At 67.6% G+C, this 111,250-nt stretch carries 115 protein-coding genes and 1 pseudogene (2 of these 116 running past the window's edge); 49 read left to right on the forward strand and 67 right to left on the reverse strand.

What is annotated here, in order from left to right; genetic code table 11:
- Positions 1-327: the final stretch of a hypothetical protein gene (locus tag BR47_RS0100595; protein ID WP_020101819.1), read on the forward strand. It extends 525 nt beyond the left edge of the window; only the last 327 of its 852 coding nucleotides appear in the window; its start codon lies beyond the left edge, outside the window; the stop codon is at positions 325-327.
- Entirely contained in the window at positions 324-707 is a 384-nt protein-coding gene (locus tag BR47_RS0100600; protein WP_020101820.1) for a hypothetical protein, read from the forward strand. Before BR47_RS0100595 ends, BR47_RS0100600 begins: the two co-directional genes overlap by 4 nt.
- Positions 708-1,902: 1,195 nt before the next feature.
- On the opposite strand, the gene BR47_RS29375 is transcribed toward BR47_RS0100600, so the two are convergent.
- From BR47_RS29375 to BR47_RS0100625, 6 genes are all read right to left on the reverse strand, one after another.
- Entirely contained in the window at positions 1,903-3,543 is a 1,641-nt protein-coding gene (locus BR47_RS29375; RefSeq protein WP_051634539.1) for a DUF4185 domain-containing protein, read from the reverse strand.
- Between the two features lie 9 nt (positions 3,544-3,552).
- Positions 3,553-3,861 carry a type VII secretion target gene (locus BR47_RS32365; RefSeq protein ID WP_081633430.1) on the reverse strand — a complete coding sequence of 103 codons (309 nt, stop codon included), beginning with the start codon at positions 3,859-3,861 and terminating at the stop codon, positions 3,553-3,555.
- Between the two features lie 322 nt (positions 3,862-4,183).
- Complete coding sequence (gene dxs, locus BR47_RS0100610; protein WP_029118272.1) at positions 4,184-6,082, reverse strand: 1-deoxy-D-xylulose-5-phosphate synthase; 1,899 nt, start codon at positions 6,080-6,082, stop codon at positions 4,184-4,186.
- Between the two features lie 36 nt (positions 6,083-6,118).
- Positions 6,119-7,396 (reverse strand): Na+/H+ antiporter NhaA, encoded by a 1,278-nt coding sequence (nhaA, locus tag BR47_RS0100615; RefSeq protein WP_029118273.1) that lies wholly within the window; start codon positions 7,394-7,396, stop codon positions 6,119-6,121.
- Positions 7,397-7,460: 64 nt separating this feature from the next.
- Positions 7,461-8,648: a class I SAM-dependent RNA methyltransferase gene (locus BR47_RS0100620; protein ID WP_029118274.1), complete on the reverse strand. Its 1,188-nt coding sequence runs from the start codon at positions 8,646-8,648 to the stop codon at positions 7,461-7,463.
- Between the two features lie 13 nt (positions 8,649-8,661).
- Positions 8,662-10,656: an APC family permease gene (locus tag BR47_RS0100625; RefSeq protein WP_029105315.1), complete on the reverse strand. Its 1,995-nt coding sequence runs from the start codon at positions 10,654-10,656 to the stop codon at positions 8,662-8,664.
- Between the two features lie 104 nt (positions 10,657-10,760).
- Between BR47_RS0100625 and BR47_RS0100630 the strand changes: the two genes are divergently transcribed.
- The gene (locus tag BR47_RS0100630) at positions 10,761-11,435 is read left to right on the forward strand and encodes a potassium channel family protein (protein WP_081633431.1); all 675 of its coding nucleotides are present in this window, start codon (positions 10,761-10,763) and stop codon (positions 11,433-11,435) included.
- An 8-nt stretch (positions 11,436-11,443) separates the two neighbouring features.
- Entirely contained in the window at positions 11,444-12,103 is a 660-nt protein-coding gene (locus tag BR47_RS0100635) for a potassium channel family protein (protein ID WP_020101827.1), read from the forward strand.
- Here BR47_RS0100635 and BR47_RS0100640 read toward each other — a convergent pair.
- Both BR47_RS0100640 and BR47_RS0100645 read right to left on the reverse strand, forming a co-directional pair.
- Complete coding sequence (locus BR47_RS0100640) at positions 12,100-12,693, reverse strand: DUF3159 domain-containing protein (RefSeq protein ID WP_502685811.1); 594 nt, start codon at positions 12,691-12,693, stop codon at positions 12,100-12,102. The two genes, BR47_RS0100635 and BR47_RS0100640, sit on opposite strands and share 4 nt — an antisense overlap.
- A 107-nt stretch (positions 12,694-12,800) precedes the next feature.
- On the reverse strand, positions 12,801-13,172 hold the full coding sequence (locus BR47_RS0100645; RefSeq protein WP_020101829.1) for an OB-fold nucleic acid binding domain-containing protein: 372 nt from the start codon (positions 13,170-13,172) through the stop codon (positions 12,801-12,803).
- A 185-nt stretch (positions 13,173-13,357) separates the two neighbouring features.
- Between BR47_RS0100645 and BR47_RS0100650 the strand changes: the two genes are divergently transcribed.
- Complete coding sequence (locus tag BR47_RS0100650) at positions 13,358-14,068, forward strand: alpha/beta fold hydrolase (RefSeq protein ID WP_020101830.1); 711 nt, start codon at positions 13,358-13,360, stop codon at positions 14,066-14,068.
- Here the strand turns inward: BR47_RS0100650 and BR47_RS0100655 are convergent.
- Positions 14,055-14,798 (reverse strand): DUF3710 domain-containing protein, encoded by a 744-nt coding sequence (locus BR47_RS0100655; protein WP_020101831.1) that lies wholly within the window; start codon positions 14,796-14,798, stop codon positions 14,055-14,057. The genes BR47_RS0100650 and BR47_RS0100655 overlap by 14 nt on opposite strands.
- Entirely contained in the window at positions 14,798-15,262 is a 465-nt protein-coding gene (gene dut / locus BR47_RS0100660; protein ID WP_029105316.1) for a dUTP diphosphatase, read from the reverse strand. Before dut ends, BR47_RS0100655 begins: the two co-directional genes overlap by 1 nt.
- A 25-nt stretch (positions 15,263-15,287) precedes the next feature.
- Between dut and BR47_RS0100665 the strand changes: the two genes are divergently transcribed.
- Positions 15,288-15,779 carry a DUF3093 domain-containing protein gene (locus BR47_RS0100665; RefSeq protein ID WP_029105317.1) on the forward strand — a complete coding sequence of 164 codons (492 nt, stop codon included), beginning with the start codon at positions 15,288-15,290 and terminating at the stop codon, positions 15,777-15,779.
- Positions 15,780-15,854: 75 nt separating this feature from the next.
- Here BR47_RS0100665 and BR47_RS0100670 read toward each other — a convergent pair whose 3' ends face one another.
- Entirely contained in the window at positions 15,855-16,157 is a 303-nt protein-coding gene (locus tag BR47_RS0100670) for a DUF4193 domain-containing protein (RefSeq protein WP_029105318.1), read from the reverse strand.
- 162 nt (positions 16,158-16,319) lie between these two features.
- Here BR47_RS0100670 and cei point away from each other — a divergent pair, with 162 nt between their 5' ends.
- Positions 16,320-16,970: an envelope integrity protein Cei gene (cei, locus tag BR47_RS0100675; RefSeq protein WP_020101835.1), complete on the forward strand. Its 651-nt coding sequence runs from the start codon at positions 16,320-16,322 to the stop codon at positions 16,968-16,970.
- Here the strand turns inward: cei and BR47_RS0100680 are convergent.
- Positions 16,967-17,818, reverse strand: a complete 852-nt coding sequence (locus tag BR47_RS0100680; protein WP_020101836.1) for an inositol monophosphatase family protein — start codon at positions 17,816-17,818, stop codon at positions 16,967-16,969. The two genes, cei and BR47_RS0100680, sit on opposite strands and share 4 nt — an antisense overlap.
- A gap of 71 nt (positions 17,819-17,889) precedes the next feature.
- Between BR47_RS0100680 and ppgK the strand changes: the two genes are divergently transcribed.
- Together ppgK and BR47_RS0100690 are read left to right on the forward strand one after the other, a co-directional pair.
- Positions 17,890-18,678, forward strand: a complete 789-nt coding sequence (ppgK, locus tag BR47_RS0100685; RefSeq protein WP_020101837.1) for a polyphosphate--glucose phosphotransferase — start codon at positions 17,890-17,892, stop codon at positions 18,676-18,678.
- 191 nt (positions 18,679-18,869) lie between these two features.
- The gene (locus BR47_RS0100690) at positions 18,870-20,297 is read left to right on the forward strand and encodes an RNA polymerase sigma factor (RefSeq protein WP_029105319.1); all 1,428 of its coding nucleotides are present in this window, start codon (positions 18,870-18,872) and stop codon (positions 20,295-20,297) included.
- A gap of 66 nt (positions 20,298-20,363) precedes the next feature.
- On the opposite strand, the gene BR47_RS0100695 is transcribed toward BR47_RS0100690, so the two are convergent.
- Positions 20,364-20,585: a hypothetical protein gene (locus BR47_RS0100695; protein WP_029118276.1), complete on the reverse strand. Its 222-nt coding sequence runs from the start codon at positions 20,583-20,585 to the stop codon at positions 20,364-20,366.
- Positions 20,586-20,726: 141 nt separating this feature from the next.
- Between BR47_RS0100695 and BR47_RS0100700 the strand changes: the two genes are divergently transcribed.
- Positions 20,727-21,230, forward strand: coding sequence for a mycothiol transferase (locus BR47_RS0100700; RefSeq protein WP_029118277.1), 504 nt, complete (start codon positions 20,727-20,729; stop codon positions 21,228-21,230).
- 55 nt (positions 21,231-21,285) lie between these two features.
- On the opposite strand, the gene BR47_RS32370 is transcribed toward BR47_RS0100700, so the two are convergent.
- The 3 genes from BR47_RS32370 to BR47_RS0100715 all read right to left on the reverse strand — a co-directional run bounded on the left by BR47_RS32370 (position 21,286) and on the right by BR47_RS0100715 (position 25,058).
- The gene (locus BR47_RS32370; RefSeq protein ID WP_081831157.1) at positions 21,286-22,725 is read right to left on the reverse strand and encodes a histidine phosphatase family protein; all 1,440 of its coding nucleotides are present in this window, start codon (positions 22,723-22,725) and stop codon (positions 21,286-21,288) included.
- A gap of 276 nt (positions 22,726-23,001) precedes the next feature.
- Positions 23,002-24,561, reverse strand: coding sequence for a histidine phosphatase family protein (locus tag BR47_RS32375; protein ID WP_081831158.1), 1,560 nt, complete (start codon positions 24,559-24,561; stop codon positions 23,002-23,004).
- Between the two features lie 113 nt (positions 24,562-24,674).
- On the reverse strand, positions 24,675-25,058 hold the full coding sequence (locus BR47_RS0100715; RefSeq protein WP_029118278.1) for a DUF952 domain-containing protein: 384 nt from the start codon (positions 25,056-25,058) through the stop codon (positions 24,675-24,677).
- 154 nt (positions 25,059-25,212) lie between these two features.
- Between BR47_RS0100715 and BR47_RS0100720 the strand changes: the two genes are divergently transcribed.
- Together BR47_RS0100720 and BR47_RS0100725 are read left to right on the forward strand one after the other, a co-directional pair.
- Positions 25,213-25,401, forward strand: a complete 189-nt coding sequence (locus BR47_RS0100720) for a DUF7455 domain-containing protein (RefSeq protein ID WP_029118279.1) — start codon at positions 25,213-25,215, stop codon at positions 25,399-25,401.
- Between the two features lie 63 nt (positions 25,402-25,464).
- Positions 25,465-26,427, forward strand: coding sequence for a YihY/virulence factor BrkB family protein (locus tag BR47_RS0100725; protein ID WP_029118280.1), 963 nt, complete (start codon positions 25,465-25,467; stop codon positions 26,425-26,427).
- A gap of 9 nt (positions 26,428-26,436) precedes the next feature.
- Here BR47_RS0100725 and BR47_RS0100730 read toward each other — a convergent pair whose 3' ends face one another.
- Positions 26,437-26,673: a DUF3039 domain-containing protein gene (locus BR47_RS0100730; RefSeq protein ID WP_029105322.1), complete on the reverse strand. Its 237-nt coding sequence runs from the start codon at positions 26,671-26,673 to the stop codon at positions 26,437-26,439.
- Between the two features lie 49 nt (positions 26,674-26,722).
- Here BR47_RS0100730 and BR47_RS29395 point away from each other — a divergent pair, with 49 nt between their 5' ends.
- The 3 genes from BR47_RS29395 to BR47_RS0100745 all read left to right on the forward strand — a co-directional run bounded on the left by BR47_RS29395 (position 26,723) and on the right by BR47_RS0100745 (position 29,119).
- Positions 26,723-27,118, forward strand: coding sequence for a DUF3099 domain-containing protein (locus BR47_RS29395; protein ID WP_051128515.1), 396 nt, complete (start codon positions 26,723-26,725; stop codon positions 27,116-27,118).
- A 166-nt stretch (positions 27,119-27,284) separates the two neighbouring features.
- Positions 27,285-28,244, forward strand: coding sequence for a sigma-70 family RNA polymerase sigma factor (locus BR47_RS0100740; RefSeq protein WP_020101848.1), 960 nt, complete (start codon positions 27,285-27,287; stop codon positions 28,242-28,244).
- Between the two features lie 185 nt (positions 28,245-28,429).
- Positions 28,430-29,119 (forward strand): iron-dependent transcriptional repressor DtxR, encoded by a 690-nt coding sequence (locus tag BR47_RS0100745; protein ID WP_020101849.1) that lies wholly within the window; start codon positions 28,430-28,432, stop codon positions 29,117-29,119.
- Between the two features lie 18 nt (positions 29,120-29,137).
- Here BR47_RS0100745 and BR47_RS0100750 read toward each other — a convergent pair whose 3' ends face one another.
- Complete coding sequence (locus tag BR47_RS0100750; RefSeq protein ID WP_029118281.1) at positions 29,138-30,202, reverse strand: DUF4192 domain-containing protein; 1,065 nt, start codon at positions 30,200-30,202, stop codon at positions 29,138-29,140.
- Positions 30,203-30,372: 170 nt separating this feature from the next.
- Here BR47_RS0100750 and sthA point away from each other — a divergent pair, with 170 nt between their 5' ends.
- Entirely contained in the window at positions 30,373-31,788 is a 1,416-nt protein-coding gene (sthA, locus tag BR47_RS0100755; RefSeq protein WP_029118282.1) for a Si-specific NAD(P)(+) transhydrogenase, read from the forward strand.
- On the opposite strand, the gene BR47_RS0100760 is transcribed toward sthA, so the two are convergent.
- On the reverse strand, positions 31,785-32,636 hold the full coding sequence (locus BR47_RS0100760) for a trypsin-like serine peptidase (RefSeq protein ID WP_029118283.1): 852 nt from the start codon (positions 32,634-32,636) through the stop codon (positions 31,785-31,787). The genes sthA and BR47_RS0100760 overlap by 4 nt on opposite strands.
- A 191-nt stretch (positions 32,637-32,827) precedes the next feature.
- Here BR47_RS0100760 and BR47_RS0100765 point away from each other — a divergent pair, with 191 nt between their 5' ends.
- Together BR47_RS0100765 and BR47_RS0100770 are read left to right on the forward strand one after the other, a co-directional pair.
- Entirely contained in the window at positions 32,828-33,769 is a 942-nt protein-coding gene (locus BR47_RS0100765; protein ID WP_051128516.1) for a proteasome assembly chaperone family protein, read from the forward strand.
- Between the two features lie 44 nt (positions 33,770-33,813).
- The gene (locus BR47_RS0100770; RefSeq protein WP_029118284.1) at positions 33,814-34,836 is read left to right on the forward strand and encodes an alpha/beta fold hydrolase; all 1,023 of its coding nucleotides are present in this window, start codon (positions 33,814-33,816) and stop codon (positions 34,834-34,836) included.
- On the opposite strand, the gene nrdR is transcribed toward BR47_RS0100770, so the two are convergent.
- Positions 34,833-35,306, reverse strand: coding sequence for a transcriptional regulator NrdR (nrdR, locus tag BR47_RS0100775; protein ID WP_029105324.1), 474 nt, complete (start codon positions 35,304-35,306; stop codon positions 34,833-34,835). The genes BR47_RS0100770 and nrdR overlap by 4 nt on opposite strands.
- A 111-nt stretch (positions 35,307-35,417) precedes the next feature.
- Positions 35,418-35,891, reverse strand: coding sequence for a LysM peptidoglycan-binding domain-containing protein (locus tag BR47_RS0100780; RefSeq protein ID WP_029118285.1), 474 nt, complete (start codon positions 35,889-35,891; stop codon positions 35,418-35,420).
- Positions 35,892-36,141: 250 nt separating this feature from the next.
- On the opposite strand from BR47_RS0100780, the gene lexA reads away from it, so the two are divergent.
- On the forward strand, positions 36,142-36,831 hold the full coding sequence (lexA, locus tag BR47_RS0100790; protein ID WP_029118287.1) for a transcriptional repressor LexA: 690 nt from the start codon (positions 36,142-36,144) through the stop codon (positions 36,829-36,831).
- Between the two features lie 66 nt (positions 36,832-36,897).
- Here lexA and BR47_RS0100795 read toward each other — a convergent pair whose 3' ends face one another.
- The 3 genes from BR47_RS0100795 to BR47_RS0100805 all read right to left on the reverse strand — a co-directional run bounded on the left by BR47_RS0100795 (position 36,898) and on the right by BR47_RS0100805 (position 41,942).
- Positions 36,898-39,132: a sunset domain-containing protein gene (locus BR47_RS0100795; RefSeq protein ID WP_029118288.1), complete on the reverse strand. Its 2,235-nt coding sequence runs from the start codon at positions 39,130-39,132 to the stop codon at positions 36,898-36,900.
- A gap of 173 nt (positions 39,133-39,305) precedes the next feature.
- The gene (locus tag BR47_RS0100800; protein ID WP_029118289.1) at positions 39,306-40,463 is read right to left on the reverse strand and encodes an acyl-CoA dehydrogenase family protein; all 1,158 of its coding nucleotides are present in this window, start codon (positions 40,461-40,463) and stop codon (positions 39,306-39,308) included.
- Positions 40,464-40,559: 96 nt separating this feature from the next.
- Positions 40,560-41,942 carry a DEAD/DEAH box helicase gene (locus BR47_RS0100805; RefSeq protein WP_020101860.1) on the reverse strand — a complete coding sequence of 461 codons (1,383 nt, stop codon included), beginning with the start codon at positions 41,940-41,942 and terminating at the stop codon, positions 40,560-40,562.
- 411 nt (positions 41,943-42,353) lie between these two features.
- Here BR47_RS0100805 and BR47_RS29400 point away from each other — a divergent pair, with 411 nt between their 5' ends.
- Positions 42,354-43,979 carry a PE-PPE domain-containing protein gene (locus tag BR47_RS29400; protein WP_051634541.1) on the forward strand — a complete coding sequence of 542 codons (1,626 nt, stop codon included), beginning with the start codon at positions 42,354-42,356 and terminating at the stop codon, positions 43,977-43,979.
- A gap of 1 nt (position 43,980) precedes the next feature.
- Here the strand turns inward: BR47_RS29400 and hflX are convergent, their stop codons facing one another.
- The 4 genes from hflX to BR47_RS0100830 are packed head-to-tail and all read right to left on the reverse strand — an operon-like array spanning position 43,981 to position 47,919.
- Positions 43,981-45,381, reverse strand: a complete 1,401-nt coding sequence (gene hflX / locus BR47_RS0100815; RefSeq protein WP_020101862.1) for a GTPase HflX — start codon at positions 45,379-45,381, stop codon at positions 43,981-43,983.
- A 27-nt stretch (positions 45,382-45,408) separates the two neighbouring features.
- Positions 45,409-46,299: a diaminopimelate epimerase gene (dapF, locus tag BR47_RS0100820; protein ID WP_029118290.1), complete on the reverse strand. Its 891-nt coding sequence runs from the start codon at positions 46,297-46,299 to the stop codon at positions 45,409-45,411.
- Between the two features lie 4 nt (positions 46,300-46,303).
- Positions 46,304-47,227 (reverse strand): tRNA (adenosine(37)-N6)-dimethylallyltransferase MiaA, encoded by a 924-nt coding sequence (gene miaA, locus BR47_RS0100825; RefSeq protein WP_029118291.1) that lies wholly within the window; start codon positions 47,225-47,227, stop codon positions 46,304-46,306.
- Positions 47,224-47,919, reverse strand: coding sequence for a class III extradiol ring-cleavage dioxygenase family protein (locus tag BR47_RS0100830; RefSeq protein WP_029118292.1), 696 nt, complete (start codon positions 47,917-47,919; stop codon positions 47,224-47,226). The genes miaA and BR47_RS0100830 overlap by 4 nt, the downstream gene beginning before the upstream one ends.
- 140 nt (positions 47,920-48,059) lie before the next feature.
- On the opposite strand from BR47_RS0100830, the gene BR47_RS0100835 reads away from it, so the two are divergent.
- Positions 48,060-49,388 (forward strand): DUF349 domain-containing protein, encoded by a 1,329-nt coding sequence (locus BR47_RS0100835; RefSeq protein ID WP_029118293.1) that lies wholly within the window; start codon positions 48,060-48,062, stop codon positions 49,386-49,388.
- On the opposite strand, the gene BR47_RS0100840 is transcribed toward BR47_RS0100835, so the two are convergent.
- Together BR47_RS0100840 and miaB are read right to left on the reverse strand one after the other, a co-directional pair.
- Entirely contained in the window at positions 49,378-49,986 is a 609-nt protein-coding gene (locus BR47_RS0100840) for an Rv2732c family membrane protein (protein WP_029118294.1), read from the reverse strand. The two genes, BR47_RS0100835 and BR47_RS0100840, sit on opposite strands and share 11 nt — an antisense overlap.
- A complete protein-coding gene (gene miaB / locus BR47_RS0100845) occupies positions 49,974-51,539 on the reverse strand; it encodes a tRNA (N6-isopentenyl adenosine(37)-C2)-methylthiotransferase MiaB (RefSeq protein WP_029118295.1) in 1,566 nt (521 codons plus the stop codon). The genes BR47_RS0100840 and miaB overlap by 13 nt, the downstream gene beginning before the upstream one ends.
- Before the next feature lie 163 nt (positions 51,540-51,702).
- On the opposite strand from miaB, the gene BR47_RS0100850 reads away from it, so the two are divergent.
- The 4 genes and pseudogenes from BR47_RS0100850 (at position 51,703) to BR47_RS0100860 (ending at position 54,847) form a co-directional block, all read left to right on the forward strand.
- Positions 51,703-52,431, forward strand: coding sequence for an amino acid ABC transporter ATP-binding protein (locus BR47_RS0100850; protein WP_165605466.1), 729 nt, complete (start codon positions 51,703-51,705; stop codon positions 52,429-52,431).
- A 29-nt stretch (positions 52,432-52,460) separates the two neighbouring features.
- Positions 52,461-53,255, forward strand: a pseudogene (locus tag BR47_RS33630) (glutamate ABC transporter substrate-binding protein); the annotation flags it as partial.
- Positions 53,256-53,294: 39 nt separating this feature from the next.
- A complete protein-coding gene (locus tag BR47_RS33635) occupies positions 53,295-53,969 on the forward strand; it encodes an amino acid ABC transporter permease (RefSeq protein ID WP_231506637.1) in 675 nt (224 codons plus the stop codon).
- Positions 53,969-54,847, forward strand: coding sequence for an amino acid ABC transporter permease (locus tag BR47_RS0100860; RefSeq protein ID WP_029118297.1), 879 nt, complete (start codon positions 53,969-53,971; stop codon positions 54,845-54,847). Before BR47_RS33635 ends, BR47_RS0100860 begins: the two co-directional genes overlap by 1 nt.
- On the opposite strand, the gene BR47_RS0100865 is transcribed toward BR47_RS0100860, so the two are convergent.
- The gene (locus BR47_RS0100865; RefSeq protein ID WP_036426511.1) at positions 54,817-55,434 is read right to left on the reverse strand and encodes a TetR/AcrR family transcriptional regulator; all 618 of its coding nucleotides are present in this window, start codon (positions 55,432-55,434) and stop codon (positions 54,817-54,819) included. The two genes, BR47_RS0100860 and BR47_RS0100865, sit on opposite strands and share 31 nt — an antisense overlap.
- Positions 55,435-55,554: 120 nt before the next feature.
- Here BR47_RS0100865 and BR47_RS0100870 point away from each other — a divergent pair, with 120 nt between their 5' ends.
- Both BR47_RS0100870 and BR47_RS0100875 read left to right on the forward strand, forming a co-directional pair.
- Complete coding sequence (locus tag BR47_RS0100870) at positions 55,555-56,310, forward strand: SDR family oxidoreductase (RefSeq protein WP_029118299.1); 756 nt, start codon at positions 55,555-55,557, stop codon at positions 56,308-56,310.
- Positions 56,311-56,412: 102 nt separating this feature from the next.
- Positions 56,413-57,348 (forward strand): hypothetical protein, encoded by a 936-nt coding sequence (locus BR47_RS0100875; RefSeq protein ID WP_141772139.1) that lies wholly within the window; start codon positions 56,413-56,415, stop codon positions 57,346-57,348.
- On the opposite strand, the gene recX is transcribed toward BR47_RS0100875, so the two are convergent.
- From recX to BR47_RS0100900, 5 genes are all read right to left on the reverse strand, one after another.
- Entirely contained in the window at positions 57,345-57,878 is a 534-nt protein-coding gene (gene recX / locus BR47_RS0100880; protein WP_029105327.1) for a recombination regulator RecX, read from the reverse strand. The genes BR47_RS0100875 and recX overlap by 4 nt on opposite strands.
- Positions 57,847-58,899: a recombinase RecA gene (recA, locus tag BR47_RS0100885; protein ID WP_020101876.1), complete on the reverse strand. Its 1,053-nt coding sequence runs from the start codon at positions 58,897-58,899 to the stop codon at positions 57,847-57,849. Before recA ends, recX begins: the two co-directional genes overlap by 32 nt.
- Positions 58,900-59,096: 197 nt before the next feature.
- A complete protein-coding gene (locus BR47_RS0100890) occupies positions 59,097-59,891 on the reverse strand; it encodes an SDR family NAD(P)-dependent oxidoreductase (RefSeq protein WP_029118301.1) in 795 nt (264 codons plus the stop codon).
- 231 nt (positions 59,892-60,122) lie between these two features.
- On the reverse strand, positions 60,123-60,317 hold the full coding sequence (locus tag BR47_RS0100895) for a DUF3046 domain-containing protein (RefSeq protein ID WP_020101878.1): 195 nt from the start codon (positions 60,315-60,317) through the stop codon (positions 60,123-60,125).
- 12 nt (positions 60,318-60,329) lie between these two features.
- Positions 60,330-61,502, reverse strand: coding sequence for a glycosyltransferase (locus BR47_RS0100900; protein ID WP_029118302.1), 1,173 nt, complete (start codon positions 61,500-61,502; stop codon positions 60,330-60,332).
- A gap of 61 nt (positions 61,503-61,563) precedes the next feature.
- Here BR47_RS0100900 and BR47_RS0100905 point away from each other — a divergent pair, with 61 nt between their 5' ends.
- Both BR47_RS0100905 and BR47_RS0100910 read left to right on the forward strand, forming a co-directional pair.
- Positions 61,564-62,001: a limonene-1,2-epoxide hydrolase family protein gene (locus BR47_RS0100905; protein WP_020101880.1), complete on the forward strand. Its 438-nt coding sequence runs from the start codon at positions 61,564-61,566 to the stop codon at positions 61,999-62,001.
- Positions 62,002-62,022: 21 nt separating this feature from the next.
- Positions 62,023-62,463, forward strand: coding sequence for a DUF5313 domain-containing protein (locus tag BR47_RS0100910; RefSeq protein WP_020101881.1), 441 nt, complete (start codon positions 62,023-62,025; stop codon positions 62,461-62,463).
- Positions 62,464-62,470: 7 nt separating this feature from the next.
- Here BR47_RS0100910 and pspM read toward each other — a convergent pair whose 3' ends face one another.
- The 4 genes from pspM to pgsA all read right to left on the reverse strand — a co-directional run bounded on the left by pspM (position 62,471) and on the right by pgsA (position 65,337).
- A complete protein-coding gene (gene pspM / locus BR47_RS0100915) occupies positions 62,471-63,295 on the reverse strand; it encodes a phage shock envelope stress response protein PspM (RefSeq protein WP_020101882.1) in 825 nt (274 codons plus the stop codon).
- 24 nt (positions 63,296-63,319) lie between these two features.
- Complete coding sequence (pspA, locus tag BR47_RS0100920) at positions 63,320-64,129, reverse strand: phage shock protein PspA (protein ID WP_020101883.1); 810 nt, start codon at positions 64,127-64,129, stop codon at positions 63,320-63,322.
- A gap of 181 nt (positions 64,130-64,310) precedes the next feature.
- Positions 64,311-64,634, reverse strand: a complete 324-nt coding sequence (gene clgR / locus BR47_RS0100925) for a transcriptional regulator ClgR (RefSeq protein ID WP_020101884.1) — start codon at positions 64,632-64,634, stop codon at positions 64,311-64,313.
- 118 nt (positions 64,635-64,752) lie between these two features.
- Positions 64,753-65,337, reverse strand: coding sequence for a CDP-diacylglycerol--glycerol-3-phosphate 3-phosphatidyltransferase (pgsA, locus tag BR47_RS0100930; protein WP_029105328.1), 585 nt, complete (start codon positions 65,335-65,337; stop codon positions 64,753-64,755).
- A gap of 55 nt (positions 65,338-65,392) precedes the next feature.
- On the opposite strand from pgsA, the gene BR47_RS0100935 reads away from it, so the two are divergent.
- On the forward strand, positions 65,393-65,914 hold the full coding sequence (locus BR47_RS0100935; RefSeq protein ID WP_020101886.1) for an amino-acid N-acetyltransferase: 522 nt from the start codon (positions 65,393-65,395) through the stop codon (positions 65,912-65,914).
- On the opposite strand, the gene BR47_RS0100940 is transcribed toward BR47_RS0100935, so the two are convergent.
- Together BR47_RS0100940 and BR47_RS0100945 are read right to left on the reverse strand one after the other, a co-directional pair.
- Positions 65,915-66,433 (reverse strand): DUF4282 domain-containing protein, encoded by a 519-nt coding sequence (locus BR47_RS0100940; protein WP_029118303.1) that lies wholly within the window; start codon positions 66,431-66,433, stop codon positions 65,915-65,917.
- 109 nt (positions 66,434-66,542) lie between these two features.
- Positions 66,543-69,176 carry a DNA translocase FtsK gene (locus BR47_RS0100945; RefSeq protein ID WP_090562285.1) on the reverse strand — a complete coding sequence of 878 codons (2,634 nt, stop codon included), beginning with the start codon at positions 69,174-69,176 and terminating at the stop codon, positions 66,543-66,545.
- 180 nt (positions 69,177-69,356) lie between these two features.
- On the opposite strand from BR47_RS0100945, the gene BR47_RS0100950 reads away from it, so the two are divergent.
- Positions 69,357-69,677 carry a putative quinol monooxygenase gene (locus BR47_RS0100950; protein WP_029118305.1) on the forward strand — a complete coding sequence of 107 codons (321 nt, stop codon included), beginning with the start codon at positions 69,357-69,359 and terminating at the stop codon, positions 69,675-69,677.
- 2 nt (positions 69,678-69,679) lie between these two features.
- Positions 69,680-70,498 (forward strand): mycofactocin-coupled SDR family oxidoreductase, encoded by an 819-nt coding sequence (locus tag BR47_RS0100955; RefSeq protein WP_029118306.1) that lies wholly within the window; start codon positions 69,680-69,682, stop codon positions 70,496-70,498.
- Between the two features lie 27 nt (positions 70,499-70,525).
- On the opposite strand, the gene BR47_RS0100960 is transcribed toward BR47_RS0100955, so the two are convergent.
- On the reverse strand, positions 70,526-71,158 hold the full coding sequence (locus BR47_RS0100960) for a hypothetical protein (protein WP_029118307.1): 633 nt from the start codon (positions 71,156-71,158) through the stop codon (positions 70,526-70,528).
- A 520-nt stretch (positions 71,159-71,678) separates the two neighbouring features.
- On the opposite strand from BR47_RS0100960, the gene BR47_RS31835 reads away from it, so the two are divergent.
- Positions 71,679-72,233, forward strand: coding sequence for an XRE family transcriptional regulator (locus tag BR47_RS31835; RefSeq protein ID WP_231506627.1), 555 nt, complete (start codon positions 71,679-71,681; stop codon positions 72,231-72,233).
- Positions 72,220-73,596, forward strand: coding sequence for an ABC1 kinase family protein (locus BR47_RS0100970; RefSeq protein ID WP_029118308.1), 1,377 nt, complete (start codon positions 72,220-72,222; stop codon positions 73,594-73,596). Before BR47_RS31835 ends, BR47_RS0100970 begins: the two co-directional genes overlap by 14 nt.
- Here BR47_RS0100970 and BR47_RS31840 read toward each other — a convergent pair.
- From BR47_RS31840 to BR47_RS0100995, 5 genes are all read right to left on the reverse strand, one after another.
- Positions 73,582-74,187, reverse strand: coding sequence for a TetR/AcrR family transcriptional regulator (locus BR47_RS31840; protein ID WP_167542133.1), 606 nt, complete (start codon positions 74,185-74,187; stop codon positions 73,582-73,584). The two genes, BR47_RS0100970 and BR47_RS31840, sit on opposite strands and share 15 nt — an antisense overlap.
- Complete coding sequence (locus BR47_RS0100980) at positions 74,180-74,785, reverse strand: TetR/AcrR family transcriptional regulator (protein WP_029118310.1); 606 nt, start codon at positions 74,783-74,785, stop codon at positions 74,180-74,182. The genes BR47_RS31840 and BR47_RS0100980 overlap by 8 nt, the downstream gene beginning before the upstream one ends.
- 175 nt (positions 74,786-74,960) lie before the next feature.
- A complete protein-coding gene (locus BR47_RS0100985) occupies positions 74,961-76,640 on the reverse strand; it encodes a ribonuclease J (protein ID WP_020101896.1) in 1,680 nt (559 codons plus the stop codon).
- Complete coding sequence (gene dapA, locus BR47_RS0100990) at positions 76,637-77,539, reverse strand: 4-hydroxy-tetrahydrodipicolinate synthase (RefSeq protein ID WP_029118311.1); 903 nt, start codon at positions 77,537-77,539, stop codon at positions 76,637-76,639. The genes BR47_RS0100985 and dapA overlap by 4 nt, the downstream gene beginning before the upstream one ends.
- A gap of 80 nt (positions 77,540-77,619) precedes the next feature.
- Positions 77,620-78,387 carry a FadR/GntR family transcriptional regulator gene (locus BR47_RS0100995; protein ID WP_029118312.1) on the reverse strand — a complete coding sequence of 256 codons (768 nt, stop codon included), beginning with the start codon at positions 78,385-78,387 and terminating at the stop codon, positions 77,620-77,622.
- A gap of 101 nt (positions 78,388-78,488) precedes the next feature.
- On the opposite strand from BR47_RS0100995, the gene BR47_RS0101000 reads away from it, so the two are divergent.
- From BR47_RS0101000 to BR47_RS0101015, 4 genes are all read left to right on the forward strand, one after another.
- The gene (locus BR47_RS0101000; protein WP_231506628.1) at positions 78,489-79,418 is read left to right on the forward strand and encodes a proline iminopeptidase-family hydrolase; all 930 of its coding nucleotides are present in this window, start codon (positions 78,489-78,491) and stop codon (positions 79,416-79,418) included.
- Positions 79,419-79,447: 29 nt separating this feature from the next.
- Positions 79,448-80,857 carry an APC family permease gene (locus BR47_RS0101005; protein WP_029118314.1) on the forward strand — a complete coding sequence of 470 codons (1,410 nt, stop codon included), beginning with the start codon at positions 79,448-79,450 and terminating at the stop codon, positions 80,855-80,857.
- A 22-nt stretch (positions 80,858-80,879) separates the two neighbouring features.
- Positions 80,880-81,278 (forward strand): VOC family protein, encoded by a 399-nt coding sequence (locus BR47_RS0101010; RefSeq protein WP_029118315.1) that lies wholly within the window; start codon positions 80,880-80,882, stop codon positions 81,276-81,278.
- Positions 81,279-81,480: 202 nt separating this feature from the next.
- A complete protein-coding gene (locus BR47_RS0101015; RefSeq protein WP_020101902.1) occupies positions 81,481-81,873 on the forward strand; it encodes a histone-like nucleoid-structuring protein Lsr2 in 393 nt (130 codons plus the stop codon).
- A 6-nt stretch (positions 81,874-81,879) separates the two neighbouring features.
- Here the strand turns inward: BR47_RS0101015 and BR47_RS0101020 are convergent, their stop codons facing one another.
- Complete coding sequence (locus BR47_RS0101020) at positions 81,880-83,076, reverse strand: winged helix-turn-helix domain-containing protein (RefSeq protein ID WP_029118316.1); 1,197 nt, start codon at positions 83,074-83,076, stop codon at positions 81,880-81,882.
- A 140-nt stretch (positions 83,077-83,216) separates the two neighbouring features.
- On the opposite strand from BR47_RS0101020, the gene BR47_RS0101025 reads away from it, so the two are divergent.
- Both BR47_RS0101025 and BR47_RS0101030 read left to right on the forward strand, forming a co-directional pair.
- On the forward strand, positions 83,217-85,250 hold the full coding sequence (locus BR47_RS0101025; protein WP_029118317.1) for a toprim domain-containing protein: 2,034 nt from the start codon (positions 83,217-83,219) through the stop codon (positions 85,248-85,250).
- A 12-nt stretch (positions 85,251-85,262) separates the two neighbouring features.
- Positions 85,263-87,404 (forward strand): DNA gyrase subunit A, encoded by a 2,142-nt coding sequence (locus BR47_RS0101030; RefSeq protein ID WP_029118318.1) that lies wholly within the window; start codon positions 85,263-85,265, stop codon positions 87,402-87,404.
- Positions 87,405-87,427: 23 nt separating this feature from the next.
- On the opposite strand, the gene BR47_RS0101035 is transcribed toward BR47_RS0101030, so the two are convergent.
- The 3 genes from BR47_RS0101035 to BR47_RS0101045 form a co-directional block, all read right to left on the reverse strand.
- Positions 87,428-88,231 carry a transglutaminase-like domain-containing protein gene (locus BR47_RS0101035; protein ID WP_020101906.1) on the reverse strand — a complete coding sequence of 268 codons (804 nt, stop codon included), beginning with the start codon at positions 88,229-88,231 and terminating at the stop codon, positions 87,428-87,430.
- A gap of 37 nt (positions 88,232-88,268) precedes the next feature.
- Entirely contained in the window at positions 88,269-88,733 is a 465-nt protein-coding gene (locus BR47_RS0101040; protein ID WP_029118319.1) for a dihydrofolate reductase, read from the reverse strand.
- A gap of 144 nt (positions 88,734-88,877) precedes the next feature.
- Entirely contained in the window at positions 88,878-89,678 is an 801-nt protein-coding gene (locus BR47_RS0101045) for a thymidylate synthase (protein ID WP_020101908.1), read from the reverse strand.
- 73 nt (positions 89,679-89,751) lie between these two features.
- Here BR47_RS0101045 and BR47_RS0101050 point away from each other — a divergent pair, with 73 nt between their 5' ends.
- Together BR47_RS0101050 and BR47_RS0101055 are read left to right on the forward strand one after the other, a co-directional pair.
- Positions 89,752-90,492, forward strand: coding sequence for a dienelactone hydrolase family protein (locus BR47_RS0101050; protein ID WP_029118320.1), 741 nt, complete (start codon positions 89,752-89,754; stop codon positions 90,490-90,492).
- A gap of 44 nt (positions 90,493-90,536) precedes the next feature.
- On the forward strand, positions 90,537-91,454 hold the full coding sequence (locus BR47_RS0101055) for an HpcH/HpaI aldolase/citrate lyase family protein (protein ID WP_020101910.1): 918 nt from the start codon (positions 90,537-90,539) through the stop codon (positions 91,452-91,454).
- Here the strand turns inward: BR47_RS0101055 and BR47_RS0101060 are convergent.
- Entirely contained in the window at positions 91,448-91,927 is a 480-nt protein-coding gene (locus BR47_RS0101060; RefSeq protein ID WP_029118321.1) for a hypothetical protein, read from the reverse strand. The two genes, BR47_RS0101055 and BR47_RS0101060, sit on opposite strands and share 7 nt — an antisense overlap.
- A gap of 202 nt (positions 91,928-92,129) precedes the next feature.
- On the opposite strand from BR47_RS0101060, the gene BR47_RS0101065 reads away from it, so the two are divergent.
- Positions 92,130-92,321: a DNA-directed RNA polymerase subunit alpha C-terminal domain-containing protein gene (locus BR47_RS0101065; RefSeq protein ID WP_020101912.1), complete on the forward strand. Its 192-nt coding sequence runs from the start codon at positions 92,130-92,132 to the stop codon at positions 92,319-92,321.
- 18 nt (positions 92,322-92,339) lie between these two features.
- Here BR47_RS0101065 and BR47_RS0101070 read toward each other — a convergent pair whose 3' ends face one another.
- The 3 genes from BR47_RS0101070 to dapB are packed head-to-tail and all read right to left on the reverse strand — an operon-like array spanning position 92,340 to position 94,001.
- Positions 92,340-92,789 (reverse strand): flavodoxin family protein, encoded by a 450-nt coding sequence (locus BR47_RS0101070; RefSeq protein WP_036426518.1) that lies wholly within the window; start codon positions 92,787-92,789, stop codon positions 92,340-92,342.
- Entirely contained in the window at positions 92,786-93,256 is a 471-nt protein-coding gene (locus BR47_RS0101075) for a tetratricopeptide repeat protein (protein ID WP_020101914.1), read from the reverse strand. The genes BR47_RS0101070 and BR47_RS0101075 overlap by 4 nt, the downstream gene beginning before the upstream one ends.
- A 10-nt stretch (positions 93,257-93,266) precedes the next feature.
- Positions 93,267-94,001 carry a 4-hydroxy-tetrahydrodipicolinate reductase gene (dapB, locus tag BR47_RS0101080; RefSeq protein ID WP_020101915.1) on the reverse strand — a complete coding sequence of 245 codons (735 nt, stop codon included), beginning with the start codon at positions 93,999-94,001 and terminating at the stop codon, positions 93,267-93,269.
- A 35-nt stretch (positions 94,002-94,036) separates the two neighbouring features.
- Between dapB and BR47_RS0101085 the strand changes: the two genes are divergently transcribed.
- The gene (locus tag BR47_RS0101085; RefSeq protein ID WP_029118323.1) at positions 94,037-94,939 is read left to right on the forward strand and encodes an NAD-dependent epimerase/dehydratase family protein; all 903 of its coding nucleotides are present in this window, start codon (positions 94,037-94,039) and stop codon (positions 94,937-94,939) included.
- On the opposite strand, the gene BR47_RS0101090 is transcribed toward BR47_RS0101085, so the two are convergent.
- Positions 94,936-95,844: an SDR family oxidoreductase gene (locus BR47_RS0101090; protein WP_029118324.1), complete on the reverse strand. Its 909-nt coding sequence runs from the start codon at positions 95,842-95,844 to the stop codon at positions 94,936-94,938. The genes BR47_RS0101085 and BR47_RS0101090 overlap by 4 nt on opposite strands.
- 111 nt (positions 95,845-95,955) lie before the next feature.
- Here BR47_RS0101090 and BR47_RS0101095 point away from each other — a divergent pair, with 111 nt between their 5' ends.
- On the forward strand, positions 95,956-96,516 hold the full coding sequence (locus BR47_RS0101095; RefSeq protein ID WP_029118325.1) for a TetR family transcriptional regulator: 561 nt from the start codon (positions 95,956-95,958) through the stop codon (positions 96,514-96,516).
- A 14-nt stretch (positions 96,517-96,530) separates the two neighbouring features.
- Here BR47_RS0101095 and aldR read toward each other — a convergent pair whose 3' ends face one another.
- Positions 96,531-97,055 (reverse strand): HTH-type transcriptional regulator AldR, encoded by a 525-nt coding sequence (gene aldR, locus BR47_RS0101100; protein WP_036426522.1) that lies wholly within the window; start codon positions 97,053-97,055, stop codon positions 96,531-96,533.
- A gap of 89 nt (positions 97,056-97,144) precedes the next feature.
- Here aldR and ald point away from each other — a divergent pair, with 89 nt between their 5' ends.
- Together ald and BR47_RS0101110 are read left to right on the forward strand one after the other, a co-directional pair.
- A complete protein-coding gene (gene ald / locus BR47_RS0101105; RefSeq protein ID WP_029118327.1) occupies positions 97,145-98,251 on the forward strand; it encodes an alanine dehydrogenase in 1,107 nt (368 codons plus the stop codon).
- A 112-nt stretch (positions 98,252-98,363) separates the two neighbouring features.
- Positions 98,364-98,900 carry a DUF4334 domain-containing protein gene (locus BR47_RS0101110; RefSeq protein ID WP_029118328.1) on the forward strand — a complete coding sequence of 179 codons (537 nt, stop codon included), beginning with the start codon at positions 98,364-98,366 and terminating at the stop codon, positions 98,898-98,900.
- 48 nt (positions 98,901-98,948) lie between these two features.
- On the opposite strand, the gene BR47_RS0101115 is transcribed toward BR47_RS0101110, so the two are convergent.
- The 4 genes from BR47_RS0101115 to BR47_RS0101130 all read right to left on the reverse strand — a co-directional run bounded on the left by BR47_RS0101115 (position 98,949) and on the right by BR47_RS0101130 (position 104,230).
- Positions 98,949-100,301, reverse strand: a complete 1,353-nt coding sequence (locus BR47_RS0101115; RefSeq protein ID WP_081831161.1) for a M16 family metallopeptidase — start codon at positions 100,299-100,301, stop codon at positions 98,949-98,951.
- Positions 100,279-102,564 (reverse strand): polyribonucleotide nucleotidyltransferase, encoded by a 2,286-nt coding sequence (locus BR47_RS0101120; RefSeq protein ID WP_020101923.1) that lies wholly within the window; start codon positions 102,562-102,564, stop codon positions 100,279-100,281. Before BR47_RS0101120 ends, BR47_RS0101115 begins: the two co-directional genes overlap by 23 nt.
- 331 nt (positions 102,565-102,895) lie before the next feature.
- Positions 102,896-103,165: a 30S ribosomal protein S15 gene (gene rpsO / locus BR47_RS0101125; protein WP_020101924.1), complete on the reverse strand. Its 270-nt coding sequence runs from the start codon at positions 103,163-103,165 to the stop codon at positions 102,896-102,898.
- Positions 103,166-103,255: 90 nt separating this feature from the next.
- Entirely contained in the window at positions 103,256-104,230 is a 975-nt protein-coding gene (locus BR47_RS0101130; protein ID WP_036420683.1) for a bifunctional riboflavin kinase/FAD synthetase, read from the reverse strand.
- Positions 104,231-104,310: 80 nt separating this feature from the next.
- On the opposite strand from BR47_RS0101130, the gene mntR reads away from it, so the two are divergent.
- Complete coding sequence (mntR, locus tag BR47_RS0101135) at positions 104,311-105,027, forward strand: manganese-binding transcriptional regulator MntR (protein WP_029105337.1); 717 nt, start codon at positions 104,311-104,313, stop codon at positions 105,025-105,027.
- A gap of 4 nt (positions 105,028-105,031) precedes the next feature.
- On the opposite strand, the gene BR47_RS0101140 is transcribed toward mntR, so the two are convergent.
- Positions 105,032-105,583, reverse strand: coding sequence for a TetR/AcrR family transcriptional regulator (locus tag BR47_RS0101140; protein WP_029118330.1), 552 nt, complete (start codon positions 105,581-105,583; stop codon positions 105,032-105,034).
- A gap of 92 nt (positions 105,584-105,675) precedes the next feature.
- Between BR47_RS0101140 and BR47_RS0101145 the strand changes: the two genes are divergently transcribed.
- A complete protein-coding gene (locus tag BR47_RS0101145) occupies positions 105,676-106,620 on the forward strand; it encodes an aldo/keto reductase (protein WP_029118331.1) in 945 nt (314 codons plus the stop codon).
- A gap of 6 nt (positions 106,621-106,626) precedes the next feature.
- Here BR47_RS0101145 and BR47_RS0101150 read toward each other — a convergent pair whose 3' ends face one another.
- The 4 genes in view from BR47_RS0101150 to BR47_RS0101165 are tightly spaced (at most 8 nt apart) and all read right to left on the reverse strand, a layout consistent with a single transcriptional unit that may run on beyond the window.
- Complete coding sequence (locus BR47_RS0101150; RefSeq protein ID WP_020101929.1) at positions 106,627-107,475, reverse strand: SDR family oxidoreductase; 849 nt, start codon at positions 107,473-107,475, stop codon at positions 106,627-106,629.
- A complete protein-coding gene (locus BR47_RS0101155) occupies positions 107,472-109,076 on the reverse strand; it encodes an acyl-CoA synthetase (RefSeq protein WP_029118332.1) in 1,605 nt (534 codons plus the stop codon). The genes BR47_RS0101150 and BR47_RS0101155 overlap by 4 nt, the downstream gene beginning before the upstream one ends.
- 8 nt (positions 109,077-109,084) lie before the next feature.
- Complete coding sequence (locus BR47_RS0101160; protein ID WP_029118333.1) at positions 109,085-110,050, reverse strand: alpha/beta hydrolase fold domain-containing protein; 966 nt, start codon at positions 110,048-110,050, stop codon at positions 109,085-109,087.
- On the reverse strand, positions 110,047-111,250 hold the 3' portion of the coding sequence (locus tag BR47_RS0101165) for an acyl-CoA dehydrogenase family protein (protein WP_020101932.1). It continues 65 nt past the right edge of the window; the window shows 1,204 of its 1,269 coding nt (coding positions 66-1,269); its start codon lies off the right edge, out of view; it ends in the stop codon at positions 110,047-110,049. The genes BR47_RS0101160 and BR47_RS0101165 overlap by 4 nt, the downstream gene beginning before the upstream one ends.

Below are 111,250 nucleotides of genomic sequence, written 5' to 3' on the forward strand. Positions count from 1 at the left end.
GATTCAGACGATCTGGCGATGCTGGAGGACGCTCGGGCGAAAGTTCGGGAGCTGGGGTCACGGTCGTGGGCGCGGGTGTATGCCTTGCAGGGATGCGCTGAGAAGGCCGAGGAGATCGACCAGTCGCTGCGCGACGACCGCGCCCGGGCACAGCTCGCGGAAAAGCGCGACGACATCCGCAGCCGCATGGCCGCGAGGTTGTACGGCGTCGAGGCGGCACCGGCTCAGACCCCGTCGTCGTCGGTGGACAAGATCACCGCGCTCGCGGAGGCGTATCAGGAGATCCGGGGCAAGATCGACCGCGACGGCCGGGACCGTTTCGCATGACCCACGACCCCGAACCGTCGGATGGCGAAACGCCGACTCGCCCATGGCTTCCGACACATTGGGCCTGGTTCGCGGGAATCGTGGGAGGACTCGGAGTCATTGGGTGCGGCTTCGCATTCCTGCTGATGCTCCCGCTGGCGATGGCCACCGACGGCTGCCACGACGGCAGCACCGACTGGGTGTGCACGCTGTCAGCGCGCGGTCAGAATTTCCTCATCGCCATTCCATGGCTGTGTCTGATGGCGGGCATCGTCGCCGCCGTGGTGACCGCTGCCTTGGCGGCACGTCGACGCTGGAGTCCATTGATCGGCATACCCATTGGCCTCGTTGTCGCCTGGGCAATGATCCCGGTAGGGAAAGCGATCGCGCTGCACGTGTGAGTCGTCCGCAAGTCCGGTCGCGACAACTGGGGCTTTTCGTTGCATTCGTCGTTGTACGTCAGAGCTTTGGTATCCAGCCAGACCACGACGGCGACAAGACAAACCCTCGACCCCGAGGGTCTTTGCAGGCGGTCATTTTCTTGTCATCCACACCGCAAGTGTCCCCAAATACCGTCAGTGTGTGGAATGGCGGAAGTACCTTGGCCGACGCCTTAGTGACACATCCTGTGTCAGTGACTTTTCGTGGCTCTGAATTCGTACCGATTGCGTTTTCCTCATAGATACCTTCTTGAGGATCGCAACGCGCTGACTCGATGCCAGGCAAGTTATTGCCGACGCAACTCGCGGAAGGAGATTCTCCGTAGGTACATCGGATACCGTCAGGAGTACTGAAACCGTATGTGGTTATTTTGTTGGGACGGCCGGGATTATCGGACTCCCATTTGTATTCGTCTGGCCCAACCGGGACGTAGCCGCTCAAATCGGGGAACTTCCCCGGTTCCACCGAACGGGATAGCTCGCTGTGAATTGACGGACGCGCAGCAGCGTCACAAGCTGACGGCAGCACCATCAAGGTGGAAAACAGCGATACGACAATCAGGCGAGTGATCATTCACACCTTTGGTATCCAGCCCGACCAGGACGGAGACAATACGAAACCTTGACCTTGTGGGTCCTTGCACGCCGTCATGCCTTTGTCATCCACACCGCAAACCACACCGTTGACCGTCAGTGTGTGGAATGGAGGAAGAACTTTGTGCGGCGGCGAATCCTCCGAGCAATTCGAGCTACCCCTAGGCCATTGCTGCAGACCTCGACTCGTACTCATTACGTTGTAGCGGTAGATACCTTGCACGGAATCGCATGTTGCGGGAGAAACTGCGGGAAGGTTGTTACCTCCGCAGGACGCTGAGGCAGGTTTGCCAAAACTGCATCGAACCCCATCAGGAGTATCGAACGCGTATTTGATGAGTTTTTCGGGGCGGCCCGGGTTGTCGAGCGCTTGCGCATAGTCATCAGGGTTTGCGGGTGTGTAGCCGCTCATATCGGGGAATGCCACTGGTCCACCAGATTCATGCGGTTCCGCAGAAGCGGTGCAAGCGGAAGTCAAGACGATCGACGCAAGAAGCACCAGAGTAAGTGCGAACCGAATCATCTTGATCGTTCCTCTCGATGGTGGTAGCTGCGGTTGTCCCTAGCGGGGCTTGACATTGACATGAATATCCTGCACGTCGTAATGCACCGGACCGATGGGATGCTTGTCCGCATCTACCGGCTGAAACCACTGGCTGCCAAACAAACCGAGATTATCCAGTGTCGAGCCGGGCAGAATGTAGCCGCCGTACGGCGCTGGCACGTGGTTCGGTGCTCCCGAGGCATTGTCCATCACCACAATCGGGGCTCCACCCGGCCTAACGACGTTAGTTTGGCTGTCGCCAACGTGTACCTCGACTGTAGGCATGTTCGTATCACCGTCGCCACTATGGAGGTTCGTGCCTGCGAGAACCGGTTTACCTTCAACCTCCCGGAAGCTCAGTTCTCCCCAGTTCTGACCGTCAGGTGTGATTGTCGAGGTCGCTGGCTGTCCCGCCGCGCCCCAGGTGTTGTTGCCCGGGTTGTACGGTTCCCACGCCCCGCGGTCGCTGATGTGCGCGGGATCAACCCGATACATGGAGACGCCTTGGCTGCGGTCGAACGCATCCGCGGCGATGTACACCTTGCCGTCACTGCCTTGGTAGCCGCTGAATTGAGTTGGCAACGTGGGGTTGTCGGCGACAGACCTATAACTCCCCTCGATCGGCTTCCAGCCGGCAGCCGGATCGTTCGTGACCTTTACCAGCCACGAGCCCTTCGGGCTCAGGCCCTCGCTCGTGTTGGTGCCCACAACCATCATGTAGGTGTCGTTGCCGATCTTGACGCTGCCCGCCGGCAGCGCGTTGTTGGCCCCCGCCGCGCGAGCCGCATCAGGTATCGGGAAGAGGGTATGCGGTCCCGGTGATTCATTTGGCAACCCGCTGTTGAGGTTGGTCCCGGTCAGCGGCGCACCGAAATGAGGCTTGCCGTTTCTGTCGAATGTCACAGGCACCGCAACTGAGGGATAGTGCTCATTCCCAGGTCCGCCGACCTGGGGGTTGGCATAGGAGTCCCCGAAAATTGCCACCTTTGTGCCGTCCGGCAGTGTGATGACCTCGCCGAGATCCGCTGCGCGAATCCCGGGGATAGCGTCGGGGCTGTCGGTCCCGGCGATCGGCCCCTTGTTTCGGACCTCACCGGGTGCGAGCGGCCCCTCACCGGTCAGTCCCAGCAGCTCTGCCAGTGTCGTCGGCGTTTTCGTCGGTTCCGGCAACCCTGTCGCCTTCGCGATCGCTTTGGCCAGATCAGCGTCGATTCGGTCGCCTTCGGCCTGCGCATCGGCGATCCGTGCCTCCAGATCGGCGATCTTCTTCGATACTTTCAGTTTGGTCTCATCATCGAGATAGTCGTAGTTCGCTGGAACGCTCACCTTGTTGGTTGTTTGATCAACTTCCACCGCCGGTGCTGCGGCCGCATCGTCGAGAATCGCTTTCACAGTGGTAGCGAGGGCGGTGGCGTCTTGTTCTGCGTGGTCCATCGCGGCCGCCGCCGATGACAAGTCCTCTGACCTGACGTTGTGAGCCGCGGCGCTCATCAACATCGACAGCATCGCCTCCTGCGCAGCCTGACCTTGCCACGTGGAGGTTTTCACCAACTGTTGGTAGAGCTCCGCAGAGTTCGCGTGGTTGACCGACGCGTCACGCGTAGCTTTGGCCAGCCCTGCGATCTCAGAAACCCACTCCCGCAGCACCTGCAGCAACACGAGTTCAGATCACAACCCTGTGTCGGTGATTCGCGCCGCGCCACTGCTATCAGTGCGTTCATATGCACCCGCAGCCCCGCGGTGTCCCTCGGCGTGTGACGTGAAGCGTTTACCAAAATGTGCGCCGTCCGCTTCCCACGCAGCCAGCATTTCCGGTAGTGCAGCGGCCGACAGTCCCGAGCCCAGCGCCGCTTGGCTTGCCGCAGCATGCGCCTTGAGATGTTCGGTGGAGAAATCACTGCTGTGACCATCCAAGCGGTCAGCAGTCATTCGCAGCTCGATTGGATCGACCTTCAACGGATCGCTCGGCACGGCCACTTAACCCCCCTCAAACTAGCCCCCACAGAAAATGATAGGGCCGCCCGGCAACGGTCGCCGACGGCAATTTCACCGCCCCAGTCGTAGCCAAACGACGACGGCACCGGTCAATCTGCGCGCACACGGCGGGGAGCTGGGCTCGCGGCAGTGCACTCGATCCTTGGCGAAATTCGTTTCGGTTCACCCGAACTCGAGTGTGCGCCTGCCGAACTTGTACAGCACGAAGGGCGCGGGCAGAAATGTCCCGCCGCTCGAGCGAGCGGCCCCAAAATGCACGCGACACACCGGGATTGGGCGTACAAACACGGCCGCTCGCGGGAGATTACTGGGAGGCGATGTCGACCGAGCTGCCGAGGGCGGCGACCCAGCCGGTGACCTGGCGGGCGATGTCCTGGTCGGTCAGACCGAGCGACACCAGGACCTCACTGCGGGTGGCATGGTCCTGGAACTCCTGGGGCACGCCGACGTCGCGGCACGGCACGTCGATCTCGGCACGCCGCAGCGATGCCGACACTGCGGAGCCGATGCCGCCGGCGACCCCGTTGTCCTCAAGTGTCACAACGAGTTTGTGGGCGCGGGCCAGGTCGGCGATGGCCGCCGGGACCGGGAGCACCCAGCGGGGGTCGACGACCGTCACACCGATGCCCTGCTTGCGCAACCGGTCGGCGACCAACAGCGCCATCCGGGCGAACGCGCCCACCGCGACCAGCAGCACGTCGTCGGGCAGACCGTCGGCAGGCTCGGTCAGGATGTCGACGCCGTGCTGGCGGCGGACGGCCGGAATGTCGTCGCCGACCGCACCCTTCGGGAAGCGGACGGCGGTCGGCCCGTCATCGACGGCCAGTGCCTCACCGAGTTCCTCACGCAGCCGGGCGGCATCGCGCGGCGCGGCGACCTGCATGCCGGGCACGATGCCGAGCATCGACATGTCCCACACGCCGTTGTGGCTGGCGCCGTCGTTGCCGGTGACGCCGGCGCGGTCGAGAACCATCGTGACGGGCAGCTTGTGCAGCGCCACGTCCATCATGATCTGGTCGAACGCCCGGTTCAGGAACGTCGAGTAGATGGCGACGACGGGGTGCATACCGCCCATCGCCAGACCCGCGGCCGACGTCATCGCGTGCTGCTCGGCGATACCGACGTCGAAGAACCGGTCCGGGAAACGCTGCCGGAACGCCGACAGACCCGTCGGCCCCGGCATGGCCGCGGTGATCGCGACGATGTCGCGCCGCTTCGTGGCCTGCTTGATCAGCTCCTCGGAGAACACCGACGTCCAGCCCAGTACCGACTCGGCCGTGGACCGCCCGGTGTGCGGGTCGATGATGCCGGTCGAGTGCATCTGCTCGGCTTCGTCATTCTCCGCGTGCGAGTAGCCCATGCCCTTGCGGGTGACGACGTGCACGATCACCGGCGCGTTGAACCCGCGGGCGTGCCGCAGCGCCGCCTCGACGGCGTGCTCGTCGTGCCCGTCGATGGGCCCGACGTACTTGAGACCCAGATCGGTGAACAGCGCCTGCGGTGCCAGCGCGTCCTTGATGCCGGCCTTGATGCTGTGCACGCACTGGTAACAGAACTCGCCGACGACGGGCACGCCACGCAGCGCATGCTTGCCGCGTTCCAGCGCCTTCTCGTAGCCGGGCTGCAGACGCAGGGCCGCGAAGTGGTCGGCCAGGCCACCGATGGTCGGTGCGTAGCTGCGACCGTTGTCATTCACGACGATGACGATGGGCCGGTTGGCGGCCGCGATGTTGTTCAGTGCCTCCCAGCACATGCCGCCGGTGAGTGCGCCGTCACCGACGACGGCGACGACGTGGCGGTTGCGGTAACCGGAGAGTTCGAAGGCCTTGGCCAGGCCGTCGGCGTAGGACAGCGCGGTGCTGGCGTGGCTCGACTCGACCCAGTCGTGTTCACTCTCGGCGCGCGACGGGTAGCCGGACAGGCCGCCCTTCATGCGCAGGGTGTCGAAATCGGGGCACCGGCCGGTCAGCATCTTGTGGACGTAGGCCTGGTGACCGGTGTCGAAGATGATCGGATCGTGCGGCGAATCGAAGACCCGGTGCAGGGCCAGGGTCAGCTCGACGACACCCAGGTTGGGGCCGAGATGCCCGCCGGTGGCGGCCACCTTGTGCACCAGGAATTCCCTGATCTCGGCGGCAAGTTCCGTCAGCTGAGGCTGCGACAGGTGCGCCAGATCAGCTGGGCCGCGGACCTGTTCAAGCATTCCGACAGTCTACGCACGCACCCCGGGTACAGCCGGTCAAGGCTGATAGATGTCCGGCACGCCGTCGCCGTCGTCGTCGGCGATTTCCCGTTCGTGGATGCGGCGGTATGCCGCGTTGCGAGACAGCAGCAGCACCGCGGCCAGCATCCCGGCGATCACCGAACCGGTGAGCACGCCGATCTTGGCATCGGCGCCGGTGGCCGTGCCGGTACCGAACGCCAGCTCACCGATCAGCAGCGAGACCGTGAAGCCGATTCCGGCCAGCATCGCCACCCCGGCGACGTCGAGCCAGCCCAGGCCCTCGTCGAGCTCGGCGCCGGTGAATCGCGCCAGCAGGAATGTGGTGCTGAACACACCGATGGCTTTGCCGAACACCAGCCCGAGAAGGACGCCGCCGGTCACCGGATGGGTGATGGCGTCCACCAGACCGGGCCAGCCGCCGACGCTGACACCCGCGGCGAAGAACGCGAACACCGGCACCGCTACGCCGGCGGACAGCGGTCGCAGCGCATGCTCGAACGCCTCGGCCGAGGCGTGCTTGCCCAGGACCGGCACGCCGAATCCGAGCAGGACCCCGGCCACGGTGGCGTGGATACCGCTCGCATGCACCAGGGCCCAGGTCGCCACCGCCAACGGCAGCAGCAGCCACCAGTGCCGGATGCCGCGCTGCACGGCCGCCACGAACAACCCACCGGGGATGACGGCGAGCGCCAGCGCAGTCGGATTGAGGTGATCGGTGTAGAAGCACGCGATGACGATGATGGCCAGCAGGTCGTCGACCACCGCGAGCGTCAGCAGGAACGTGCGCAGCGCGGTGGGCAGATGCGTGGAGATGACGGCCAGAACGGCGAGCGCGAAGGCGATGTCCGTCGCGATCGGCACCGCCCAGCCGTCGAGATTCTCGGGATGCCCGAGCGCGAGATTCATGCCCACGAAGATGGCGGCGGGCGCCAGCATGCCGCCGACGGCGGCGGCGATGGGCAGCGCGGCGCGCGCCGGATCGCGCAGGTCGCCGGCGACGAACTCGCGTTTGAGCTCGACGCCGACGACGAAGAAGAAGATCGCCAGGAGCCCGTCGGCCGCCCAGGCCGACAGGCTCAGGTGCAGATGCCACGACTGCGGCCCGATCGCGAACTCAGACAGCGCGTGATAACTGTGCGCGGCAGGCGAATTCGCCCACACGAGGGCGGCGCCGGCCGCCAGCAACAGCAGGATGCCGCCGACGGTCTCCTTGCGGAGAATCTCGGTGAACCTCTGGGCTTCGGGCCAACTGCCGCGGGTCAGCAGCCGCCGGCGCGTGTTGCGGTTGGTCATCGGAACTCTCCTGGGCAGCGTTGAACGGCGCCGACCAGGCTTCCCGGCACACCTGTCCGCAAACTTACCGGGTCAGCAGCGCCACGCACTCGACATGGTGCGTCAGCGGGAACGAATCGAAGACGCGCAGGTTCGCCACCTCATATCCATGCCCGCGGTACAGGCCGATATCGCGGGCGAAAGAGGCTGCCTCACAACCGATGTGGATCACCCGCGGCACCCCGGCCGCGGCCATCTGGTCGATGACCTCGTGCCCCGCACCGGTGCGGGGCGGGTCCAGTACCGCGACATCGGCCGCGACCCGCTGGGTACCCAGCGCCCGGCGCACCGAATCGGTCACCACCTCGACGCACCCCAGGTCGCCCAGCGCGGACCGGGCCGCACGCGCCGATCCGCGCGACGTGTCCACCGTCAGCACCCGGCCCGACTCCCCCACCGAACCGGCCAGCGCCGCGGCGAAAACGCCTGCGCCGCCGTACAAGTCCCACGCCGTCTGGCCTTCGGACAGCTCCGCCCACTCGGCGACCAGCGCGCTGTAGGTGGTGGCGGCGTCGCGGTGGGACTGCCAGAACGCCGTCACCGGAACGAGCCATTCCCGATCGCCGACGCGCTGCACTGCCTCGTACTGGCCCGAGATCACCTCGGTCATGCCGGCCTTGCTCTTCTTGCCGGCACGCGGACCGGACCGCACGACGTGCCGGTGCCCGGCGTCGTCGAGCACGACGTGCAGGTGCGCGCCGGGCGGTTGCAGCGGCAGATCGTCCAACAACCCGGCCGGCACCTGGGCGCACGACAGGTCGGTCACCAACTCGTCGCTGTGATACCGGTGCAACCCGGCCCGGCCGTCGGCCCCGACCTCGAGCCGCACCCGGGTACGCCACCCGGTAGCGCCGACGGTGCCGACCTCCGCGGCCTCGAGGTCACCGGACTCGTAACCGCCGAGGCGGGCCAGCTGGTTGGCCACCACCTCACCCTTGAGCCGCCGCGCCGCCGCCGGATCGACGAAAGCCAGGTCGCAGCAACCGGATCCCTGCGCCCCGGCGATCGCGCACAGCGAATCCACGCGGTCGGGCGACGGCTCGAGCACCTCGACAGCGTCGGCGTGCCAGTACGACCCGCGCTCGGATGTCACCTCGGCGCGCACCACCTCACCCGGCAGGGCGTGGCGGACGAAGATCACGCGCCCGTCGTGGCGCGCGACGCAGCTGCCGCCGTTGGCCGGCGGGCCAACGGTCACTGTTACCTCAGTCATTCAATGATGCCGGTCATTCGATGATGCCCCGTCTCGTGTCGCCCGGCGCCGAACCCGGAGTCATGGTCACCTTCACGCGCTCCGACGAATTCAGCTGCCACGGAACGGAAGTCACCATCACGTTCGGGATGAACAGCAGCCGGCCCTTGAGGCGCAGCGCGCTCTGGTTGTGCAGGATGTGCTCCCACCAGTGGCCCACCACGTACTCCGGGATGAACACCGTCACGACGGTGCGCTTCGACTCGGCGGTGATGCGCTTGACGTAATCGAGGATGGGCCTGGTGATCTCGCGGTACGGCGAGGCGATGACCTTCAGCGGCACCGACACGTCGCTGTCTTCCCACTTGTGCACCAGCTCGCGTGTCTCGGCGTCGTCGACGCTGACGGTGATGGCCTCCAGGACATCCGGGCGGGTCGCCCGCGCGTAGGCCAGGGCCCGCAGCGTCGGCAGGTGCAGATTGGACACCAGCACGACGGCGTGGTTGCGGCTGGGCAGCACGACGTCCTCGTCGGGGCCGGACTGCGCGCGCAGCTCCTGGGCGACGGTGTCGTAGTGCTTGTGGATCGCCTTCATCAGGACGAACAGCAGGCTCATCGCCAGGATCGCGATCCAGGCGCCGGCCAGGAACTTCGTCACGATGACCACCAGCAGCACGGCGCCCGTGCAGATGAAACCGATGGTGTTGACGATCCGCGCGCGCTGCATACGGCGTCGCTCGGCCGCTTCGGTCTCGGTGCGCAGCAAGCGGTTCCAGTGCCGCACCATGCCGATCTGGCTCAGCGTGAACGACACGAACACGCCGACGATGTACAGCTGGATCAGCGCCGTGACCTCGGCGTTGAACGCCACCACGAAGGCGATGGCGGCGAACGCGAGGAACAGGATGCCGTTGGAGAACGCCAGCCGGTCACCGCGGGTGTGCAGCTGTCGCGGCAGGTAGCGGTCCTGGGCCAGGATCGAGCCCAGCACCGGGAAGCCGTTGAACGCGGTGTTGGCGGCCAGGACCAGGATCAGACCCGTCACGCCGGCGATCAGGTACAGGCCCACCGGGAAGCCCTGGAAGACCGCCTCCGCCAGCTGCGTGACCACCGTCTTCTGGTGATAGCCGACGGGCGCGCCCTCCAGCTGGTCGACGCTGTCGGCCATCTTCAGGCCGATCTGCTTCGCCAGCACGATGATGCCCATGAACAACGACACCGCGATGGCGCCGAGCAGCAGCAGCGTCGTTGCGGCGTTGCGCGACTTGGGCTTCTGGAAGGCGGGCACACCATTGCTGATCGCTTCCACACCCGTCAGGGCGGCACAGCCGGACGAGAACGCGCGGGCGACCAGGAACACCATGGCGAAGCCCAGTACGTCGCCGTGCTCGGATTTGATGCTGAAACCGGCAGACTCGGCCCGCAACGGGTGGCCCAGCACGAAGATCTGGATGAAACCCCACGCCAGCATGAGGTACATGCCGATCATGAAGGCGTAGGTGGGAATCGCGAACGCCGTGCCGGACTCCCGGATGCCGCGCAGGTTCAGCGACGCCAGGATCAGGATCGCCAGCACCGAGAACAACACCTTGTTCTGGGCGATGAACGGCACGGCCGATCCGATGTTGGACATCGCCGACGCCGTCGACACCGCGACCGTCAGCACGTAGTCGACCAGTAGCGCGCTCGCCACCGTCAACCCGGCGGTATGCCCGAGGTTCGTGGTGACCACCTCGTAGTCACCGCCGCCGGACGGATAGGCGTGCACGTTCTGCCGATAACTGGCGATCACGATCAACATGACCCCGGCCACCGCGAGACCGATCCACGGCGCCATCGAATAGGCCGACAGACCGGCGACCGACAGCACCAGGAAGATTTCCTCCGGCGCGTAGGCGACCGACGACAGCGCATCCGACGCGAAGACCGGTAAGGCGATACGTTTGGGCAGCAACGTGTGGGCGAGCTTGTCGCTGCGGAAGGGTCGGCCGATCACCAACCGTCGCGTAGCGGTCGAAAGCTTGGACACGAGAGCCAAGGGTAAGCCCCCCAGGCTCGGGTTGTAGCGTTCGGACTGAGCTGAGGCAGGAAATTCGCTTCGGGGCCGGTTCCTGGCCCAGAAAGGATCGGCTGGTGCGAGTAGTCGTGATGGGCTGCGGCCGGGTTGGCGCATCGCTGGCAGACGGATTGGCCCGCATCGGTCATGAGGTCGCCGTGATCGACCGGGACAAGACGGCGTTCCATCGCCTGTCGCCCGAATTTCCCGGAGAACGCGTGCTGGGCATGGGTTTTGACCGCGACGTGCTGGAGCGGGCCGGTATCGAAGAGGCCGGTGCGTTCGCCGCCGTGTCCTCCGGTGACAACTCCAACATCATCTCGGCGCGAGTCGCGCGAGAGACATTCGGCGTGCAGCGCGTCGTCGCGCGTATCTACGACGCCAAGCGCGCCGCGGTGTACGAGCGGTTGGGCATCCCGACCATCGCGACGGTGCCGTGGACCACCGACCGGTTGCTGAATCTGCTGACGCGCGAGACCGAGACCACCAAGTGGCGCGATCCGTCGGGCAACGTCGGCGTCACCGAACTGTCCCTGCACGAGGACTGGGTCGGCTACCGCGTCACCGCACTGGAAGGGGCGACCGGCGGCCGCGTCGCGTTCCTCATCCGGTTCGGCAGCGGCGTGCTGCCGGACGCCAAGACCGTCATCCAGGCCGGCGATCAGGTGTACATGGCCGCGGTGTCGGGCCGTGTCGCCGAAGCCATCGCCATCGCATCGCTGCCGCCCGGCGACGACGTCGAAAGCCACTAGGAGCGCACATGAAGGTCGCAATCGCGGGCGCCGGCGCCGTCGGCCGCTCCATCGCGCGGGAACTGGTCGATCACCACGAGGTGACGCTGCTGGAACGCAATCCGGACCACATCGACGTCGACGCTGTCCCCGCGGCGCAGTGGCGTCTCGGCGATGCCTGCGAGATCTCGCTGCTCGAGTCCGTCAAGCTTCATGAGTTCGACGTCGTCATCGCTGCCACCGGCGACGACAAGGCCAACGTGGTGGTGAGCCTGCTCGCCAAGACCGAGTTCGCGGTCCCCCGCGTCGTGGCCCGCGTCAACGACCCGCGCAACGAGTGGCTGTTCGACGACAGCTGGGGCGTCGACGTCGCGGTGTCGACGCCGCGCATGTTGGCGTCACTGGTCGAAGAAGCCGTGTCGGTGGGCGACCTGGTCCGGCTGATGAGCTTCCGCAAAGGCCAGGCCAACCTGGTCGAGATCACGCTGCCCGACGACACCCCGTGGGGCGGCAAGGCGGTCAAGCGTCTGCAACTGCCGCGCGATGCCACGTTGGTGACGATCCTGCGCGGCCCACGCGTCATCGTGCCCGAATCGGACGAGCCGCTCGAGGGCGGCGACGAACTGCTGTTCGTCGCGGTGGCCGAGGTCGAGCAGGAGCTGCGCAACCAGGTGCTGAACCCGGGCTAGTCCTCGGTGACGTGATGTTCGGCGTCGCGGAGGGCCTTCTGGGCCGTCCGGATGGCCAGGTAGGACGCCAGCGCGGCGACCGCGGTGAGCGGCCAGCCCATGGCAATCCGGGCCACCCCGAGCAGACCCGTCTGGTCCAATCCGTACAGGTGGTTCTGGACCAGGAACCGCGCCCCGAACACCACAACCCACACCGCGGTCGCGATGTCGAACGCGAGCACCGCCCGCCGGACGTCGCGCCAGCTGCGGTCGTGTCCGGTGACCCAGCTCCAGCCGTAGCCGACCAGGGGGCGCCGGATCAGGATCGAGATCGCGAACACCGCGGCATAAATCAGCGATGACCAGATGCCAAGCAGGAAATAGCCTTTCGAGGCGCCGATCATGTAGGCGATCAGCGCGCTGATCCCGACGCCGATGAATCCCGACACCGCCGGCTGCACCGATTCGCGCCGAACCAGCCGCCAGACGAGCACCAGGGCGGCGACGCCGAGCGCCGCGTAGATCGCGGCCGTCAGACCGAAAAAGCTGGAGACGGGGACGAAGACGAGGACCGGCAGGGACGAATAGATCAGGCCGCTGATGCCGCCCATCTGCTCCAGCAGAACGTGCGCCGTCAGTTTGGCGTCGCCGTCATCCTGCTGGGCCTCGATGTCGGCTTCGGTCTGCTCGTCGTTCGCGGTCCCCTTGTCGGGGAAAGTCACTTCTGAATCTCGTAGTGCGGGTTGTAGATCGCTTTGGCCCCGCTGTCCAAGTTTCCGAGTCGTCCGTGCACCCGCAGGGTGCGTCCGGATTCGATGCCTGGGATGCGCCGCTGACCCAACCAGACCAGCGTGACCGTGTCGGTGCCGTCGAACAGCTCGGCTCGCACGCCACCCGAACAGCCCTTGCCGTTGGTCTCGACACACCGCAGCGTGCCGACCATCGTCACTTCCTGTCCGCGCGTGCAGTCCACCGCTCGCATGGCGCCGGTGTTCAGGGCCTCGTCGTTCAGCTCCTGGACATCGCTCTGTTCGAGGTCCTCGGTAAGCCGCCGGGTGAGTCGGCGCAAATAGCCTTCCGCCGTAGCCATGGTCTCTCCTGAGACTTGCTGCGAATCCACCGTGGACCCGCTATCTAACCAACGTCACGCTAGACCTCTTGGTTCCGATTTGCCATTTCGGCGCGGGATATATCTTCGTTATCCCGCTCACTGGACGGCGCACCCGCCCGGACCCCCTTGCGTGCGCCGTTCGGGCCGCCGGGCACCATCGAGGGATGACGGCCAACTTGCAAGGGATGACCGCGGTACTGCTGCCCGGCACGGGATCGGACGACGACTACATCCGCCGGGCCTTCGGCGGCGCACTCCTGGGCGCGGGTGCCGTGGTGATCGCCCCGCGGCCGTTGCCGGGCGACCTGATCGCCGGGTATCTCGAAGCGCTCGACGCCGCCGCACAGCACGGCCCCATCATCGTCGGCGGCGTGTCCCTGGGCGCCGCCGTCGCCACGAACTGGGCGCTCGAGCACCCCGACCAGTGCATCGCCGTCCTGGCCGCCCTGCCCGCCTGGACCGGCGAGTCCGACGGCGCACCCGCCGCCCAGGCCGCCCGCTACTCGGCACAGCAGCTGCGCGAGATCGGGCTCGACGCGGCCGTCGCCGGCATGCGCGCGGGCAGCCCCGCCTGGCTCGCCGACGAACTGACGCGGTCGTGGACGGCACAGTGGCCGGGCCTGCCGGATGCGATGGAAGAAGCAGCGGGTTATGGCGGGCCGACGCGCGAACAGCTCGCCGATCTGCAGGTGCCGATGGGTGTCGCCGGGGCGGTCGACGACGCCGTGCACCCCGTCGCGGTCGCCGCGGAATGGGCCGTGGCAGCCCCCAGGGCCGCGCTGCGGACCGTCACCCTCGATGCGATGGGCGAAGAGCCGACAGTGCTCGGCGACGCCTGTGTGGCCGCATTGCGGGAGGCCGTCAGCCTCCGGTGATGGTGCCCATCTGCTGGGTGCGCAGCTGCTGCATGGCCGAGCCCTGCTCGCTGCGACGGGCGTCCGGCTCCCCTTCGGGCTGCTGCCCGAACTGCTGCTGCAGCTGTTCGAGCGCCTGCTGAGCCTGCTCCATCTGCTGCTGCGCCATCTGCTGGGCGGCCGCGCGCAGCTGCTCCAGCAGCGGCTCGGACAGCTGCACCGGCAGCGGGCTGCGGACCGGCAGCGGCGTGTCACCACGACGAACCACGGTGTCCGCCAACGAGGTTCGCGCCTCGTCGGCGATGGCGTCGATGGTCTCCTCGGTGCCCACGACGACACAGCGCACCATCCACCGGTAGCCGTCGGTCCCGATGAAACGCATCACGACCTGCGGCTGGCCCGGCTGCGGCACCGGCAGGCCCACGACCTCGCGGCCCCACGGCCCGTCCTCGATGCGCGCCTCGGCGTTGTCGCCCCGAAGGGATTCGGCCAACTCGGCGGCGATCTCACGCCACAGTCCGCCGGTCTTGGGCGCGGCATACGCGGCCACGGAGAACCGGCCGTTGGGCGTCATGATCCAGACGGCGTTCGGCACACCCTGTTCATTGACCTCGACGTTGAGCTGCGAACCGTCGGGCACCGGGACGAGCACCCCGCCCAGGTCCAGGCGGGCCGCCTCGGCGTCGGCCGGGTCGTCGAAGTCCTCGATGTCGAACGGGCCGTCTTCTTCGGGGTTGAACTCGAATGCCATCACAAACTCGCATGTCCGCCGGAGGAACCGTGGCCGCCCGCGCCACGTGAGGTGTCAGCCAGCCCGGCCTCGTCGAACGACGTGACCTCGACCAGCTCGGGCAGCTCGACCCGCTGCACCAGCAGCTGAGCGATCCGGTCACCGCGTTTCACGATGATGGGCTCGCTGGGGTCGAGGTTGATGAGGGCCACCTTGATCTCGCCGCGGTACCCGGCGTCGACGGTCCCGGGCGCGTTCACGATCGAAAGACCAACGCGGATGGCCAATCCCGACCGCGGATGCACCAAACCGACCATGCCGTGCGGAACCGCGACGGCGATCCCCGTCGGCACCAGCTCGCGCTGACCGGGGGCCAGTTCGAGGTCGATCGCGCTGAACAGATCGACGCCGGCATCGCCGTCGTGAGCACGGGCCGGCATCGGCAGATCCCGGTCCAACCGAACTACCGCCAGAGAGGTGGACACGACCGCACAGACTACCCTTGGCCGCGTGTCAGACACGCGAGCAGCCACCCAAACCGTCCGCTATCGCGAGCGGTTGACGGTGCCTTTGTGGTGGTGGTTACCGGGTTTCGGGCTGGCGGCCCTGATCGCGCTGGAAGTGGTGCAAGGCGTGTCGGGCGTGCCGGCCTGGGCGCCGTTCGCCGTCCTGCTGCCGGTCGCCGCGGCGACGCTGGTGTGGATGGGGCGCATCGAGCTGCGCGTGGTGAGCACCGGAACCGGGCCGGACGCCGAGACTGAGCTGTGGGTGGGACCGGCACACATCCCGACGAGCGTCATCTCCCGGTCGGCCGAGGTGCCGCGCTCGGCGAAGTCGGCGGCGCTGGGACGCCAGCTGGACCCGGCCGCGTACGTCGTGCACCGGGCCTGGGTGGGTCCGTTGATCCTCGTGGTCCTCGACGACCCGGATGACCCCACGCCGTACTGGCTGGTGAGCACCCGTCATCCCGATCGGGTCCTGGCGGCATTGCAGGGCCGCTAGCGCGGCCCATAAGACGCCGAATGGCCGGTCCCCGCGCGGAAGCGCGAGAGACCGGCCACTGACGTCTGTGAATCCCTAGGCGGCGCAGTCGGTGCAGATCATCACGCCGTTCTTCTCGCTGGCGAGACGGCTGCGGTGTTGCACCAGAAAACAGCTCGAGCAGGTGAACTCATCGGCCTGCTTGGGCACCACGCGGACCGAGAGTTCCTCGCCCGACAGGTCGGCGCCCGGCAACTCGAAGTTCTCGGCCGAGTCGGTCTCGTCGACGTCGACGACGGCGGACTGCGCCTCGTTGCGCCGTGCTTTCAGCTCCTCCAGAGAGTCCTCGGAAACCTCGTCAGTCTCAGAACGCCGCGGGGCGTCGTAATCGGTAGCCATGGTCATCCCCTCCGTTACCTTGCAGCAGAGCTTTGTACCAGCGTCGAACGCTTCCGCCAAACGATTCGTGCCCGAAAAGCGCGCCGACTATATGTGATTTGCATCACAGACGCAAGAGGTGCTTGGTAATCATGCAGGGTGCGGTGCATCTACAGTGCTCATGTGGTCGCACAAATCACCGAGGGCACAGCCTTCGACAAACACGGTCGGCCGTTCCGCCGCCGCAACTACGTGCCCGCCGCGGTCCTGTTCGCGGTGCTGGCCGTGGCGACGCTGATCGCCTGGCTCGTCGTCGCGAACCAGCCCGCCGAAATCCACCAGGCGATCACCTGCAATCCCCCGCCCGCGCCGACCGATCCGAATCAGCCGAAGCTCGGCGACGAGGTGTCGCAGTCCTCGATGGTCAACGTCGTGCCGGCCAAACTCGCCGACACCAAGATCAAGGTGCTCAACGCCAGCGGCCAGGGCGGCCAGGCCAGCGAGGTCGCCGGTGAGCTGCGCGACCTCGGCTTCGGCCAGCCGGCGGCGAGCAATGACCCGGTGTACGCCAGCACCCGCATGGAATGCCAGGGCCAGATCCGGTTCGGCCCGGCCGGCAAGTCCGCGGCCGCCGCGCTGTGGCTCGTCGCGCCGTGCACCCAGCTGTTCCAGGACCAGCGCCCCGACGACTCCGTCGACCTCGCGATCGGCACCGAGTTCAACGAGCTCGCCCACAGCGACGACATCGAGGCCATGCTGGCCAGCCTGAAGCCCGACTCGACCCAGCCGGCCGACACCTCGCTGCTGCCGAAGATCCACAGCGCGACCTGCTAGCGGTACCCGACCCGCTCCAACTGCCCGGTCAGCGCCGCCGCCACGCCGGGTGCCGCAGCGATGACCAGGTCGTCGCCGTCCGCACCCGGTGCGGGCAGCCGCACCACCGCGCCCGCCTCTTCGGCGACGAGGGCCGCGGCCGCCCAATCCCACACGTGCACACCGGATTCGAAGTACGCGTCGAGCCGGCCGGCGGCGACCATGCACAGATCCAGCGCGCACGAGCCGACCCGGCGGATGTCCCGCACCTCGGCCAGCAGCTCGGCCACCGCGCCGGCCTGCTGCCGCCGCCGCTCCCGCGCGTAGGCGAACCCCGTCGCCACCAGCGCCATCGGGAGCTCGTCGATGACGTTGCAGCGCAAGGGCGTTGACACGCCATCGCGGGTCACCACGGCCCCGTGGCCGCGCGCGGCGGAGAACACCTCTCCGGTCGCCGCGTTGGCAACCGCCCCGGCCACGGACACGCCGTCGATCTGCACCCCGACCGACACCGCATAGGCGCCCAGCCCGTACATGAAGTTCACCGTGCCGTCGATGGGGTCGAGCACCCACACCGGCACGCCCGCGGGCGCCCGCGCCGCGCCGCCCTCCTCCTCGCCCAGGATCGCGTCGTCCGGCCGCAGGGCCGCCAGTCGCTCACGCAGCAGCCGCTCGGTCTCGGTGTCGACCACGGTCACCGGATCGGTCGGGCTGCTCTTGGTGCGCACCGCGCCGTCGTCCTGCTGCGGGCCGGCGAAAACCTCGCCGCGCCGCCGGCGGACGAACGCGGCGGCCTCGGTGGCCAACTGCTCGGCGAGCGCGCGCAGTGCGGCAGGTGCGGTGCCACTTTCGGGTTCGCGTGCTGTCATGACACCTATCGCAGCACACGCGGTTAGGGTGTGGGTCGCGCCCTCTTGCCCACCCCCTCCAAGGAGTGCAGATGACCGAGACGCCCACCGCCGCGACCGACGCCTCACAGCATCGAGCGCTGGGGATCGATGTCGGCGGCAGCGGCGTCAAAGGCGGCATCGTCGACCTCGACACCGGCCAGCTGATCGGCGAGCGCTTCCGGCTCCCCACCCCGCAGCCGGCCACGCCCGAAGCCGTGTCGGAGACCGTCGCCGCCGTCGTCCGCGAGTTCGGCTGGACCGGACCGCTGGGCGTCACGTATCCCGGCGTGGTGACCGAGGGCATCGTGCGGACCGCGGCCAACGTCGACAGCAGCTGGATCGGCACCAACGTGCGCGACATGTTCGCCTCGCGGCTGGACGGCCAGGACGTCACGGTGCTCAACGACGCGGACGCCGCGGGACTGGCCGAGGAGAAGTTCGGCGCGGGCCGCGAGGTGAACGGGCTGGTCGTGCTGCTGACGTTCGGGACGGGCATCGGCTCGGCGGTGATCTACGACGGGGTTCTGTTGCCCAACACCGAGTTCGGGCACATCGAGGTCGGCGGCAAGGAAGCCGAGCACCGGGCCGCGTCGTCGGTCAAGGAACGCAAGGACTGGTCCTACGAGCGCTGGACCGAGGAGGTCACCAAGGTGCTGGTGGCGGTCGAGAACGCCATCTGGCCGGACCTGTTCATCGTCGGCGGCGGCATCAGCAAGAAGGCCGACAAGTGGGTGCCGCTGCTGAAGAACCGCACTCCCGTGGTCGCCGCGACGCTGCAGAATTCGGCCGGCATCGTCGGTGCCGCGATGGCCGCCGACGGCGCCTTGCACCGCCATTAGCGACCCCTCAACGCTCCGAGACCGGCGCTGATACGGCTTCTGGCCACTATGTCGTTACAATGGTCAACGGCGGCCGCCTGAACGGATAGCGGTGAACATCCGATCGAAGATCGACGCCAATATTCGACAGCCGACGCTTTTCGGTGGCGCACGCCCACGCCACCGATGTACGAAAGACCGAAAGGGTGGCCGTGGTAGCGACCAAAGCCAGCGAGACAGCCGACGAGCCGGTGAAGCGCACCACCAAAGCCCCCGCGAAGAAGGCCGCCGCCAAGGCGCCCGCCAAGCGCGCTGCTAAGGCACCCGCGAAGAAGGCCGCCGCCAAGGCGCCCGCCAAGCGCGCGGCGAAGGCCGCGACCAAGCCTGAAGACGGGGGCGTCGCCGACGACGTGACCGACGTCGACGACCTCGCCGTCGAACCCGACGAGATCGACGTCGACGACGCCGACCTGGAACTCGACGACGACCTCGAGGCCGACGACGTCGCCGACGATGACGACGAGGACGACGCCGAAGAAGGCGAGTCCGAGGGCGAAGCCAACACCGAAGGCGCCAAGGCCGCGCCGAAGGCCGCCGACGGCGACGACGCCGACGACACCGCCGAGCCGTCCGAGAAGGACAAGGCCTCCGGCGACTTCGTCTGGGACGAGGAAGAGTCCGAGGCGCTGCGGCAGGCCCGTAAGGACGCCGAACTCACCGCTTCCGCCGACTCGGTGCGTGCCTACCTCAAGCAGATCGGCAAGGTCGCGCTGCTCAACGCCGAGGAGGAGGTCGAACTCGCCAAGCGCATCGAGGCCGGCCTCTATGCCACGCAGCTGATGTCCGAGCTGATGGAGAAGGGCGAGAAGCTGCCCGCCGCGCAGCGTCGCGACATGCAGTGGATCTGCCGCGACGGCGACCGCGCCAAGAACCACCTGCTGGAAGCCAACCTGCGCCTCGTGGTGTCGCTGGCCAAGCGCTACACCGGCCGCGGCATGGCGTTCCTGGACCTCATCCAGGAAGGCAACCTGGGCCTGATCCGCGCGGTCGAGAAGTTCGACTACACCAAGGGCTACAAGTTCTCGACGTACGCCACCTGGTGGATCCGTCAGGCCATCACCCGCGCCATGGCCGACCAGGCCCGCACCATCCGTATCCCGGTGCACATGGTCGAGGTCATCAACAAGCTCGGCCGCATCCAGCGTGAGCTGCTGCAGGACCTGGGTCGCGAACCCACGCCCGAAGAGCTGGCCAAGGAAATGGACATCACGCCGGAGAAGGTGCTGGAGATCCAGCAGTACGCGCGTGAGCCCATCTCGCTGGACCAGACCATCGGTGACGAGGGCGACAGCCAGCTCGGTGACTTCATCGAGGACAGCGAAGCCGTCGTGGCCGTGGACGCCGTGTCGTTCACGCTGCTGCAGGATCAGCTGCAGTCGGTGCTGGAGACCCTGTCCGAGCGCGAGGCCGGCGTCGTCCGGCTGCGCTTCGGCCTCACCGACGGCCAGCCGCGCACGCTGGACGAGATCGGCCAGGTCTACGGCGTCACCCGTGAGCGCATCCGCCAGATCGAGTCCAAGACCATGAGCAAGCTGCGGCACCCGTCGCGCTCGCAGGTCCTGCGCGACTACCTGGACTAGTCCCCCGGTTCAACGAAAACTGCCCCGAAACTCCGGTTTCGGGGCAGTTTTCGTTTGTCCGGCGAGTCAGCAGGGGACGCAGCGGTATCCGTTCCAGATCCAGCCCGCACCGCAGCCGTGGTCGCCGGTTTCACCGCGACAGTTCATCGGTTGCGCGACGACCGTCGGCTGTGGACTGAACGTCGTGGTGTCGGTGGAGCTTTGCGCCGCCTGCGCGACGGACACGGGGCCGACGGGCGCGACCAGCAGCGCCGCAGCGGCAACAGCCAGGACAGTTTTGGTGTGCATGAAAGCCTCCGGCGTCGGGGTCGAATTGGATACGAACCGTCAAATTTTACGCTTGCGTCAGATTGCTGACCAGAGGTCAGGCTCCCCCACTGCCCAAAAACCTGAGGCGGGGAAAACCCTGCATATGAAAGGCTTTCGCGCATGCCAACCTCGGAGCATCCACTAGGCCAAGCGATGCTGGACGTCTCGTCCGAGTGCTTCGCGGCGATGGCTGACGTCCTCACCGCGCTCGGTGACGACCTCGCCAATCGCCGGCCCGACCTGCCCGGCGCGAACAGCTGCTATGCCATCGTCAACCACTGCATCGGGGTGGTCGACTACTGGGCGGGCTCTTTCATTGCCGGACAACGGATCCCGCGGGACCGCGACAGCGAGTTCACCGCCACCGGACGGGTCGACGAGCTGCTGGAACGGCTGACGGCGCTGCAGCAGCGCCTGCCCGGCTGGGTCGAGGTGGCCGTCACCGAAGGTATCCGGGACCGCTCGCTGGCCGACGGGATACGCGGCGGCACCACGCGTGCCGCGGTGCTGGCCACCGCCAGCCCGGAGTGGACGCTACTGCACATCCTGCACGACATCGCGCAGCACGTCGGGCACCTGGAAATCACCCGAGACCTGCTGCTCTCCACGCGAACGGAGAGCTGACGCAAGTCGGCCCCCTGCTCCGCGGAGCAGGGGGCCGATCGCTCGACGGTAACCGTCAGTCGGTGCTGCCGGCGCCGGCGCCGGCGGTGGCGTGCGCCGTGGCAGTGTCGGCCTTGGCCGCTGCCTTCTTCTCCTCCGCCGCAGCCTTCTTGGCGTCGGCCTTGGCCTTGGCGGCCGCCTTCTGCTCTGCAGCCTTGGCCTTGGCCGCAGCCTTCTTGGCCTCCGCCGCAGCCGTCTTGGCCTCGGCTTTGGCCTTGGCTGCGTCGGCCTTGGTCTGACCGTCGACCTTGGCCTGATCGGCCTGGCCGTCGTCGGCCTTGGCGTTTGCATCAGCCTTGACGTCGTAGCCCTTGGCGGTATCGGCCTTGGCCTGGTCCGACTTGGGATCGGCAGCCTGCGTGTCACCGACCTTGGCCGGCGAGTCGCCCGCCTGAGCCTTGGCCGCAACCGGAGCCGGAGCCGAGAAGGCAGCCGGCGAGACCACTGCGCCCGAAGCCGGGTCGGTGGTCTTCGCGCCCGCCGAGGCGGAAGTCGGCGGGTGCAGCTTCTTCTGCAGGTTGTCGATGGCCGTGGTGACCCCGCCAATGACCTGGGCGTTGATGGCACGCGCGAACTTGGCCGTCGAGAACAGCGCGTCGGCCGCACCGTGGTTGATCGCGGTCAGGATCTTGCCCACGTCACCGGTCTTGAACGCCGTGGCGACGTCCTGCACCACCCCGCCGAGCTGACGAGACAGCGTGCGGACCTGGGTCAGCACCTGCTCGATCGGCCCCTTCTGCATGCCGGCGATCTCGACGCCGTTCCAGTTCACGAGGTTCCAGCCGTCCTCGGGGTTGCCCTCGACGACGACGTAGTTGGTGTTGGACAACGGATGCTGCGTGAACAGCATGATCTTCTGCTCGACGCTCAGATTCTTGGCATTCATCATCGTCCAGATCATGATGGTGCCGCCGTGCGAGAAGACGGCCGCGTTGCGGTCGCCGTTGTCGTAGATCGTCTGCAACGCACCGTTGACCCGGTCCTCGAACTGATGGCCGTTGAGGCCCGTCGTGCTCCCCGGTGCGCTCGGGATGAACGCGTCCAGGTTCGGGGTGATCGGGTTGAAGCTGACGTTCGGCGGCGGGGTCACCGACAGACCCGCCCACGCCAGCGGCGCCGTCAGGTAGCCGAACAGCGCCGCCCGTTCCGGCGTGCCCTCGTACATGCCGGCTTCGATCTCCTGGATGCCCGGCAACACCGTGATCGGCAGGCCCAGGTACTGCGACATGGGTACAGCCGTCTGCTGCGTCCGGACCATCGTCGAGGCGTAGATGGCGTCGAAGTTCCGGTCGCCGAGCTTGGCCGCGATGTCCTTGGCCTGCTGCTGGCCGAGGTCGGTCAGCGTCGGCCCCGGCGTCGATGTGTCACCGAGCCCCGACAGGTTGCCGTATGACTGACCGTGCCGGATGAACGTGATCGTCATGTTCTCGGCCGCCCATGCCGGCAGCGCTGACATGACCAGAAGTGCGCCCGCCGTCAGTGCGACGCCGAGTCCCTTCAGCCCACGCGCGCGACGACGATGTCCCGCGCCTGAATTTGTGTGGTTAATGGTGTCCTCACTGTCTCGGGGGATATTTACCCGCGCGACAGTGCCAGTCCTGTAATGGTGATACAGGCCACAATCCCGGCCAGTGGACAGGTTTCGTCACAATTGACGAAACCTCGACGACGCAAATCGGCCCCCTTCCCGTAGGAGAAGGGGGCCGATCTGTTGTTACCCGACAGCGAACCGTCAGTCGGTGCTTCCAGCGCCCGCGCCGGCCGTGGCCTTCGCAGACTCTGCCTTGGCCTTCGCTTCGGCCTTCTTGGCCTCGGCGGCAGCCTTCTTGGCGTCAGCCTTGGCCTTGGCCTCGGCCTTCTTGGCCTCAGCGGCAGCCTTCTTCTCCTCGGCCTTGGCCTTGGCAGCGGCCTTCTTGGCCTCGGCCGCAGCCTTCTTGGCATCAGCCTTGGCCTTGGCGTCGTCGGCCTTGGTCTGGCCGTCGGCCTTGGCGTCGTCCGCCTTGGCCTGCCCCTCGGCCTTGGCCGCGTCGGCATCGGACTTGGCCTCGTCGGCCTTGGCCTGGCCGTCAACCTTGTTGTCCGACGCCGGAGCGTCGGCAACCTTGGCCGGCGAGTCGCCCGCCTGCGCCGCGGCCGGAGTCTTGGCCGCAACCGGAGCCGAGAACGCCGCCGGCGAGACCGCAGCACCCGAGGCCGGGGCGGTGGTCTGCGTGCCCGCAGCCGGAGCCGGCGGAGCCAGCTTCTTCTGCAGGTTGTCGATGGCCGTGGTGACGCCGCCGATGACCTGGGCGTTGATGGCTCGGACGAACTTGGCGGTCGAGAACAGCGCGTCAGCGGCACCGTGGTTGATCGCGGTCAGGATCTTGCCGACGTTTCCGGTCTGGAACGCCGCGGCGACGTCCTGCACCACCGAGTTGAGCTGACGAGACAGCGTGCGGACCTGGGTCAGCACGTTCTCGATCGGGCCCTTCTGCATGCCGGCGATCTTGACGCCGTTCCACTCGACCAGGTTCCAGCCGTCCTCGGGGTTGCCCTCGACGACGACAACGCCCGTGTTACCCAGCGGATGCTGGGTGAACAGCATGATCTTCTGCTCGGCGCTCAGGTTCTTGGCGTTCATCATCGTCCAGATCATGATGGTGCCGCCGTGCGAGAACACCGCTGCGTTGCGGTCGCCGTTGTCGTAGATCTTCTGCAACGCGCCGTTGACCCGGTCCTCGAACTGGTGACCGTTCAGACCGGTGGTCGGATCGGCCGCGGACGGGATGAACGCGTCCAGGTTCGGGTTGGTCGGGTTGAAGGCGATGTTCGGCGGTGGCGTCACGGTGATGCCCGCCCAGGCCAGCGGAGCAGTCAGGTAGCCGAAGATGCCTGCGCGCTCCGGGGTGCCTTCGTACTTGCCGGCTTCGATCTCCTGCAGACCTGGCAACACCTGGATCGGCAGACCCAGGTACTGCGACAACGGCGTCGCCGTCTGCTGCGTCCGAACCATCGTGGACGCGTAGATGGCGTCGAAGTTCCGGTCGCCGAGCTTGGCCGCGATGTCCTTGGCCTGCTGCTGGCCGTCCGGCGTCAGCACCGGGCCCGGCACCTGCGTGTCGATGTTGCCCGACGTGTTGCCGTACGACTGACCGTGCCGGATGAACGTGATGGTCATGTTCTCGGCCGCCCATGCCGGCAGTGCCGACATGACCAGAAGGGCACTCGCCGTCAGTGCGACGCCGATTCCCTTCAGTCCTCTTGCGCGACGGCGCTTGCCCGTCGCGTCTTCAGAATTCGTGTGGTTGATCATGTCCTCACCGTGTCGGGGATATTTACGCGCGCGATCGTGCCAATCCCCCGACCGTGATTCGGGCCACATTCCCGATGAGTGGACAGATTTCTCATACTGTCGTTCATTTTCCGTTAACCAACGGCATCGACTCCGAAATTTGCCGGAAGAACTGCGAAAACCCCCTCGGCGTCGGGCCGGTAGGGCACGGTGCGGGTCACCGCGCCGACGGGCAGTGCGCCGTACAGATGAGGGAAGAGCATCGAGGCCGGGTCCGTCGGCACCCCGGGTTCCCAGCGAACCGGTGAGCCCAGCGACTCCGGATCGCAGACCAGCAGGAGCAGGTCGGACTGCCCGCGGTAGAGCCGGTTGGCCGGCAGGTGCACCTGTTCGGGAGCCGACAGGTGCACGAACCCGACCTCGTCGAGCGAGGGTGGTCTGAGCTCACCATCGAACTGAGCACGCGCCCAATCCGTTTCACTACATAGATGGACCAGGACTGCGGGCGCGGCGATCATGCGGTCAGCCTGCCGCGCCCGCAACTCCAGCGATAGGTGAGACACGACACACCCGTGAACACCCGGGGAACAACGCTGGAATCCAAATCGTCTGAGAGAGTAGAGATGTGTAACCGGCAAAGCGCCCAGGCGGCGACGAGCAGAAGGAGGAGCCATGAACGCAACTCTGACCGGCCCGACACTGACACGGGCCGACCGCTGTGACCGGTGCGGTGCTGCCGCCCGCGTTCGCGCTACCCTGCCCTCCGGCATGGAGCTCCTGTTCTGCCAGCACCACGCCAACGAACACGAATCCAAGTTGGTCGAACTGGCCGCCGTGCTGGTGGTCAGCAGCGAGGACTGAGTGACCCGCCGGTCACCTCAAATACGGTCCTGATGGGGTCTCTTCGGTAATGCTGGTCTGGTCATGAACGACCAGACTTCTCCGATCAAGCCGACACGTCATCACGTGTTACGGGTAATCCGTCGCGCACTGGCGAAAAGCTGGGACGACTCGATCTTCTCGGAGTCGGCGCAGGCGGCGTTCTGGTCGGCGTTGTCACTTCCGCCACTACTGCTCGGGATGTTGGGCAGCTTGGCGTACGTGGCACCGTTGTTCGGTCCCGAGACCCTTCCGATGATCCAGGAGCAGCTGATCGGGACGGCGAAGAACTTCTTCTCGCCGAACGTGATCAACGAGATCATCCAGCCGACCGTGCGCGATATCGCGGTCGGCGCCCGCGGCGAGGTGGTGTCCCTCGGGTTCGTCATCTCGCTGTGGGCGGGCTCATCGGCGATCTCGGCCTTCGTGGACGCGGTCGTCGAGGCACACGACCAGACACCGCTGCGCCATCCGGTGCGGCAGCGGTTCTACGCCCTCGGGCTGTACCTGGTGATGCTGCTGTTCGTGATCGCGACTGCTCCGGTGGCCGCCATCGGACCGATGAAGATCGCCCAGCACATCCCCCAGACCTGGTCCAACGCGATGAAGTACGGGTACTGGCCGGTGCTGCTGCTGGGCATCGTGTTGGCCGTGACGGTGCTCTACCGGGTGTCGCTGCCCAAGCCGCTGCCGACCCACCGGTTGCTGTTCGGCGCCGTCCTGGCCACGGTGGTCTTCGTGGTGGCGACGGTGGGACTGCGGTTCTACCTCACCTGGATCACCGAGACCGGCTACACGTACGGCGCCCTCGCGACGCCGATCGCGTTCCTGCTGTTCGCATTCGCGCTGGGCTTCGCGATCATGCTCGGCGCTGAACTCAACGCCGCGATCCAGGAGGAATGGCCGGCGCCGGACACCCATGCCCGACGCCTGCGCGAATGGCTCGAAGAAAAGGCCGAGACCCTCACGGGCGATCAGCCCGCCGAGCCGGCAGAGCCGCCGGCCTGACCTGCTGGACTACTTCTTCATCTGTTCGTAGATGCGCTTGCAATCGGGGCACACCGGCGAACCGGGCTTGGGTGACTTCGTCACCGGAAAGACCTCGCCGCACAGGGCGACGACATGAGTGCCCATGACAGCGCTCTCGGCGATCTTGTCCTTCTTGACGTAGTGGAAATGCTTAGGTCGGTCGTCGTCCGTACCGTCATCGACCTGTTCATCGGAATCGGTGCGTTCGAGGGTGTCGGTCTGCATGCACTCATTGTGCACTCCACCCGAACCGGTCGCGGCGGCACTGAGTCAGATGTGGGACAGTAGAAGGATGAAACACGGCCAAGAGCTGAGTTTCGACGACGACGGTCGGCCGGTCCTCATCACTCGCGCAGCACCCGCCTACGAAGAGCAGCACCGCGCCCGCGTCCGCCGCTACCTGACCATCATGTCGTTCCGCGTGCCGGCGCTGTTGCTGGCAGCCCTCGCCTACAGCATCTGGCACAACGGCCTGATCTCGCTGGCGATCCTCATCGCATCCATTCCCCTGCCGTGGATCGCGGTACTCATCGCCAATGACCGCCCGCCGCGCTCCGCGCAGGAACCGCGCCGCTACGACGCGGTCCGCCGTGCGCCCATGTTCCCGACCGCCGAGCGGCCGGCGATCGAGGACCGGCACCCGGTCATCGACGGCGATATCGAGTCTTGACCTCTACCTGAGTTTCCTTCTTTCTCCTTTCTAAGGACATTCTCAGGTCGACCCGGGAAAACCGCTGGTCAGAGGCCATGAGTCGAGAGCGCCTCGGGAACTTCTCCTGCCGCTGCGGCGTTGAAGCAAGTGACAGTTCGAGCTGAGCACGAGCAGGAGGCCGCAAATGGCAAAAGCCACCACAAGCCGTATCGATTCCGATCTTGACGCCCAGAGTCCCGCCGCGGACCTGGTGCGCGTGTACCTGAACGGCATCGGTAAGACCGCTCTGCTCAACGCCGAGGACGAGGTGGAACTGGCCAAGCGCATCGAGGCCGGTCTGTACGCGGCTCACCTGCTGGAGACCAAGAAGCGACTCGGTGACAACCGCAAGCGTGACCTGGCCGCCATCGTCCGCGACGGCGAGGCCGCACGCCGGCATCTGCTCGAAGCCAACCTGCGCCTCGTGGTGTCGCTGGCCAAGCGCTACACCGGCCGCGGCATGCCGCTGCTGGACCTGATCCAGGAAGGCAACCTCGGCCTCATCCGCGCGATGGAGAAGTTCGACTACGCCAAGGGCTTCAAGTTCTCGACGTACGCCACCTGGTGGATTCGTCAGGCGATCACCCGCGGCATGGCCGACCAGAGCCGCACCATCCGGCTCCCCGTCCACCTGGTGGAGCAGGTCAACAAGCTCGCCCGCATCAAGCGCGAGATGCACCAGAGCCTGGGACGTGAGGCCACCGACGAAGAGCTCGCCGAAGAGTCGGGCATCCCGGTCGAGAAGATCAACGACCTGCTCGAGCACAGCCGCGACCCGGTGAGCCTGGACATGCCGGTCGGCACCGACGAGGAAGCCCCGCTCGGCGACTTCATCGAGGACTCCGAAGCGCTCTCCGCCGAGAACGCCGTCATCTCGGAGCTGCTGCACACCGACATCCGGCACGTGCTCGCCACCCTGGACGAGCGCGAGCAGCAGGTGATCCGCCTGCGGTTCGGCCTCGACGACGGTCAGCCCCGCACCCTGGACCAGATCGGCAAGCTGTTCGGCCTGTCCCGCGAGCGGGTCCGCCAGATCGAGCGCGAGGTCATGTCGAAGCTCCGCAACGGCGAGCGTGCCGAGCGCCTGCGGGCCTACGCGAGCTGATCGCCGCCACCCACAACTGCACACCCTGGTGCCCGCCGGAATACCCGGCGGGCACCGTTTTTTCCGGCCGGTCTGCCCGCCGTCGCCCGCCGGAGGAATCACAGCGTCGATCGGCCGTGGTGGATGCCTGTTGACCCGGCCAAACCGGTAAGCTGGGCACCGGCGGAGGCCTGGAGGAATTTGGCATGAACGATCTGATCGATACGACCGAGATGTACCTGCGGACGATCTACGACCTCGAAGAAGAGGGCGTGGTGCCGCTGCGTGCGCGCATTGCCGAACGACTCGAGCAGAGCGGCCCCACCGTCAGCCAGACGGTGTCGCGCATGGAGCGCGACGGGCTGCTGCACGTCGCCGGTGATCGCCACCTGGAACTGACCGACAAGGGCCGCGCGCTGGCGGTGTCGGTGATGCGCAAGCACCGGCTTGCCGAGCGCCTGCTGGTCGATGTGATCGGCCTGCCGTGGGAGGAAGTCCACGCCGAGGCGTGCCGCTGGGAACACGTGATGAGCGAGGACGTCGAACGCCGACTGGTCCAGGTGCTCGACAACCCGACCACGTCCCCGTTCGGTAACCCGATCCCCGGCCTCGCCGAACTCGGCGTCAGCTCGGCCGGCGACACCGACGTCAGCCTCGTCCGGCTCACCGAGCTGCCCACCGGATTCCCGGTCGCGGTCCGGGTGCGCCAGCTGACCGAACACGTCCAGGGCGACACCGAGCTGATCGCCCGGCTCAAGGACGCCGGCGTCGTGCCGAACGCGCGTGTCACGGTGCAGGCCACCGACCAGGGCAGCGTCCTGATCGTCATCCCCGGCCACGAACAGGTCGAGTTGCCCCATCACATGGCGCACGCCGTCCGCGTCGAGAAGGTCTGACCCGGGCGCCCACGAGGCTCACGCCGACCTGCCGAAGATGCGGCGTGGCGGCATCTGCACGCCGAGACGCTCGGCCAGCTTGTAGCCCGTCAGCGCCAACTCGCGAATCCGGTCCGGCCTCATGCCGGATTGCAGCGCGGCATCGAGCATGCCCGCCATCCGGTGCCCGCTGTCGACGTCCAGCGCGGCCTGCAATGCCACCCCGGCGAGCGGTCCGTCGCCACGGGCATACGCGCTGAACGCGAGCAACACCAACGCCTCCACCCGCCACGGCGCGGGCAAGGTGCGGGTCAGCGAGGCCCAGACCGACTCGGCCGCGGCCGCGCGCTCACCGACCGCCAAGGCGTACAGCGTGTCCCGCACCCGCGAATCCGTCACCGCACACGCCAGGCGCACCGCGTCGTCGTCGGGTAAGGGCGAGCCGTCCGGAGACCCGGTCGCACACGCCACCGCGTGCTCGATATCGGCGCGCGCCTCGGCGTCGGGGCGGCCACGGTAATCCACTGCGGCAGCACGCTTTTCGATCGCCGGCCGCAACGCTTCGGCACGCCGGGCGTCGGTGACGGCGACGACCTCGACGAGGTCCGCGCGCCGGGCGTAGAGACGCCGGCCGTCGAGCACCGCGGCCATGGTGACGGGCGACGATTCGGGGTCCTCGACAACGCCGGCGTTCCCGCAGCCGTCGGCGCACTGCCACCGGCCACCAGCCGCCACCCGGTCGACGACGTGCACCGCGAACAGCTCGATGCCGTGGTCGGCCAGCGCCTCCTCGAGTTCGTCGCTGACGTCGCGGTACATGTCCGCGCACATCGGGCAGTCGACGCTGTGTTCGTCGACGATCACCCCGATGGCCGCGTCCGCATCCGCCGCGGCAGCCATGTCCGCGAGATGGCCGAGGGCGTCGGGCAAGGCCTCGAAGAATCCTTCCGAGAGGTCCACGCGCAGGACCGCGCCCATCTCGCCGCCGATGATGGTGACGAGGACCAGTGACTTCTCCGGCGCGAACCCCAGGACCGCGGGCACTGCCGCGATCAGTGCGCCGGGCCGGTTCAGTTGAAAATCGAATGAGCTGAAAGTTGTCATGGCCTGAAGGTGGCAGCACGGTCCGTCAGGAATCGGCGGCCGACGCAGTGGGCGGGCGGGTCTGTGGATGAACTCGGATCTGTGGATAACGGGCCCCACTCGAGGTGTTTCCGCAAAGTTCGCCGGTGATCGGGCTGCGTGATCACCCGCGCCGTGCCAACCTGGCTGTCATGGGTTCCACGCAGGAGTTCGACCTCGTCGTCATCGGATCCGGCCCCGGTGGGCAGAAGGCCGCGATCGCCGCCGCCAAGCTGGGAAAATCCGTCGCAGTCATCGAGCGTGGACGCATGCTCGGCGGCGTCTGCGTGAACACCGGGACCATCCCGTCCAAGACGTTGCGTGAGGCGGTCGTCTACCTCACGGGGATGAGCCAGCGCGAACTGTACGGCTCCAGTTACCGGGTGAAGGAACGGATCACCCCTGCCGATCTGCTGCGCCGCACCACGCACGTCATCGGCCGGGAACAGGACGTGGTCCGTAACCAGCTCCTGCGCAACGGGGTCGAGCTGTTCGAAGGGCATGGCCGCTTCCTCGACCCGCACACCCTGGTCATCGAGGACCCCACCCGCGACGAGAACGTCAACATCCGGGCGCGGTATGTCGTCATCGCCACCGGCACCAAGCCCGTGCGGCCGGCCGGGGTGAAGTTCGACGAAGAACGTGTCCTGGACTCCGACGGGATCCTGGACCTCAAGAGTCTGCCGCAGTCGATGGTGGTGGTCGGCGCGGGCGTCATCGGTATCGAGTACGCGTCCATGTTCGCCGCGCTCGGCACCAAGGTGACCGTGATCGAGAAGCGCCCGACGATGCTGGACTTCTGCGATTCCGAGATCATCGAGTCCCTCAAATTCCACCTGCGCGACCTCGCGGTGACGTTCCGCTTCGGCGAAGAGGTGACCGCGGTGGACGTGGGTCCCGCCGGAACCTTGACCACGCTCGCCAGCGGCAAGCAGATCCCCGCCGAGACGGTGATGTACTCGGCCGGCCGGCAGGGGCAGACCGAGCACCTCGACGTCGCCCAGGCCGGGCTCGAGATCGACAGTCGCGGAAGGATTTTCGTCGACGACAACTACCAGACCAAGGTCGACCACATCTACGCCGTCGGCGACGTCATCGGCTTCCCGGCACTGGCCGCGACCTCGATGGACCAGGGCCGGCTGGCGGCGTACCACGCCTTCGGCGAGCCCTGTAAGGGCATGACCGACCTGCAGCCGATCGGCATCTACTCGATTCCCGAGGTGTCGTACGTCGGCGCCACCGAAGTCGATCTCACCGACAGCGCGGTTCCGTACGAGGTCGGGGTGTCGCGCTACCGGGAACTGGCCCGCGGACAGATCGCCGGCGACTCGTACGGAATGCTCAAACTCCTGGTGTCCACCGAGGACCTCGCGCTGCTCGGCGTGCACATCTTCGGCTCCAACGCCACCGAACTCGTCCACATCGGCCAGGCCGTGATGGGCTGCGGCGGGACCGTCGAGTACCTGGTCGACGCCGTCTTCAACTACCCGACCTTCTCCGAGGCCTACAAGGTCGCCGCGCTCGACGTGATGAACAAGCTGCGGGCGCTGAACCAGTTCAAGGTCTAGCTGCTGCAGCCGTCGTCGGGGGCGCCCGTGGCACGGTCGGCGGGTCCGCCCTCCTGGGCCCGCTGATAGAGCACCTGGATCTGCACATCGAAGGGCGACGAGTACGACAGGTCGTTGCCGCTGCAGCCACCGCCCTGCAAGCCGCCGACCACTCCCCTGACCTCGGCCGCAGACACCCACGGCGAGCCGCTGGTGCCGTCCACCAATCCCGGGCAGCGCAGCGCCGGGAACCCGCGGTCGGGGCGTGACGTCGGCCCGCTACAGCTGACCTGGCCCCCGCCGTCGCCCAGCGGGTATCCCGTCACCGTGATCGGAACATCCGGGCCCGGCGCGGTGCCGAGCACGAAGCCGCCGCCGGCGCGATGTTCCAGCGTCTCGGTCGTGGCCGCGCCGCCGTGGCTGACCCGGGCGATCGCGTAGTCGGCGGCCGGGTCCTGGCCATGCACCCAGCGCGGATCCAGGTAGACCGCGTCGATGTGCCAGAAGTCGCCGGGGACACCGCCGCGGTAACCAGGCGCGAACGTCGCGTCGAACGACGCATCCAGGCAGTGTGCGGCCGTGATGATCAGATTCCCGGCCAGCGAATCGAGCACCGCGCCACTGCAGGTGTGCACCGAATCGCTGCCCAGGAACACCGCTCCGACGCGCGGATCGGGACGGGGCTCCGGGACCGCTGCCGCACCCGCGGCGACCGTGCCGGCGTCCCCACCACGGGGATCGGCCTTGATCGTGGGCGGGCTGCACGCAGTGGCCAGCAGCGCGACGCACGCGCTCACGGCCAATCGGGTGCCCAGCATTTGTCCGATCTTGCCCGATACCAACTGCACGAGCAGCACCTGGTGCACCATGCGTACTGCGGCCCGACACCGGGAACAACACAAGAATGCGCGACACTTGTAAGAGACACATCCGGCGAGGTGTGGCACGCAGGACGGCAAGGAGTGTGAAGGTGAGCGAGCACGACGGGAACGCGCCCGACGCGAGCGGCCAGCGGCCCGACGACAGCCGGGGCCAGCAGTATCAGCCCGAGCAGAGCGGCATGTACGAGCTGGAGTTCCCCGCGCCCCAGCTATCGGCCGCCGACGGCCGCGGACCGGTGATGGTGCACGCCCTCGAAGGCTTCTCCGATGCCGGCCACGCCATCCGCCTGGCCGCCGAGCACCTGAAGAACACGCTGGACACCGAACTGGTCGCGTCGTTCGCCATCGACGAACTGCTCGATTACCGGTCGCGCCGGCCGCTGATGACGTTCACGACCGATCACTTCACCAAGTACGACGATCCCGAGCTGAACCTGTACGCGCTGCACGACACCGCCGGGACGCCGTTCCTGCTGCTGGCCGGCATGGAGCCGGATCTGCGCTGGGAACGTTTCATCACCGCGGTGCGGCTGCTCTCCGAGCGGCTCGGGGTCCGGCAGGTCATCGGGCTGGGTGCCATCCCGATGGCGGTCCCGCACACCCGCCCAGTCACCATGACCGCACACGCCGGCAACAAGGAACTGATCGCCGATCACACGCCGTGGGTGGGCGAGGTGCAGGTTCCGGCCAGTGTGTCGAACCTGTTGGAGTACAGGCTGATTCAGCACGGCCACGAAGCCCTGGGCTTCACCGTGCATGTGCCGCACTACCTGGCGCAGACCGCGTATCCGCCCGCCGCGGAAGCGTTGCTGGGTGAGGTCTCCCGGATCGCGTCGCTGCAGATTCCGCTGCACGAGCTGTCCGAGGCGGGCGCCGAGGTGTACACCAAGATCAGCGAGCAGGTGGAGGCCAGCGCCGAAGTCGCTCAAGTGGTCAGTGCACTGGAACAACAGTACGATTCGTTCGTCGCTGCTCAGGAAAATCGGTCGTTGCTGGCACGTGACGAGGAACTACCCAGCGGCGACGAGCTCGGCGCACAGTTCGAGCAGTTCCTCGCCGAACAGTCCGGCGATGGGTTCTCCGATCCCCAGGCCGGCGACGACGGCACTGTCGGCGACTGACCACGCGGTCGGCTTGGCCGACACGATGGGAAGGAGCTGGGACGATGTCCGACGGGAAGCCCAACCTGCACTCGGTGCGTGACGTGACGCCGCGGCTGGAGTACCGCACCATCCACGGCTACCGGCGAGCCTTCCGGATAGCAGGTTCCGGGCCGGCGATCCTGCTGATCCACGGCATCGGCGACAACTCCACCACGTGGGAAACCGTGCAGACGCGCCTCGCCCAGCGATTCACCGTCATCGCTCCGGACCTGCTCGGCCACGGCCAGTCCGACAAGCCGCGCGCCGACTACTCGGTGGCGGCGTACGCCAACGGCATGCGGGACCTGCTCAGCGTGCTGGACATCGAACGCGTGACGGTCGTCGGCCATTCCCTGGGCGGCGGCGTGGCCATGCAGTTCGCCTACCAGTTCCCGCAGTTGATCGATCGCCTGGTGCTGGTCGGCGCCGGCGGTGTCACCCGCGACGTGAACATCGCACTGCGGCTCGCGGCGCTGCCGTTGGGCACCGAAGCGCTGGCACTGTTGCGGATTCCGTTGGTGCTGCCCGCACTTCAGCTCGCCGGGCGTCTCGGCGGTGCGCTCCTCGGGTCGACCGGTCTGGGACACGACCTGCCGAACATGCTGCGGATCCTCAACGACCTGCCCGAGCCCAAGGCCTCGTCTGCCTTCGCGCGGACCCTGCGTGCCGTTGTCGACTGGCGCGGCCAGGTGGTCACGATGCTGGACCGATGTTATTTGACCGAAGCCATTCCGGTGCAATTGGTTTGGGGCACCCAGGATGCCGTCATCCCGGCCGCGCATGGCGAACTGGCCCACGCCGCGATGCCGGGTTCCCGGCTCGAGTTCTTCGACAATTCAGGACATTTCCCGTTTCACGACGACCCCGACCGGTTCGTGAAACTCATCGAGGAGTTCATCGACACGACCGCGCCGTCCGTCTACGACCGTGACGCCCTGCGCGGCCTTCTTCAGGCCGGCGTCACAACAAAGACGATGGACGCCTCGGTCGATATGAAAGCCGCGGTGTTCGACGCGATGGAGACCGACGAGCGCAGCGCGACCTAGTGTCCGTCGGCCGACGACGTGACGCCGCGGTGCGCGCGCAGCGCCTCGATTTCCCGTTCGAAGTCCTCAGCGGACGAGAATGAACGGTACACCGAAGCGAACCGCAGATAGGCGACCTCATCGAGGTCACGCAGCGGACCGAGGATCGCCAACCCGACCTCATGGCTGGGCACTTCGGGAGATCCGGTGGCCCGCACCGCATCTTCGACCTTCTGTGCCAACAGGTTCAGGGCATCGTCGTCGACCTGCCGCCCCTGGCAGGCGCGCCGTACGCCCTTGATCACCTTGTCCCGGCTGAACGGTTCGGTGACGCCGCTACGTTTGACCACCGCAACGACTGCGGTCTCCACCGTGGTGAACCGGCGCCCGCACTCCGGGCATGACCGGCGACGCCGAATCGCCTGCCCTTCATCAGCTTCTCGTGAATCGACCACACGCGAGTTCGGATGCCGGCAGAACGGACAGTGCATCACCGCTCCTTCGCCGCACCGACAATCGACCGTTTCGAACGGTCTCGAGCCTACCCGTGCCGCTCGGACGCGGCCGGGCGCCGTGCCGATCGAGGTGCGCACGGGCCGTCCTCAGCCGACCGGCGCGATCAGCGTCTGCCCGGCATTCAGGGCCACCGACGGCAGCTTGTTCAGTTCCTTGATGCGGTCGACGACGGCGCTGACCGGCGCATCGGGCGCCACCCGCCGGGCGACCTGCTGGATCGACTCCCCGGTCTGCACCCGGACCACCGCGAGCTGCGCGGGCACGGAGGCCGCCGAAGAGGTCGGCTGGACAGCTTCACCGAACTGTGCGACCAGACCCAGCCACACCGTGATCCCGGCTGCGACGAGGGCCAGCAGCACCGTGGTCAACGGCGTGATCGGGTTGCGGCGGTGTGAGGCGCGGGAGGTCAGGACGCCGGTGCCCCGATGGCGGAAGGCCGCGCCCGCGGGACGGGAGCCGGCCGGACGCAGCCGGGCCTGGCGGTGCCGATTGACATCTCCACGCCGAGGCACGGTGCGGACGACGACGTCGGTCGGGTATTCGCGGGTGATGACGGTCATGTCGGTTCCTCTCAGCAGTTCGTACATAGGTTCGATCGCTCTTGTGTTCGACTATATCGCCCAAATGTTCGAACGGTAGAACATGTGATCGAACTGTTGCGAACGATACGACGACCCACCGACAAGTTCCGTTCCCCGACTCCGCCGCCCCTTTCGCGACGTCACGACCGGATCCGCCCGCGACACGCCGAGCCACCCGATCTCGAACACATGTTTGATGAATCGTGCGCACTGGGCTAGATTCGTCTCCATGAGCGACAGCACCGTTACCCCGGACGCCCAGCCAGGCGGACGGTCCAGCAGCCTCACCGAGCGCCAGCGGACCATCCTCGACGTCATCCGCACCTCGGTCACCACGCGCGGCTACCCCCCCAGCATCCGGGAGATCGGCGACGCCGTCGGGCTCACCTCGACCTCGTCGGTGGCCCACCAGCTGCGCACGCTGGAGAAGAAGGGCTATCTGCGCCGCGACCCGAACCGCCCGCGCGCCGTGGACGTGCGCGGCGCGGACGACTCGACCGGCGCCACCATCACCACCGACGTCGCCGGTTCGGACGCACTGCCCGAGCCGACCTTCGTCCCGGTGCTCGGCCGGATCGCCGCCGGTGGCCCGATCCTGGCCGAAGAGGCCGTCGAGGACGTCTTCCCGCTCCCCCGCGAACTCGTGGGCGAGGGCTCGCTGTTCCTGCTGAAGGTGGTCGGCGAGTCGATGATCGACGCCGCGATCTGCGACGGCGACTGGGTCGTCGTGCGGCAGCAGAACGTGGCCGACAACGGGGACATCGTCGCGGCGATGATCGACGGTGAGGCCACGGTGAAGACCTTCAAGCGCACGAAGGGCCAGGTGTGGCTGATGCCGCACAACCCGGCGTTCGATCCGATCCCGGGCAACGACGCGGTCGTGCTCGGCAAGGTCGTGACCGTCATCCGCAAGATCTGACGCCCGCCGGACCTACAGATGAGCCCCGCTGCAGTCGCTCGCAGCGGGGCTCAGTCGTGACTCACGTCAGCCGCGGATGAACCCGTTGGTGACCGCGAATTCCTCACTGGCAAACCAGATTTGGACGGGCGCTTCGTCATATCCGGGGGACCCCGGCACCCAGTACAAACCCGACTCCGTATTGGCCTTGATGCCGTAGCCCTCGGGCGGCTCCGCACCCGTGGCAACGCGGAACGACATCTGCGCGGTCTCGGGCTCCTCGGCCCCCAGCGCGTGGTGCCTGCCGCTGGCCGGGCCGGCCACCACGGCCTCCTCGGCCGGCGTCGCGATCGCCGGCGTCGCGATCGCCGGCGGCTCGTCCACCGGCGCTTCCACAGGCGATTCGGCAGCCGGTTCCACTGCCGGCACGTCCTCCGCCTCGGCCTCGGCGATCTGCTCCTGCGGCTCGGGCGCACCCTCGTCAGCCGCCCGCTCGCCGGCGTCCCGGGGCCGCAGACCCGCGAAGCCCGCCAACCCGGCCGCCGTCAGGCCCGCTGCCGCACCACCGCGACGCAGGGCCTCGGGAAGCTGCACCGACGTCGTCGGCTCGTCGGCGGACTCGTCGTCTTCCGGCTCCGACTCGGTGGGCTCACTGGGCTCGGCCGCGTCCACCGGTTGGGCCTCGGCTTCGGCCTGTGCCTCGAACTCGTCGTCGGCCGGCTCATCCGCCTCATCCGCGGCAGGCTCGGCCGCGGGCTGTCCGGCCGTGAAATCGGGGTACACCGTCGGCGCGGTGTCGATGACGTCCGGGTTGCTCTGGAACTCGGGTCCCCCGTGCGGGCCGTCGAAATGCTGGTCCTCGGCCGGGTACTCGTCGCCGTACTCGCTGTCGGCGCCGCCGTCCGCATACTGCGGGTCGCCGTACTCCCCGTCGCCGAACTCGTGGTCGTCGTAGTCGTACGCGTCCTGGTCGTCGACGGCGTCCTGGCCGGCACTCCGCCGGCGTCGCAGCAGCGCCGCGATCACGATGCCGACCACCACCAGCAACAGCGGGATGATCGCCAGCAGCCACCACCAGTGGAACTGGTACCACTTGCCGGACTCGTCGGCCTGCGAGGTCACGCCACCCGGCAGATCGACGCTGGGCACCTGCAGGCCGCCCAACTGCGACGCCAGCTCGGCCGGCTCGGTGCTGAACGCCCGGGTGGACTTGTTCCACGAGATCGACCCGCCGCTGAACTTCTGGCTGACGACGTCGCCGTTGACCGTCTGGTCGGCGGTCGGTGCGCCGAGCTTGCCGGTGGCGCCGCCGAGCTTGTCCCACGCCGCGTTCATCGCGCCGCGGACGACGAACGCGCCGTGCTCGGGCGTCCAGAAGATCGCCGGGTTGTCGGCGGCGGCGAAGGTAGCGATCCGGCTCTTCGGCGCAATGCCGCCGTCGGTCTCGTTGCTCGCGGGGAATCCGAGATCGCCCTGCGGTCCGCCGGCTGCGCGGTACTTGGCCAGCACATCGCCGGTGATCGCGTGCGCACCGGTCGCCGGCGAATAGAAGATGGTGCCGCCGGCGAAGTTCTGCGCCACGCCGTCGCCGACCTTGTACTGGGCGCCCTGCTCGTCCCCGAGGGTGCCCTGCGGGCCGCCGGCCGCGCGGCGCGCCGCGGCGATGGCCGTCGTCGCGTCGCCCGGCACGTCCACCCCGGTCAGCTGGCCGGCCAGGTCGGCCGGCGTGGTGGTGAACGTCTTGGTCTTGGCGTTCCAGCTCACCTCACCGCCGGTGAAGGGCTGGGTGACGACGTCACCTTTCCAGGACTCGTCGGCCGTGGGCACACCGAGGGTGCCCGCCGAACCGCCGAGCTTGTCCCAGGCCGCGTTGATGGCACCGCGCACCACCCAGGCGCCGTTGTCGGGCGTCCAGAAGATCACCGGCTTGTCGGCGGCGCTGAACGTGCTGTTCCGGCTGTCGGTGGCCTTGCCGGCACCCTCGTCGATGGTCGGGAAGCCGAGATCGCTGTCCGCGGCGCCGCCCAGCGCCTGATATTTGTCGAGAATCGCGCCGTAGATGAGGTGGGCGCCGGTGCTCTCGCTGAAATAGATCTTGCCGCCCGCGAAGTTCTGCGCAAAGCCCGCGCCGACCTGGTAAACGTCACCGTCCTTGGCGCCCAGCTCACCTGTGTCACCGCCCGCGGCATCCCACGTGTGGGATATCGCCGCGTCGGCGTCGCTTTCCGGTGTCGCGTATGCCGTCGGAGCCATGAGCAATGCCACCGCGACAGAAAGGGCCCAGACACCAGCCCATCCGCCGCGGGTTCGCAGCCCGGTCATCGAATTCCTCCCGCGGTCGGCAAAACTCCGGATACAAATTCCGTCAGACAAACTCTCTTGATTGAGAGATTCTGTCAACTTTGCTTCAGTTCATGCCCATCGTGCGGGATATCGGGCAGTGACGCACCAGTGTGTCGCGGTTCGATATGCAAATAAATTCGCGCGGCAATTAGTTAAACGCCCAATCCGCGGCCGATGATCTCCTTCATGATCTCGGTGGTTCCGCCGTAGATGGTCTGGATCCGCGAGTCCAGGAATGCCCGGGCAATGGGATATTCGCGCATATACCCGTAGCCACCGTGCAGCTGCAGACACCGGTCGACCAGACGGACCTGCGCCTCTGTCGAATACCATTTGGCCATCGCCGCCTGGTCGATTGTCAGCTTTCGATCGAGATGCAGGCGAATGAACTCGTCGACCATGATTCGCACCGCGGTGGCCTCCGTCGCCAGTTCCGCCAACACGAATCGGCTGTTCTGGAAGCTGCCGATCGGCTTGCCGAACGCTTTACGCTCCTTGGCGTATTGCAATGTCGATTCCAGAACGGCCTCCATCGCGGCGGCTGCCATCACGGCGATGGAAATGCGCTCCTGGGGCAGGTTCTGCATCAGATACACGAATCCCATGCCCTCGGCCCCGAGCAGGTTCTCGGCCGGAACTCTGACGTCGGTGAACGACAATTCCGCGGTGTCCTGCGCGTCGAGGCCGATCTTGTCGAGATGACGGCCGCGCTCGAAACCCGCCATGCCGCGCTCGACAACGAACAGGCTGAAGCCCTGCGCGCCCTTGTCGGGGTCGGTGCACGCCACCACGATCACGAGGTCGGCATGAATGCCGTTGGTGATGAACGTCTTCGAGCCGTTGAGGACCCAGTGGTCACCGTCCTTGACCGCGCGGGTCTTGATGCCCTGCAGGTCACTGCCGGTGCCCGGTTCGGTCATGGCGATGGCGCAGATCAGTTCACCGCTGCAGAATCCGGGCAGCCAGCGCTGCTTCTGCTCGTCGTTGGCCAACTCCAGCAGGTACGGCGCGATGACGTCGTTCTGCAGCGTGAAGCCCAGGCCGCTGTGCCGTCCCGCCGCGGTCTCCTCGCTGACGATGACGTTGTAGCGGAAGTCCGGGTTCCCGCCACCGCCGTACTCCTCCGGTACGGCCATGCCGAGAAAGCCCTGCTTACCCGCCTCGCGCCAGACCTCGCGGTCGACGATCTTGGCCTTCTCCCATTCCTCGCGGTAGGGCTCGGCGTGCCGGTCGAGGAACGCGCGGTAGGACTCCCGGAACAGCTCGTGCTCGGGTTCGAACAACGTGCGGTCGTACTTGATGACACCCATGCGAGACCTCCGGTACTGGATAAGTTTGCAACAACTTATCCCAACCGGACGGTTGGTTGTGAGCGGGCCCACACCCGGCGCGTCGCCGGGCACGAACTACCGAGACTGGCTACGTCCCGACTGCGAACGGCCGGCCTGCGAACGACCCGACTGCGACTGCGAACGTCCTGCCTGCGAACGGCCAGGAGCCTGCAGACCGCCTGTGCTGCGGCGGCGACGACGCTGCGCCTGTCCCGCCGTCGCGGTCTTGGCCGGACGGTTGCCGCCGCGAGGCGCGGGCGCCTCCTTGGGTGCCGGCGCGCGGTACGGCGCGATCTCGCCGACCAGTGCCTGCACCGGCGCTGAATCGGCGACGACTTCCTGCGGCCGGGCCGTGATGCCGGCCTTGCGCAGCAGCTGCTGGGCGTCCTTGCGCTGCTCGGGCAGCACGACGGTCACGACATCGCCGGCGCTGCCGGCGCGGGCGGTGCGTCCCGAGCGGTGCAGGTAGGCCTTGTGCTCGGCCGGCGGATCGACGTGGACGACGAGCTCGACCTCGTCGACGTGCACGCCGCGCGCGGCGATGTCGGTGGCGACGAGCACGCGCGCCTCGCCCGAGCTGAACGCGGCCAGGTTGCGATCACGCGCCGGCTGCGACAGGTTGCCGTGCAGGTCGACCGACGGCACGCCGGCCTCGGTGAGCTGCCGGGCCAGCTTGCGGGCCTGGTGCTTGGTGCGCATGAACAGGATGCGGCGGCCGGTGCCCGACGCCAGTCGCTGCACCAGGTCGCGCTTCTCGGCCGCACCGGCGACGTGGAACACGTGGTGCGTCATGGCCGGCGGCGGCGCGTCGATCTCGTCGACAGAGTGAGTGATCGGGTCGGACAGGAAGCGCCGCACCAGCTTGTCGACGCCGTTGTCGAGCGTCGCGGAGAACAGCATGCGCTGCCCGCCGGCGGGCGTGGCCGCCAGAATCCGGGTGACGCCCGGCAGGAAGCCGAGGTCGGCCATGTGGTCAGCCTCGTCCAGCACGGTGACCTGCACGGCGTCGAGGCTCACCAGCTTCTGCTTCATGAGGTCTTCGAGACGGCCCGGGCAGGCGATGACGATATCCACGCCGCCGCGCAGCGCGTCGACCTGGCGGTTCTGCGACACGCCACCGAAGATGGTGGTCACCTTCAGTCCGACGGCGGTGGCCAGCGGTTCGACGGTCGCGGCGATCTGGGTCGCCAGTTCGCGCGTCGGGGCGAGCACCAGACCGGTGGGACGCGACGGGTGCCGCGCGGCGCCGGCCAGCCGGGCCACGAGCGGAATGGAGAAGGCCAGCGTCTTGCCACTGCCCGTGCGGCCGCGGCCGAGCACATCCCGGCCCGCGAGGGTGTCGGGCAGCGTGCTGATCTGGATCGGGAACGGCGCAGCGATGCCGCGGCCGGCGAGCGAGGCGACGAGCGCCTCGGGAACGCCGAGCTCGGCGAACGACGATGATTGTTCTGCGGACATGAAGGGACACAGCCTTTCCGGCACGGGGGGTCGACAATGCCGGCGGCAGTATCGGTCGCCGCGAGAAATGCTGGTGCAGAGGGAACTGAAGGCTCTCAGCCGTTCCACGACGTGATCAGCGGGCGCGTCCGGTATGGGTGCGCAGCCGATGTTGTTCAAAGCTTAGTGCCGAACGACTCGCACCGTTGACGACCACAGGCAGCCCCGCCCCTCCCGCGCAGCGAAAGACCTTGCCCCACAGGCGGTATGGCTACGGTGTGATTTCACCCACGGTCAGTCGGTACGGCCGTACCGAAGAATCGACACGGTCGACAAATTTTCGGCAAACGCCGGGTACCGGCCAGGCCACAGTGCGACGATGCGAAACGGGTGCCGATGACCGGGGTCGGCGACGTCGAAAGGGGGCGAGGGATGCGCACATTCGGACGCACCATCCCCGCAGCCGCAGCCGTGATGCTGACGGTGCTGAGCACCGTTCTGCTGGGCGTGGTTTCCATGGTGACCGCCGCGTTCACCCTCGCCGCGACCGCCCTGATCGTCCCGGGCACCGGCACGCCGAATGCCAACATCGTGGCCGGTTACCGCGAGAACTCCGACAACTACTACATCGCACCGTTCAACCCGTTGTGCACTCAGCCGACCTGCACGCTGAAAGGCATCAACTATCCCGCCCAGTTCTGGCCGATCCCCCTGCCCGGCTGGGGTGGACTGTCCGGCGCCAAGTGGAACGACTCGACGGGCCAGGGCATCCAAGCGCTGGATACGGCGCTACAGCTGGCCCTGCCGACAGCGACGCCCCAGAATCCCGTCATCATCTTCGGCTACTCCCAGGGCGGCAACATCGTCAGCCGGGAGAAGTCCACACTCGGCGGCCTGACCCAGGCACAGAAGGACGCACTGGCGTTCGTCATGATCGGCAACACCAACCGGCCCAACGGCGGCCTGTTCGAACGGCTGGCGCTCCTCGGCACGGTGCCGATCTGGGACGTCACCTTCGGCCTGCCGGCACCCACCAACACCGGTATCAAGACCACCGACATCGCGTTCGAGTACGACGGCGTCGCCGACTTCCCGCTGTACCCGATCAACCTGCTCGCCGACCTCAACGCCATCGCCGGTTTCTGGTACGTCCACGGCACCTACCTGGCGCCGAACGCGAACAGCGACGTCGGCGAAATCCCCGACCTCGAATACACGGCTCCGGAACTGAACGCCGCGCTCACCGATCCGAAGAATCAGACCGTGTACGGCGACACCACCTACATCACCATCCCGACCAAGACCCTGCCGATCGTCCGGCCGTTCCTGGAATTCGGCGGCTTCACCCACACCAGCTTCATCATCAAGCCGATCGTCGATCTGGTCTCCCCCGTGCTCCGCGTGCTCATCGACACCGGCTACGACCGCAGCCTCAGCCCGGGCGTCCCGGCGCCGTTCCGGCTGATCCCGCTGCTCAACCCCATCACGCTGACCGTGGACCTGATCAACGCGGCGGGCCAGGGCGTCAAGGCCGCGATCAGCGACATCACCGGCGGCAAGGTGCAGCTTCCGATCGCCGCGACCACTCCGGCCCCGACGCCGACGACGGTGGCGGCCCGCAACGCGTCGAGCACGCCGACGGCGGTGTCCGCCACACCGACCGGTGACACCAAGCTCGCGCCCGCCACCGCCCCGAAGCTGTCGACGACCTCGGATCCCAAGGACACCGACACCAAGGACACCGATACCAAGGGCACCGACACCAAGACCCCGGATACGAAGACACCCGATACCAAGGTGACCGACCCCAAGACCACCGACACGACCGGCCCGAAGCAGGATCCGAAGCCCGGCACCGACCCGACCTCCGATCAGGGCCCGGCCAAGGACGGTCAGACCTCTGCCACCGACAAGGGCGGCGAGAAGTCCGGCGACAAGACCACCGACAAGACCGGAGACAAGGCCAAGAAGCCGAAGAAGGACAAGAAGGTCAAGACCCCCAAGGCCGTGAAGCCGGCCGCCGAGAAGGCCGACAAGCCGGCCAAGGCTGCCGCCTGAACTAGGCGGTGACGAACTCGCCGAGGCTGGCGGCCAGCGCCATCGGCACCCAGCCCTTGATCCGGGTGCCGTCGGCGGTGTGCTCGGTGGCCTCGACGCGGCCCTCCGCGTGCACGCGCGCCACGAGGTCGCCCCGCTCGTAGGGAATGGTCACATCGACGGCCGCGTCGGTCGGCTCGACGAGCTCGCACATGCGCAGCCGCAGCCGGTCCAGACCTTCACCGGTGTGCGCTGACACGAACACGGCGTCCGGCAACGCGCGCCGCAGGTGGGCGAGCGCCAGGTCGCCGGCGGCGTCGATCTTGTTGACCACCAACAACTCACGTGGAGCAGCGATGTCGTACTCGGCGACGACTTCCCCGACGACCTTGCGCACCGCGTTGATCTGCGCCAGCGGATCGGCATCGGAGCCGTCGACGACGTGGACGAGCAGGTCGGCGTCGACGACCTCCTCCAGCGTCGACCGGAACGCCTCGACCAGCTGAGTCGGCAGGTGCCGGACGAATCCGACGGTGTCGGTCAGCGTGAAGGGCCGGCCGTCGTCCAACTGGCCACGGCGCGTGGTGGGTTCGAGGGTGGCGAACAGCGCGTTCTGCACCAGCACGCCGGCGCCGGTGAGGGCGTTGAGCAGGCTGGACTTGCCGGCGTTGGTGTAGCCGACGATCGCGACGGACGGGGTGTCACTGGCCCGGCGGCTGTGCCGCTGGGTGTCGCGGATCTTCTTCATGTCCTTGATCTCGCGGCGCAGCTTCGACATCCGCTCGCGGATGCGTCGCCGGTCGGTCTCGATCTTGGTTTCACCGGGACCACGCGTACCCACACCGCCACCGGCACCACCGGCACGACCACCGGCCTGCCGGGACATGGACTCACCCCAGCCGCGCAGTCGCGGCAGCATGTACTCCATCTGGGCCAGCGACACCTGGGCCTTGCCCTCGCGGCTGGTGGCGTGCTGGGCGAAGATGTCGAGGATCAGCGCCGTGCGGTCGATGACCTTGACCTTCACCACCTTTTCCAGCGAGTTCAGCTGCGCGGGGCTCAGTTCACCGTCGCAGATGACGGTGTCGGCGCCGGTGGCGAGCACGATCTCCCGCAGCTCCTGGGCCTTGCCGGAGCCGATGTAGGTCGAGGCGTCGGGTTTGTCGCGGCGCTGGATGAGGCCTTCGAGGACCTCGGAGCCGGCGGTCTCGGCGAGGGCGGCGAGTTCGGCCAGGCTGTTGTCGGCGTCGGCCGACGTGCCGTCGGTCCACACGCCGACCAGCACCACGCGTTCGAGGCGCAGCTGGCGGTATTCGACTTCGGAGATGTCGGCCAGTTCGGTCGACAGACCGGCAACGCGGCGCAGTGCCGCACGGTCTTCGAGGGCTAGTTCACCGACGCTGGGTGTTTCGGGATAGGTCATAGGTAGTTATCGATGGTGCCCGCAAAGTCAGCGGGCCGCATCTGAATTTCCTTCGTTCTCGTGCCACCATTCGGCGGCCAGTTCACCGTGCGCCAGCAGCACCGACGGCCCGCGCAGGAAGCTGGTGTCCGCGGTGATGGTCACGTTGACCTCACCGCCGGGGATCACCACCCGCAGGGTGCCGGTGTCCGCGCCGGTGTGGTTCAGTGCTGCCAACGTGGCAGCGACGGTTCCGGTTCCGCAGGAGCGGGTTTCGCCCACCCCGCGCTCGTGCACCCGCATGGCCACCACCCCGTTGGCGGGCGCGGTCAGCACCTCGACGTTGACGCCCTCGGGGAACTGGTCGGCGTCGAAGGACACCGGCGCCGCGACGTCCAGTGCGGTGAGCCCGGCCATGTTCAGCGACGGATCGACGCAGGCCAGGTGCGGATTGCCGACGTCGACGGCCAAGCCCTCGAAGGTGCGGCCGGCGATGACCGCCTTACCGTGCCCGAACGAACGGGCCTTGCCCATCTCGACGGTGACCTCGGCGTTGACGGCGTCGGCGCCGTGCAGGACCACCGGACGCGGCCCGGCCAGAGAGCCGACGACGAATTCGTCGCGGTGTTCGAGCCCGGAGGCGCGCAGGTAGTGCGCGAAGACGCGGACGCCGTTGCCGCACATCTGGGCGATGGAGCCGTCGGCGTTGCGGTAGTCCATGTACCAGTCGTCGGCGGCGACGCCGTCGGGAAGCCGGTCGAACACGCCGGCTTCCTGCGCGGCCCCCGCCTTGGTGACCCGCAGCAGGCCGTCGGCCCCCAGTCCGCGGCGCCGGTCGCACAGCGCGGCGATGACCGAGGGGGTCAGCTTCAGTTCGGCGTCGACGTCGGGCAGCACCACGAAGTCGTTCTGGGTGCCGTGCCCTTTCGAAAACCGCACAGCTTCAGGATACGTGGCGCCACCGACGGATGGTCTCGGCCGCATTGGCCCCGCTGTCCGAGGCGTCCCCCGGAAGCCAGACGATCCGGTGATCGCGGCGGAACCAGGACCGCTGGCGCCGTACGTAGCGCCGGGTGCCGATGAATGTGCGTTCCTGCGCCTCGGCCAGGGCGGCCGCGTCGCCGCCGGCGTCCAGCGCCGTCAGCACCTGCGCGTAGCCCAGGGCCCGGGCCGCCGTCACCCCGTCGCGCAGGCCGCGGGCGCGCAGGGCGACGACCTCGTCGACCAGCCCGGAGGCGAACATCAGGTCGGTCCGACGCTGCAGCCGGTCATCGAGAACCTCTGTGTCCCAATCCAATCCGACGATGAGGGTGTCCCAGCGCGGGTCCCCGATCTGTGGCGCCGAGGCCGCGAACGGCCGGCCGGTGAGTTCGACGACCTCCAGCGCCCGCACGATGCGCCGACCGTCGGTGTTCAGGATCGACGCGGCGGCCTCGGGATCGACGCGCGCCAGCTCGCTGTGCAGGGCCGTGACCCCGACCTCGGCCAGCCGGTCCTCCCACCGGGCCCGCACCGCGGGATCGGTCGCCGGGAACGACCATTCGTCGAGCAGTGCCTGGATGTACATCATCGATCCGCCGACGATCACCGGCACGGCGCCGCGCGCGGCGATGTCCTCGATGTCGGCCGCGGCGGCCGCCTGGTACTTCGCGACGGTCGCGTTGTCGGTGACCTCGAGGACGTCGAGCTGATGGTGGACGATGCCGCGCCGCTCGGGCACCGTCAGCTTGGCGGTGCCGATGTCCATGCCGCGGTAGAGCTGCATGGCGTCGGCGTTCACGATCTCGCCGCCCAGCTGTTCGGCGAGGTCGAGTCCCAGGGCCGACTTGCCGCTTCCGGTGGGGCCGACAACCGCGATGGGCCTCACTGCGGGGTCCAGGTGCCGACGAAGTAGCCGACGCCGTAGGGCGCGCCGCGGTACAGCTCGGTGGCTTTCGGGTCCGGTCCGGCCAGCCCGGCCAGCACCTGGTAGGCGACGCGGCCGAGTGCGCCGGACAGGCCGGCGATCGTGGCGACGTCGCCGGTGCCCAGCGCCTCGTCCCACTGTGCTTGTCGCGCAACCGAATCCGGATCGAAGCCGCCGGGCGCCGCGGCGGTCAGGGTGTTCGCGCCGTCGGCAACCACGAGCACGCCGACGGGGTCAGCGGCCGATTCCAGCTCGGCGCGCAAGGCACGACCGCGCTCCAGCGCGATGTCCGGAGCCAGGTCGTCGGCGAAAACCCGCACGTCGACCGTCGCTCCCGCGGTCACATTCCCCCGCACCCAGCCGGCGATCAGCGCGCACAGCGGCAGTGGTCGTACCTCACCGGACGAGTCCGGCGTGAACGTGACCCGGACGTCGGCGCCGTAACCGGCGAAGGTGCCGACCGCGTCGGAGGACACCCGGTCGTCGCCCGGACCGACGCCGATCACCACCCAACGCGCCGGAAGGTCCTGTGCCGCGCACCGCACCGCGGCCGTCAGGTCGGCCAGTTCGACCGCCGCGCCGGACGCCAGTTCAGGCACCAGAATGGGGGCCGACGGGACGATGGCGATATGTGTCAGGCCGGCGCTACGCACGCGTCCACGCTAACGAGTCCGGCAAACGCCTGCGCAGACGGCGGGTCGACCTGTTTGAATAGCGTGCGAGTACCAGATGACGGCGCCGCGTCGCGCGGCAGAAGCGTGGGTCACCCACGCGCGGGCATGAGGAGCACGAGATGACCACCACCGAACCCGGCAACACCCCGAAACCGACTCCTCGGCCCGGTCCGCCGCGCCCCGGTCCCAAACCGAGCGCCATCCCGCACCATCCTCCGGCCCCACCGGTGGCCGCCCCGCCGACGTGCGATCCGCACCGCTTCGGCCGCGTCGACGACGACGGCACGGTGTGGCTGATCACCGCCGCCGGCGAGCGCAAGATCGCGTCGTGGCAGGCGGGCGACGCCGAGGCCGCGTACGCCCACTTCGGCCGCCGCTACGACGATCTGAGCACCGAGGTGGCGCTGCTGGAGCACCGGCTCGGCAGCGGCAGCGGCGACGCCCGCAAGATCAAGTCGGCCGCCGCGACGCTGCTGGAATCGCTGCCGGAGGCCTCGGTACTGGGCGATGTCGATGCCCTGACCGCCCGGCTGACCACGATCGTCGAGCAGGCCGGCGCCAGCGCGCAGGAGGAGCGGGCCAAGCGCGACGAGCACCGGGCCGCCCAGACCGCCCGCAAGGAAGCCCTGGCCGCCGAGGCCGAGGAGATCGGCGCCAACTCCACGCAGTGGAAGGCCAGCGGCGACCGGCTGCGCGCGATCCTCGACGAGTGGCGGACCATCACCGGCCTGGACCGCAAGGTCGACGACGCGTTGTGGAAGCGCTACTCGGCGGCCCGCGAGGCGTTCAACCGACGCCGGGGCTCGCACTTCGCCGAGCTCGATCGCGAGCGCGTCGGCGTGCGACAGGCCAAGGAGGCGCTGTGTGAGCGCGCCGAAGCGCTGTCCAGCTCGACTGACTGGGGCGCCACCGCCGCGACGTTCCGCGATCTGCTGACGCAGTGGAAGGCCGCGGGCCGCGCCGCCAAGGACGTCGACGACGCCCTGTGGAAGCGGTTCAAGGCCGCCCAGGACACGTTCTTCAGCGCCCGCAACGCGGTCAACGCCGAGAAGGACGCCGAGTTCAACGCCAACGCCGACGCCAAGGCCGAGCTGCTGGCCGAGGCCGAGAAGATCGACATCAGCGATGTCGACGCCGCACGCGCGGCATTCCGGGCCATCGGCGACAAGTGGGACGCCATCGGCAAGGCCTCGCGCGACCGCACCGCGGAGTTGGAGCGCCGGCTGCGGGCCGTCGAGAAGAAGATCCGCGACGCCGCACAGAGCGGCTGGAGCGACCCGGAGGCGCAGGCCCGGGCCGACCAGTTCCGCGAGCGCGCCGAGCAGTTCGAGCGTCAGGCCGAGAAGGCCGAGGCCGCCGGCAAGACGAAGGATGCCGAGAAGGCGCGGGCCAGTGCGGCGCAGTGGCGTGAGTGGGCCGACGCGGCTTCCGCCGCGATCAAGAAGTAGGTTCGTCCGGGCCGTCGAGCAGCCCGCGTTTCTGCTGCTCGGCGGTGGACTCGCGGCGCTGCGCCTCGGCGGCCAGCTGCACCGCGGTGCGTGACCACACCACGCGGGCCCAGTGGAACGTCAGCAGGATGACGGCGATCCACGCCAGGTAGAGCCCGAATCCGGGTCCCGGATACGGCTTGACGACGGTGTTGCGCGACCAGATGGCGAGCATGCCGAGGAAGCACGACACGGCGGAGCCGGCCAGCGCGATCCAGGCCAGGCCCCAGCGGCGGGTCAGCAGCGCCAGCATCGAGAAGCCGACGCTGAACACCAGGATCAGCCAGACGAACACGCGCGACGGCAGCAGGATCTTCGCGTCGAGGGCGACCTGATCGCCGAGCAAGACGTCGAAGCCCTTGACGCCGCCGGTGTGCGGCAGCACGAACGACAGCAGGATCACGAACACGCAGATCGCCACGACCATGGCGCGGCCGCCCGGATCGATCTCCCGGGCGATGCGCTGTTCGGCGGCGTCGATGTCGCCTTTGAATTCCTCGAATTCACCGTTCGAGCCGCCGGTCGGCTGTTCGGGCTTGGTGTCGTTCATCGTGAACATCCCTGCTCTACGGGCGTGACGGGGGGCGCGCCGATCTGCGGCATGCCCAGCCCGACGCCGGTGGTGGGTTTGCGGCCCGCGGCATGCGCGTCGCCCGCGCGGGTGCGGCGGTGACTGATGATCGGCGCATCGGCGATCAGGTGGTGCGGCGCGGCACCGGTGACGGTCGTGGTGACGATGTCGCCGGGACGGATGTCGGCAGCCCGATTGTCGCCGAAGCCCGGGGTGAAGTGCACCAGGCGGCCGTCGCGCGCCCGGCCCGACATTCTCTCGGTGGCCGAATCCTTGCGGCCTTCGCCGGTGGCCACCAGCAGCTCCACCTCCCGGCCGACCTGCGCCAGATTCTCCTCCCAGGAGATGCGCTCCTGCAGCTCGATGAGCCGCATATAGCGTTCGGAGACAACCTCTTTGGGGAGTTGGTCGGGCAGCTCGGCGGCCGGGGTGCCGGGCCGCTTGGAGTACTGGAACGTGAAGGCGCTGGAGAACCGGGCGCGTTCGACGACGTCGAGCGTGGCCTGGAAATCCTCTTCGGTCTCCCCCGGGAACCCGACGATGATGTCGGTGGTGATGGCCGCGTGCGGGATCGCGGCGCGCACCCGCTCGATGATGCCGAGATACTTCTCGGCCCGGTAGGAGCGGCGCATCTCCTTGAGGATGCGGTCCGATCCCGACTGCAGCGGCATGTGCAGCGTCGGGCAGACGTTCGGGGTGGCCGCCATGGCTTCGATGACGTCGTCGGTGAACTCGGCGGGGTGCGGCGAGGTGAACCGGACCCGCTCGAGGCCCTCGATGTCGCCGCAGGCGCGCAGCAGTTTGGCGAACGCGCCGCGATCGCGCTCGATGTCGGTCCAGGCATCCGGGTTCTCGCGGAGCCGCTCATCCTGCGAGAACGAGACGCCGTACGCGTTGACGTTCTGGCCCAGCAGCGTGATCTCCAGGACGCCCTGGTCCACGAGGGACTTCACCTCGGCGAGGATGTCGCCCGGACGCCGGTCGACCTCCTTGCCGCGCAGCGACGGCACGATGCAGAACGTGCAGGTGTTGTTGCAGCCCACCGAGATGGAAACCCAAGCAGCATAAGAGGATTCGCGCGTGGCCGGCAGGGCCGAGGGGAATTCCTGCAGGGCCTCGACGATCTCGACCTGGGCTTCGCGGTTGTGGCGGGCGCGTTCCAGCAGCACCGGCAGCGAGCCGATGTTGTGCGTGCCGAACACCACGTCGACCCACGGCGCCTTGCTCAGCACCGCGTCACGGTCCTTCTGCGCCAGGCAGCCGCCGACGGCGATCTGCATGTTCGGGTCGGTCTGCTTACGCGGCGCCAGGTGGCTGATGTTGCCGTAGAGCTTGTTGTCGGCGTTCTCGCGCACCGCGCAGGTGTTGAAGACCACGACGTCGGCGTCGTCGCCGTCCTCGGCACGCCGGTAACCGGCGTCCTCGAGCAGGCCGGCGAGCCGCTCGGAATCGTGGACGTTCATCTGACACCCATAGGTGCGGACCTGGTAGGTGCGTCCCGCGCCGGAACCCGTAGCGGACTCCGTGGCGTCAGCTTCCACGTCCGGAGTCGCTGTCGAAATCACGTGCCAATCGTACGGGCGGCGCGGTTTATACCAAATTTGCCGAAGGGTTTCCGGGTTTCTGTGACTGATCCGCGCGCCGAGGCTTACCTGGGTAGTGTCTGTGCGCATGGTCACCGGCGAGCCGTCACCTGCCACCCCGATGATCTCGGTCAAGGGGGTCAACAAGCACTTCGGCGCACTGCATGTGCTGAAGGACATCAATCTCGAAGTCCCGCGCGGACAGGTGGTCGTGCTGCTCGGGCCGTCAGGTTCGGGTAAGTCGACGTTGTGTCGCACCATCAACCGGCTGGAGACCATCGACTCCGGCTCGATCCACATCGACGGTGAGCTCCTGCCCGAAGAGGGCCGCAAGCTGGCCACGCTGCGGTCCGAGGTCGGCATGGTGTTCCAGTCGTTCAACCTGTTCGCGCACAAGACAATTCTCGAGAACGTCACGCTCGCGCCGATGAAGGTGCGGCGGAAGAACAAGGACGAGGCCCGCAAGAAGGGGCTGGAACTGCTGGAGCGGGTCGGCGTCGCCAACCAGGCCGACAAGTACCCGGCGCAGCTGTCGGGCGGTCAGCAGCAGCGCGTCGCGATCGCCCGGTCCCTGGCCATGGGCCCGAAGGTCATGCTGTTCGACGAGCCCACCAGCGCACTGGACCCCGAGATGGTCAACGAGGTGTTGTCGGTGATGACGTCGCTGGCGACCGAGGGCATGACCATGATCGTGGTGACGCACGAGATGGGCTTCGCCCGCCGCGCGTCGAACCGGGTGGTGTTCATGGCCGACGGCACCATCGTCGAGGACGCCGAGCCCGACGAGTTCTTCACGGCGCCGAAGTCCAACCGGGCCCGGGACTTCCTGGGCAAGATCCTGGACCACTGATCGTGGAACGATCGATTGGGCAGAGGTTCGTGACGCGCACTCTCCGCCGCCTGGCCGCCGTCACGGTGCTGATCGTGGCGCTGTTGTCGCTGAGCGCGTGCGGCGCGAACAGCAAGAAGATCACCATCGGCACCAAGTTCGACCAGCCCGGCCTCGCCGCGAAGAAGCCCGACGGCACGCTGGCCGGCTTCGACATCGACGTCGCGACCTACGTGGCCGGGCAGCTGGGCTATAAACCCGACGACATCGAGTGGAAAGAAGCACCGTCGGGTCAGCGCGAGAACCTGATCCAGAACCACCAGGTCGACTTCATCGTCGCCACCTACTCGATCACCGACGCCCGTAAGCAGAAGGTGTCGTTCGCCGGGCCGTATCTGGTCACGGGCCAGAGCCTGCTGGTGCGCGCCGACAACAACGAGATCACCAACGTCGAGTCGCTGCAGAACCACAAGAAGCTGTGCTCGGTGTCGGGTTCCACACCGGCACAACGCATCAAGGACAAGTACCCGGGTGTGCAGCTGCAGCAGTACGACACCTACTCGGCGTGCCTGGAAGCGGTGAAGACCGGCGCCATCGACGCGCTCAGCACCGACGAGGTGATCCTGGCGGGCTACGCCGCGCAGACCCCGGGCGCCTTCAAATTGGTCGGCAAGCCCTTCTCGGTGGAGAAGTACGGCATCGGATTGCTCAAGGGCGACAAGGAATTACGCCAGAAGATCAACGACGCCATCGAGAAGATGCAGAAGAGCGGCGAGTGGCAGGCCGCCTTCGACCGCAACCTGGGTCCGGCCGGTCTGACGGCGCCGCCGCCTCCCCCGCTGGACACCAACATCAACGCCGCCGGCGGCGCGAAGCGCGTCGATCTGTGGGGCACGTACGGCGGCAAGATCGTGAAGGCGTTCTGGACGACCATCCAGCTGACGCTGCTCGCCGCCGTCGGGGCACTGATCCTGGGCACCGTGCTGGCCGCGATGCGGTTGTCGCCGGTGCCGGTGCTGCGCTGGCTTGGCACGGCGTACGTCAACGTGGTGCGCAATACCCCGTTGACGCTGATCATCCTGTTCTGCTCGTTCGGTATCGGGAACACCCTGCGGATCACCCTGGTTGATCCGCATTCACCGACGGCCGTGGTGGACAGCAACTTTCGGCTCGCGGCGCTCGGGTTGACGGTCTACACCGCGTCGTTCGTGTGCGAGACGCTGCGTTCGGGCGTCAACACCGTGCCGCTGGGCCAGGCCGAGGCCGCCCGCTCGCTGGGCATGAGCTTCGGCCAGAACCTGCGGTTGATCCTGTTGCCGCAGGCTTTTCGCGCGGTGATCAATCCGCTGGGTTCGGTGCTGATCGCCCTGGTGAAGAACACCACCATCGCTTCGGCCATCGGCGTGGCCGAAGCGGCGCTGCTGATGAAGGAGATGATCGAGAACACCGCGGCGCTGCTGGCGGTCGGCTCGATCTTCGCCGCAGGTTTCGTCGTCCTGACGTTGCCGTTGGGGCTGTTGTTCGGTTGGTTGGGTAAGCGATACGCGGTGGTGCGGTGATGAGCGAAGCTTCCGTCCTCTACGACGCCCCGGGCCCGCGGGCGCAGCGGCGCAACCTGTTGTTCGCGGCCGTCATCGTCGCGGTGATCATCGCGATGGCCGGCTGGGTGCTGTGGCAGTTCGAGTCCAAAGGCCAACTGACCGAAGCGAAATGGCATCCGTTCCTCACGGCGAACCTGTGGACGACGTACGTGCTGCCCGGCGTGGCCGGCACGTTGACGGCGGCCGCGGTCTCGATCGTGCTGGCGCTCGTGCTGGGTCTGGCATTGGGTATGGGCCGGTTGTCGGACGCCCGTGCCGTGCGGTGGGCCTGCTCGGTGATCGTCGAGTTCTTCCGCGCCGTCCCGGTGCTGATCATGATGCTGTTCGCGTATTTCCTGTTCGCGCTGTACGACGTCTTCCCGTCGCGGCAGCTGGCGCTCGCGGGCGTGATCACCGGCCTGACGCTGTACAACGGCGCCGTGATCGCGGAGATCGTGCGGGCCGGCGTGCACGCGCTGCCCCGCGGGCAGCGGGAGGCCGCTGTGGCGCTGGGTCTTCGGCCCGGTCAGACGCTGCGGCTGATCCTGCTCCCCCAGGCCGTGACGTCGATGCTGCCGGTCCTGGTCTCGCAGATGGTGGTGGTGCTCAAGGACACCGCGATCGGCTACCAGATCACCTTTGTCGAGATGGTCCGGCAGGGCACGAACATCGGTTCGGCGTACAGCAATTACATCCCCGCGCTGCTGGTGATCGCGGCGCTGATGATCAGCCTCAACTTCGCGCTGTCATCACTCGCAACCCGGCTCGAAGCCCGGCTGCGACAGTCTCGGCGCAGCCCCGACCCGCTGCCGGTGAACACCGGCGTTCAGGAGGACACGCCGGGGACCCCAGCCTGACGCGGTTCGGGCCAGGCGTGCAGGGCCTGGTCGGCGACTGCGTGCAATTCGTCGCGCTCGGCACCGCTGTTGGCCTGGACCGCCAGGCCTTGGCACACCGCCGAGATCCAGCGCGCCAGCAACTTCGGGTCCGCTCCGGGTAGTTCGCCCGCGCGTTGGGCCGCCGCGAACCGTTCGGCCAGCTCGGCGATCCCGTCTTCGCGGAGCTGCGCCAGTTCGGCATGCAGTGCCGTCGCCTCATCGCCGGCAGCCAGGGCGCTCTGCACCAGCAGGCAGCCCCGCGGACCCGCTGCCCCGGATGACGCGTCGACGGCGCCGTGCACCATGGCGTACGCGGTATCCCATGCGGTCGGCAGGGCCAGCGCTCGTTCCGCGTACCCACCGGGCCCGGCCTGGTAGCGCCGCACCGCGGCCCGGAAGAGGTCGGCCTTGGAACCGTATTCGGCGTACAGGCTGCGCCGGTTGACACCGGTGGCGGCCGTGAGATCGCTGATGGACACTCCGTCATAGCCGTGCGCCCAGAACAACCGCATCGCGATGTCCAGAACGCACTCCGGATCGAACATGCGAGGTCTGCCGATCGCCATCAGTCCTCCTGGTGTGATCCGGGCCACAGTGCGGAATGAAGTCCGGCCGTAGCGGCTTGTGCTGAGCGTACTTAGTAACCGATCGGTTCGAAAGAATCATCCCCACGACTTGGAGACGCCATGAGCACCACCTCGGAAGCACCACTTGCCGGCCGACGCGCACTGGTCACCGGCGGTTCGCGCGGCATCGGCGCGGCGACCGTGCGCCGGCTCGCCGCCGACGGCGCCGCCGTCGCGTTCACCTACCAGTCGTCGCCCGACGCCGCGCAGGACCTGGTCGACGAACTCGAGGCGACCGGCGCCAAAGTGGCCGCCATCAAGGCCGACAGCGCCGACGCGCTGGCCGTCGCCGCGGCGGTGGACGAAGCCGCCGAGCGGCTCGGTGGACTGGACATCCTGGTCAACAACGCCGGCGTCGCACAGGGCGCGCCGATCGAGTCGTTCCCGCTGGAAGACTTCGACCGGATGCTGGACATCAACGTGAAGGCAGTGTTCGCCGCGATCCAGCGTGCCGTGACCCACCTGGGCACCGGCGGCCGGATCATCACCATCGGCAGCGTGAACGCCGACCGCGTGCCGACCGTCGGCTTCTCGGTGTACGCCCTGACCAAGGCCGCCGTCGCCGGACTGACGCGCGGCCTGGTGCGTGAACTCGGCCCGCGCGGCATCACCATCAACACCATCCAGCCGGGCCCGGTCGCCACCGACATGAATCCCGACACCGGCGACTTCGCCGATGAGCTCCGGCCGCTGATCGCGACCGGCCAGTACGGGCAGCCGAGCGACATCGCCAGCGCGGTGGCCTACCTGGCCCATCCCGAGTCGGGGTTCATCACGGGCGTCACCTGGAACATCGACGGCGGCTTCGTGATCTGACGCCGAATCACCTCAGCACTCCGCGGGGTTCGCCTTCCCGGTGAACCCCGCGGACGTGCATGTCGTGTCACTGATGGAGGTTCACTCGATCCGGGAGGCGTCATGAGTGCCGCGGTACGTGCGTTCACAGCAGTTCCAGCTCCAACCCAAACCGTCGCGGCACTGTGCACCGCGTGCCTGGTTCTCACCGCGGCACCGTCACCAGGGCGAGCCGCCGCCCACGCGGTGCCCGTCCTCACCGAGCCGAGCATCTCGCTGACGGCGCAGCCGTTGCCGCTGCCCCTCGATCTGCTCAACCAGCAGGTGGTGTTCAACGTCGGGCTGTTCGTCGACTGGGTCACGACCGGCGCCGCGCTGTTCCAGCGCCAGGCGCAGATACCCGGAAATTTCGTGGCGGCCATCGGTTCTGGCACACCACCTCCCACCGCCGCCGCGCAGGCCCTGAGCGCGTTCGCCGACATCGAGTTCGAAGCCGGACGCGATCTCGTAGGGTTCGCCCAGGACATCGCGGTGTTCCAGCTGCAATTCAGAGCCACCACCCTGTCGGCGTTCCCACCGTTCAATTCGGGCCCCGGTCAGCAATTCGTCGTCGACACCACCGCATTCGGCCTCAACGTCACGCAGCAGATGGCGAACTTCGCACGAGCGGTGATCACGTCAGTGGAGCAGTTCACCCACAACGCGCTGCATACCCCGGTGCCACTCACCACCGCCGCGAAGCCGGCCTCGGCGGTCGACGTCCCGGCTCCGCCGAAGACTCTGGTCTCGCCGAATACACGCACGACGCAGCAGGATTCGATCGCCTCGACGCTCAGCCCGAAGCCGCCCAAGCTCCCAGCTCCGCCAAAGAAGCCCCGGCAACTCCTCGACGCGGCAGCCGGCGACGTCGATCGCCCGCCGGTCGGCAAGTTCGCGCCGCCCAAGCTCTCCGCACCCAAGTTCACGGCGCCGAAATTCTCCGCGCCCAAGCTGTCGGTACCGAAGCTGTCCCTGCCCAAGGTCAATCATCCGCAACCCAAGGGGCCGGCCATGGACTAGACCGCGCGGCGCTGCCGCTCCTGCGTGAGCTGGGTATTGACCACATCGAAGGCCATGCCTTGGCTGTACCCACGGCGCGCCAACATCGCCACCAGGCGCCGAGTCACCTTCATCTCGTCGTCGAGGTTCTCCCGCCGCAGCTTCGTGGCGACCAGTTCCTCGGCGCGCACCCGCCACTCACCCGCGTCGACACTGTCGAGCGTCTCGGCGATCACGTCGGCGTCGATGCCCTTGGTTCGCAACTCAGAAGCCAAGGCACGCTTGCCTTTTCCCGCATTGGTACGACGTTCGCGCACCCACTGCTCGGCGAAGGCCACGTCGTCGACGAGGCCGACCTCGGTGAGCCGATCCAGCACCCGGGCGCTGACGTCCTCGGGGAAACCGCGCTTGGTCAGCTGAGCTTCGAGTTCGGCCCGGCTGCGCGCCCGGGTGGTGAGCAGACGCAGGCACACGTCCCGCGCCTGCTCCTCACGCCGCGGCGCGTCGGCCGGCTCAGCCTCAGAAGTCGACCGGGGCGGGAAGGACGTCATCAGCCGCACCATCGGTCAGCACCGCACCGATACCGAGCTTCTCTTTGATCTTCTTCTCGATCTCGTTGGCGGCGTCCACGTTCTGCAGCAGGTAATTGCGGGCGTTCTCCTTGCCCTGCCCCAGCTGTTCACCGTCGTAGGTGAACCACGAACCCGACTTACGGATGAAGCCGTGCTCGACACCCATGTCGATGAGCGAGCCCTCACGCGAGATACCGCGGCCGTAGAGGATGTCGAATTCGGCCTGCTTGAACGGCGGCGCAACCTTGTTCTTGACGATCTTGACGCGGGTGCGGTTACCGACCGCGTCGGTGCCGTCCTTGAGCGTCTCGATGCGGCGCACGTCCATACGCACCGAGGCGTAGAACTTCAAAGCCTTACCACCCGTGGTGGTTTCGGGCGAACCGAACATCACGCCGATCTTCTCGCGCAGCTGGTTGATGAAGATGGCGGTGGTACCGGAGTTGTTCAGCGCACCGGTCATCTTGCGCAGCGCCTGGCTCATGAGGCGGGCCTGCAGACCGACGTGGCTGTCGCCCATCTCGCCCTCGATCTCGGCGCGCGGCACCAGGGCGGCGACCGAGTCGATGACCAGGATGTCGATGGCGCCGGAGCGCACCAGCATGTCGGCGATCTCCAGGGCCTGCTCACCGGTGTCCGGCTGGGACACCAGCAGCGCGTCGGTGTCGACACCGAGCTTCTTGGCGTACTCGGGGTCCAGCGCGTGCTCGGCGTCGATGAACGCCGCGATGCCGCCGGCCGCCTGTGCGTTGGCCACCGCGTGCAGGGCCACCGTCGTCTTACCCGAGGATTCCGGGCCGTAGATTTCGATGACGCGGCCACGCGGCAGACCGCCGATGCCGAGGGCGACGTCCAGGGCGATGGACCCGGTCGGGATGACCGAAATCGGTTGGCGGGTCTCTTCTCCCAGCCGCATCACCGAGCCCTTGCCGAAGCTCTTGTCGATCTGTGCCAGCGCGAGTTCGAGTGCCTTCTCGCGATCCGGGGCCTGTGCTGCCATGGGTGGTCTCCGTCCTCGTGGATGTCCGTTGATCGGGTTTCCGATCGGTTGGCCGTGACGCTAGATGAGGCCACCGACAAGTTTTTCGAACTGACACCACAGTAGCGAACAGATGTTCGACTTCAAGCAGACACGCCGATCGATGACCGGTCACACCGTGATCGCCGCGGTCTTCGTGGTCATGCCTGCGCGCCGGGTCACAGCGACCGCTGGCGTCGCAGGCCCAGTGCTCTCATCAGGGACAGCGCGCGCAGACCGGCGGCAGGCGCCACATCGGTGCCGCGGGCGATCACGCCGCGCCAGCGCGGTACGACGCGGAAGATCTGAGGGGAATCCATCAGCTCCAGGGCAGCCCGCGCGATGTCGTCGGCGGACAGCGGCTTGGGACCCGAGAACAGCAGGGCCGCACCGGGATCATGGGTCCGGGAGTTGACCATCTCGGTGTTCACCACGTCGGGGCACAGCGCACGCGCTTTGATCGGCAGGCCGGCGGCGCGCAGCTCGCCCTGAAGCGACGTGGTGTACGACAGCACGGCGGCCTTGCTCGCGGCATACACCGCGAGGCCGGGCACCGGCGTCAGCGCCGAGATCGACGCGATGTTGAGGATGACACCGCCGCCCGCACCCATGGCGTTGACCGCCGCCATGCAGCCCGCCATCGTGCCGCGGACGTTGACGTCGAGGGTCTGGACGACATGCTCGGCAGGCTGCTCCCAGGAATTACCCGCGTGCAGCACGCCGGCGTTGTTGACCCACACCGCAAGTCGGCCCTCCTGCGCGGCCAGTGCCGCAACGGCCTCATGGCCCGCGACGTCACGCACATCCTGGGCCACGCCCCACGCGCCGCGCCCGACGGTCTCGGCGGCGCGCTGCGCGGCAGCCTCGTCGACGTCGGTGATCAGCACGCGGTGTCCCTGGGCGGCAAGGGCTTTCGCGATGGCCAGGCCGATCCCCCGACCAGCTCCGGTGACTACGGCAATGGTGGCACTCATCGGCCATCCTCCTCGGTGTCGAATCCACTCAGAGCTTCGCCGATGTACACGGCGACGTGCTGCAGGTGCGGCACCGCGTCGCGACCGCCGACGACACTGAGATCGAGGTGTCCGTCGCAGCTGATGCTCTCGTGGGGTACCCGAAGAACGCTATGAGGCGGGGCCGGCGAACACCATGTCGCCGGCCGACAAACACCGAAGCGCGATCAGTGCGCAGAGACTAAACGGCGCTCACCACTGATCGCGCGGGACGTCGAAGTCCGCGCACAGGGCCCGCCAGACATCACGGGGTTCGACGCCGGCTTCGATCGCTTGAGCCGGGGTACGGCCGCCCAGAACGGCCAGGACGTGGTCCGACACCAACGCAGCGCCGCGCGCCGCACCGAACTGCTCTTCGATCAGCAGGGTGAATTCGGTCAGTCGCACCGCACCAACCTACTAAGCGGCGGCACCGAGCGCCGCTCGGCATACGGCCACCGGGTCGGCGACGTCCGCTCCGCTGGCACCGGCACGACGCGCCGCCTCCCGGTAGGACGGTGTCGCCAGCACGCGGCCCACGGTCGCCGTCAACGATTCCGCGGTCAACGGCCGGATCAGCTCGCCACTGCCTTGCCGCACAATCCGATTGGCGATCTCCCACTGGTCGCCACCACCGGGCACCACCACCAGTGGCACCCCGGCCAGCAGCGTCTTGGACACGATCCCGTGACCGCTGCCGCAGATCATGACGTCGGCCTGCTTCAGCAGTTCGTCCTGCCGCCCGAGCCCGACCGCCGCCCACGGCGGCACCGGCGCGTCGGGACCGCGCAGCCGCGACACGACGACGCGCGCGCCGTCGGGCAGCGTCTGCCCCGGGACCAGCGCCTCCAGTGCCAGCTCGTCGAGGCCCTGCATCCCCGTCGTCGCGGTCGACGGCGCCACCACCACGACCGGCCCCGAGCCGGGCGGTACGTCCAACACCGCCGCCGTCGGCTCGAAGTGCAACGGCCCCACGACGACGGCTTCGGCCGGCCAGTCCGGCCGCGGCACCTCCAGCCCGGGCAGAGTCGCGATCAGCCGCCGCGCCGGCCCGGGATCGGTTGCGGGCAAACCGATTCCGATGCGCGCCGCGGACCGCTGCCGCTCCCCCTGGCGCACCGAACGGGCCGTGAGGAACCGCAGCGTCGCGTCCCGCAGCCGGCCGCGCACACCGACGCCGGGTGCCAGGCCACTGCCCAAAGGCGGCAGTCCTTTCGACGGCAGGTACAGCGGGTGCGGGGTCAGCTCGACCCATGGCACGCCCAGCAATTCGGCGGCCATCCCGCCGCACACCGTGATGACGTCGGACACGACCAGGTCAGGCGCGAGTTCCCGCAGCGACGGTTCGTTGAGGACCGTCATCCGCGCGGCGCGCTGATGAATCTTGGCGCCCGAATCGAGGTCGTCGTCGCCATCCTCGGGATCCAGCCCGAGCAGTTCCCGCGCGACGACGCCCGCCTCCCGGGCGGTGTCGAGCCATTGCCGGCCGGTGAACAGCACCGGATGGTCACCGGCCGCCAGGAACCGGAGGCACAGCGCGATGGCCGGAAAGGCATGGCCGGGGTCCGGCCCGGCAACGACGGCGACGCGCATCGGGTCACCCTGTCACACCGGCCCCTGTGCGCCGGCGTCAAGGGACATTACGGTGGGTTCTATGACACAGAGCACACCGGCATTGACCCAGACCAACGCCGAGATCGTCGAGTCCTTTCTGTACGCCCTGCAGGCCGAGGACATGGACACCGCCGACCGCCTGCTCGACGACAACCTCGTCTACGAGAACGTCGGGCTGCCCACCATTCACGGCCGCTCCCGCGCGATGAAGCTGTTCCGTCCCATGAAGAAGAGCCCCGTCAGTTTCGAGGTCAAGTTCCACCGCATCGTCGGCGAGGGCACCACGGTGCTCAACGAGCGCACCGACGCGCTGGTCATCGGGCCCGTGCGCCTGCAGTTCTGGGTCTGTGGGGTCTTCGAGGTGCACGACGGCAAGATCACGCTGTGGCGCGACTACTTCGACATGTTCGACATGGCCAAGGCCACGCTGCGCGGCCTCGTCGGCGCCGTCATCCCGGCCCTGCGTCCGACCATGTAGTCACCGGTAAAATCGGCCACCATGGCCAATGAGAATCGCCCGAAGCCCAACGCCTGGCAGTACATCAAGTACAGCTACGGCGGCCGGCTGCCCGACTCGATGCGGGCGTGGGTGACCGAGGACCTCATCGGCCAGGGCGCGACGCTGCGGATCGTCATCCGCATGTTCGTCCCGGCATTTCTGATCCTGATCCCGATCTGGTTCCTGCCCGAGATCCTCGGCATCACCGGCGGGCAGGACCTCGTCATCCGCCTCAGTGCGACGGTGCCGATCCTGATCCCGGTGATCTACTTCTCGCACGCCCTGAACAAGATCTGGCGCCGCCACATGCTGGTGAAGCACGGCATCGACCCGAAACTCCTCGAAGAGTCGTTGCGGCAGAAGAACGCCCACATCCACGCGGCCTACGAAGAGCGGTACGGCCGCCGGTCCGACGACGGCACGGGCAGCACCACGATCTAGCGGCTCGTCAGGCCTGGCGCAGCCGTCCGAGTTCGTCGAAGGCCTGCGCCCAGGCACTGAGCCGGTCCGTGGCAGCGACCAGTTCGCTGCGGTAGCGCTGCTCGGACATCGAGCGCGCCGAGCCCGCACCACTGTTCGCCGCTGACACCAATTGCGCTGCGGCCGTGGCGATGTCGGTGTACTGCCGCACGCCGGCCTCGAGCTGGGCCGTGTAGGCCTTGATGGTCGGGGCCAGATGCCCGCGAGACTGCGGCACCGAGCGGGCCGCGCGTTCCATCGACACCACTTCCCCGGCCGTACCGGCCAGCGCCGCAGCCGACACGTTTGCCGCGGCGGTCACCTCGGCGATCTCGCCGGCCGGCAGCAACTGGCCGCGCTGGATGAGGCCGAGCAGCGAGTACAGCCCGCGTTCGGCCGATGCCAGGGTCTCCATCGGACGCCGCGCCGCCGAGCCCCGGGGCGGCAGCAGCCGCGACGTCCGTGCGGGCGGCAGGGGCTCGCCGCGGAGCCACCGGTATCGCAGGAAGCACAGGGTGGCCAGGAAGGCGGAGCCGCCGGCGATGGGGCCGGTGATGATCAGCACCCAGAACGGCGTGCTCCACGCCGCCAGGAGTGCCGTCAGCCCGATCCAGAAGGCGCTGGCACCGGCGAACAGCCAGCCCAGCCGCAGCGCCCAGCGCCGCTTGCGCAGCAACCGGGCCCGCGGGTCTGCGGCCGCGCCGAGGCGCTGGGCCACCAGGTCGGACAATTCGGCAGCGGTGTCGATGCTGCGTTGCAGGACCGCCTGCCAGCCCCGGGTCTCCCCGGGACGGCCGGCCGATTGGGCGTTCACCGCTGCCCCCTCACATCTCGAAAGTTACTGCGACAGCGGGTTTTCCGGAGCCGGGTTGGCTGCCGGGGCCGCGGGAGTCGCCGGTGCGGCGGCGCCGCCGGACGGCAGGGAGTTGCCCTGCATCGAAGCGCGGATCTGCTCCAGGCGCGAGTGCCCGGCCATCTGCACGCTGGCCTGCTGAACCTCCATCATGCGGCCCTGAACCGAGTTCTGCGCCAGCTCGGCGGAGCCCATGGCGTTGGCGTAGCGACGCTCGATCTTGTCGCGCACCTCGTCGAGGCTCGGGGTGTTGCCCGGCGCGGCGATCTCGGTCATGGAGCGCAGCGAGGCGCTGACCTGCTCCTGCATCTTGGCCTGCTCGAGCTGCGACAGCAGCTTGGTGCGCTCGGCGATCTTCTGCTGCAGCACCATGGCGTTCTGCTCGACGGCCTTCTTGGCCTGGGTGGCGGCCTGCAGCGACTGGTCGTGCAGCGCCTTGAGGTCCTCGACGCTCTGCTCGGCGGTCACCAGTTGGGCCGCGAAGGCCTCGGCGGCGTTGTTGTACTCGGTGGCCTTGGCGACGTCACCGGCACCAGTGGCCTGGTCGGCCAGGGTCAGAGCCTGGCGGACGTTGGCCTGCAGCTTCTCGATGTCGGCGAGCTGCCGGTTCAGGCGCATCTCGAGCTGACGCTGGTTGCCGATGACCGAGGCCGCCTGCTGCGTCAGACCCTGGTGCTGACGCTGGGCCTCTTCGATCGCCTGCTGAATCTGCACCTTCGGGTCGGCGTATTCGTCAACCTTGGAGCTGAACAGCGCCATGAGGTACTTCCAGGCTTTGACAAAGGGATTGGCCATGAGATCGGTCCGCCTTCGTGTCGTTCGTTGATTCGGGATCGGTTGTCAGGTTGCCGGCCACGTCGGTGGCAGCGCGTCTAGAGCCAACCTAGTGGGTATGGACAGCTGGACGCAGCCCGCATGCAGTATTGCGGCGCGGCGAATGCCATACGCGTCGTGCTGCGGTTCAGGCCCCGATGGCTCAGGCAACCGCCATGGCGAGTGGCTGCGGGATGACGACCTTGGTGGCGACGTCGATGTTGGCGACCGTGCGGTCGGCCTCGGCGCGCTCGGTGTGCAGCATCTGCTCGGCGGCGTCGGCCAGCACCTGCGACAACGGCACGTCCAGGGCGCCGCAGATGGCACCGAGCAGCTCACTCGACGGCTCCTTGCGGCCCCGCTCGACCTCGGACAGGTAACCCAGGCTCACCCGAGCACCGTCGGACACCTCGCGCAGTGTGCGTCCCTGCCCGGTACGGGCCTGACGCAGCACGTCGCCGATGACCTCACGAAGTAATGTCGTCATCGCGTTTCCCCTTCGCCCTGAAGTAACACAGCCGCGCAGCCCGGCCGGACCACCCGTTCTACACGGTCTTGTAGGCACCAACGTGGCGACGCACCGCTTTGGTTCCCGAGGCGGAGATTCAGGGTCGGCGAAACGCCGAGACGGCGTAGTCGATGCCCGTCAGCACCGTCAGCACCACCGCGGCCCACATGAACACCCAGGCGGTGGTCAGCCATGGCGAGGGCCAGGCATGCAGGGGCAGGACGAACAGGCCGATCGCGACGGCCTGCACCAACGTCTTGAGCTTGCCGCCACGGCTGGCGGGAATGACGCCGCGCCGGATCACCGCGAAGCGCAGCAGCGTCACCGCGAGCTCGCGGGCCAGGATCACGACGGTGATCCACCACGGCAGGTCGCCGAGCATCGACAGCCCGATCAGCGCGGCCCCGATCAGGGCCTTGTCGGCGATCGGATCGGCCAGCTTGCCGAATTCGGTGACCATGTCGAAGCTGCGGGCGATCTCGCCGTCGAACCGGTCGGTGATGACGGCGGCCGCGAACACGACGAAAGCGGCGATCCGCCAACGGGTTTCGTGACCGTCACCGGCGAAGAGCGCCGCCAGGAACACGGGCACCAGCACGATACGCAGGCCGGTCAGCAGATTGGCGATGTTCGCCACGCCGGCGCGGGAGGCGCGCGGATCGGTATCTGACTGGCCTGTCACCGACACAGGATATCCGGTCACCTACCGGGCGATACGCAGCCGATACCCTCCACATGTGAGCGACGCACCGAAACCCGCCACCACAGGGCTGGTGGTTCGCCGCGCCCGGACGTCCGACGTACCGGGAATCAAGGCCCTCGTCGACATCTACGCGGGGAAGATCCTGCTGGAGAAGAACCTGGTGACCCTCTACGAGGCGGTCCAGGAGTTCTGGGTCGCCGACCTGCACGGCGAGATCGTCGGCTGTGGCGCATTACACGTGCTGTGGGCCGATCTCGGCGAGGTGCGTACCGTCGCGGCCCACCCCAAGGTGCGCGGCATGGGCGTCGGGCACGCAGTGGTGGCCAAGCTGCTCGACGTGGCCCGGGAACTGCAGCTGCAGCGTGTCTTCGTGCTGACCTTCGAGACCGATTTCTTCAGCCGGCACGGCTTCAAGGAGATCGAGGGCACACCCGTCACCGCCGAGGTGTACGAGGAGATGTGCCGCTCGTACGACACCGGTGTGGCGGAGTTCCTCGACCTCTCCTACGTCAAGCCGAACACCCTGGGCAACACCCGGATGCTGGTCACTTTGTAGCTAATCGGCGCTGTCGGCCGCGGCGTTGCGGCGTGCGACGATGCGGTCCCGCATGTCCATGATCGCGGCCCGTCGGCGGGACCGGCCGCCCCGGCCGAACGACGGCAGCGTCGGGATGACCTCGATCTTGTCCGACACGCCGATCATCAGCTCGGCGATCTCCAGCACCAGTTCGTTGAGCTCGTCGACCTGCTGACCCATCGCCATGAATGAGCTCAGCGACTCGAGGACCACGCGCGCCACCAACACGATCGCGATGCAGGTGACCGGGCCGGCGAGCAGCAGCCAGAAGACACCGAGCAACGCGGACAACTCGAACGCCACCACGGCGCCGGTCAGATACAGCACCACCGCACCGGCGATGACGAGCCCGTACAACAGCGGAACCACGTGCTGCGCCGCCGACTTGCGGAACCCGAAGTCGGTGAACGCCGTCAGCGCGGGCCAGCTACGGCCACCGGATTCGTACTCGGCATCGAGCTCGGATTCCGTTGCTGCGCTGCGCGAAATGTCAACCACGGCAAAGCCTCCTTAGGAGTCCAGCCTCCCACAGTCGGCGCCGTCAGCGACCGATCGTCGGTGTTATCCGCACCGCCGATCAGCCCGGGTGTGACCTCGGCAACACCGGTCAGAAGCCCGGGTCGTCGCCCATCGAGCCGTTGGCGTCGGAGCCGCCCTGGATCAGCATCAGCGTGCCGGCGAGTTCGTCGGGCTTGACCAGGACCTCGCGGGCCTTGGAACCTTCGGACGGTCCGACGATGCCGCGCGTCTCCATGAGGTCCATCAGGCGGCCGGCCTTGGCGAACCCGACCCGCAGCTTGCGCTGCAGCATCGAGGTCGACCCGAACTGGCTGGACACGACGAGCTCCACGGCCTGCAGGAAGACGTCCATGTCGTCGCCGATGTCGCTGTCGATGTCGCGCTTCTCGACGGTCTTGACCGTGACGCCGTCGATGAACTCGGGCTGGGCCTGCTGCTTGGTGAAGGCGACGACGGCCTGGATTTCATCGTCGCTGACGAACGCACCCTGCACACGGATGGGCTTGGGCGCCTCCGACGGCTGGAACAGGCCGTCACCCTTGCCGGTGAGCTTCTCGGCGCCGATCTGGTCGAGGATGACGCGCGAGTTGGTCGCGTTGGTGACGCCGAATGCCATGCGGGACGGCACATTTGCCTTGATCAGGCCGGTCACCACCGACACCACGGGCTGCTGGGTCGCCAGCACCAGGTGGATGCCCGCGGCGCGCGCCTTCTGGGTGATGCGGACGATGGCGTCCTCGACGTCGCGCGGCGCCTGCATCATCAGGTCGGCCAGCTCGTCGACGACACACAGGATGTACGGGTAGGTCTTGTAGACCCGCTCGCTGCCCAGCGGCGCGGTGATCTCGCCCGAGCGCACCTTCTTGTTGAAGTCGTCGATGTGCCGCACACCGCTGGCGCTCATGTCCTGGTAGCGCTGCTCCATCTCCTCGACCAGCCAGGCCAGCGCGGCCGCGGCCTTCTTCGGGTCGATGATCACGGGCGTGATGAGGTGCGGAATGCCTTGGTACGGCGGGAATTCCACCATCTTCGGGTCGACCAGGATCATCCGGACCTCGTCCGGGGTGGCCCGCTGCAGCAGCGACACCAGCATCGAGTTGATGAAGCTCGACTTACCCGAACCGGTGGAGCCGGCCACCAGGAGGTGCGGCATCTTGGCCAGGTTGTAGCTGATGAAGTGGCCTTCGACGTCCTTGCCGATACCGAACACCATCGGGTGGTGGTCCTTGCGCGTGCTCGGCGCGTTCAGCACGTCCTTGAGCCGCACCATCTCGCGGTCGCTGTTCGGCACCTCGACACCGACCAACGACTTGCCCGGGATCGGCGCCAGCAGGCGGATGTGCTCGTTGGCCACCGCGTAGGCGAGGTTGCGTTGCAGCTGCGTGAACCGCTCGACGCGGACGCCGGGCCCGAGCTCGATCTCGTACCGGGTGACGGTCGGGCCGCGCTGGAAACCGACGACGGTGGCGTCGACCTTGAACTGCTCCATGACCTCGCCGATCGCATTCATGATGCGGTCGTTGTCGCGGCCGACCCGCTTCGGCGGGTCGCCGTCGGACAGCAGGTCCAGCGGCGGCAGGGTGTAGTCGCCCTCGATGACTCGGTCGATCGACAAACCGTCGTCCTGCGCCTTCTCGAGCGCCTTGGCCTTGGCGGGCACCGGGTCCGCGACGTTCTGCGCCTTGCGGCGGCGCGGCGCCTTGGCCGCCGGCTCGGGCGCGGTCGGCGCCTCGTCGGCCGCGGGCTCGACCGGGTAGTTGTCCATCGGCGTGCGGCCCAGCGGCCGCGTCATCGCCGCGGTGGTCTGGTCCGAACCGGGCCACGCTTCGGGCTCGTCGCGCGAATAGGTCGGGTCGTCGTAGTAGCCGTCGGCGAAGTCATCGGCGAAGTCGTCGACGAAACCGGCCGGTGGGTCGTAGTCCTCGTCATGCTCGCCGTGCAGGCGGCCGGAGACCATGTAGCGCAAGGTGTCCGGCAATTCGCGGATCGTCGTGCCGGTGACGAGCAGCAGGCCGAACAGCACGCCCATGATGAGCAGCGGCGTGGCGATCCAGACGGTGAGTCCGTCGGAGAGCGGCCCGCCGATGACGAAACCGACGAAGCCGGCGGCGCCGCGGCGCTCGCCCGGCTCGGTGGGCGCGCCGGCCCAGATGTGCCAGAGGCCCAGCACGGGCAGACCGATCATGGCGGCGCCGAGGATCAGCCGGGGCCGGGCGTCGGGGTTCGGATGGGTGCGCATCAGGGTGACGGCCAGCGCGAGCAGCAGCACGGGCAGCACCACGACCGCGGAGCCGATGACGGTGCGGACGCCGTAGTCGATCCATGCACCGACCGGCCGGGCCGCGTCGAACCACGAGCTCGCCGCGATCAGGAAGGCGACGCCGAGGAGCGCCAGCGCGATGCCGTCACGGCGGTGTCCGGGCTCGAGTTCGCGCGCACGGCCGACGCTGCGGGCGGTGGTTCCGGCGCCCTTGGCGAGCATCAGCCAGCCGGCGCGGGCGCCACGACCGACCGCGGCACCGGCGGTGGCGACGGGCGACGGATGCGGTGCGGGTTTGCGGGCCGGCTTGCGGGCGGGCGATTTCGGGGCCGGCGGACGCGCCGGCCGGCCCGACTTTGCACTGCCTGACTTCGATGAACGCGCCCCCGAACCGGCTGCGCCACGATTCGCCGACCCGGCCTTGGCCCGGTTAGCTGAGCTCGTTGCGGTCTTACTCGCCATGGCTGCCAGCCTAGTCGCAATTACCCCATCTGCACCATCTGCCACACAAGTAACGCTTGGGTCACGACCCCGGCCACATATCCGCTGGTCACGCAGCAGTGGGAGCCACGTCACACGCGCCGCACGGCCCGGTCTAACGTGAACACCTGTCTAGGTCAGCTAGCTATCGAGGAGTCGTTCATGCCCGTCGTTGTCGTCGCCACCATGAAAGCCAAGCCCGAGTCCGTCGACGTGGTCCGCGCCGCGTGCGTCGAGGCCGTCGACGCCGTCCACGCGGAACCGGGCTGTGAGCTCTACTCGCTGCACGAGGCCGACGGCGGCACTTTCGTGTTCGTCGAGCAGTGGGCCGACGCCGACGCCATCAAGGCCCACAGCACCGCCCCGGCCATCGGCAAGCTGTTCGGCGCCATCGGCGAGCACCTCGACGGTGCGCCCGACATCAAGATGCTCGCTCCCGTGGTCGCCGGCGATCCGGCCAAGGGCCAGCTGCGAGGGAACTGACCATGGGTGAGCTGAGCGGCAAGGTCGCCTTCATCACCGGCGCGGCGCGTGGCCAGGGCCGCGCGCACGCGGTGAAGCTGTCGTCGATGGGCGCCGACATCATCGCCGTCGACCTGTGCGACCAGATCGCGTCGGTCCCCTACCCCATGGCCACGCCCGACGATCTGGCCGCGACGGTCAAGCTGGTCGAGGACAACGGCGCGCGAATCGTCGCCAGTCAGGCCGACGTCCGCGACCGCGGCGCCCTCAAGACCGCACTGAAGGCCGGCGTCGAAGAGCTCGGTGGCCGGCTGGACATCGTGATCGCCAACGCCGGGATCGCCCCGATGGCCGGTGAAGACGCCTGGCAGGACGTCATCGACGTCAATCTCACGGGCGTCTACAACACCCTCGATGTGGCGATGCGCCCGATGGTCAAGGCCGGCAACGGCGGGTCGATCGTGCTGATCAGCTCGGTTGCCGGACTGGTCGGGCTGTCCTCGCCGATGGCCGGGTCGGTGGGCTACGCCGCCGCCAAGCACGGCATGGTCGGCCTGATGCGGGTGTACGCGAACCTGCTGGCCTCGCAGAACATCCGGGTCAACTCGATCCATCCGGCCGGGGTCAACACCCCGATGATCGACAACGAGTTCACCCGGAAGTGGTTGAGCCAGTTGACCGAAGAAACCAAAGCGGGCCCCGACATGACGAATGCACTGCCCGTGCAGGTGCTCGAGGCCGAGGACATCGCCAACACCGTGGCGTGGCTGGTGTCGGACGCCGGACGGTACATCACCGGCGTGACGCTGCCGGTGGACGCCGGCTTCGTCAACAAGCGCTGACGCGAACCGCTTCGGCCCCAACCCAATTCACGGCGCCACGCCAGGTAGGGCCGGTGCCCGTTCTTCGGGTGCGCGGCGGGTTGCCGCCGGCTGCTGCACGTTTACCTGTGTGCGCGGAAGCCGGGTGCGGCCGCGCCGGAGTAACCGGCGAAGCCCGCCCCACCGCGGCATCGGGTATCCGAGCACATGAACGAAGTCGGATTCACCGTGCAGCAGCACGCTGATTTCACTCGGGCCCGACAGCGGATAACAGCTGTCGGAATCGCCGAATTGAACGGTCTCGATCTCGTTGCCGAGGAAGACGATGACGCGGACGACCTTCGGAGTACCGAAAAGCAGTTGGCGGGTGCGATTGTGCCGATCACCCAACGCCAGGACACCAGTGGCAATGTCGAGCTGACCGTCGAACGCCGGCACGCCCAGTCCGCGCGTATCCGTGCCCGAATACACCCGCACGCGCACCATCCTGCCGACGAGATCGCATTCGTCGACGTTCATGGTGTGCACCCACAGCGCCCGCGCAATGCCCACATCAGTGGGCACATCCGAGTGCACGTAGACGCCCGAAACACCGCCCGCGCCAACGTCTTCGATCACCACAACGCTGCCGTCGGGCGCGATCTCGCTATCGCACAGCACCTTGTTCGTTGTGACCCCCACAGCGAAACCCCTTCCACTGCCACAATTGGCAGCCGTCCCCTCGGTTCCAATGTCACTTTGTGCGGCCCGGGCTCATCGAATTGCCGAGGAGCGTCTCAGCACTGAGACCTCGCCGGCCCATTCGGTCGCCGCCGACATCCCCCGCTCCGACAGCGCACCGATTGCACATTTCAGCAACAATCGACGTCGGCTAGCCGCGTTCCCAGCGATGCATCACAGCGAACACACAGCTACGACACGTTCGGCGGGATGAACACCCCACAGTCCACCCACGCGATCCCACCCCTTCCAGCGCAAATACCGGCACGCACTCCCCCAAGCCGACCGGATTCTGCTTCCAAGCCGAGGATTACATATAGCGGACTGACGTGTCAACCTTTCATTTTTCGGCAACTGTAGCGAAGTTCGGCTTAGTGAGCTAACGTACTCGCTCCAGGTACGTTGGCGAACATTTGTTACATGGTCATCGGACCCGAAACGCTCCCCCAAGCGGCCAATACCGGCCATCTGGTTCCCGCACGTGCGCAGCACGGCAGAACCTGGCAACACCATTTGGGGGAACGACATGTACAACAGGAAGCACCCGCGGAAGCCTGCGGGAAACATCGCCTTGTTCGCCGAGCGGCTCAACAATCTCTTCGCGAGCATCTATCCACCGACGCGGGGCCCGTACCGGAACTGCGAAGTCACGGAAGCGCTGGCCCGCCGCGGCTACGACTTGTCGGACCCCTATCTGTCGCAGCTGCGCCGTGGCCTGCGCACTCGCCCGTCACGCCTGACTGTGCAGATGCTGGCCGAATTCTTCGGCGTCCGAACCGAATACCTCGAGGGCCGGGACTCCATGTACACCCGTGCGCTCGAAAGCGAATTGGACTGGCTCCGTCTCGCCCGCAACGAGTCCGTGCGTGAGATCACCACTGCTCTCATGACGCTGCGGCCAAGCGTCCGTGAGGCCCTGCTCGACTCGGCGGGTTCCCTTGCCAGGCTGGGCGAACCGGTTGTAGACCAAACACAAGGGATCCTGGTCAGCGCGATAGCCATTGATGTCAAGGTAGGCCACATTGACGCCTGGTGATCAACCCACCGACCGCGCCGCGCGCGGCGCACGCGTCGGGCAGGTCGCCGCCCGCGCCGCGGCACGGGCGGCAACGAGCGCTGTCCGTCAGCCTTTTCTGTCCGAGGAGCAGAAAGCGCAAGCCCGCGACGAACAGATGCTGCGCTTGGCCGACGACCTCGCCGCCACCTTGGGCACCATGAAGGGTGCGGCGATGAAGCTCGGCCAACTGCTTTCGCTGCTGAATTTCGGCCTGAGCTCCGCACAGACCCGAGATGAATTCTCCCGCCGGCTATCTCCGTTGTTCAGCAGGGCCCCCGCCGTCGACAACGCCGTCATGTTTCGGTTGATGGACTCCGAGTGGGGTGCACGGCGCGGCCGGGTGCGCACGATCGAACCCGAGCCCGTGGCGACGGCGTCGCTCGGTCAGGTCTACCGGGCCCGCCTCACCGACGGACGCGACGTGGCAGTCAAGGTCCAATACCCGTGGGCGCGTAGCGCGGTCCGCGCAGACCTGAAGAACCTGGCCCTGCTGGTCCGGCTACGCGCCGGGGCCTATCCGGTCAGAGGACTGAATGCGGTGGTGGCCGAGGTCAGCCGGCAGATCACGGCCGAGCTCGACTACCGCCGGGAGCTGACCAACCATCGCGCGGTCTTCGAAGCTCATCGCGAACATCCGGTGTTCGTGATACCCGAGCCGATCGACGAATTGTGCACCGACCGCGTCCTGGTGACCGAGTATCTGGACGGCACCCAACTTCATCACCTCACCGACGTCGACCAGACGGTGCGCGACCACATCGGCGAGGCGGTCTTCCGCTTCTACTGCGCCAACATCTACACCAGCGGCGAGTTCTGCGCCGACCCGCACCCGGGCAACATCCTGCATCTGCCGGACAACCGAATCGGTTTCGTCGATTTCGGCCTGTATGTACGGATGAGCCGAGCCGAAGTCGATCTGGAACGGTCCGTACTGAAGGCGGTCATGCGCGGCGACGCCGCGACCGCACATCGCCTGGCCAGCGTGGCCGGATTCATCGTCGATGCCGAGGCGCTGCCCCCGGTGATGGCGTTGGAATACATGCGGGCCGTCGCCGGGTGGTATCTCACTCCGGGCCTGAGCCAAGTGACCGACAAGGTCGCGTACAAGGCGCTGTCGCAGGCGATGCTGCCCCAATCCGATTACCGGTCAGGCATATTCAAGCAGCGCATGCACAGCGCACACGCGTTCTCGCGCCGGACGGAGATGAGCGTGTGTGCACTGTTGGGCACGCTGCAAGCGCAGAGTCGCTGGCACGATATCGCTTCGGAATGGGCCCTGGACGCTGCGCCCGCGACCGAGATGGGACAACAGATCGCCCGCTGGCGCTCACGAATCCGGTAGTACCCGGCGCATCCCGCCCAGCAGAAACGCCGCACATGCCTGCGCGATGGGCTCCGGGTCGACGTCGGCGCCGTCACCGACGAGCATCGGGAACGTCGCCATCAACACACACGACACCACCGCCTGCCCGGCGATGCGCACGTCCACACTGTCGCGAATCCATCCCTGCCGGCGTCCCACCTCCAGGAATTCCGTCGCCTGCGCACCGAGTTGGTCGTACGCGGCGAGCACTGATTCGTAGGCCTGTTCATCCACGCCAGGCGCGGCGATCACCACGAACGACACCAGCGCACGGTTTTTCGCGATGTAGGTCACGGCCCGGCGCGCCCGGTCGGTGAACTCGGCGACGTACTCGGCGCGACAGGTCCAGTCGGACGGCGGCCGCTCGCCGGCGACCGCGGCCGAAAGTTCTTCGACCGTCCGGGACTGGATGGACTCGAGGAGGTCCCGCTTATTGCGGAAGTAGTTATAGAAAGTGCCGTGGCCGACGCCACACCGGGCGGTGATGTCGGCGACGTCGACGTCGCGGTATCCACGCTCGATGAACAACTCGGTGGCCGCCGCGTACAACTGGGCAGCTCTTTCAGGCATCGCCGATCTCCCCATCGGCGGGCTCCTCGGCCAGCAATCCCTGATCGGCGATCGCCGAGATCGACGCCAGGAACGTGGCACGCGACTCGGCCGTCCTGTCCCCCCGCATGGACATCAGCAACCCCGGGCCGGACAGTCCCATCACCAGGCGGCCCAGCAACGCCCACGTGGCACGGTGATCCACTGAGGCGTAGTCGGGGTTTGCCGTCTCGAACAGCCGCGCGAACGCGACATCCAGCGTCGACAGGAGCCCGCTGACCCGGAAGCGCAGTTCGGGGTCGATGGCGCTGCTTTCCACCGTGAGCAGCCGGACGATCGCAGGATCCTCATCGACGAGGTCGAACAGGCGGGTACCGAATACCGTGATGAGCTCCATCGCCTGGTGGTAGTCGCTCAGGTCCAGGCTGGCCAGCGAGCCGATGCGAAGTGCCCGTGCAGCTTTCGTGACCGCGTAATCGAAAACGTCGTCGAGCAGCTCTCGCTTGCTCGGGTAGTACCGGTACAGAGTGCCCTGCCCGACGTTGGCGTGACGGGCGATATCCGCCATCGTCGTCTGGTCATAGCCGCGATCGGTCAGCACGGCATAGGCAGATCGCACGATCTCCTTGCGCCTGGCAGCTCGCAAATCGGCGTTGGCCGGCCGGCCGCGCGCACGGCGCTCGGAGGCTTGACCCCCCCGTGGCAAAGACACCGGGCCGAGTTTAGTGGTACGGAGCGACCCAGATGGGGGTTTCCCTCGCACCGATGCGTTACACCGGCTTATTGTCGCGGAGCTAAATTTCGAGGACCGTCGGCACGATCATCGGCTGGCGCCGATAGGTCTCGCCGACCCATTTGCCGACGGCCCGCCGCACCGCCTGGGCGATGCGCGCGGGATCGGTAACCTGCTCGGAGACAAGGGTTTCCAACGCCGCCTGCGCCTTCTCGGCAGCCGGCTCGAGGGCCTTGGGATCCTCCGAGAAGCCACGCGAGTGCAGGTGCACCGGGGCCACCGGCTTGCCGGTCTCACGGCTGATCACCACGGTGACCGCGATGAAACCCGAAGTCAGCGTGAGCCTTTCGCCCAGGGTGGCGTCGCCGACGTCACCCAGCACCAGACCGTCGACGAACACCTTGCCCACCGGCACGGCGCCGGCGATGCGGGCCTGCCCGTTGATCAGATCGACGCTGACGCCGTTCTCGGCGAGGACGACGTTCTCCTCCGGCACCCCGGTGCGGATCGCGAGCTTGGCGTTGGCGCGCAGGTGCCGCCAGGTGCCGTGCACCGGCATGACGTTGCGCGGCCGCACCCCGCGGTACAGGAACAGCAGCTCGCCGGCAAAGGCGTGGCCGGAAACATGCACGCGCACTTGCTGATTGGTCACGACGCGGGCGCCGATCTTGGCCAGCGCGTCGATCACGCCGTAGACGGCTTCCTCGTTGCCGGGGATCAGCGAGCTGGACAGGATGATCAGATCGCCGGCCGTCAACGTGATGCTGCGGTGCTCGCCGCGGGACATCCGGGACAGCGCCGCCATGGGCTCGCCCTGAGTCCCGGTGGTGATCAGCACGACGCGGTCGGCCGGCAGCAGCTCGGCCGCACCGATGTCGATGACGTCATCGTCGTCGACGTTGAGGAAGCCGAGTTCCTTGGCGATCCCCATGTTGCGGACCATCGAGCGGCCGACGAAGGACACCTTGCGCCCCAGCGCCACGGCGGCGTCGATGATCTGCTGCACGCGGTCGACGTTCGACGCGAAGCACGCCACGATGACGCGGCCGTCGGCGCCGCGGATCAGGCGGTGCAGGTTCGGGCCGACCTCGCTCTCGGAGGGACTGACCCCGGGAATCTCGGCGTTGGTCGAGTCGCACAGGAACAGGTCGACGCCCTGTTCGCCGAGCCGGGACATGCCGGGGAGATCGGTGGGCCGGCCGTCCGGCGGCAGCTGATCCAGCTTGATGTCACCGGTGTGCAGCACCGTGCCGGCACCGGTGTGCACGGCGATCGCGAGGGCGTCGGGAATCGAGTGGTTGACCGCGAAGTACTCGCACTCGAACACCCCGTGGGTGCTGCGCTGCCCCTCGGCGACGATCTGCATGTTGGGCTTGATCCGGTGCTCACGGCATTTGGCGGCGACCAGGGCCAGCGTGAACCGCGAGCCCACCACGGGGATGTCGGGCCGCATCTTGAGCAGATACGGGATGGCGCCGATGTGGTCCTCGTGCGCGTGCGTGAGCACCAGCGCCTCGATGTCGGCCAGCCGGTCCTCGATGTGCCGGATGTCCGGCAGGATCAGGTCGACGGCGGGCTCGTCGTGCGTCGGGAACAACACGCCGCAGTCGATGATCAGCAGCCGGCCCAGGTGCTCGAAAACGGTCATGTTGCGGCCGATTTCGCTGATGCCGCCCAGTGCCGTCACACGCAGACCGCCCGGCTCCAATGGACCGGGCGGTGCGAAGTCGGGTCTGGTCACGCAAGCACCGATGCCGTGCGCAGGTCCGCGGCGAGTGCCGTCAGCTGATCCGGCGTGGCGGGCACCTGCGGCAACCGCGGGTCACCGACCTCGATACCCAGCAACCGCAGGCCTTCCTTGCTCATGGTGACGCCGCCGAGCCGGTTCTGCGCCTCGCCGAGCGAGTACAGGCCCACATGAATCTTGCGTGCGGTGGCGATGTCGCCGGAGTTGAAGGCCGACAACATGTCCCGGAGTTGGCCGGCGGCCACATGACCCCAGACGCTGACGAACCCGGTGGCGCCCATCGCGAGCCACGGCAGGTTGAGCGTGTCGTCGCCGGAGTAGTAGGCCAGCCCGGTCTCGGCCATCATCTGCGCGCCACCGTTGAGATCGCCCTTGGCGTCCTTGACGGCGACGATGTTCGGGTGCGCCGACAGCGTCCGGATGGTGTCCCATTCGATCGGGACGGCCGAGCGCGGCGGGATGTCGTACAGGACCACCGGCAGGTCGGTGGCGTCGGCGACGGCGGTGAAGTGCGCGACGAGGCCGGCCTGCGGCGGCTTCGAGTAGTACGGCGTCACGACGAGCAGACCGTGCGCGCCGGCAGCGGCGCTGGCCTTGGCCAGGTGGACGCTGTGCGCGGTGTCGTAGCTGCCGGCGCCGGCGATGATGCGGGCCCGGTCGCCGACCTCTTCGAGAACCGCCTCGAGCAGGGCGATCTTCTCGTCGTCGGTGGTGGTCGGCGATTCGCCGGTGGTGCCGGAAACGACGAGGCCGTCGCACCCCTTGTCGACCAGGTACTTGGCTACCTTCTTCGCACCAGCCAGATCAAGCGAGCCGTCCGGGCCGAACGGCGTCACCATGGCAGTCAGCACGGTGCCCAAGCGTGCGCTGACGTCGATTCCGGTGGTGGTCACGGGCGACAAGATTACCCGCTGGTTCGCCCTGGTTTTGCACCGCCGCCCGCTGCGCCCGCGCGCGGCTCCGGGCGGCGGGTTCAGTCGATGAGCATCCCGGCACGCCGCATCGCCGCCGTGATGTTCTCGAAATCGATGGCGACGTGAGCACGCGCCAGTTCCTCGGCGTCATCGCCGCGGCCTTCGGCAATGGCGTCGACGAGCGTCGTGTGCTCACCCAGCGCGCGCAGTTCCATCTGCCGCATCGTCACCGGCTCGCCCCACACGTGCGCCGGAGCGCCGATGCTGACCGATGCTTCCAGGTCGAGCAGCACCTGTTTGAGGACGGCGTTGTGGGCGGCATCCATGATCGCGAGGTGTAGGGCGCTGTCGGCTTGCTGGGCGGCCAATCCGCTGTCGGCCCGGCGGTAGTCGTCGAGACACTGCCGCAGCACGTCGATGTCGCCCGCGGTGCGGGATTCCGCCGCGGCCCGGCTCACCGCACCGTGAACGCGGCAGATCGCGTCACACCGGTCGCGAATCTCGTCGACCCGCATCCGCAAGGTGCGGACCACCGCTTCCGTCGACGAGTCAGGCCATTGCTGCAACACATACGAGCCACCGCCACGGCCCCGCCGCGTCTCCACCAGACCGCGGTCCACCAGTCGGGCGAGTGCCGCGCGTACCGTCATCCGGCCGACTCGCAGCGACGCCGCCAGTTCGCGTTCGGCGGGCAGCCGGGCATCGGGCAGGTATTCGCCGATGGCGATGGCGGTCACCAGCCGGTCGGTGATCTCGTCGACCCGAGTGGACGACTCGAGCTCACGGTCGAGTAGGCCGGGGGCATCCACACCGTGGAGATGTGTCATCGCCGGCTCCCTTCCTGTCGCCACACAGAGTATCGACACGGATTGTTAAATCTCGATTAATGGTCTTGTGATGAGACCATTAATGAAACATGCTGGCCGACATGCCGACCACCAGCCACCATGTGCCGTTCCGCGACTACGAGACCTGGGTCCAGGTGACCACGCCGTCGTCGCCGGAGCCGGGAGCACTTCCGCTGTTCGTGCTGCACGGCGGGCCGGGCATGGCACACAACTACGTACGCAACATCGCCGAACTGGCCGCCGAAACGGGCCGCACGGTGATCCATTACGACCAGATCGGCTGCGGCAACAGCACTCACCTGCCCGATGCGCCCGCCGCGTTCTGGACGCCAGCGCTCTTCGTCGAGGAATTCCACACCGTCCGCGATGCCCTGGGCATCGACGAGTACCACCTGCTGGGCCAGTCCTGGGGCGGCATGCTGGGCGCGGAGATCGCAGTGCGCCGACCGTCGGGGCTCGCATCGCTCGTCATCTGCAACTCCCCCGCGTCGATGGAACTCTGGATGGCCGGCTGCGCACAGCTGCGCACGCAATTGCCACCGGACACCCAAGCCGCACTGACCCGGCATGAGGACGCGGGGACGGTCGACGATCCTGAGTACCTGGCCGCGACCGACGAGTTCTACGCGCGCCACCTGTGCCGCGTCGTACCCATGCCACAGGATCTCGTCGACACCATCGCGCAGATGGAGGCGGAACCCACCGTCTATCACACGATGAACGGGCCCAACGAGTTTCACGTCATGGGCACGTTGGGCGCATGGAGCATCATCGACCGGCTGCCCGCGATCAACGCGCCCACACTGATCGTCGCCGGCGAGTTCGACGAGGCCACCCCCGACTCCTGGCAGCCGTTCCTCGACCACATCCCCGGTGCCGTCGGGCACGTCTTCCCCGGCACCAGTCACTGCTCGCACCTCGAGAAGCCAACGGAATTCCGCGCTTTCGTCGCCGCGTTCCTCGCCAACCACGACGCCAACCACGATCTGGCCACCGACGCCCTGGTCTGACCCCATCCGCTCGACCCGATAGGACTGCCATGGCAACCACCACCCGCCTCACCACCGGCGAAGGCCAACGCGCCCTCGAATCATTCGGCTACAAACAGGAACTCAATCGTTCCGTCTCGACCGTCGACCTCGTCGTCTACGGGCTGGTGTTCATGGTGCCGATCGCACCCTGGACCATCTTCGGCGTCGTGTACAACAGCGCCGGCGGCATGGTGCCACTGGTTTACCTCATCGGCCTGATCGCGATGGTGTTCACGGCGACGGCGTATGCGCAGATGGCCAAGTCGTTCCCGCTCGCCGGATCGGTGTTCTCGTATGTCGGCCGCGGAATCCATCCCGGCGCAGGCTTTTTCGCGGGATGGGCGATCCTCCTGGATTACCTGCTGATCCCGACGCTGCTGTACGTACTGGCCGCCGAATCGATGATCGGCCTCTTCCCCGGGACGCCGCGATGGCTGTGGGCGCTGGTGTTCGTCCTGGTCAACACCGTCATCAATCTGCTCGGCGTCGACTCGCTGAAGATGGCCAACCGGCTCTTCCTGGTGCTCGAGCTGGTCTTCCTCGCGATCTTCGTCGTCATCGCGGTGCGGGCCATCAACGGTGACTCGCTGCCGAATGTGCACTGGAGCACGACGCCGATCTGGAATCCGGACACCGTCAGCGCTCCGCTGATCGCCGCCGCACTGTCGATCGCCGTCCTGAGTTTCCTTGGCTTCGACGGTATTTCGACACTCGCCGAGGAATCCACCGGCACGCGCAATCCGGCCGGCAAAGCCATGGTCTGCGCGTTGTTCATCGTGGCGCTCCTGTTCATCGGCCAGACGTGGTTGGCCAGCCTGTTGGCTGGCGGCCGGGCATCATTCAGCGACGACGAGGCGGGCAACGCATTCTTCAAACTGGTCGAGGCAGCGTCCAGCACGGGGTGGATGAACGCATTCTTCGTCGTCAACGTGCTCGCCGTGGGATTCGCCAACGCGATGGCCGCGCAGGCCGCGACCAGCCGGCTGCTGTTCTCGATGAGCCGGGACCGACAGCTACCCGCTTTCCTGTCCAATGTCAGCTCACGCAAGGTGCCGTACGCCGCGATCCTGTTGGTCAGCGCGATCAGCGTGGTCCTCGTGCTGTTCTTCGTCGGCCAGATCGCGCTGATCTCGTCACTGGTGAACTTCGGCGCGCTGTTCGCCTTCTGCCTGCTGCACGTATCGGTGGTCTGGTACTACCTGGGCCGCAAGAAGTCGCGGAACTATCTGCTACACCTCGTGGTGCCGACGCTGGGCTTCCTGATCATCGGCTATGTGCTGTTCAACGCGGATTCGCTGGCCAAGATCGGCGGCATCGTGTGGCTGGGCATCGGCGCGGTGGTGTTCCTGGTCAACAAGCTGCGCGGCCGCGGCGTGCCGACGCTCGGTGACGAACCGCAACTGGAGGTGGCCGGTTAGCACCCGGCATTAGAGTCGGATGATGCTCGGCCATCTCGGCATCAACGTGCCCGATCTCGGGGCGGCGAAGAATTACTACGACGAATTCATGCCATTGGTAGGTTTCGAGCCTTTCATTGCCGCCGACGACGAGTTCGCCTTTCGCCCGGCCGGCGGCAAACCTGGCACCTACCTGTTTTTCTATCCGACCGCAGCGCCCGGTGATCACTCGCGACATCGCACCGGGCTGCAACACCTCGCTTTTATGGTCAAGACGCGATCCGCGGTCGAGCGCGTCCACGAGTTCGTGCAGCGAACCGGCGGCGAGGTGCTGCATCCACCGCAGTCGTTCCCGCAATATCCGCCGCCCTACTTCGCCATGTTCTGGCTGGACCCGTTCGGCATCATGCTGGAAGCGGTGTGCCATCACGACGCGCAGTGATCAGGTTCGCGTGGGGACGCGGGTCGAATCAGCTTGGGGCCGTGGCAATTACCGCCCCTTTTGAATTTTCGATATTCAGTCGGATTGCCGCTAAAAAGCTGTGAACCGGCACACTACTACCGGCAATAGAGACTCCGGAGTGCCCTTCTTATTTTTTATCGTTACACTTCCGGCCGAACACCCCCGATAAAGGAGATCATTCGTGGCCGAACGCATTGTCGTCCAACTTGTTGACGATATTAACGGCACTGAAATCACCGACGACACGGGTGAGCGGATTAACTTCTCGGTACGTGGGGTTGATTACCAGATCGATCTTTCCGCTGCGAACGTGGCGAAGTTCGAGAAGGCGCTGGCACCGTATCTGGACGCCGCGACCCGCGTCGGCGGCCGTCGCACCCGGACCCAGAAAGTCGCCGAGCCGAGCACTCGGGCCCCCAAGAGCGGCACGGCGCGCCGCCGTGGCAAGAAGGCCGCGTCCTCGAAGGAGCAGCTCGCCGCGATCCGCGAGTGGGCACAGGAGAACGGCTACGACGTCGCGGCCCGCGGCCGCATCAAGGCAGACATCGTCGAGGCGTACCACGCCGCGAACTAGCCGGCGCTAGACCCGTCGTCGCAACTCGGTCACCAGATCCCCGCGATCCCCGACCGTCACGTCGTCGACGCCGAGCCACGTCGCCATCGATCTGAGTTCCGGCACCAGGGCCGCGGCCACCCGCGCGCGGTCCTGGCCGTCCTCGGCGAACGCGCCCACGACATTCAAGGAGTCGGCGGTGCGTTTCAGGTCGACCCGCCCCACCAACTGGCCGTCGAGCAGGAAAGGCCAGACGTAGTAACCGAATTGGCGCTTCGGGGCCGGGGTGTAGATCTCGATCCGGTAGTGGAAGCCGAACAGCCGCTCGACTCGGGGCCGGAAGAAGATCAGCGGGTCGAACGGGCACAGCAGTGCGGTGCCCCGGTCCGCGCGAGGCACTTTCTGCCCGGCGCGCAGGTAGGCCGGAACCCCGTCGATCGTGACGGGTTCCAGCTCTCCGGAGGCCACCAGCGCCGCCAACGCGGGTTTCGCCTGGCGGGCGCCCAGCCGGAAGTAGTCGCGGATGTCGGCCTCGGTCCCCACGCCCAGCGCCCCGGCCGCCTTGAGCACCAACTGCCGGACCGCCTCGTCGTCCGAGACCTCCCGGGCCAGCACCTCCGCCGGCAGCACCCGCTCGACCAGGTCATAGTGCCGCGCGAATCCGGCCCGGGTGGCGGTGGTGAGCACGCCCGACGACCACAGCGCCTCTGCGACCCACTTGGTGTCACTGCGCCCCCACCAGGGCCCTTTGGCGCCGCGAGGTTCGGCCTCGAGGTGGGCCTCGATCTGTCCGGCAGTCGACGGCCCGAGTTCGGCAACAGCGGCGACGATCTTCTCGGCCAGCTCACCGTTGCGCTTGACGATCTCGGTGCCCCAGCGGCCGTGGGTGTACTCACGCATGCGCCAGCGCAGCAGCGGCCAGTCGTCGACCGGCAACAACGCCGCTTCGTGCGCCCAGTACTCGATGAATTGCCGCGGCGACCGGGCACTGTGGCTCCACGCCAGCGCGTCGAGCGCGTCCCGATCGTAGGGGCCGAGCCGGCTGAACACCGGCGCGTAGTGCGCCCGTACACAGACCGATACCGAATCCAATTGCAGCACTTGTATTCTGGACATCAAACGCTTCAGGTGCGCCCGGGTTACCGCCCCGGACGGCTTGGGTTCGTGAAGGCCCTGGGCGGCGACGGCGATGCGACGGGCCTGGACCATGGTGAGTGCTGCCACAGTCACATCGTGGCGCAGGCCACCGACAAACTCGCGCATGGTTCTGCAACGTTGTCGGCCGAACCGCCTACCATTCCTGCGGCACACCCTGTATTGGGGCTTCGGCTGTTCCCGGCCGGCCCTGACGGAAAGGACCAGCAGTGAGCTACAACGCTGCGGACATCACCGAACTCGACGATGTTCAGCACACCCGCCTGCGCCCGGCGGTCAACCTGGGCCTGGATGTGCTCAACACCGCTCTGCGCGAGCTGGTGGACAACGCGGTCGAGGAGGTCGCCGACCCCAGCCACGGCGGCTCCACCGTCACCATCACCCTGCATGCCGACGGCTCGGTGAGCGTCGCCGACGACGGCCGCGGCCTGCCCATCGACTCCGACCCCGTGACCGGCAAGAACGGCATCGTCAAGACCCTCGGGACCGCGCGCGCCGGCGGCAAGTTCTCCGCCCACAGCGATGCCACCAGCACCGGCGCCGGCCTGAACGGCATCGGCGCCGCGGCCGCGGTGTTCATCTCGGCCCGCACCGACGTCACCGTGCGCCGCGCCGGCAAGACCTACCTGCAGAGCTTCGGCCACGGCTACCCCGGCACATTCGAGGGCAAGGAATTCGACCCGAACGCCGAGTTCACCCGCGCCGACACCCAGAAGCTGCGCGGCACCGGCAACCGCAAACCCGACGCGCACGGCACCACCGTCCGGATCCTGTTCGACCAGGCCGTCGTGCCGGACGCCACCGTCGACATCGGTGAGGTCCTGCTGCGCGCCCACGCCGCGGCCCGCATGTGCCCCGGCGTACACCTGACCGTCGTCGACGAGGGCTGGCCCGGCGAAGACGTCCCGCCCGCATTGCTGCAGCCCTTCAACGGCCCGTGGGGCACCGAGGCGCTCCTGGAGCTCATGTGCACGTCGGCGGGCACTCCCCTGCCCACGGTGCGCGCGGTGGTCGAAGGCCGCGGTGAATACACCACCGGCCGCGGCCCCACCCCGTTCCGGTGGTCGCTGACGGCCGGTCCGGCCGAGCCGACCACGGTGGCCGCGTTCTGCAACACCGTGCGCACCCCCGGCGGCGGGTCGCACCTGACCGCCGCCATCAAGGGGCTGTCGGAGGCCCTGGCCGACCGCGCGTCCCGCATTCGCGACCTGGGCCTGGCCAAGGGCGAGGACGGACCCGAGCCACAGGACTTCGCCGCGGTCACGGCGCTGGCCGTCGACACCCGTGCGCCCGACGTGGGCTGGGACTCGCAGGCCAAGACCGCCGTCTCGTCGCGCTCGCTGAACGTCGCGATGGCCCCCGATGTGACGCGCAGTGTCAACGTGTGGGCGGCGAACCCCGCCAACGCCGACACGGTGACGCTGTGGACGCAGCTGGCGCTGGAGTCGGCCCGGGCGCGCCGCAGCGCCGAGGGCGCCAAGGCGCGGTCCCGCGCAGCGTCGAAAGCCAAGGGGCTGGGCACGAACCTGTCGCTGCCGCCGAAGCTGCTGCCCAGCCGGGAGACCGGCCGCGGGTCGGGCGCCGAACTGTTCCTGTGCGAGGGCGACTCGGCGCTGGGCACCATCAAGGCGGCCCGCGACGCGACGTTCCAGGCGGCCTTCCCGCTGAAAGGCAAGCCGCCCAACGTCTATGGCTTCACCGTCAACAAGGCGCGGGTCAAGGACGAGTTCGATTCCATCGAGCGCATACTGGGTTGCGGCGTGCGCGACAACTGCGACCCGGAGCAGTGCCGCTACGACCGGATCCTGTTCGCCTCCGACGCCGACCCCGACGGCGGCAACATCAACTCGAGCCTGATCTCGATGTTCCTGGACTTCTACCGCCCGCTCGTCGCGGCCGGCATGGTCTACGTGACGCTGCCGCCGCTGTTCGTGGTGAAGGACGGTCAAGAGCGCATCTACTGTCAGGACGAGTCCGAGCGCGACACCGCCGTCGCCGAGTTGAAGGCGCGCTCGAAACGCCGGGTGGAAGTCCAGCGCAACAAGGGTCTCGGTGAGATGGATGCCGACGACTTCTGGAACACCGTGCTGGATCCGCAGCGGCGCACCGTGATTCGCGTGCACCTCGACGACGCCGAGAAGAAGCTGCACCACACCCTGTTCGGCGGGCCGCCCGAGGGCCGGCGCACGTGGATGGCCGAGGTGGCCGCCGTCGTCGACACCCTTGCGCTGGACCTGGACTAGAAGGACGCGATCGTGACCTCCCCACTGGACCTTCCCGAACAGAATCCGGACCTGGTGCTCGACCAGAGCGCCGACGACTACTGGAACCACTACCAGCTGACGTTCGCGCTCTACAGCGTCAGCGACCGCGCCATCCCGTCGGCGTTCGACGGCCTCAAGCCGGGCCAGCGCCGGCTGCTGTACCAGATGCACGACTCGAAACTGCTGCCCGGCAACAAGCCGCAGAAGTCCTCGAAGGTCTGCTCGGCCGTCACCGGCAACCTGCACCCACACGGCGGCGCGTCGATGTACGGCGCCGCGGCGCTGATGGCCGCCGAGTTCCAGCGCGTGAAAGTCATTGACGGACAGGGCGCTTTCCCGCGCATCCAAGGTGACATTCCCGCCGCCGACCGGTACACCGAGATGCGGCTGTCGGCCCCCGGCGCGGCGCTGACCGCCGAACTCGACGACCACGCGGTGCCCATGGTGCCCACGTTCGACGGCGAGTGGATCGAACCCACGATGCTGCCGGCCCAGTGGCCGGTGCTCCTCTGCAACGGCGCCGTCGGCATCGCCGAAGGCTGGGCCACCAAGGTCCCCGCGCACAATCCGCGCGAGATCATGGCGGCCTGTCGCGCGCTGCTGAAGACCCCGAACATGACCGACGACCGGCTCGCCAAGCTCATTCCCGGCCCGGACTGGGGCTGCGGGGCGACGGTGGTCGGCACGGCCGGGTTGCGCGAGTACCTCACCACCGGCCGCGGTGCGCTCACGGTGCGCGGCACCCTGTCGATCGACGGCAAGAACGTCGTCATCACCGAACTGCCGCCCGGTGTCGCGAGTAACACTGTGCAGGACCGGATTCGGGCGCTCGTCGAGTCCGGCGAGCTGGCCGGTGTGGCCGACATGTCCGACCTCACCGACCGCCGGAACGGGCTGCGCATCGTCGTCACCGCCAAACGCGGGCACGCCGCCGAGACCATCCGCGACCAGCTGCTCGCGCTGACTCCGCTGGAGTCGACGTTCGCCGCCAGCCTGGTGGCGCTCGACGAGGACCGCGTGCCGCGCTGGTGGACGGTGCGCGAGCTGATCGGCGCGTTCCTGCACCTGCGCGACTCGGTAGTGCTGCACCGCAGCCAGTACCGGCTCGAGAAGGTCACCGCCCGTAGGCATCTGGTGGCCGGCTTGATGAAGATCCACCTGGACATCGACGCCGCCGTCGCGGTCATCCGCGGCTCCGACACCGTCGACGACGCCCGCCGGGGGCTGCAGGAACGGTTCAGCATCGACGAGGAGCAGGCCAACTACGTTCTGGCCCTGCAGCTTCGGCGGCTGACGAAGCTCGACGTCATCGAGCTGCAGGCCGAGGCGGACAAGCTCGACGCGGAGTTCGCGGAGCTCACCGAGCTGGTGTCGAACCCGGACGCCCGCCGCGTGGTGATCGACAACGAACTGAAGGAGACGGCGAAGCTGTTCGCCGGGCCCGAATTCGACCGCCGGACGGTCCTGGACTTCGAGGGCACCCCGACGGCGTCGAGCTCCGACGACGACGGCCCGCGGGAGAAGAAGGTCAACGCCAACTGGCGCCTTGACGATCGCGGCGTGTTCTCCGACACTCACGGCGACCTGCTCTCCGCCGGGCTGGGCTGGGCGGTGTGGACCGATGGCCGCATCAAGTTCACGAACGGCAACGGCCTGCCGTCCAAGACCCGCGACATCCCGGTCGCCCCGGACATCACCGGGCTGCTGCGCTCGGGTGTGCTGACGCCGGGCTACCACCTGGCGCTGGTGACGCGGCGCGGCAAGATTCTGCGCATCGACCCGGCGGCGGTGAACCCGCAGGGCGCGGCTGGCAATGGCGTGGCCGGTGTGAAGCTGGCGGGCGACGGCGACGAAGTGATTGCCGCGCTGCCGATCACGTGCGGCAACGGCGAAGCGATCCTATCGACCTCTGAAAAGGGTTGGAAGGTAACCGAAGTCGCCGACATCCCGGTCAAGGGCCGCGGCGGCGCCGGTGTCGGTTTCCATCCGTTCGTGGCGGGCGAGGACGCGCTGCTGTCGGCGGCGGTCTCCCCCACCGGGTTCGTGCGCAACGGCAAGGCGGTGCGCGCCGAGAAGCGCGCGAAGTCGTCGGTGAAGGGCACCGGTTCGGACGTGTCGCCCGCGGAGGCGTGACCCGCGGGGTTCACGTGAACGGGTCAGGTGATCGATACCAATTCGTGGACCGAGTCAATCGGCAGATCGGCATCAGTCGCGGCGGTGACCGCGACGCGGTTCAGGTTGATGGCACCGTTGTGATTGTCCAAGAAGGCGATATCAGCGGCATCGCGCCCGGTGGCGATGCGCACCATGGATTGTCGTGGCGCCAGCCCGGTTGCGTCGACGACACGCCATTGTCCGTCGACGAGCGCCTCGGCGACGGTGTGGAAGTCCATGGGAACACACCCGGGCGCATATACAGCCACCAGGCGAGCCGGGACTTTCACGGCGCGCAGTAGCGCTACGACCAAGTGGGCGTAGTCCCGGCAGACCCCCCTGCCGGCCAGCAGGGTGTCGACGGCGCCGTCGATGGGATCACTGGAGCCGGGAACGTAGTTGAGCCGGTACCCGACCCAGTAGGAGATTTTCTCCAACAGGGTTGCGGCGTCTGAATACTGGCCGAATTCGGCTGCGGCGAAGCCGTAGAGCCTGTCCGCTTCTGCGTACCGGCTGGGCCGCAGGTACATCGTCTTGTCGTATTCCGTGACCGAAGCCGCGTCGCTGCGCCCGTCGATCGTCGCCGAGTAGTGGACGCTCAGGTTGCCCGGGGCTGAATCGAAGGTATGAATACGGGTTCCATGTGCCCCGGATACCTCGTGGGGAATTACCGCGTTGCCGTTCAACATGAAGGACAACGACTCGACGACCGTGGCGCCGGGGTGCGGGGCGACCGCGATCTGAAACTCGAGCGTGGTCGGTTCGGTCACGTCGACGTTGAGTTCGGCGCTCACGAGTCGCTTCATGCGACAGATGATGCCAGCACGAGCGACGGTCGGCAGGCTACTGCCGACGCCGGTAGCTGCAGAAGCGGTAGCGCAGGCCGGTCTTGCTGGTCTGCCACTGCCCTGACGTCACCGTCCAGGAGTCGTCCAACGTCGGCGCGAAGGCGTCACCGTCCGGCACGTCGACGTCGATCTCGGTGACCTCGCACAGCGTCGCCGACGGCAGCGCCAGCGCGTACAGCTGCGCCCCGCCCATCACCCAGCCGTCGACCTCGGCAGGCAATGCCGTCACGACCTCGGCGCCCTCGGCGATATAGCCCGCGTCCCGGCTGACCACGACGTTGCGGCGGCCGGGCAGCGGCCGGAACCGCGGCGGCAGCGACTCCCAGGTGAGTCGGCCCATCACCACGGTGGAGCCCAGCGTCAGCTCTTTGAAATGCGCCATGTCCTCGGGCAGCTGCCACGGAATGTCGTTGTCGCGGCCGATGACGCCGCCATTGGCCTGGGCCCAGATCAGCTTCACCGCGCCGTTCCTCCGCGTGTCGCAGTCGGCGTGTCGGCTCTCCTGTGGCACTTGCGAATTGAACCGGTCAACTTTCCTTGACGGGTCAGGGAAAGTTGACCGGTCCAGATCGAACATGTCACCAGAGCTCCGGGCCCCACGGCGTCAGACCGCAACGGGCGCCTTGATGGCCGGGTGCGGGTCGTAGTTGACGATCGCGATGTCCTCGTACTGGTAGTCGAAGATCGAATCACGCGGCGCGAGAACAAGTTCCGGGTACGGCCGGGGCTCGCGGGACAGCTGCAACTGCACCTGCTCGACGTGGTTGTCGTAAATGTGGCAGTCGCCACCGGTCCAGACGAAGTCACCGACCTCGAGGCCCGCCTGCGCGGCCATCATGTGGGTCAGCAGTGCGTAGGAGGCGATGTTGAACGGCACGCCGAGGAACAGGTCAGCGCTTCGCTGGTACAGCTGGCAGCTCAGCTTGCCGTCGGCGACGTAGAACTGGAACAGCGCGTGGCACGGCGGCAGCGCCATCTGGGCGATCTCGCCGACGTTCCACGCCGACACGATGTTGCGGCGCGAATCCGGGTTGGTCTTCAGCATCTCGAGTGCGGCGCTGATCTGGTCGACATGCTCGCCGGACGGCGTCGGCCACGACCGCCACTGGACGCCGTACACCGGCCCGAGTTCGCCTGTCTCCGAGGCCCATTCGTCCCAGATGGTGACGCCGCGCTCCTGCAGCCACCGCACGTTCGAGTCGCCGCGCAGGAACCACAGCAGTTCGTAGATCACCGACTTGGTGTGCACCTTCTTGGTGGTCAGCAACGGGAAACCCGCGGCCAGGTCGTAGCGCAGCTGATGGCCGAAGAGGCTCCGGGTGCCGGTCCCCGTGCGATCCGATTTGGGCGTGCCCTGTTCCAGCACGAGGCGCAGCAGGTCTTCATAGGGAGTCGGCACAGCCACACTGCCAGCTTACGTTCTGGGCCGAGGAGTAGAACGTAATGGGCGAGCGAAGCGACGGGAAGAGGACCAAGCCATGCCAATTGCAAAGGACACCATCACCACCGCCGACGGCAGCTGTGCCGTCACCGTCGCCACTCCCGAAGGCACCGGCCCCTGGCCCGCGGTCGTCATGTACCCCGACGCGGGCGGCCCCCGGCAGACCTTCGACGACATGGCGGCACAACTCGCCGGGCTGGGCTACGTGGTGCTGGTGCCGGACATCTACTACCGCGAGGCCGGCTGGGCACCGTTCGATATGGCCACCGCGTTCTCCGACGAGAACGAGCGCGCGCGGCTGTTCGGGATGATGCGCAACGTCACACAGGACGTCATGGTCGCCGACGCCGGCGCCTTCTTCGATTACCTGGCGGCCCGGCCCGATGTGGCGGGCGAGAGCTTCGGCACCACCGGCTACTGCATGGGCGGCCGCACGTCGTTCGTCGTCGCCGGCAAGCTGCCCGACCGCGTCGCCGCGGCGATGTCGTTCCACGGCGGTGGACTGGTCACCGATACCGACGACAGCCCGCACCTGCGCGCCGACCGGATCAGCGCCGTCGTCTACGTCGGCGCCGCCGAGAATGACGGGTCCTTCACCGCCGAGCAGGGCGAGACTCTGGACCGCGCACTCACCGACGCCGGCGTCGAGCACACCGTCGAGTTCTACCCGGCCGCGCACGGCTTCGCGGTGCCCGACAACGCCGGCGCCTACGACGAAGCCGCGGCGAAGCGGCACTGGGATGCGATGCAGCGGGTGTTCGGCGCGGCGCTGAAGTAACCCCCGGGGCGGGGGCTGCTCCCGCTGTGCGGGACGATTGACGGGTGTATGACCAGACCAGCACCTATGAACCTGATGCCAACGAGCACGGAGCCCGACTGGACCCGGTACTCGCGCGCAGCTGGCTGCTGGTCAACGGATCGCAGTTCGACCGCTTCTCGCCGGCGACGCGCTCCAGCGCCGACATCGTCATCATCGACATCGAGGACGCGGTAGCGCCCAAGGACAAGGACTCCGCCCGCGACAACGCGGCGCGTTGGCTCGGCGACGGCAACACCGACTGGGTGCGCGTCAACGGCTTCGGTACCCCGTGGTGGGCCGACGATCTGGAGATGCTGTCGAAGACCTCTGTCGGCGGCATCATGCTGGCGATGGTCGAGTCCGTCGACCATGTCACCGAGACCGCCAAGCGGCTGCCCAACGTGCCGATCGTCGCGCTGGTGGAGACCGCCCGCGGGCTCGAGCGCATCACCGAGATCGCGTCGGCCAAGGGCACGTTCCGGCTGGCGTTCGGTATCGGTGACTTCCGCCGCGACACCGGCTTCGGCGACAACCCGGCGACGCTGGCCTACGCCCGTTCTCGGTTCACCATCGCCGCCAAGGCCGCGCACCTGCCGGGCGCCATCGACGGCCCGACCATCGGTTCCAGCTCGCGCAAGCTCAGCGAAGCCACCGCGGTGTCTCTCGAGTTCGGCATGACCGGCAAGATCTGTCTGACCCCGGAGCAGTGCGGGACGGTCAACGAGGGCCTGTCCCCGTCACTCGACGAGATCGCTTGGGCGCAGGAGTTTTTCGCGGAGTTCGAGCGCGACGGCGGCGAAATCCGCAACGGCTCGGACCTGCCGCGTATCGCGCGCGCCAACAAGATTCTCGATCTGGCGAAGGCGTACGGCATTCACCCGTCGATGTTCGGCGACGACCCCGACCACGTGTCGGCGCCGTCGGACACCTACCACTACTGAGCGGCGTCCCCGGCCTTCTTGTTCCGGCGCAGCACTGACGAGAACGCCCGGACGATGCCGCGCAGCGCGTACCAGCCGGATAGCGCGGTGAACACGATCAGCGCGATGAACATCGGCAGCCAGCCGGTGCGCGAGTGCTTGAGGTTCCACCAGATGATGCAGAACAGCACCGCCATGATGAAGACGAGGATGTCGCGCAGCCGGCCCTCGCGGTTGAACGCGTAGCCGATCGCCGACGACTTGAGCTGGCGGCTGCGGTCGACGGCTGCGATCACCTCGTCGATCCGCATGTCGATGGTGCGTTGCAGCTCGGCGCGACGCTCGGTCTGCTCGGCCGGGATGCGGTCCAGCAGGTCCATGTCGGCCTTGATCGCGGCGCGCACGTCCGGTGGCTTCAGGTTGCCCGCGACGGCCCCGAGCAGCGCGCCTCCGGCCAACGGCGCGGCGCCCAGCGCCAGGTCCGCGATTCCCATGTCGGCTCCTCACTGATCGACGCAAACGTCAATCACCATACGGCGTTTTCACATTTGATCCTGAATCCAGGGCGCATTTGTTCGAGTGCGGTGCGCCGTCACGTCAGGGTCAATGGTTCTGGGCACAGAAACCGAGTTGACCGTGCATCCTCGACCTACACGTTCCGCCGCCAATGCCTGAGTTTCGAGACGGGGTAGCCGAATGAGCGAAGGTCAGGACTTGCCACCGATCCCTGCCGAATTCGAGCAGTTCACGCCCCGCACCGCCCGCGTGCTGGTCCGCGAGGGCTATCGCTGCCTCGCCGACGTGCAGGCGGCCAGCGACGACGAACTCCTGAAGCTGCGTAACTTCGGTTACCTCAGCCTCGCCGAAGTGCGGGCGGCGGGCCAATGACGTAGACCTCGATCTGACTCAGCCCATCAACGTCGCCGCGACCGTCGCGCCCAGGTTCCAGCAGGCCTCCACGTCGACCTTGCTGGGCTTGCCCGAAACCACCACGTAGTCAGCCGCTTTCACCCACCCCAGACCTGTGGTGATGGAGGTGACGGCCCGCTCGGCGCCTTCGGTGCCCTCGTTGCCGTGCAGCCACAGACCGAACGGCCGGCCACGTGTCGCGTCGAGGCACGGGTAGTAGATCTGGTCGAACGCGTGCTTCAAGGCGCCCGACATGTAGCCCAGGTTCGCCGGCGAGCCCAGCAGGTAGCCGTCGGCCTCCAGGACGTCGGCGGCCGACAGCGTGAGCGCCGGACGGCGCACGACGTCGACGCCCTCGATCTCGGGATCGGTGGCTCCGGCGAGCACCGCCTCGAGCATCTCCTGACAGTGCGGAGACGGAGTGTGGTGCACGACAAGGAGTTTCATCGCGATGCTTGTTCCAGCCGGACGGCCTTGCGGATGGTCTCGCGGGCCCGGGTCCGGTCCCCCGCGTAGTCGTAGGCCCGCGCCAGCCGGTACCAGCCGCGCCAATCGTCGGGGCTGGCCTCCACCTCGTCACGCACCGACTCGAACAACGCGTCGGCGGCGTCGCGTTCGATGCGGCCCGACGGGCGCTTGGGCAGGTCGCTGACGTCGAGCTCGACGCCCTCCTCGTGGGCCAGCCGGGCCAGCCGCTGGTGCGCGAAACCGGCGCGCAGCGTGGCGACCATGGCCCACAGACCGATCAGCGGCAACACGAAGATGCCGATGCCGAGCCCGATCGCCGCGGCCTCCCCCGACTGCATGAGGATGACGCCGGAGCGCCCGAGCATCACGAAGTACACCACCAACGCGACGCACAGGAATGCGACGACCAGTTGAATGCGGAGTACCTGCGAGCTCGGTTTCGTCATCACCGGCCCGTCACAGCCCCATCAGTTTTTCGATGCCGATGGTCAGCCCGGGGTACTTGGCCGCCTCGCGGACACCGAGCAGCACGCCGGGCACGAAGGACGTGCGGTCGATGCTGTCGTGCCGGATGGTCAGCGTCTCGCCCTGCGTGCCGAACAGCACTTCCTGGTGCGCCACCAGACCGCGCAGCCGCACCGAGTGCACGGGGATGCCGTCGACGTCGGCGCCGCGCGCGCCCTCCAGACCGGTGCTGGTGGCATCGGGGTTGGGCGGCAAGCCTTTTCGCGCCTCGGCGATCAGCTGAGCGGTGCGGGTAGCGGTGCCCGACGGGGCGTCGGCCTTCTGCGGGTGGTGCAGCTCGACGACCTCGGCCGACTCGAAGAACGGGGCGGCCAGCTTGGCGAAGTGCATGGACAGCACCGCACCGATCGCGAAGTTCGGGGCGATGAGCACCGCGACGCCGGGCTTCGCGGCCACCCACTCGCGAACCTGGTCGAGGCGTTCCGCGGTGAAGCCCGTGGTCCCGACGACGGCGTGAATGCCGTTGTCGATGAGGAACTTCAGGTTGTTCATCACCACGTCGGGGTGCGTGAAGTCGACGACGACCTCGGTACCGCTGTCGGTGAACAGGCTGAGCTCGTCACCGGCGTCGACGCCGACGGTGAACGTCAGATCGTCAGCGGCTTCCACACCGTCGACGATGGTCGCACCGACTTTGCCCTTGGCACCCAGAACTCCGACTCGCATGAGGTCAACCCTAGCGGCCCCCTACTATCAGCCCCATGCGCGGCGCCAAGATCCTCATCACCGGAGTCACCGGCCAGGTGGCCACCCCGATCGCCACCGCCCTGGCGGCCGACAACGAGGTGTGGGGCGTCGCCCGGTTCAACAACCCGCAGGCCCGGCAGCACCTGGAGCAGGCCGGCGTCCGGTGCGCGGCGCTCAACCTGGCGGTCGGTGACTTCGACGCCCTGCCAACCGATTTCGACTATGTCGTCAACCTCGCGGTGGCCAAGACCGGCCGGTGGGACAAGGACCTCGCGGCCAACGCCGAGTCGGTGGGTCTGCTGATGGCGCACTGTCGCGAGGCCAAGGCGTTCCTGCACACGTCGTCGGCCGCGGTGTACGACCCACCCGGCGACGAGCCGCGCGCCGAGTCGGCGGCGCTGGGCGACAACCACAAGCACCTCTTCCCCACCTACTCGATCTCCAAGATCGCCGGCGAGACGGTCGTGCGCACCATGTCCCGCGCGCTGGGTCTGCCGGCCACCATCGCCCGGTTCAACGTGCCCTACGGCGACAACGGCGGCTGGCCGTACTACCAGATGGAGATGATCCTGGCCGGGATCCCGATCCAGGTGCCGCCGGGCGGGCCGGCGCAGTACAACCCGATTCACGAAGACGACATCCTGGCCACCCTGCCCAAGCTGCTGGACGTAGCATCGGTGCCCGCCACGACCGTGAACTGGTGCGGCGATCAGACCGTCAGCCTGCAGGACTGGTGCACCTACATCGGCGAACTGGTCGGCCGCGAGCCGGTGTTCACCGAGGACCCGAACGCGCTACGCGGCGGCCCGACCGACACCACCCGCATGCACGAGCTGATCGGCGGCACGTCGGTCGACTGGCGCGACGGCATCCGCCGGCTGGTGACCAAGTTCCACCCGGAGCTGATCGGCGCTTAGCCTCCCGCAGGCGCGAAGTAGTGACCGGCCTTGAGGTCTTCGAGCAGGGTCGGCTGTACGGGCTCCCAGCCGAGCAGGGCCCGCGTGCGAGCACTCGAGGTCGGGTTGTCCAGCGCGGCAAAGCCCGCGAGAAAACCGAACTGCGCCGCGGCTTCGTCCGCGGGAATCGGTTGCACCGGCACGCCCAACCCGTCGCCGATCGCCTGCGCGATGTCACGGAAGGCGATGCCCTGTTCAGCCGCTCCGTGCAACACCGAACCGGCGGGCGCCGACTCCACCGCGAGCCGGTAGAGCCGCGCGGCGTCGACGGTGTGCACTGCCGGCCATCGGTTCGAGCCGTCACCCTGATACCCGGATCGTCCTGCCGCACGGGCGAATTCGATGAGACTGGGGATGAAGCCGTGGTGATCGGTGTCGCCGTGCACCGTCGGGGCGAGCCGGACGACTGATGACCGCACGCCCCGGTCGGCCAGCGCGAGCGTGGCCCGTTCCGATGCGCCCCGCGGCGCGTCCCTGTTCACGTCGGTGTCCTCGGTGCCGAGCCGGCCCGCCTCACCGAAGGCCAGCATGAGGGTGCCCGAGGTGTTCACGAACGGCTTGCCAGAGCCCGCCAGGGCCTCGCCCATGGCCTCGACGGCGCGCAGGTCCAACTGGAGCGAGTCGGCGTAATTGGCGAAGTCGTGTTTGAAGGCCAGATGGATGACGCCGTCCGAGTCGGCGGCCGCGGCAGCGAGCCCGTCCGGGTCATCCAGACTGCCGCGGTGCACCTGCGCCCCCGCGGCGGCGACGGCGGCGGCCGAGGCGTCGGATCTGGCGAGTCCGGTGACCTGATGACCGGCTTCCAGCAGGTCGCGGACGACGACCGATCCGATGTGTCCGCTGGCGCCGGTGACGAATATGCGCATGGTTTCAACTCCTCAACTGATGTCAGTCCATGACATCACCGAACGTACACCTGATGTCAGCTACTGTCATCAGTCGTGGTGACAGTCACTGACATCGCCTACAATCCGCCCGTGGGCCGATGGGAACCGAACGCGCAGGGCCGCCTGGAACAGGCCGCTCTGGAGCTGTACCTGGAGCAGGGCTTCGACGAGACGACGGTCGCCGAGATCGCCGCGCGCGCCGGCCTCACGGAGCGCACGTTCTTCCGGCACTTCACCGACAAGCGCGAGGTGCTGTTCCGGGGCCGCGAACTCGCCGACGCGCTCGAGGCAGCCATCGACGACGCCCCCGCGTCCGCCGCGCCACTCGACGCCGTCAGCGCGGCGCTGGAATCAGTGTCGGATTTCTTCGCCGAGCGCCGCCCGCACGCGCGCCGACGCCAGACGGTGATCAATGCCAACCCCAGCCTGCAGGAGCGCGAACTCATCAAGCTCGCGTCATTGGCAACGAGCATCGCCGACGCGCTGCGCCGCCGCGGCGTCGCCGATCCCGCGGCCGGCCTGGTCGCCGAGACCGGTATCGCGGTATTCAAGGTGGCGTTCGACCAGTGGCTCACCGATCCGGCCGACCGCAGCCTCGCCGAGCACATCCGCGAGGCCCTCGCCGAACTCAAGGCCGCGACCCAATCCTGAACCGCGGCAACCGGTTACAGCGGGGATGCGCCGCGCAGATGCTCGAAGATCAGGGACGTCTGGGTGCCGGCCACATCGGCGTCGGCGTTGAGGTGCTCGACCACGAACGCACGCAGATGTGGGGTGTCGCGTGCGGCGACGTGCAGGATGAAGTCGTCGGCGCCGGCCAGGAAGTAGACGTCCATCACCTGCGGCAGCCGCCGCATGTGGGCGATGAAGTCGCGAATGCGCGCCCGGGCCCCTGACTGCAGGCTCACCGAGATCATCGCCTGCAGGCCCAGGCCGATGGCTGCCGGATCGATGTCGGCATGGAAACCGCGGATCACCCCGAGCTGCTGTAACCGGCGGACCCGGCCGTGACAGGTCGATGCGGCGATGCCGACCAGCTCCGCCAACGCGCTGTTGGGCATGCGTGCGTCGGCATGTAGCGCGGTCACGATCTGCCGGTCGACGTCGTCGAGTTCGACGGGCTGAACATCCTTCGGCTGGGCCCCCTCCTGGAGCGTCGAATTCGAAGATCGTTCACTAGCAGGTGCCATATCGAGAATTATAGTCACAGATATTGCAGGTCAGTCGACGTTTATTCACACTTAGGGCATCACCTGATCCGCCCTGAGGAGAACCCCAGATGCACGTCGGCATCCCGACCGAAATCAAGAACAACGAGTACCGGGTGGCCATCACCCCGGCCGGTGTCGCCGAACTGATCAAGCACGGCCATGAGGTGCTGATCCAGGCCGGGGCCGGCGAAGGATCCGCGATCACGGACAACGACTTCAAGGCCGCCGGCGCACAGATCGTCACCACGGCGGACCAGGTGTGGGCCGAGGCCGACCTGCTCCTGAAGGTCAAGGAGCCCATCGCGGCCGAGTACCACCGCATGCGCAAGGGCCAGACCCTGTTCACCTACCTGCACCTGGCCGCTTCACGTGAATGCACTGACGCACTGCTGGCGTCGGGCACCACCTCGATCGCCTACGAAACCGTTCAGACTGCCGACGGCCGCCTGCCCCTGCTCGCCCCGATGAGCGAAGTGGCAGGCCGGCTGTCGGCCCAGGTCGGCGCCTACCACCTGATGCGCAGCCACGGCGGCCGCGGCGTCCTGATGGGCGGCGTGCCCGGCGTCGCCCCCGCCAACGTCGTCGTCATCGGCGGTGGCACCGCGGGCTTCCACGCGGCACAGATCGCCAGCGGCATGGGCGCGCAGGTCACCGTCTTCGACGTCAACCTGGACACCTTGCGCCGGATCGACGCCGAGTTCAACGGCCGAATCCACACCCGCTACTCCTCGAGCCTGGACCTGGAGGACGCTGTAAAGCAGGCCGACCTGGTGATCGGCGCGGTGCTGGTCCCCGGCGCCAAGGCACCCAAGCTCGTCACCAATTCGACTGTGGCCCAAATGAAGTCGGGTTCAGTGCTGGTCGACATCGCGATCGATCAGGGCGGCTGCTTCGAGGACTCGAAGCCCACCACACACGACGACCCAACCTTCGCCGTGCACGACTCGGTCTTCTACTGCGTGGCCAACATGCCCGGCGCCGTGCCGCGCACCTCGACCTACGCACTGACCAATGCCACGCTGCCGTACGTGCTCAAGCTCGCCGACCAGGGCTGGCAGGCGGCCTGCCGGAACGACGCCGCACTGGCCAAGGGCCTGTCCACGCACGACGGCGAGCTGCTGTGCAGCCAGGTCGCCGCGGACCTCGACATTCCGCTCGGCCGCGTCGCCCTGTAAACCCCGAACCCGATACCCATCGCCCGGTCAGCGCAGCGTCGCGCTGGCCGGGCGATGACTTTTCCGAGCCCGGCACTGCCATACTTGACAGGTGTCAAGTATTGTCGTGACCATGCTCTTGCAGGAACTGCTGCCCGCCCCGCCGACCACGACGGCAGAGGCCCTCGAGATCTTCGATGCCGCGCCGGCCGTCGAGCCCGACTTCATGATCGGCACGTGGCACGGGGCGGAAGTCCCCACCGGGCATCCGATGGACGGGCTGCTGGAAGCCAGCGGCTGGTGGGGCAAGCAGTTCGTCGACGCCGAGACCGTCCACCCGCTGCTGTTTCCCGACGCCACGGGCAAAACGCTGTGGCCGCTCAACCCGGTGCTGGCATTCTCCGGCGCCGGACTGGCGAACAAGCTGCCCCTGCACCGACTTCCAGTAGCCAGGGCCATCGCCGCACTACGCCCGATACTGCAGGCCCGCTCGGCCAAGGCGCGGCTGCGCACCACGCGCTACCGCGGAGTCGACACCGCGACAATGGTTTACGACCAGCTGCCCATCAACGACGTGTTCCGCAAGCTGACCGACGACGCCGTCCTGGGCGCCATGGATCTCCGCGGCGAGACGCAGCCGTACTTCTTCGTCCTGCGCCGGGAAGGGTGATTTGTGCACGAAAATCCGCGGTCCGCGCGGATTTTCGTGCACAAATCGCTAGTCGATGGCGCGCAGCTGCTTCGGCAGTGAGCGCTTGGACCGGTGCGGGCCCAGTACCGCGGCGCCGAAGGGCCGTGTCAGCAGTTCGCGCGCAACAGCATTGACCTCTTCGAGGGTGACCGCGTCGATCGACGCGAGCGTGTCCGAGATCGACTTGTGGTTGCCGTAGTTCAGCTCGGCGCGGCCGATGCGGTGCATCCGGGAACCGGAATCCTCGAGCCCGAGCACCAGACCGCCGCGCATCGAGCCCTTGGCGATGCGCAATTCGTCGGCGGTGATGCCTTCGCGCGCAACGTCTTCCAGCACGTCGGTCGTGACGCGGACGACCTCGTCGAAGCGGTCAGGCAGGCACGCCGAGTACACCGACAGCGCACCGGCATCGGAGAACGTGTCGATCGTGGAGTACACCGAGTAGGCCAGTCCGCGGTTCTCCCGGATCTGCTGGAACAGCCGCGAACTCAGCCCGCCGCCGAGCGCGGTGTTGAGTACCGACAACGCCCAGCGGTGCTCCCAGTTGCGGCCCGGCGTGCGCACGCCCAGGTACATGTGGGCCTGCTCCGAGTCACGCTTGACGAACTGCAGCGTCGGGGTGCCCGGCACCCGGCCGGCGCCCTTACGCGGCGGCACGGGCTTGCGGCCGCGCACCAGGTGCGGCCGAAAGTGCTTGCGCACCATGGACACAACTTCGTCGTGGTCGACGTTGCCGGCGACCGCGACCACCATCCGGTCCGGGGTGTACCGGCGGACGTGGAACGAGTGCAGCTGGTTGCGGGTCATCGACGCGATGGATTCGACGCTGCCGATCACCGGACGACCCACCGGGTGCGTACCGAACATGGAGCCGAGGAAGACATCCGCGAGGGTGTCCTCGGGATCGTCGTCGCGCATGGCGATCTCTTCGAGCACCACGTCACGTTCCAGCTCGACATCGCTTGCGGCACAACGGCCGTTGAGTACGACGTCCGAGACCAGGTCGATGGCCAGCCCGAGATCGCTGTCCAGCACGTGGGCGTAGTAGCAGGTGTGCTCGCGCGCGGTGAAGGCGTTCAGCTCACCGCCGACCGCGTCCATCGACTGGGCGATCTCGACAGCGGTGCGCGTCGGGGTCGACTTGAACAGCAGGTGTTCCAGGAAGTGCGCGGCGCCGGCGACGCTGGGGCCCTCGTCGCGTGAACCGACGTTGACCCACACACCGATCGATGCCGAGTGCACGTGCGGCAGGTGTTCCGTGACGACCCGCAGCCCACCGGGGAGATTGGTCTTGCGCACAGCGGCCGGGGCCTGCAGCGATGTCGCTGTAGGACCCCGGCCGTTGCGCAGTGTGGGATTAGGAGTTTGCAGGCGCGGCATCTGCCGGTGCAGTCTCCGATTCGGCGGGAGCGGAGTCGGCTGGCGTCGCGGAGGCGCCTGCGTCATCTCCCTCGTCCACCAGGATCAGCGAGATCTTCTGACCCTTGCCACGGTTGTCGGCGGAGATGTCCGCGATCTCCACGCGCAGCTTGTCGCCGACGTTCACGACGTCCTCGACCTTCGCGACGCGCTTGCCCTTACCGAGCTTGGAGATGTGCACCAGACCGTCACGGCCCGGCAGCAGCGAGACGAACGCACCGAAGTCCGTCGTCTTCACCACGGTGCCGAGGAACCGCTCACCGATCTTGGGCAGCTGCGGGTTGGCGATGGCGTTGATCTTGTCGATCGCCGCCTGCGCCGCCTCACCGTTCGAGGCGCCGACGAACACGGTGCCGTCGTCCTCGATGGAGATGTTCGCACCGGTCTCCTCGGTGATCTGGTTGATCACCTTGCCCTTGGGCCCGATCACCTCACCGATCTTGTCGACCGGCACCTTGATGGTGGTGATGCGCGGCGCGTACGGGCTCATCTCGTCCGGCTCGTCGATGGCCTCGGCCATCACGTCCAGGATGGTCAGACGCGCGTCCTTGGCCTGGGCCAGGGCACCGGCCAGCACCTTGGACGGGATGCCGTCCAGCTTGGTGTCCAGCTGCAGGGCGGTGACGAAGTCCTTCGTGCCGGCGACCTTGAAGTCCATGTCGCCGAAGGCATCTTCGGCGCCCAGGATGTCGGTCAGGGCGACGTAGCGGGTCTCGCCGTCGACCTCGTCGGACACCAGGCCCATGGCGATACCGGCGACCGGGGCCTTCAGCGGCACACCGGCGTTCAGCAGCGCCAGGGTGGAGGCACAGACCGAACCCATCGAGGTGGAACCGTTGGAGCCCAACGCTTCCGAGACCTGACGGATGGCGTACGGGAACTCCTCGACGCTCGGCAGCACCGGCATCAGGGCCCGCTCGGCGAGCGCGCCGTGGCCGATTTCGCGACGCTTGGGCGAGCCCACGCGGCCGGTCTCACCGGTCGAGTACGGCGGGAAGTTGTAGTGGTGCATGTAGCGCTTGGTGGTCTCGGGACCGAGCGAGTCGATCTGCTGAGCCATCTTGATCATGTCCAGCGTGGTGACACCCATGATCTGGGTCTCGCCGCGCTCGAACAGCGCGCTGCCGTGCGCCCGCGGGATCACGGCGACCTCGGCGCTCAGGGCGCGGATGTCGGTGATGCCACGGCCGTCGATGCGGAAGTGGTCGGTCAGGATGCGCTGGCGAACCAGCTTCTTGGTCAGCGAGCGGAACGCCGCGCCGATCTCCTTCTCGCGGCCGGCGTAGGTCTCGGCGAGGCGGGAAAGCACCTCGACCTTGATCTCGTCGGTGCGCTCTTCGCGCTCCTGCTTGCCGGCGATGGTCAGCGCCTGCGACAGCGCGTCGGTCGCCACGGCGGCGACGGCCTGGAAGGCGTCGTCGGCGTAATCGGGGAACAGCGGGAATTCGCCGGTCTCCTTGGCAGCAGCCTCGGCCAGCTCGGCCTGGGCGGTGCACAGCGCGGCGATGAACGGCTTGGCGGCCTCCAGGCCCTCGGCCACGACGGCCTCGGTGGGGGCACCGGCGCCACCGGCGATCAGGTCGATCACGTTGTCGGTGGCCTCGGCCTCGACCATCATGATCGCGACGTCACCCTCGACCTTGCGGCCGGCGACGACCATGTCGAAGACAGCCTTCTCGAGCTGCTCGATGGTCGGGAACGCAACCCACTGACCCTCGATCAGCGCGACGCGGACGCCACCGACCGGGCCGGAGAACGGCAGGCCGGAGATCTGGGTGGACGCCGACGCGGCGTTGATGGCCACGACGTCGTACAGGTCCTTGGGGTCCAGGCTCAGCACGGTGACGACGACCTGGATCTCGTTGCGCAGACCCGAGACGAACGACGGGCGCAGCGGCCGGTCGATCAGGCGGCAGGTCAGGATCGCGTCGGTGGAGGGGCGGCCCTCACGACGGAAGAACGAGCCGGGGATACGGCCGGCGGCGTACATCCGCTCCTCGACGTCGATCGTCAAGGGGAAGAAGTCGAAGTGGTCCTTGGGGCTCTTGCTCGCCGTAGTGGCCGACAGGAGCATGGTCTCGTCGTCCAGGTAGGCGACGACGGAACCGGCGGCCTGACGTGCGAGGCGGCCGGTCTCGAAGCGGATGGTGCGGGTGCCGAAGCTCCCGTTGTCGATGACGGCGGTCGACTCGAAAATGCCGTCTTCAATTTCAACTGCAGACATGTATGTCGCAATTACCTCTCTCGGGCCCGCCCTATGCGGGATTCCGTATTTTCTGGTTCCTCTTTGTTACAGCTGTCGCATCGTCACACGCGCGCATCCAGAAAACCCGAAAACCATCCCGCTAACTGCTGACGGCCGTCGATCGAAGCGGCCGGGAGTCAAACCCGACAGCCACTACCGAAGACCGCCCCACGAGGTTCAGGCGGACGCTGTGTGACGTTCCGACGTCTTGAGCACTAGGCCCAAAACAGTTTCATGTTACTACCCGTACCAACAGCCATCGCCAGGCCTGCCGGAGCAGACCTGGCGACGGTCGTGAATCAGTGGTGCGTCAGCGACGCAGACCCAGACGCTCGATCAGCGAGCGGTACCGCGCGACGTCGACCTGAGCGACGTACTTGAGCAGCCGGCGGCGACGGCCGACCAGCAGCAGCAGGCCGCGCCGGCTGTGGTGGTCGTGCTTGTGCTGCTTGAGGTGCTCGGTCAGGTCCGAGATGCGCTTGGTCAGCAGGGCGACCTGAGCCTCCGGCGAGCCGGTGTCGGTCTCATGCAGGCCGTACTGACCCAGGATCTCTTTTTTCTGCTCGGCAGTGAGTGCCACGAAACAACTCCATCAATTCGGTCCGCGAAGAACAACGAGGGCGCGGCCGCCGCGAACTGCAGCACGCGCGTCGGGCAGTTTATCAGGAAGCTACGGCGCAGCGAGAATCGTGCGAGCCCGCTTGGTATCGCGGTCCATGGCCACGACCAGGTCGTCCACCGACTCGAACTTCTCCTGGCCGCGGATCCGCGAAACGAAATCGACCGCCACGTGCTGCCCGTAGAGGTCGGCCTCGGTGTCGAGCACGAAGGCCTCGACGGTGCGGGTGCGTCCGGAGAACGTCGGATTGGTGCCGACGGACACCGCGGCCTGATAGCGCTCCCCCGGCGTCACGGTGCCGACCGACGGGCCGTGCCCGAGGACGGTGAACCATGCGGCGTAGACACCGTCTGCGGGGATCGCCGAGTGCATCGGCGGGGCGACGTTCGCGGTCGGGAAACCCAGCCCGCGGCCACGACCGTCACCCCGGACGACGACGCCCTCGACGCGGTGCGGCCGGCCCAGGGCCTCGGTCGCGGCGGCCATGTCACCGGCGTCCACACAGGACCGGATGTAGGTGGACGAGAAGGTGACGGTCTCGGCCTGGTGGTGCTCGGCCACGAGCGAGATGCCCTCGACGGCGAAGCCGAAGCGTTCGCCGGCCTTGCGCAGCAGCGGCACGTTACCGCCGGCTTTCTTGCCGAAGGTGAAGTTCTCGCCGACCACGACCTCGAGGACGTGCAGGCGCTCGACGAGCAGCTCGTGCACGTAGCGCTCGGGCGTGAGCTTCATGAAGTCGGTGGTGAACGGCATCACCAGGAACACGTCGACGCCGAGCTCCTCGACGAGCTCGGCCCGGCGGGTCAGCGTCGTCAGCTGCGCGGGATGGCTGCCCGGGAGGACCACTTCCATCGGATGCGGATCGAACGTCATCAGCACCGTGGGTACGCCGCGGGACCGGCCGGCCTTCACCGCGTGGCTGATCAGTTCTGCATGTCCACGATGTACGCCATCGAACACCCCGATGGTGAGCACACATCGGCCCCAATCCGTGGGGATCTCGTCCTGCCCACGCCAGCGTTGCACGACCGCAAGCCTACGGCGCGCCGCCGCGGCAGGCACCGTGAGATCCCCGGATGAGGTGACGATTGCCTAAACTTTGTGGTGTGAGTCCTGCAGAAGACGGTGGCAACCCGCCGGATCTATCCCCGGTTGCCCAGGACTACCTCAAAGTGATCTGGACCGCGCAGGAGTGGTCGCGCGAGAAAGTCAGCACGAAAATGCTGGCAGAGCGTATCGGGGTGTCGGCCTCGACGGCGTCCGAGTCGATTCGCAAGCTCGCCGACCAGGGCCTGGTGCACCACGAGAAGTACGGCGCGGTGACGCTGACCGACACCGGCCGCAGCGCGGCGCTGGCCATGGTCCGCCGGCACCGCCTGATGGAGACGTTCCTGGTGCGCGAGCTCGGCTACGGCTGGGACGAGGTGCACGACGAAGCCGAGGTGCTCGAGCACGCGGTGTCGGACCGGATGCTGGACCGCATCGACGCCAAGCTCGGCTTCCCCACCCGCGACCCGCACGGCGATCCGATCCCCGCGGCCGACGGCCAGGTGCCCACTCCCCCTGCCCGGCAGCTGTCCGCCTGTTCGGATGGCGACGCCGGCACGGTGGCCCGGATTTCCGATCACGACCCCGAGATGCTGCGGTACTTCGACAGCGTCGGGATCACGCTCGACTCACATCTGCGCGTGGTGGCCCGGCGCGACTTCGCCGGGATGATCTCCGTGGCGGTCACTGGCCCCGAAGCGCTCGGCGCCGTGTCCTCGGAGACGACCGTCGACCTGGGCAGCCCTGCGGCCGAAGCGATCTGGGTCGTCGCCTGACCGGTCAGCGGGTGGTCACCAACCCGGCGAGCAGCAGGTCGAACATCCGACCGCACTGCTCGGACGACGAGCTCGCGAGCATGATGCCGAGCAACCCGGTGACGACATCATCCGCCGCTACGTCGGAGCGCAGGGTCCCGTCGCCGGCGCCGGCGGCCAGCAATGTGCCGACCGCTCCGACCACCCCGGCACGGGTATCGCTCGCCGTCACCGCACCAGAATCGAATATCGCTCGCAGAGATTCGGCCATGCCCCGCTTGGCGGCGACGAACATCGCGTAGCGGTCCATCCAGAGCCGTAGCGCCTCGACCGGCGGATGGCTCCGCAACAGTTCCTGAGCCGTGGCGGCCACCTCGGCAAGTTCAGCGCGGTAGACCGCCTCGACCAGCGCTTCACGGCTGGGGAAATGTCGGTAGAGAGTGCCGATTCCAACACCGGCGTCGCGCGCTATCGCCTCGAGCGACGCCGGACCGTCGGCGGCGCCGAACGCGAGCGCTGCTGCTTCCAGAATGCGTTCCCGGTTACGGCGGGCGTCGGCACGAATACCGTCGGCCATAGCGGAGGCTCCTCCGTTTTTGTTATCTTGAACTAAGCGGAGGTTCCTCCGAATTACTCGAGTATCGCAGAAACCACAGCTGAGGAGCGACGATGCCCGATACAACACGCCCCGGCGGATTCGGTTCGATCGGCGGCCGGCCGGTAGCCCGCATCGGCTACGGGGCCATGCAGCTGCAAGATGCCGGCTCCCCGGCCGACGCGGTTGCGCTGCTGCGCCGCGCTGTCGAACTCGGCATCAATCACATCGACACCGCGTCCTTCTACGGCGGCGGAGCGGTGAACACCCTGATCCGGCAGGCACTGCGGCCGTACCGCGATGAGCTGGTCATCGTCAGCAAGGTAGGAGCCGTCCACGTCCCGGACGGGCCTGCGCCGCTGGCGGCCGCGCAGAAACCGGCGGAGCTGCGTGCTGCGGTCGAGGCGGACCTGAATCAGCTTGGGCTGGAACAAATTCCGGTGGTGAACTTGCGTCGGCTGGACTTGGGACCAGGCCTGCAAGCCGAAGGCGATCAGATCGTCGATGTCGACGATCAGTTGGCCGAGATGATCGCATTGCGTGACGAAGGCAAAATCGGCGCTATCGGGCTCAGCGCCGCGCCGGTTGAGCTGGTGCGGCACGCGCTGCCGGCCGGCATCACCTGCGTCCAAAACGCCTACAGCTTGTTGGCCCGCGCACAGGAGGATACCTTGCGCCTGTGCGCCGAAGAGGGCATCGCCTGGGTGCCGTTCTTCCCGCTCGGCTCGGCGTTCCCCGGATTCCCCAGCGTCACCGACGATCCCGCGGTGCGCGCCGTCTCGGCCCGGATCAACGCCACCCCGGCGCAGGTCGGACTTGCCTGGCTGTTGTCACACGCGCCCAACACCCTGCTGATCGCCGGCACCCGGTCGGTCGCCCACCTTGAGGACAACGTCGCGGCCGGCTCGATCCGGCTGGATGCCGAAGCCCTCGCCGCCTTGGACGGCATCGGCTCCCGGCCCGGGGACAGCGCCGCCCACCAGCACGGCGCCGCATTGTTTCTGACCGAAAACGACTGACGCCGTTCAATTCACGAGCCTGCGGTGGTACGCCTCCCGCAGAGCAGAGTCGGTATGGGTGAACGAGGTGTCGAAGTGCGCGACGTGGGATATCCAGTGCCGAGCCCCGTCCGGAAGCGCACCCATAAGCTTGATCATCGCGCCAAGGGCTTGCGGTACAGCCACTTTCGCTTTGCCCCGCGCGACAGCTTCGACGATGGCCGCCGCGACATCGTCGGGCTCCACCTCACTGATGGGCTGAATCCACCGCGGGGCGCTGTGGCCCGCCGAGAGCTCGGTGTGTACGACGCCCGGGAGCACCGCGGTGACGGCGATGCCGTCATCGGCGAGTTCGAGGTGCAGGGTCTCGGTGAATCCGACGACGGCGTGCTTGGTGGCGCAGTAGGTGGCGAGACCGGGAAAAGCGCTGACGCCGGCCAGCGAGGCGACGTTCACGATGTGTCCGCCGCGCCCGCGCATCCGGATGGCGGCCTGCTTCGACCCGTTGAGCACGCCACCGAGATTGATGGCGACCATGCGGTCGGTCATCTCGTCGGTCTCGTCGGCGAACAGTCCGGTGGGCATGATGCCGGCATTGTTGATCAGGACGTCGACGGGTCCCAGCTGCGTTTCCACCTCATCGAGGAAGGCTGCAAACGACTCTCGGCGAGTGACGTCCAGGTGCAGTCCGCAGACTTGTTCGCCCGTGGCGGCGAACTCGGCGGCTGTCTTCTCGGCCAGCTCGACGTCGATGTCGCCGATGGCGACGCGTGCACCGGCCCGCAGGAAGGCCAGGCCCGTCGCTCGTCCGATGCCGCGGGCGCCGCCGGTGATCGCCACCACCCGGCCGCGAATGTCGTTGTATTTCTTGGTCATTGCTCCACCGCCTTCTGCAGTTGCGCCTTGAGCACCTTGCCGGTCTCGTTGCGTGGCAGCACGTCGACGAATACGACGTCGCGCGGCACTTTGTGCCGGGCCAACTCGGCCCGGACGTAACTCTTGATCTCGTCGGCCTCGAGGTCGGCACCCGGGCGGCGGACCACGAACGCGCACAACCGCTTTCCGAACTCCACATCATCGACCCCGACCACCGAGGTCTCGACCACCGCGGGGTGGCCGGCGAGTAGATTCTCGACCTCCAACGGGAAGACGTTCTCGCCGCCGGAGACGATCATGTCGTCGTCCCGGCCGTCGACGAACCACAGCCCGTTCTCGTCGAAGTGGCCGGTATCCCCCGACGACAGCAGTCCGTCGACCGACTCCTTGTTTCCGCCGTCGGTGTAACCGGCGAAGCTCAGGCCGCTGGAGACGAAAAGTGTTCCGCTGCGTCCGGGTTCGGTGATCCGGCGTCGCTGTTCGTCGTATGCCGCGAGCGTGCAGCCGACGGGCGGGCGGCCCACCGTGCCCGGCGCCCTGCGCAATTCACTCGGGGTGGCCACCGCAGCGACCGCAACCTCGGTCGAGCCGTACAGGTTGTAGAGCACGTCGCCGAACGCGTCCATGGTGCGTCGGCACAGATCGGGTGAGAGCGCCGAGCCGGCGGCGAACACCACGGTCAGCGAGGAGGTGTCGTACCGGGCCAGCACCTCGGGTCCGAGGTCGAGCATGCGCGTCAGCATCGTGGGGACGACGATCAGGGCACTGACCCGGTGTCGTTCGATCGCCGCGAGTGTGGCTTCGGGGTCGAATCGGCGCGCCAGCACAACCTGGTTCCCGAGCGCGAAGCCGAGCGAGCACGTGGCCAGCCCGGTGGCGTGAAACATCGGTGCGGCAACGTAATAGACACTGCGCGACGGCCACGGTATGCGGTCGAGCAGCTGCGCAGATTGCAGCGGGCTGACCTTGTTGCGCGGCGCCCCCTTCGGTGTGCCGGTGGTGCCACTGGTCAGCAGGACCATGCCGCCGACCGAAGCCGGCGCGGGCAACGGCGCCGTCGACCGGCCGGCTGCGAGCACGACCAGTCCACGTTGGCCGGACCAGCCGACGATGCGGTCGACCTCGAACGGCAGCACGTCGATCAGGTCGGTGAACTCGTCATCGGCGATGACCGCGGTGACGTTCTCGCGCTTGCAGACGTCCGCGAGTTGCGGCGCCGCGAAGCCGGTGTTGAGCAAAACGACTCGGGCACCGACCTTTCCGGCCGCGAAGAGCGCCAGGGGTAGCGCGCGGTGGTTTCGTACGAACAGACCGATCACCGCGCCGGCAACGATCCCCCGGTCCGCGAGTCCCCACGCGAGGGCATTGGACAGCGTTTCCAGCTCGGCGAAGCTCAACGTGCCGACCTCGTCCGTCAGTGCGGGGGCATCGCCGTAACGCGCCGCGACGTGCCCGACCAACCCGCCGAACGAGCCGTAGCGGCGGAGGCCGCGGGAGGCGGACACCGCGTCCAGTGGCCGGCAGACATCCACCAATCCCCGGCGCTGCAACACGATTGCCGCCGCAGCAGCGTCGCGTACCTGGCTGATCAGGTGTGTCATCTCGCCCCTCACTCCTGCGCCATGGGCTGATATGGCTGAGCCACGGCGGCGCGCAGGAACTCGCCGCCGGCCCGCATGCTGTCCAAACTGCCGTCGTGGCTCCGTGGAACCATCCAGTAGGCATGCGCCAGCCCTGTCCACACCCGTTGTTCGCAATGACCGCCGGACGCCGTCACTCGGGCCGCGAAAGATTCGGCGTCGGCGCGCATGACTTCCCTTGTGCCGTAATGTAATTGAATCGGCGGTAGCCCCACGAGATCGGCGTTGAGCAGGCACAGCCGCGGATCGGCGATGTCCGCGTCACCGACATACAACGCCAACGCGCGAGCTGCGGCCCGCGGGTCGAAGGGCTGCCGACGTACCCGGGGATCGACGATCGGCGCCCGGTAGGACGGATCGATCAACGGACCCCACAACGCGAGTGCGGCAGGCGCCGGTAGGCCTTCCCGCTTGGCCCGCAAGGCCACCGCCACCGCGAGGTGGCCGCCGGCCGAATCACCGGCGATCACCACTTTGCGCGCGTCGTAGCCCTGGCTCAGCAGCCATCGATAGGCAGCCATTGCGGCGTCCTCGGCGGCGGGAAAGGTGTGCTCAGGTGCCAAGGGGTACTCGACGACCAAGCCCGGCAGCCCGGAGTGCTGCGACAGGCACGACGCGAATCCACGGTGCGTGCGCGGTGAGCAGACCAGGTATCCGCTGCCGTGCAGCACCAGTAGGACGCCCGCATCGTCGCGGGCGGCCGGTGCACGGACCCACTCACCACGCAGCGGCGCGTCGACGGGGTCGACCGTCGTGCCCGCGACGACCGGTGCGAGGCGGACGATCGCCTTGTTGGCGACCGGACGCATCAGCGTGATCAGCCGCGGGTTGGCCACCAGTAGCCGGATGGCGGCGCCGGCGACTACTCGCGCCGCCGAATTCCCGGTCAGCCGATCGACCATCGCCATGACAGTGAGTGGGTCCGCCGTGCTCATCCGGCGAGCAGTCCCTTCGCGATGTGGGTCACCTGTACCTCGTTGCTGCCGGCATAGATCATCAGCGACTTGGCGTCCCGGGCCAGCTGTTCCACCCGGTACTCGGCCATGTAGCCGTTGCCGCCGAACAACTGCACCGCATCCATGGCCACATCGGTGGCCGCCTCCGAGGAGTACAGCTTCACCGCGGACGCTTCGGACAGCGACGGAATCTTTCCGGCCTGCACCTTCTCCAGCGTCTGGAACACCATGTTCTGCACGTTGATTCGCGCAATCTCCATCTTGGCCAGCTTGAGCTGGATCAGCTGGAACTGGCCGATGTTCTGGCCCCACAGCGTGCGGGTCTTGGCGTAGTCGAGGCAACGCCGATGACATTCGTTGATGATGCCCAGCGCCATCAACGCCACGCCGAGCCGCTCGGCGGCGAAATTGGCTCGGGCACTTTCCCGCCCGTCTCCGCCACCGTGGTCCTCGGTCTCGCCGAGCAACCGGTCCGGCGTGATGCGCACGTTGTCGAAGAACAACTCGCCGGTCGGCGAGGACATCATGCCCATCTTCTTGAAGGCCTTGCCCTGCGTCAGGCCCGGCATGCCCGAGTCCAGGACGAAGGTGAGGACCTTGCGGTTGCGGCGGTCGGCATCGGGATCGCCTTCATCCAACTTGGCGTAGACGATCAGCACGTCGGCATCAGGACCGTTGGTGATGAACGTCTTCTGGCCGTTGAGGATGTAGTCGGCCCCGTCGCGCTTGACGTAGGTCTTCATGCCGCCGAACGCATCTGAGCCGGCGTCCGGCTCGGTGATCGCCCAGCACGCGATCTTCTCCAGTGTCACCAACTCGGGCAGCCAGCGCTCCTTCTGCGCCAGCGTGCCGCGGCTGGCGATGGTGGCCGCGCCGAGACCGAGACTGACGCCGAGGGTGCTCAGCAGTCCGATGCTGACACCGGCCAGTTCGGACACCAGCACGGCCGCCATCGAAATCTGGCCACCCAGATCGCCCAGGCCGCCCGACGACCGGTCGCTCTTCTCGGGCTTGGGCTCCCCCGCGGCGATCGCCGCGGCTTTGGCCCGTTCCTTCTCCAGCATGGTCTTGATGGCTTCGGCAGCCACCGCGTCAAGACCGAACTCGCTGAACAGTTTTCGCGCGATCGGATACGGCGACACCTCACCGCGCTCCAGGCCGTCGCGGTGCGGCTCGATC

This window comes from Mycobacterium sp. UNC410CL29Cvi84, from assembly GCF_000686745.1.
In the GTDB taxonomy this organism is placed as follows: domain Bacteria; phylum Actinomycetota; class Actinomycetes; order Mycobacteriales; family Mycobacteriaceae; genus Mycobacterium; species Mycobacterium mucogenicum_B.

What these genes read in the sequence shown, in the direction of transcription:
- BR47_RS0100850 (WP_165605466.1), top strand. Translation starts at nt 51,703, where the DNA reads ATGATCTCGGTCAAGGGGGTCAACAAGCACTTCGGCGCACTGCATGTG.
- BR47_RS0100950 (WP_029118305.1), top strand. Translation starts at nt 69,357, where the DNA reads ATGCCCGTCGTTGTCGTCGCCACCATGAAAGCCAAGCCCGAGTCCGTC.
- pspA (WP_020101883.1), bottom strand. Translation starts at nt 64,129, where the DNA reads ATGGCCAATCCCTTTGTCAAAGCCTGGAAGTACCTCATGGCGCTGTTC.
- BR47_RS0100760 (WP_029118283.1), bottom strand. Translation starts at nt 32,636, where the DNA reads ATGGTGCACCAGGTGCTGCTCGTGCAGTTGGTATCGGGCAAGATCGGA.
- ald (WP_029118327.1), top strand. Translation starts at nt 97,145, where the DNA reads ATGCACGTCGGCATCCCGACCGAAATCAAGAACAACGAGTACCGGGTG.
- nhaA (WP_029118273.1), bottom strand. Translation starts at nt 7,396, where the DNA reads ATGACCAACCGCAACACGCGCCGGCGGCTGCTGACCCGCGGCAGTTGG.
- BR47_RS0100805 (WP_020101860.1), bottom strand. Translation starts at nt 41,942, where the DNA reads ATGTCCGCAGAACAATCATCGTCGTTCGCCGAGCTCGGCGTTCCCGAG.
- BR47_RS0100640 (WP_502685811.1), bottom strand. Translation starts at nt 12,693, where the DNA reads ATGGGCGGCATCAGCGGCCTGATCTATTCGTCCCTGCCGGTCCTCGTC.
- BR47_RS0101155 (WP_029118332.1), bottom strand. Translation starts at nt 109,076, where the DNA reads ATGACACACCTGATCAGCCAGGTACGCGACGCTGCTGCGGCGGCAATC.
- BR47_RS0100730 (WP_029105322.1), bottom strand. Translation starts at nt 26,673, where the DNA reads ATGCAGACCGACACCCTCGAACGCACCGATTCCGATGAACAGGTCGAT.
- BR47_RS0100905 (WP_020101880.1), top strand. Translation starts at nt 61,564, where the DNA reads ATGACACAGAGCACACCGGCATTGACCCAGACCAACGCCGAGATCGTC.
- BR47_RS0101090 (WP_029118324.1), bottom strand. Translation starts at nt 95,844, where the DNA reads ATGCGCATATTCGTCACCGGCGCCAGCGGACACATCGGATCGGTCGTC.
- BR47_RS32370 (WP_081831157.1), bottom strand. Translation starts at nt 22,725, where the DNA reads ATGTCAGCGCTGCCGGCATGGGCGGCCGAGAACATGACGATCACGTTC.
- BR47_RS0100645 (WP_020101829.1), bottom strand. Translation starts at nt 13,172, where the DNA reads ATGGCTACGGCGGAAGGCTATTTGCGCCGACTCACCCGGCGGCTTACC.
- BR47_RS0100620 (WP_029118274.1), bottom strand. Translation starts at nt 8,648, where the DNA reads ATGACTGAGGTAACAGTGACCGTTGGCCCGCCGGCCAACGGCGGCAGC.
- BR47_RS0100695 (WP_029118276.1), bottom strand. Translation starts at nt 20,585, where the DNA reads ATGCACACCAAAACTGTCCTGGCTGTTGCCGCTGCGGCGCTGCTGGTC.
- BR47_RS0101075 (WP_020101914.1), bottom strand. Translation starts at nt 93,256, where the DNA reads ATGACGAAACCGAGCTCGCAGGTACTCCGCATTCAACTGGTCGTCGCA.
- BR47_RS0100740 (WP_020101848.1), top strand. Translation starts at nt 27,285, where the DNA reads ATGGCAAAAGCCACCACAAGCCGTATCGATTCCGATCTTGACGCCCAG.
- BR47_RS0101010 (WP_029118315.1), top strand. Translation starts at nt 80,880, where the DNA reads ATGCTCGGCCATCTCGGCATCAACGTGCCCGATCTCGGGGCGGCGAAG.
- BR47_RS0101070 (WP_036426518.1), bottom strand. Translation starts at nt 92,789, where the DNA reads ATGAAACTCCTTGTCGTGCACCACACTCCGTCTCCGCACTGTCAGGAG.
- BR47_RS0100750 (WP_029118281.1), bottom strand. Translation starts at nt 30,202, where the DNA reads ATGACAACTTTCAGCTCATTCGATTTTCAACTGAACCGGCCCGGCGCA.
- BR47_RS0100700 (WP_029118277.1), top strand. Translation starts at nt 20,727, where the DNA reads ATGCCAACCTCGGAGCATCCACTAGGCCAAGCGATGCTGGACGTCTCG.
- BR47_RS0101085 (WP_029118323.1), top strand. Translation starts at nt 94,037, where the DNA reads ATGCGCGGCGCCAAGATCCTCATCACCGGAGTCACCGGCCAGGTGGCC.
- BR47_RS0101145 (WP_029118331.1), top strand. Translation starts at nt 105,676, where the DNA reads ATGCCCGATACAACACGCCCCGGCGGATTCGGTTCGATCGGCGGCCGG.
- BR47_RS0101115 (WP_081831161.1), bottom strand. Translation starts at nt 100,301, where the DNA reads ATGCCGCGCCTGCAAACTCCTAATCCCACACTGCGCAACGGCCGGGGT.
- BR47_RS0101035 (WP_020101906.1), bottom strand. Translation starts at nt 88,231, where the DNA reads ATGAAGCGACTCGTGAGCGCCGAACTCAACGTCGACGTGACCGAACCG.
- dxs (WP_029118272.1), bottom strand. Translation starts at nt 6,082, where the DNA reads ATGCTTGAACAGGTCCGCGGCCCAGCTGATCTGGCGCACCTGTCGCAG.
- recX (WP_029105327.1), bottom strand. Translation starts at nt 57,878, where the DNA reads ATGACGTCCTTCCCGCCCCGGTCGACTTCTGAGGCTGAGCCGGCCGAC.
- BR47_RS0100900 (WP_029118302.1), bottom strand. Translation starts at nt 61,502, where the DNA reads ATGCGCGTCGCCGTCGTTGCCGGGCCGGACCCCGGCCATGCCTTTCCG.
- BR47_RS0100840 (WP_029118294.1), bottom strand. Translation starts at nt 49,986, where the DNA reads ATGTTCACGATGAACGACACCAAGCCCGAACAGCCGACCGGCGGCTCG.
- BR47_RS0101050 (WP_029118320.1), top strand. Translation starts at nt 89,752, where the DNA reads ATGCCAATTGCAAAGGACACCATCACCACCGCCGACGGCAGCTGTGCC.
- BR47_RS0100725 (WP_029118280.1), top strand. Translation starts at nt 25,465, where the DNA reads ATGAACGACCAGACTTCTCCGATCAAGCCGACACGTCATCACGTGTTA.
- BR47_RS0100910 (WP_020101881.1), top strand. Translation starts at nt 62,023, where the DNA reads ATGGCCAATGAGAATCGCCCGAAGCCCAACGCCTGGCAGTACATCAAG.
- BR47_RS0100720 (WP_029118279.1), top strand. Translation starts at nt 25,213, where the DNA reads ATGAACGCAACTCTGACCGGCCCGACACTGACACGGGCCGACCGCTGT.
- BR47_RS0100745 (WP_020101849.1), top strand. Translation starts at nt 28,430, where the DNA reads ATGAACGATCTGATCGATACGACCGAGATGTACCTGCGGACGATCTAC.
- BR47_RS0100635 (WP_020101827.1), top strand. Translation starts at nt 11,444, where the DNA reads ATGAAGGTCGCAATCGCGGGCGCCGGCGCCGTCGGCCGCTCCATCGCG.
- BR47_RS29395 (WP_051128515.1), top strand. Translation starts at nt 26,723, where the DNA reads ATGTGGGACAGTAGAAGGATGAAACACGGCCAAGAGCTGAGTTTCGAC.
- BR47_RS29400 (WP_051634541.1), top strand. Translation starts at nt 42,354, where the DNA reads ATGCGCACATTCGGACGCACCATCCCCGCAGCCGCAGCCGTGATGCTG.
- BR47_RS0100765 (WP_051128516.1), top strand. Translation starts at nt 32,828, where the DNA reads ATGTACGAGCTGGAGTTCCCCGCGCCCCAGCTATCGGCCGCCGACGGC.
- BR47_RS0101160 (WP_029118333.1), bottom strand. Translation starts at nt 110,050, where the DNA reads ATGAGCACGGCGGACCCACTCACTGTCATGGCGATGGTCGATCGGCTG.
- BR47_RS0101005 (WP_029118314.1), top strand. Translation starts at nt 79,448, where the DNA reads ATGGCAACCACCACCCGCCTCACCACCGGCGAAGGCCAACGCGCCCTC.
- BR47_RS0100870 (WP_029118299.1), top strand. Translation starts at nt 55,555, where the DNA reads ATGAGCACCACCTCGGAAGCACCACTTGCCGGCCGACGCGCACTGGTC.
- BR47_RS0100780 (WP_029118285.1), bottom strand. Translation starts at nt 35,891, where the DNA reads ATGACCGTCATCACCCGCGAATACCCGACCGACGTCGTCGTCCGCACC.
- BR47_RS0101060 (WP_029118321.1), bottom strand. Translation starts at nt 91,927, where the DNA reads ATGGGAATCGCGGACCTGGCGCTGGGCGCCGCGCCGTTGGCCGGAGGC.
- BR47_RS0100795 (WP_029118288.1), bottom strand. Translation starts at nt 39,132, where the DNA reads ATGACCGGGCTGCGAACCCGCGGCGGATGGGCTGGTGTCTGGGCCCTT.
- BR47_RS0100865 (WP_036426511.1), bottom strand. Translation starts at nt 55,434, where the DNA reads ATGGCGATCGGCAGACCTCGCATGTTCGATCCGGAGTGCGTTCTGGAC.
- BR47_RS0100945 (WP_090562285.1), bottom strand. Translation starts at nt 69,176, where the DNA reads ATGGCGAGTAAGACCGCAACGAGCTCAGCTAACCGGGCCAAGGCCGGG.
- BR47_RS0101110 (WP_029118328.1), top strand. Translation starts at nt 98,364, where the DNA reads ATGCTCTTGCAGGAACTGCTGCCCGCCCCGCCGACCACGACGGCAGAG.
- BR47_RS0101140 (WP_029118330.1), bottom strand. Translation starts at nt 105,583, where the DNA reads ATGGCCGACGGTATTCGTGCCGACGCCCGCCGTAACCGGGAACGCATT.
- BR47_RS0100835 (WP_029118293.1), top strand. Translation starts at nt 48,060, where the DNA reads ATGACCACCACCGAACCCGGCAACACCCCGAAACCGACTCCTCGGCCC.
- BR47_RS0101150 (WP_020101929.1), bottom strand. Translation starts at nt 107,475, where the DNA reads ATGACCAAGAAATACAACGACATTCGCGGCCGGGTGGTGGCGATCACC.
- BR47_RS32375 (WP_081831158.1), bottom strand. Translation starts at nt 24,561, where the DNA reads ATGATCAACCACACGAATTCTGAAGACGCGACGGGCAAGCGCCGTCGC.
- lexA (WP_029118287.1), top strand. Translation starts at nt 36,142, where the DNA reads ATGAGCGACAGCACCGTTACCCCGGACGCCCAGCCAGGCGGACGGTCC.
- BR47_RS0101120 (WP_020101923.1), bottom strand. Translation starts at nt 102,564, where the DNA reads ATGTCTGCAGTTGAAATTGAAGACGGCATTTTCGAGTCGACCGCCGTC.
- BR47_RS0100860 (WP_029118297.1), top strand. Translation starts at nt 53,969, where the DNA reads ATGAGCGAAGCTTCCGTCCTCTACGACGCCCCGGGCCCGCGGGCGCAG.
- BR47_RS0100890 (WP_029118301.1), bottom strand. Translation starts at nt 59,891, where the DNA reads ATGAGTGCCACCATTGCCGTAGTCACCGGAGCTGGTCGGGGGATCGGC.
- BR47_RS0100715 (WP_029118278.1), bottom strand. Translation starts at nt 25,058, where the DNA reads ATGATCGCCGCGCCCGCAGTCCTGGTCCATCTATGTAGTGAAACGGAT.
- BR47_RS0100800 (WP_029118289.1), bottom strand. Translation starts at nt 40,463, where the DNA reads ATGGGTGTCATCAAGTACGACCGCACGTTGTTCGAACCCGAGCACGAG.
- hflX (WP_020101862.1), bottom strand. Translation starts at nt 45,381, where the DNA reads ATGACCTATCCCGAAACACCCAGCGTCGGTGAACTAGCCCTCGAAGAC.
- BR47_RS0100680 (WP_020101836.1), bottom strand. Translation starts at nt 17,818, where the DNA reads ATGACAGCACGCGAACCCGAAAGTGGCACCGCACCTGCCGCACTGCGC.
- clgR (WP_020101884.1), bottom strand. Translation starts at nt 64,634, where the DNA reads ATGACGACATTACTTCGTGAGGTCATCGGCGACGTGCTGCGTCAGGCC.
- BR47_RS0100655 (WP_020101831.1), bottom strand. Translation starts at nt 14,798, where the DNA reads ATGGCATTCGAGTTCAACCCCGAAGAAGACGGCCCGTTCGACATCGAG.
- ppgK (WP_020101837.1), top strand. Translation starts at nt 17,890, where the DNA reads ATGACCGAGACGCCCACCGCCGCGACCGACGCCTCACAGCATCGAGCG.
- BR47_RS0101065 (WP_020101912.1), top strand. Translation starts at nt 92,130, where the DNA reads ATGAGCGAAGGTCAGGACTTGCCACCGATCCCTGCCGAATTCGAGCAG.
- BR47_RS0100650 (WP_020101830.1), top strand. Translation starts at nt 13,358, where the DNA reads ATGACGGCCAACTTGCAAGGGATGACCGCGGTACTGCTGCCCGGCACG.
- recA (WP_020101876.1), bottom strand. Translation starts at nt 58,899, where the DNA reads ATGGCAGCACAGGCCCCGGATCGCGAGAAGGCACTCGAACTCGCGCTG.
- dapB (WP_020101915.1), bottom strand. Translation starts at nt 94,001, where the DNA reads ATGCGAGTCGGAGTTCTGGGTGCCAAGGGCAAAGTCGGTGCGACCATC.
- nrdR (WP_029105324.1), bottom strand. Translation starts at nt 35,306, where the DNA reads ATGCACTGTCCGTTCTGCCGGCATCCGAACTCGCGTGTGGTCGATTCA.
- BR47_RS0100770 (WP_029118284.1), top strand. Translation starts at nt 33,814, where the DNA reads ATGTCCGACGGGAAGCCCAACCTGCACTCGGTGCGTGACGTGACGCCG.
- BR47_RS0100955 (WP_029118306.1), top strand. Translation starts at nt 69,680, where the DNA reads ATGGGTGAGCTGAGCGGCAAGGTCGCCTTCATCACCGGCGCGGCGCGT.
- BR47_RS0100600 (WP_020101820.1), top strand. Translation starts at nt 324, where the DNA reads ATGACCCACGACCCCGAACCGTCGGATGGCGAAACGCCGACTCGCCCA.
- BR47_RS0100670 (WP_029105318.1), bottom strand. Translation starts at nt 16,157, where the DNA reads ATGGCTACCGATTACGACGCCCCGCGGCGTTCTGAGACTGACGAGGTT.
- BR47_RS31840 (WP_167542133.1), bottom strand. Translation starts at nt 74,187, where the DNA reads ATGCCTGAAAGAGCTGCCCAGTTGTACGCGGCGGCCACCGAGTTGTTC.
- aldR (WP_036426522.1), bottom strand. Translation starts at nt 97,055, where the DNA reads ATGGCACCTGCTAGTGAACGATCTTCGAATTCGACGCTCCAGGAGGGG.
- BR47_RS0100875 (WP_141772139.1), top strand. Translation starts at nt 56,413, where the DNA reads ATGAGTGCCGCGGTACGTGCGTTCACAGCAGTTCCAGCTCCAACCCAA.
- BR47_RS0101000 (WP_231506628.1), top strand. Translation starts at nt 78,489, where the DNA reads ATGCCGACCACCAGCCACCATGTGCCGTTCCGCGACTACGAGACCTGG.
- sthA (WP_029118282.1), top strand. Translation starts at nt 30,373, where the DNA reads ATGGGTTCCACGCAGGAGTTCGACCTCGTCGTCATCGGATCCGGCCCC.
- BR47_RS0100995 (WP_029118312.1), bottom strand. Translation starts at nt 78,387, where the DNA reads ATGACACATCTCCACGGTGTGGATGCCCCCGGCCTACTCGACCGTGAG.